This is a genomic window from Pseudomonas sp. BCRC 81390 (assembly GCF_030341915.1).
Classification (GTDB): domain Bacteria; phylum Pseudomonadota; class Gammaproteobacteria; order Pseudomonadales; family Pseudomonadaceae; genus Aquipseudomonas.
This window is the reverse complement of sequence record NZ_JATAAG010000083.1, coordinates 144,105-258,393: the sequence shown is the minus strand read 5'-3', so window position 1 is coordinate 258,393 and position 114,289 is coordinate 144,105. Positions and strand designations below refer to the sequence as shown.

Sequence of the window (114,289 nt, the reverse complement as noted above, 5' to 3'; positions counted from 1 at the left end):
CAACTGGGCAAGCGCCTGCGTGCCGACGGCTACCGCTTCACCTGTGTCACCCCGGCCACCCATGCCCGGGTCAACGCTCGCCCAGGGGCGGAGCGGGCCAGGACACTGCGCGATGTGTTCGGCTGGAGCCGCCCGTTTCCCGCGTCGCTGGTCTCCGCCGACGAACTGGCTCAGCTACGCCAGGCGCAGGTGCTGGCCACGCGTGGTGAGTGGCTGACGAGCACCGTTCGCTGGTCCACCCTCGAAAACTTGCTGCTGGTGCACTCGGCTTACCCCACCGAAGCCAGCGACGCGGTGTTCTTCGGCCCGGACAGCTACCGTTTCGCCCAGGTGATCCATGACCACCTGCAACGCACTCCGAAGCGCGTCGAGCATGCCGTGGATATTGGCTGCGGCACCGGTGTCGGTGCCTTGCTGGTGGCCCAGGCCGTGCCGCACGCCCAGGTTACCGCTGTCGACATCAACCCGCTGGCACTGCGCTACACCGCGATCAATGCAGCACTGGCGGGCCTGAGCAATGTCTCGGTAGAGCCGAGCGACTTGCTCGACGGCATTACCGGCCTGTTCGACCTGATCATCGCCAACCCACCGTACATGCTCGATGTGGAGGAGCGTACCTACCGCCACGGTGGTGGCACGCTGGGCGCCGAGCTGTCGCTGCGCATCGTCGAACAGGCCCGCGAGCGGCTTGCCCCCGGTGGCTCGCTGTTGCTGTATACCGGTGTGGCGATCATCGAAGGCCGTGACCCGTTGCTCGAAGCCATCCGCCTGCGCCTGGCGGGGCCTGAGTGGTCCTGGGTCTACCGCGAGGTCGACCCGGACGTGTTCGGCGAGCAACTGGGCGAGCGTGGCTACGAGCAGGTCGAGCGCATCGCCGCAGTCTCGCTCACCGTCACCCGCAACGGCTGAGCCGATATGCCAGCGCCTTGCACCTTCGGCATCGAAGAAGAATACCTGCTGGTCGACCTGGCCACCGGCCGCGTTCCGGTTGCGCCTCTGCCGGCGCTGGCCAGGCGCTGCCAGGAGGTGCTGGGCACGCCGTTTGCCCAGGAGATGTTCCGCAGCCAGATCGAAGTGGCGTCCCCGGTATTCGCCAACCTTCACCAGGCTCGGGAATTCTTTGCCCACAGCCGCCAGCGCCTTGGCGAAGCCCTGGCGCAGGACGGCATGGCCCTGTATGGCGCCGCCAGCCACCCGTTTGCCCGGTGGCAGAAGCAGAAACCGGCCGCCGCAACGCATTACCGGCAGTTGTTCGATGACTACCAGCACGTGGCGCGACGCAGCCTGGTCAATGGCCTGCATGTGCATGTCGGCGTGCCGGCAGGTTGCGACCGGATGCAGTTGATCAACCGCCTGCTGCCATGGCTGCCGCTGCTGCTGGTACTGAGCACGTCGTCGCCGTTATGGTGCGGCCAGGATACGGGCTACCTGAGCTACCGCCGGGTGATCTGTGGCGAGTGGCCGCACATGGGCTTGCCCGAACCTTTGCCGGACTGGTCCGCCTACGAGCGCTACCGGGCCTTGCTGCAGCGTACCGGGTCGCTGGCCAAGGATGGCGACTTCTGGTGGGCGGTGCGCCCGTCGCGGCGCTACCCGACCGTGGAGCTGCGTATCTGCGATGCCTGCCCGGACCTGGAAGATGCGCTGTGTATCGCCGGGTTGTTCCGGCATATCGTCGAGCACTGCGTGCGCTGGGGGCACGACCCCGAACCACTGACCCGTGAGCTGCGCTGGGTGGCCCAGGAAAACTACTGGCGCGCCATGCGCCATGGCCGCCATGGCAGCTTCATCGGCCAGCGGCAACAGCAGGCTGTTTCCGCTCAGGGCTGGCTCGCGCAGTTGCAGGAGGCATTTCCCGTGGACACGGCTGACGCCGAGCGCGCGTTGCTGCATGCACGCCGGATCGTGGCCGAAGGCACCAGTGCGGACCGCCAGCTGGCCTGCCTCGAGCACGCCCGCGCCAGCGGCAAGAGCGCGTCGCAAGCGCTACGCCTGGTAGTGGACCAGGTATTGGCGGAGGGTGGCAAATACCCACTTCACAACCCCACGGTACTTGCAATCGCGCAGGGTTGAACGACAATGGCGGCGCCCTTTGCCAGCCACCCGGACACCCCGCACCATGATGCTGACCCAGCAATTCCCTGATATTTCACTGGCTGACACCTTGTTCGTGTTCGCCCTCGAGGCCGAGGCGGGCAGTGTGTTCGCCGGGATGAACACTGTGTTCACCGGCATCGGCAAGGTCAATGCCGCCATCGCCCTGACACGGGCCATCGCCGCCAGCAGACCCAGGCTGATCGTCAACCTGGGGTCTGCTGGCAGCCTGCGTCACGGCAAGGGCGAAGTGGTGTGCTGCAACCGCTTCGTGCAGCGTGACATGGATGTGACCCCGCTGGGCTTCGCCCGTTATGAAACGCCGCTGTCGGATATTCCGGTGCTGCTGGAGCATGGCGTGGTGATCCCCGGCTTGCCCGTGGAAACCTGCGGCAGCGGCGACAGTTTCGAGATCAACCACGGCGACGCTCCGTACGACGTGGTCGACATGGAGGCCTATGTGCTGGCTTTGATCGCGCGCAGCGAAGGCATTCCCTTCGTCTGCCTGAAATACATCTCCGACGATGCCGGCAGCGATGCGGCCGGGGACTGGGCGGTGCAGGTGCACCTGGCGGCAGAGGCATTCAAGCGGGTGTTGTTCAGCCAGGTGTGACCGCTGGTCGGCGCTGGCGCCAGGCCGAGCAAACCATCGAGCGAGGGGTGTCCTCGAAACCGGTATCGGCCCTTTTGCGGGCCGTCCCGGTTTCAGCAGAGGAGTAGCCCCATGCCCAACAAACCCCAAGACCAGTTCAGCATGCAGAACCCGCTGACCCAGTATCCGCACCCACCGTTCCCGGCCCAGGGCCAACCTGCGCCCGGCCTGGACGTCAACATGCAGCCCAAGCCCGACCACGGCGAAGCCAGCTACAAGGGCTTCGGCCGCCTGGCCGGGCGCAAGGCGCTGATCACCGGCGCAGACTCCGGTATCGGCCGCGCAGTCGCCATCGCCTTTGCCCGCGAAGGCGCCGACATCGCGCTGAACTACCTGCCCATCGAACAACCCGATGCCCGCGAGGTGATCAAGCTGATCGAAGCCGAAGGCCGCAAGGTGGTTGCGATTGCCGGCGACCTCAAGGACGAGCAGTTCTGCAAGGAACTGGTCGAGCAGGCCCACGAACAGCTCGGCGGCCTGGACATCCTGGTCAACGTCGCCGGCAAGCAGGAGGCACGCAAGGACATCAGCCAGATCACCCACGAGCAGTTCGACCACACCCTGAAAACCAACGTCTACGCGCTGTTCTGGCTGTGCCAGGCCGCAGTGCCGCTGATGCCGGCGGGCGCCACCATCATCAACACGGCCTCGATCCAGTCCTACCAGCCATCGGCCACCTTGCTCGACTATGCCACCACCAAGGCCGCCATCGTTGCCTTCACCAAGGCCTTGGCCAAGCAGGTGATCGAACGCGGTATCCGGGTCAACGCCGTGGCCCCGGGGCCGATCTGGACGGTACTGCAGCCCAGTGGCGGCCAGCCGCCGGAGAAAATCCCCGAATTCGGCGCCCAGACGCCAATGAAGCGCCCCGGCCAGCCGGCCGAGTGCGCACCGGTCTACGTGCTGCTGGCCAGCCAGGAGTCCAGCTACATCACCGGCGAGGTGTTCGGCGTGACCGGAGGCAACCCGCTGCCATAGGGCTGGCCGGCTAAACCTTCACGGCTGGGTGCAGTCACTTGTGGTATCGACAAGGCAACCCTGGGGGCAGATTCATGGCAAGGGCAATCTGGAAAGGCGCCATCAGCTTTGGCCTCGTGCACATCCCTGTGGCCCTGAATACCGCAGTGCGCACCGAGCGCGTGGACTTCGACTGGCTCGACAAGCGCAGCATGGAACCGGTGGGCTACAAGCGGGTGAACAAGGTCACCGGCAAGGAAATCGACAAGGAAAACATCGTCAAAGGGGTGGAGTACGAAAAGGGCCGCTATGTGGTGATCAGCGAAGAAGAGATCCGCAAGGCCCGCCCCGAGGCGACGCAGACCATCGATATCTTTGCCTTCGTCGATGCCGGCGATATTCCCCTGCAGCATTTCGACACGCCTTACTACCTCAGCCCGGACCGGCGTGGTGGCAAGGTCTACGCATTGCTGCGCGAAACCCTGGCCAGCACCGGCAAGGTGGCGTTGGCCACGGTGGTGTTGCATACCCGCCAGCACCTGGCCTTGCTGCGGCCACTGGACGAGGCGCTGGTGATGATCACCCTGCGCTGGCCGGAAGAGGTGCGTGGGCTGGACACGCTGGAGCTGGACAGCAGCGTTACCGAAGCCAAGGTGGACAAGCGCGAGCTGGACATGGCCAAACGGCTGGTCGAGGACATGACCGGTGCCTGGTCGCCGGATGAGTATCATGACGCCTTCCGCCAGACCATCCTCGACCTTGTGGAAGAAAAGGCCAGCAAAGGCAAGATCGAAACAGTGGAGACAGGCGAGGCCACCGGCACGGAAAAAGGTGCCGATATCATCGACCTTACCGAGCTGCTCAAGCGCAGCCTGGGCGGCAAGGGCGGGGCAGCCGGCAAGAAAAAGCCGGCTGCAGAGAAGAAGCCCGCCAAGCGCACGCGCAAGGCCTCTTGACTGGCGTCAAGCTCAGCTGCCGGGCCCGCGCGTTACTGGCCCAGCAGCTTGCGCATCCGCGCGGTGATCGACTGACGCACCTTGCCCATGTCCGCCCAGGGGTCGTCGACTTCCGCCAGGCGCTCGCGCAGGTTGTTGATGTTCCATTGGTTGGCGCCCTTCAGCTGGGCCAGCTCTTCCCGCCAGATCGGTACCGACACCGGCAACCCCTCGCGCGCCCGTAACGAGTAGGCACAGGCAGTAGTCGCGCCCTTGCCGTTGCGCAGGTAGTCGATGAAGATGCGCCCGACGCGGTTCTTCGGCCCGGACACGGCGCTCAGGCGCTCGGGGAACAGCTTGGCGAGGTAATTGACGATCGCGTGGCTGAAGTCCTTCACTTCGTCCCAGCTGGCTTTGCGGGTCAGCGGTACGACCACATGGATGCCCTTGCCGCCGCTGGTCTTCAGGAACACCTTAAGGCCCAGCTCGTCGAGCAGGGTCAAGGTCAGCTGGGTGGCCTCCAGCATGGCTTTCCAGGGCAGGGCAGGGTCCGGGTCGAGATCGAGGACGAAGCGGTCGGGCTTGTCGAAGTCCTTGTCGGTGCCGTTCCAGGTGTGCAGCTCGAGCATGTTCATCTGCACGGCGCCCAGCAGGGTATCGGGACGGTTGATGATCATCGCGGCCTGGCCGGCTTCGGCTTTGTCATAGCTGAGCACGTTGGGAATATGTAGCTGGCCGGCGTTTTTCTGGAAGAACAACTCGCCCGCCAGCCCATCAGGGGCGCGTACCAGGGCCACCGGGCGGTCCTTGAGCTGCGGCAGGATCCACTGGCTGACCTCGGCGTAATACTCCGCCACGTCGCGCTTGGTGACGCCGCTGCTGGCGTCGATGACACGCTCAGGGTGGGTCAGGCGCAGGTCACCGAACTGCTCCGGGGCCTTGTCGGGCTTGGTTTTGGTTTTGGCGTTGGATTTGGATTTGGGCAGGGTGTTGCCGGGCATGGCGCGCTCCAGGTCGATGGCGGTGGCCGGTTTGTCGTCACGCAGGCCGTGGAATACCGAATGACGCACAATCCCTTCGCGGGTCATCTGCGCGTAGGCCACTTCGGCCAGCAAGTGTGGCTTCAGCCAGTGCACGCCCCGGGCCTCGGCCCCGGTAGGTGGCCTGGGCAGGGCGGGCTTGGCGATTTCGAGCGGTTTGAGCCGCGCATGGATGCTGTCCAGCGTCGTGGCGCTGAAGCCGGTGCCGACCTTGCCGGCGTAACGCAACTCACCGCTGTCGTTGTCATGCAGTGCCAACAGCAAGGCACCGAAGCCATTGCGGCTACCTTTCGGTTCGGTATAGCCGACGATCACGAACTCCTGGCGCTTCTTGCACTTGAGCTTGACCCAGTCGGCACTGCGCCGCCCGACGTAGGTGCTGTCCACGCGCTTGCCAATCAGCCCCTCCAGGTCCAGGCGGCAGGCACTGTCCAGCAGTGATTCCACCGGCTGGTCGAAATCGGCCGAAAACAGCAGGTTGTCCGACTCATTGGCTTCGAGCAACTGGCGCAGCGTTTCGCGGCGGTCCTGCAGCGGCACCTGGCGCAGGTCACGACCGCCGAGAAACGGCAGGTCGAACAGGTAATAGGTGATCTGTTCGTCGTGGTCGGTATCGAACGCGTTCTGCAGCGCCTGGAAGTCCGCCACGCCCTGCCCGTTGTTCACCACCATCTCGCCATCCAGCCAGGCCGAGTCGACCCCAAGCTGACGCAGGGCGGCCACCTGGCGCGGCATTTTCGCGCTCCAGTCATGGCCGTTGCGCGTAAACAGGCGAATGTCATCACCGTCGATGCGCGCCAGGATGCGGTAGCCATCGAACTTCACTTCGTAGCGCCAGTCGCCTGCCGGTGGCGAGTCGACCAGCGTGGCCAGCTGCGGTTGCAACAGGTCTGGCAACGGCGCAGCTTTACCGGTGGCCGCGCGTTTGCCGGCCGCCGGCTTGGCCTTGGCCGGCTTGCCGCGGCTGCGCTTGGGCAGCAGGGTACGGTCGCTGAGCACGCTGTCCGGCTGCGCATCGACGATGCTGTATTCGCTTTCGCTGCGCGCCTGGCTGTCATGGGACTTGACCAGCATCCACTGCTCCTTCTTGCCGGCCAGGTGGGTGCGGAACAGGTTCCAGACGCCGCTGAGCTTTTCGCCCTGCAGGCGGAAACGCAGCTTGCCTTTGGCGTAGGCCTCGCGCGCGTCACCCTCCGGCTCCCAGATGCCGCGATCCCAGACGATCACGTCGCCGGCACCATAATGCCCTTCGGGGATGTGCCCTTCGAAATCGGCGTAGTCCAGCGGGTGGTCTTCGACGTGCACGGCCAGGCGGCGCACCTTGGGGTCGAGCGATGGGCCTTTGGGGATGGCCCAGCTTTTCAGCGTGCCGTCCAGTTCCAGGCGGAAATCGTAATGCAGGTGGCTGGCATCGTGCTTCTGTATGCAGAACTGCAGGGCATGGGCGCGCCGGGCGCGCTTGTGCTTGCCACTGGGTTCGGGGGTGGCGTTGAAATCGCGCTTGCGCGCGTATTCCTCGAGGGGCTTGGCCATGGCAGGCTCCGGGGCGATTCGCTGTCTTATCGTTGGGAGGCAGCCAGGGCCGGGGGAGTTCAAAAAAGCCGCTGCAGGTTTGCAAGAAACTCTGAATCTTCCGGCGCTTGGCATAGTCGACCATGAGTAAGCCAACCGAGGGAGACAACCATGTCCAGACCTGATGACCCCAAACCCTACACGCCGACCGAGATCGACGATACCGAAGACCGCATGGGCAGCGTGCATGAACTGGACTTCAGTGATCGCCTTGACGACCGCGAAGGACGGGCGGGTGATGAGCGGCCGCCGCAGGAAGTCGCCCACGAGTTCCCGGGCCGCCGCGTTGCCGAAAGTGGCATGACCGGTGGCGAGACGCTGGGCGACAGTTTGCACGAAGACAACGTCAGCTACGACGACCTCAGCCCGGACACCTTGTTCGACGAGTCGGGCGCGCGTGACCCGCACGAACCTGGCCATGGCGGCCCGGCGGACAAGTCCCTGCGCCACGTGGACGCCGACGAGATCGGCGGCGGCATCGGTCTCGATGAAGCCGAGCTGGCCCGCTCCGCGCCGCTGGATGGCGAACCGTGGACGGACGATGTGATCGACCCGGACGAGGAGGGCAAGCCATGAACGAATTACGCTGTGCCTGCCAGGAGTGTACCTGTACGGTCGATGCCGCCCCCCTGGATGGCAAGGCTTATTGCTGTGAAGCCTGTGCTACCGGGCATCGCAACGGCGAACCGTGCCGCATGCCGGGCTGCAACTGCGCCCAGGTAGCGCAGCCAAAAGAAAGCAATGTCGACAATGCACTGGATGAAACCTTCCCGGCGAGCGATCCGATTTCGCCGTGATGAGTACAGTTGAAAGGGACCGCTTTGTGCGCCTTCGCGGGTGCGCCCGCGAAGGGCTGCACGGCAGCCCCTTGAGTGGCTTCAATGGGTCTGCCAGATACCATTGCTGCGTTCGCAGTCCATTCGCGCCTGGCCCAGGCTCGGCGTGTCGTAGTAGTAGGTCACCACCCGGGCATCCTTGGGCAGGGCCGGGCGGGTGGAAGGCTGCTCGTTCCCCGCAGCCTTGGGGTTGGCCAAGGCTTCCTGGGTCAGCGGGGCAATGCAGCTGCCCACGCTACCGTCGGCGCAGCGCGCGACTTTACGCTTCTCGGCACTGAGCATGTCCTTGCTCTGGTTGCTGCAGGACCAATTGATCGCTTCAGGCGGCATGTTGCCGTAGGTGTAGCAGGTGTGCTGCTCCACTGGCCGCACCGCTTCGCTGGAGGATCGGGTCATCACGTCGCAGGCTTCGGCCAGCACCTTGCCACTGACCAGGCTCATCAGCAGCAGTGTCACCCAGGCAATTCGCATGGTCACCTCCCGGCCTTGGGCCGTTGTCGATATTCAAGCCGTTTTTTCGCGCCGGCGCATGGCCTTGGCGCGCTTTTCCAGTACCAGGTAGGTGATCACCGCCAGCACCAGCGGGATCAGGTAATACAGCGTGCGGTACGCCAGCAGGGCCGCGACTAGGCTGCCTTGGCCGAACTGGCCGTGCAGCAAGCCGAGGAAAACCGTTTCCAGCACGCCCAGCCCGGCCGGGATGTGCGCCACCACGCCCGCCACGCAACTGATCAGCAGCACGCCCAGAACCGCCGGGTAGAACGCTTGGTCAGGCAATAGCCAGTCGATCAGCAACGCCATCACTGCCCAGTTGCTGGCACCCAGCGCCACCTGGCATGACGCCAGGCGCAGGGAAGGCAAGGTCAGTTCATGGTCGCGCCATTGCCAGGTACGCTGCTTGGCCAGGCCGCAGGCCAGCAGGTAGGCGCCGGTGATGGCCAGCAGTACGAAACCGATCAGTTGCAGCCCGCCGGTGCCGACCGGCCAGCTGGACGGCAGCTTTACCAGGCGCAAGGCGAACACACCGCCAGCAAGCAGCATGTAGCCCATCCAGTTGGTCAGCAGGCCGAGGGTGAGGATGCGCGTGATGGTTGGCGTGTCCAGCCCCAGCCGGCTGTACAGCCGGTAGCGCAAGGCCACACCGCCGACCCAGGTGGTGAAGTTGAGGTTGAACGCATAACACACGAAAGCCACCGGCAGCACCTGCCGCGCGGGCAGGCTATGGCCGGTATAGGTGCGGGCCAGCAGGTCGTAGCTGGCGAAGATCAGGAAACTGCACAGCGCCATTGCCAGCCCGATCGCCAGGCTGCCAGGCTTGTAGGCGAGCAAGGACTGCCGCACTTCGTTCCAGTCCAGGTTGCGCGCCAGGGTGAACAGCAGCACCGGGATGAGCACCAGGAACAGCAGGGTGAACAGGCGCTTTGCCCAGGTATGCCAACGCTTTCGTTCCATCAGGTATTGCCCTCGTGCAGGTTGCCTTGCGTCTCGACTTCCGGCTGCAACGACTTCAGGCGCTTGCGGTGCGCAGGCAACCAGCCGGCAATGCGCGGGAACTGGCGGATCACGTGGAAGCACAGGAATATCAGCGGTGCCCGCCACCAGTAGCCGCGCACCATGCGCTCGAGCGTCACCGGCTTGCATTGCTGGTTGGCCAGCGAGGTCAGGTGCTGGTGCAATCGCTCGGTGAAGCGGCGGTCGCGAATGAACAGGTTGGCTTCGAGGTTGAAGGCCAGGCTCAACGGGTCGAGGTTGCTCGAGCCGACCGTCGCCCACTCATCGTCGACCAGGGCAACCTTGCCGTGCAGGGGCCGTTCGCAGTACTCGTGAATGCGCACACCGTCGCGCAGCAAGTAGTTGTACAGCAGCCGGGAAAGCGCCCGGACCCAGCGCATGTCCGGCTGGCCCTGCAGGATCAGGGTCACCTCGACACCGCGCCGGGCGGCGTTGCGCAGCTCGCGCAACAGCCGATAACCGGGGAAGAAGTAGGCATTGGCCACCACTACGCGTTTGCGGGCATTGCGCAAGGCTTCCAGGTAATACGCTTCGATGGCGGTGCTGCGCTGCCCGTTGTCACGCTCGACCAGCACGGCCGTGATATCGCCAGTCGGCGCGGTGACCGGGCGTACCTCGCTGGGCGGTTCGAGCACAGGCGACATCAGGCGACGGCTGACGGCATGCACCTGCGCCACCACCGGGCCGGTGACTTCCACGGCATAGTCCTGCTTGGCCATGGGCCCGAAATCGCCCAGATGGTCTGCGCTGTAGTTGATACCGCCGATAAACGCCCGTTCGCCGTCGATGACCACGATCTTGCGGTGCAGCCGCCGGAACAGGTTGGTGCGCATGCCCGCCAGGCGTGGCTGGGGGTCGAACAGGTGAAAGCTGACCCCGGCATCGGTCATCGCCGCAATGAAGCTGGCCGGCAGGTCTGCGGTACCGTATCCGTCGGCGACCACCTCCACCCGCACGCCGCGGCGTGCCGCATCGATCAGCACCCGTTGCAGCTGTTGGCCGACCTTGTCGTCGAAAATGATGAAGGTTTCCAGCAGGACCTCCTCGCGCGCCTGGCCGATGGCCTCGAATACGCGGGGGTAGAATGCCTCGCCATTGATCAACAGCTCGACGCTGTTGCCATCCACCCAGGGTCGTTTCACAGCGTGATCTCCGCAGCCAGAGGGGCGTGATCGGACAGGTGCGACCACGGGTAGCTGGACAGCACCTGCGCCTTGCCGGGCATGGCGTTGCGCAGGTAGATGCGGTCCAGCCGCAACAGCGGCATGCGCGCAGGGAAACTGCGGGCGGGGGTACCGAACCGCTCGCCAAAGGCTTCGACCAGGCGCTGCGAAAGCACCGCATCGGCCTTGAGCCGCCAGTCATTGAAATCACCGGCAATGATCACCGGCGCGCGCGCCGGCAAACGGTCGAGCAACTCGAGCAGCAGCTTCACCTGGCTTTGCCGATGGGCTTCGCGCAAGCCAAGGTGCACGCACACGGCATGTACCTGCTCATGGCCGGGCACCTCCAGTTGACAGTGCAACAGGCCGCGCTGTTCGTTGCCGTGGACAGAAACGTCCAGGTTGTCGAACCGGGTGATGGGGAACTTCGACAGCAAGGCATTGCCATGGTCGCCGTGGGGATAGACGGCGTTGCGCCCGTAGGCGAACTGCGGCCACATGCTGTCGGCCAGGAACTCGTACTGTGGCGTGTCCGGCCAGGCCGGGTGGCGCACGGCATGCTGTTGGTGGCTGCCATGCACTTCCTGCAGGAACACCAGGTCGGCGCCGGTGGCGCGGACGGCCTCGCGCAGTTCCGGCAGGATGAATCGCCGGTTGAAGAAGGTGAACCCCTTGTGCACGTTGAGGGTGAGCACGTTCAGCCGGTGCACGGCGGTGATCTTGTCGATGATGCAACGGGGCGTGGGCAAGGTCTTGTTCACAGGTCCACCTCGGGTTCCACGCCGGGTTCGGTCATCAGGTGGTGATCCAGGTGCAGTTTTTCCAGCAGGCGCCGGGCGTCGTAGGGGGCATGGACTTTCTGGTCGTTGTCGAAGTAGCAATAGACGTCACGCGCCCCGGCATCCGGTGGCGGGCCTGGCACGATCAGCTCGGCGTCGCTGGCCTGGCCGCCTTCGCTCCAGAGCTGGATGCGCTCCTTCCAGCGCCGCAGGGCCCGCGAGGTATAGCCGCTGCTGTACAACTCGACGTCGCCGTGCAGGCGCATGTAGACGAAGTCGGCCGTCACGTCTTCGACATAGGGCCATTTACCGGCGCTGTCGGCGACCACCAGGGCCACCTGATGTTGGCGCAGCAGCTTGACGAAGGCTTCGCACAGGAAACTTTCATGGCGAATTTCCACTGCATGACGCAGGCGCTGATTGCCTTCGATGGCCGTGCCGCCGTTCCCTTGCAGGCGCTCGGCGCAACCCTCGGCACAGCGCCGCGCTGCGGCGCGGTCACGCGGCAGAAGCTGCAGAAACGCCTGGAACAGTGCCTCATCGAATTTCATGCTGGGCGGAAACTGCCACAGGAACGGCCCAAGCTTGTCCCCGAGCAGCAAGGGCCCGGAAGCGAAGAAGTTGGCCAGCGGCTGTTCGATGTTCTTCAGGCGCCGTATATGGGTGATGTAGCGGGGCGCCTTGACCGCGAAAACGAAATCATCGGGGGTGGCCTGGGCCCAGCTGCGATAGCGCTCTGGCGTCTGCAAGCTATAGAACGACCCATTGATTTCGATGGTATTGACCGCCCGTGAAGCAAACGCCAGCTCGTCGTCCTGGGGTAAGCCCCTGGGGTAGAAATCCTTTCGCCAGGGGCCGTAGCGCCATCCTGAAATGCCAATGCGCACTTCGCTCACGCTGCCTCCTAATTGCTAGTTGCACCGGTTCATCAATTGCGACCGGCGCAGCTGCACGAGGGTTCAAGCAGGATTGATCGGCGGTGCAGCCAGCGCCGGATTGAACTTTGTCGCCTCTCGCGATTCCACCCTTTAGCAGCCCGAGGGCTATGAACGCTGCCCCAGCTGTGGTCACGGTGAGGAGCGATGCCATGAAATTCGACCGTTTCGCGCAATGGCTGGCGAACTGGACCGGCCGCCCGCTGAGTTTCGCCATTGCCCTGTTGCTGATAATGGCCTGGGCCCTGACCGGGCCGCTGTTCGATTACAACGACACCTGGCAGCTGGTCATCAACACGTCGACCACCATCGTCACGTTCCTGATGGTGTTCCTCATCCAGAACACGCAAAACCGCGACAACGACGAACTGCACATCAAGATTGACGAATTGCTGCGCACGACCAGACGCGCGCACAAGGCGCTGCTCGACCTGGAAGACATGGACCCGGCCGAACTGCATGCGCTGCGCAAGCAATACCAACGCATGGGCGAGCGAGAAGAAAGCCGGGAGCGGCGACCTGACCCGCCCGCAGACTGACGGCCTGCCCATTTCACTGGAATGAATACCGCCAACCCTCGGAGGCAAGCATGCCCAGACACATCATTCACTTTACCGGCCCGATCAACTCCTCGACCTGCGGCAACCTCATCAGCACGTGCGCGAAGGCCCTGCAACAGGGCGCCGAGCTGTTGCAGCTGAACATCGCCACCATGGGCGGTGAATGCAGCTATGGCTTCACCCTGTACAATTTCCTGCGCGGGCTGCCGATCCCGCTGCACACGCACAACCTGGGCACCGTCGAGTCGATGGGCAATATCCTGTTCCTGGCCGGCGAACGCCGTACTGCCTGTGCCCACAGCAAGTTCCTGTTCCACCCGTTTCACTGGACACTGCACGGTTCGGTGGACCATTCGCGCATGGCCGAATACGCCATGAGCCTGGATTACGACCTGCGCCTGTATGCGCAGATTGTCGCCGAGCGTACCGAGGGCAGCAGTGAGGTGCTGGACGTACCGCGCTACCTGATGGCCTATCCACGCATCCTGGGCCCGCGTGAGGCGCTGGAAAGCGGGATGATTCACGCTATCGATGAGCTGCCGATCGAGGCGGATGCCTGCCAGTGGAGCGTGCACGCCTGAGCATGCCCGGGCTTGTGCCAGGCGCTAGCGAATGGAAGCGGCAGTCGCCTGGTCACACGCCAGCAATGAGCGGATCAGCAGTTTGATGTCATCCTTGAGCGCTGGCACCCGGTCGATGTGGGCGAAGCAACAGTCGGCGATTTCGCGTTGGGCGGTGGGGTGGGGCGCGTCGGCGAATTCGGCTTCGAATACGTAATGCACCCGTCCCGGTGTTTCATGGCGCATCAACAGGATCAAGCTTTGCGCCTGCAGGCCGGTTTCCTCCAGCAGTTCACGCTCGGCAGCCTGTAGCGGCGTTTCACCCGGTTCGACCTTGCCACCCGGCAGGGTCCACGCTGCCTTGGGCTTCCTGACCCAAAGCCATTTATGGGCGTGCTTGGCGTGGCGGCAAATAACGGTTGCGCGAGCTTTGTGCGGTTTCATGCAAACTCCTGGTGACGCTATTCCTATACGGAATTAGTCACCCGAAGCGCAATGAACGTTGTGTTTACCCACACAAAAAAAGATGGATGGTCAGTAGGGCTCGGAGCCGTGCAAGGTTTCGATCGCCTCGACCAACTCGTCGTAACCGACCGGTTTGTTCAGGTGCCGGTCGAACCCCGACTGGCGTGACTTGTGCTGGTCGGCGCTGGCGCCATAGCCCGTCAATGCGATCGCCGGGGTGCTTTGCAGGTGGCTCAGGCCACGCAGGGCCTTGATCAAGGCGTGGCCATCCATGACCGGCATGCCGATGTCCGACAGGATGATGTCGTAGCTGCTGGTAGCGGCCGCTTCCAGCGCCCGGCGCGGGTCAGTGAAAGCGCTGACCTGGGCGCATTCCATTTCCAGCAGTTGCTGCATCACTTCCAGCACCTCCGGCGAGTCATCCACCAACAGCACGTGGATGCCACTCAGGCGGCCATCGGTTGTCGCATCCGCTGCTGCCGCAGCTGGCCACCGGCCGGCCTCCGAAAGCGGCAGGCTGACGGTGAAGGTGCTGCCCTGGCCGATGCCTGCCGAATCCGCGTTGACACTGCCTCCGTGTGCCTCCACCAGTTGGCGGACCAGCGACAGGCCGATGCCCAGGCCTTCACGCGGGTGGTTGCCCATTTGCGGCGTGCCCTGGCTGAACAGGTCGAAAATGTGCTCCAGGCTGTCCGCTGTCAGGCCAACCCCCTGGTCAATGACGCGCAACCAGACCTGTGTTGCGTCATGGCTCAGCACCAGGCGGATAAGCCCGCCCGCCGGGCTGAACTTGAGCGCATTGTTGAGCAGGTTCCAGACCACCTGTTCCAGCCGCGTGCTGTCGCCTTCGATGAACAGGGGCAAACCATCAGCCGGCAGCTCCAACGCCACATGGCAGGCCGGTTGCTCGCTCTGCACCAGCGCATGGATGCCCTGCAGGATGGCGCAGATATCCACCGGCTCGGTCTTCAGCCTCAGCTTGCCGGTACGAATGCGCGCGACATCGAGCAAGTCATCGATGATTCGCGCCTGGCTGCTGACCGCCTCGCGGATGGTCTTCACGGCCTTGCTCGCCGCTGCAGTCTGGGCGACCGTCGGCAAACGCCGGAGGATTTCAGCGTTGAGCTGGATCAGGTTGAGAGGATGCTTGAGTTCATGCGACATGATGGCGAAGAACTCGTCCTTCATGTGGCTGTTGCTCTGCGACTCGGCCAGTTGCTTGCTCTGCTCGTCGTGCAGGCGCTTGTGCCCGGTGAGGTCGCGGGCGATCTTCACGAAACCGCGCAGGGTACTGCCCTTGAGCCGGGATATCTCGCCGCTGGAGTAGAACCGGCTGCCATCCTTGCGCACGTGCCAGCGCTCGTCCTGGTCGCGTTCATTGGCCCGGGCGGCATGCAGCTCCTGTTCGGGAACGCCGCGGGCACGGTCTTCTTCGGTGAAGATCAGGCGGTAATGCTGGCCCAGCACGTCAGCCTTGCTGTAGCCGAACATCAGGCTGGCACCGGTGTTCCAGTCGGTGACCAGGCCCTGCTCGTCGAGCAGGATGATGGCGAAGTCATGGGTACTCTCGGCCACCACGCGCATGCGCTCCTCACCCAGGCGCACGCGCTCTTCGGCCGCCCGGCTCTTGCTGATGTCGATGAAGGTCAGCACCGTGCCATCGATGTCCTGCTCGCTCGAGCGGTACGGCAGCAACCGCGCCAGGTACCAGCGTTGGTCATGGCCGCCGACCTCGCGCTCGATGATGTGTTCGCCCTGGGCCACGGTGCGGGCATCATCGGCCAGCGCGGGGTAGTCGAGCCGGTGGGTGATATCGAGCAGCGAGCGGCCGGTGTCGACCGGCAGCATGTTGAACAGGTCGGTGGCGCGCGGGGTGAACCAGCGGATATGCAGGTTGCGGTCGACGAACACCGTGGCGATATCGGTGCTGGCGATCAGGTTGCTGAGGTAGTCGTTGACCTTGTCGGTTTCCTCGACCTTGTTCTTCAGCTCGAAGTTGACCGTCAGCAGTTCCTCGTTGATCGACTGCAGCTCTTCCTTGCTGGTGCCCAGCTCTTCGCTGGCGGAGCGCAGTTCTTCGTTGATCGCCTGCATCTCTTCATTGGAGGCGGTCAGTTCATGGCTGGAGATTTCCCATTGCTCGATGGTCTCCTGCAACTGCAGGCGGGTGCGCTGCAGCTCGCGCTCGAGGTTGTGCAACACCATGCTGTCGGTCTGGCGGATCGACTCGGCGATGGGTAACGACGGGCCAGCGGGGCGCGCTTCGAAAACCACCAGCAGGTACTCGCCAGCGCTCACTTCGTCCTTGTGCGGTTGCACGGTAATTTCCACCTGCACCCGCTCGGTACCTTCGGCCAGCTCCACTGGCCGCGAGGTTATTGCCTCAGTGCCCTGACGAGCCTGGAACAAGGTGCTGCGCAGGGCCAGGCGCAAGCTGGGCAGCACCAGGTTCAACAGGTTGTGGCTGAGTTCGCCGCCTGCCAGTTGCATGAAGCGTCCGACCCCCTCGCTCAGGTGCAGGATGGTACCTTCGCCGTCGATGATGAGGCTGGGCGGCGTCCGACGGGCCAACGCCCGGTGGTGCACCTCGGCGTAGGCGGGTTTGCGCCCGGGCTTGTCCTGCCCGCCTGTAGCCTGGGGCAGGCGGTTGATTTCCAGCCCCGGCAACTGGCGCCCTGAGCGGCGGCCCACCGTGCTGACGTCGCGGGCGCGGTAGATACGGTTGCGCTTGTCGACCACGGTGAACATTTCACCGGCCAGGTCGGCGGACTCTGCCGAGCCCAGGAACAGATAACCCCCCGGCCGCAAGGCGTAATGGAACATCTGCAGGATGTCCTCCTGGATCTCGCGGTCGAGGTAGATCAGCAGGTTACGGCAGACGATCAGGCCGATTTGCGAGAACGGCGGATCGGACAACAGGTTGTGCCGGGCGAACAGGACCTTCTCGCGAATTTCCTTGCGTACCCGGTAGTGCTGGTCTTCCTTGACGAAGAACTGGCGCAGTCGCGAAGGCGGTACGTCGGTGACGATCGCCTCCGGATAGGAACCGGCGCGGGCGACACTGATCGCCCGCTCGTCCAGGTCGGTGGCAAACACCTGGACCTGGCTGTCGCGCTGCTCCACGGCCAGTTGCTCGCAGGCGAGCATGGCCAGGCTGTAGGCCTCTTCGCCGGTGGAACAACCAGCCGACCAGATACGTATTTCGCTCGCGCCCTCGGCGGGCTCGGGTTGGCTGACCAGCTGCGGCAGCACATGGCGTTCCAGCGCCTCGAAGGCCTCGCGGTCGCGGAAGAAGTTGGTGACGCCGATCAGCATGTCGGCCAACAGCGCAGTCGCCTCTTCGCGATGCTGTTCCAGATAGCCCAGGTATGCGCCAAGGTCGGCTTGCCCGGTCACGTGCAGGCGGCGTTCGATACGCCGGAGCACGGTGGCGCGCTTGTAATGCTGGAAGTCATGCCCGGTGACACTGCGCAGCTGCAGGAGAATCTCTTCGAGCAACGGCTCGGACGCCTGCGGGTCGCCGGCCCGGGTGCCCAGCGCCGGCGGCAGGGTATCGTCATCGATCCGCGGCAGCTTTACCTGAGAAGCGTTCTGCCATAGCTCCAGCAGTTTCTGTGGAATATCCGCAGCCGGCAGGATGATATCGACCATACCGGTGTCGATGGCCGCCCGCGGCATGCTGTCGTACTGCGCGTCATCGGGCGCCTGGACCAGCGTGACGCCGCCTTGTTCCTTGATGCGCGACAGCCCGACCGCGCCATCGGCGCCGCTACCGGACAGCACCACGCAGAATGCATGGTCCTTGTGCACGTCAGCCAGGTCACGAAAGAACAGGTCGATGGCCACATGGTCACCGCGCCGCCGGTTGGCCGGCGTCACCCGCAGGTAACCGTCATTGGTCGACAAGCGGTTGGCCGGCGATATCACGTACACATGGTTGCGCTCGATCGGCACCGGCTCGGTCACCTGGCGCACCGGCATGCTGGTGGTTTCCTGGAGGATGCGATCGGCCACGCTCTGGTGGTCGGGCGACAGGTGCAGGACGATGACGAATGCCATGCCCGAATCGGCCGGCATTTGCCGGAACAACGTGCACAAGGCCTCGAGGCCACCTGCCGAGGCGCCTATGCCGACCACGGGGAAGTCCAGATGGCTAGGGCTCAGGTTGGGATTTTGCGGCGAGGCGGGCTGGTTAGCAGTCGACTTCATGGCGGTGCCTTGTACAGACCTGACAGACGGCCCATCGACGCATCGCCGGGCTTGTGAAATGCCATTATAGGCAGGCTGGCGCGGCAATCGCGAGGGGTTGGACACGGGGCCAAAAGGCAGTGCGCCAATTTGCGACCTATCAGTCATTTGGCGCCACTCGTCCGCAAACCCCGCATTGGAATGACCGCACAGCGCCGCCTGGGTTCGGAGTAAGGGCACGGTATGCGACCGTGACTACCATTCCAACCGCAAGGAGAAACGACATGGCTCGCGATCAAGATCAAACCAGCCAACGTGGCGGCACCAAGGAAACCAACCCGGGCAATTTCGCCAACGACCGCGAAAAAGCGTCCCGCGCCGGGCAGAAAGGTGGCCAGGCCTCCGGCGGCAATTTCGCCAATGACCGCGAACGCGCCTCGGAAGCAGGCCGCAAAGGTGGCCAGAACAGCCACGGCGGCGGCCGCAACCAGTAACGCAGCGGCTGGCAACAGCAGCGGTGGCCCGGCGCACATTGCGCCGGGCCACCTTTCTTGCGAAGCGTTTCACAATCTTTTTGAATCTTCGCGGCGCGCTCGACTCAACACGAAGTCATCCATGGAAAAGAGGAGGGCCACGCGATGCCTAATCCGCAGTTGTACATCATCGACTACCGGTTACACGGCAAGCCGCGCAGCTTCATCATCCGCCTGGAACGCATGGACAATGCCGAAGCCTGGCATTGGGCCAGCTGCGACGCCGGTATCGGCATCATACCCAAGTTCGGTCGCGAAAAGATCCGCAAGGTAAGCAAGCCGATGGCCGAGCGCTATGGGGTGACGGAGGTTAGCTGGCGGGCCTCCGGCAGCAAGCCTGGCCAGTCGCTGGAAGACCCTGTCACCACCGCCTGACACCGGCTCGTCGATCCACTGACCCTTCAAGCCCCGGACTCGGGATCGCTGGCAGGTACCCCAGGCCGGTTCTGCTCATCATCCGTCAGATTGGGGTCGGTATCGGGATCGTCCACTTTGTCATTGCGCCCGTCCGGCTCCAGTTCCGGCCAGTCATCCTGCACATTCCCGCCGCCCAGCCACTGCTTGTCGTTCATGCCCTTGGCCTCCATTGCAGAAAAAAAGGCCCGCCAGGCCGGCGGGCCAACACAGGAGTGAGAGGCGAAGCCATTGACCACCCCTCATGCCATCAGAACCCGAGGGGGCGGGGGACGATCGTTCGTATCCAGGCAGATGCCGACCAGTGGCAGCGTTCATGCTGCCGGCTGTTTCAACACCAAGGTCAGAATGTCATAACTCGCCACCAGCTCACCCAACTGGTTGGTTACCTCCACGTCCCACGCCACCACGCCTTGCGGTTGCCCCAGCGGGCTGGTCTTGCCCTGGTCGATCTTGCGCTTGCAGGTCAGCCGCGCCTGGATGGTATCGCCGATGCCCACCGGGTTGATGAAGCGCAGGGTATCCAGGCCGTAGTTGGCCAATACCGGCCCTGCACCCGGGGACACGAACAGCCCGGCAGCCGCCGACAACACGAAATAACCGTGGGCGATGCGCTTGCCGAACTGCGATTCCCGGGCGGCGATCTCGTCGAAATGCATGTAGAAGTGGTCGCCCGACAGGCAGCCGAAATTGACCAGGTCGGCTTCGGTCACGGTGCGGCGGTGGGTGAGCAGCGATTCGCCGATGCGCAGTTGCTCGAAGTACCGGCGGAACGGGTGCACTTCGCTTTCGATCACTGCGCCACCGCGCACGTACTCGCCGGTAACTGCCGTGAGCATGCTCGGTGAACCCTGCACCGCCGCGCGCTGCAGGTAGTGCTTGACCGCACGCAGGCCGCCCAGCTCCTCACCACCACCGGCACGGCCAGGGCCACCGTGCTTGAGCTGCGGCAGTGGCGAGCCGTGGCCGGTAGACTCCTTGGCCGCTTCGCGGTCGAGCACCAGCAGGCGGCCATGCCAGGCAGCGGCGGCCGGAATGGCCTTGGCGGCGATGCCACGGTCGGCGGTGACCAAGGTGGCTACCAGGCTGCCCTTGCCACGGGCGGCCAGCACCAGGGCTTCGTCGAGGTCGTCATAGGCCATCAGCGTGCTGACCGGGCCGAACGCTTCGATATCGTGGGCGCCACCCTCGGCATGCGGGTCGCGCGCCTGCAGCAGGGTCGGGGCGAAGAACGCACCTTCGGCGACGCCTTCGCCACGCGGCGCAAAGCCGTCACTGGCGCTGAACAGCTGGTCGCAACTGTGCAACAGGCTGCGCACGCGCTCGGCCACGTCGTGCTGCTGGTCATGAGAGGCCAGGGCCCCCATGCGCACGCCTTCCAGCGAAGGGTCGCCGACCACCACCTTGGCAAGCCGCTCGCGCAGACGCGTGGCAACGGCATCGAGGTGCTTGGCCGGAACGATGGCGCGGCGGATGGCAGTGCACTTCTGCCCGGCCTTGGTGGTCATTTCGCGCACCACTTCCTTGATGTACAGCTCGAATTCCTCGCTGTCCGGGGTCACGTCCGGACCGAGAATGGCGCAGTTCAGCGAGTCGGCTTCGGCGGTGAATGGCACCGAATTGCGCACCAGGTTCGGCGTGATACGCAGCTTGGCGGCGGTGTCGGCAGAACCGGTGAAGGTCACCACATCCTGGCCGTGCAGGCGGTCGAGCAGGTCGCCGGTACTGCCGATCACCAGTTGCAGGCTGCCTTCCGGCAGCAGGCCGGAGGCCTGCATCAGGCGCACCACGGCCTCGGTCAGGTAACTGGTCGCGGTCGCCGGCTTGACGATGCAGGGCATGCCGGCCAGGAAGGTCGGGGCGAACTTCTCCAGCATGCCCCAGATGGGGAAGTTGAAGGCGTTGATGTGTACCGCCACGCCGGCGCGCGGCACCAGGATGTGGCTGCCGGCAAAGTGGCCTTGCTTGCCCAGCGGGATGGCCGGGCCTTCGTGGACCAGGTTGCCCGAGGGCAATTCGCGGCTGCCGAAGCCGGCATAGGAGAACAGCGTGGCATTGCCACCTTCGATGTCGATCCAGCTGTCGGCACGGGTGGCACCGCTGTGGTGGGACAGGGCGTAGAGCTGCTCCTTGCGCTCGGCCAGGTACAGGGCCAGGGCTTTCAGGCGCGCGGCGCGTTGCTGGAAGTCCATGGCCATCAGGCTGGCGAGGCCGCGGGCGCGTGCGAAATCCACGGCCTCGGCGAAGTCCGGGCGTTCCTCATGGCTATAGGCAAGCACGTGGCCGTCGAGGGCGCTGCGCAAGGCCTGGGCGCCATGCTGGCCGAGCCAGCGGCCGGCGATGAAGCTTTGCAGGGTAGGGGCGGCAGACATGCTGTTCTCCATGCTGTTCAGAGGTAAGGGGCGCGCTGTTACCACAGCGCCAGGGTGTAGCCGATGATCAGGCGGTTTTCGTCCACGGCGTTGGTCAGGCCGTTGCCGGAGCGGAAGGTGACGTTGCGCCAGCGCAGGCTGACGTCCTTGAACGGGCCGCTCTGGATGACGTAGGTGATGTCGGTGTCACGCTCGCGCTCACGGCCGTTGCTGAGCGTGGCGGTTTCGGCGTGGCGGCCGTCGGTGTAGCGGGTCATGAAGCTCAGGCCAGGTACGCCCATGGCGACGAAGTCGTAGTCGTAGCGCAGCTGCCAGGAGTCCAGCCCGGCGCGGGTGAAGGTGTTGTAGGTAACCAGGTTGACGGTGAACGGGTCGCCGCCGTTGACGAACGGGAACGCACTGTCACCGGACATTTGTTGCCAGGTGGCAGTGAACTTGTGGGCCCGCACTCCGAGGGTGAACATGGCGTTGAAGTTGCGGTTATCGATGGTGCCGGCACGTTCGGCGCCTTCTTCGCGGCTATCGAAATAGCGCAGGTCGGTGCGCAGGCTCAGGCCTTCGCCCAGTGGGCGGGTATCGACCAGGCCGACGAACTGCTGGCGGTAGATGTCCTCGAGCTTGGCGTAGTAGTAGCTGACGCTGGTTTGAGCGGTGATGGCATAGCTGCCGCCGCCGAAGTCCAGGTGGTCGCTTCTGGCGGCGCCGTAGCCGATGTCATCGCGGCCCGAGGAGTCGCGCAGGTTGGCCTTGCTCAGGCGGCCAGCGTTGAAGGTCAGGCCGGCGAGGTCCTGGCTGGTGAGCAGGCCGCCCTGGAAGGTGGAGGCCAGCAGGCGGGTGTCGTTGTACACCACCACTGGCAGGATCGGTTGCAGGGTGCCCAGGCGCAGGGTGCTCTTGGCCAGCCGCACTTTGCCGGTCAGGCCCAGTTCACTGTAGTCGTCGACCGGCTCATGGCTGTTCGGGCCAAAGGGCAGCAGGCCAGTGTTGCGGCGGTCGCGGCTCGAGTCGAGCTTGATACCCAGTTGCCCCATGGCATCGACGCCAAAGCCGAGCGTGCCCTCGGTGAAGCCCGATTCCAGCCTGGCGGTGAAGCCCTGGCCCCATTCCTCGGCCTTGGCCTGCGCTGCGTTGCTCTGGCGGAAGTCGCGGTTGAGGTAGTGGTTGCGCAACTCCAGCCGGGCGTGGCTGTCACCGACCAAGTCGGCCATCGCCGGCAGCGGCAGGGCCAGGGTGGCCAGCCAGGCGGCCGACATGAAGTGTGTACGGTTCATTGTTGTTGTTTTACCCGACATGGTTGTTCTTCCTTGGAGTCAGTGCTTGCTGGCGCCGGCAGCGCCGATACCGGTCATGGAGCGGATGAACTGCGCCAGGTAGCGGCCACGTTCCTGGCTGGCGCGTTCGGAGCTGTCGGTGACCGAGAACACCCAGGCGCCGAGGAACGCCAGGCTCATGGAGAACAGCGCGGGGTTGCTGTAGGGGAACAGTGCCTTTTCGTGATGCAGCACGTTGACCCACACCGCCGGCCCCAGCACTACCAGCAGCACCGCCGAGAGCAGCCCGGCCATGCTGCCGCACACCGCGCCACGGGTGGTCAGGCCTTTCCAGAACATCGAGAGCAGCAGTACCGGGAAGTTGACCGAGGCGGCCACTGCCAGCACCAGGCCGGAGAGGAAGGCGATATTCTGCGACTCGAACAGTAGGCCGAGGATCACCGCCAGCAAACCGATCAGCAGGGTGGCGATTCGCGATACGCGCATTTCCTCCTGCTCGCTGGCCTTGCCCTGGCGCATTACGCAGGCGTACAGGTCGTGGGACACGGCCGAAGCCCCGGACAACGCCAGGCCGGCAACCACGGCGAGGATGGTGGCGAAGGCCACGGCGGAGATGAACCCGAGGAACAGGTTGCCACCCACCGCCTGGGCCAGGTGCACGGCGACCATGTTGCCACCGCCGATGATCGCGCCGCTGGCATCGCGGTAGGTGGGCTCGGTGCCGACCATGACGATGGCGCCAAAGCCGATGACAATCAGCAGCAAGTAGAAGTAGCCGATGAAGCCGGTGGCATAGAACACACTCTTGCGCGCTTCCTTGGCGTCGCTGACGGTAAAGAAGCGCATCAGGATATGCGGCAGGCCGGCCGTGCCGAACATCATGCCCAGCCCCAGCGAAATGGCATCCACCGGGTTGGACAGCAAGCCACCCGGGGCCATGATCGCCTGGCCCTTGGCATGCACCGCCACGGCACTGGCGAACATCGCCTCGGTGCTGAAGCCGAAGTGCCTGAGCACCATGAATGCCATGAAGCTGGTACCCGACAGCAGCATCACCGCCTTGATGATCTGCACCCAGGTGGTGGCGAGCATGCCGCCGAAGGTGACATAGGCGACCATCAGCACGCCAACCAGCACCACCGCATACAGGTAGCTGATGCCGAACAGCAGCTCGATCAGCTTGCCGGCGCCGACCATCTGCGCCACCAGGTACATCAGCGCCACCACCAGGGTGCCGAACGCCGAGGTGAGGCGCACCGGGGTCTGCGCCAGGCGGTAGCTGACCACGTCGGCGAAGGTGTACTTGCCCAGGTTGCGCAGGCGTTCGGCGATCAGGAACAGGATGATCGGCCAGCCGGCGAGCACACCCAGCGCGTACAGCAGGCCGTCGTAGCCGTTCATGAACATCATCGCCGAAATGCCCAGGAACGAGGCGGCGCTGATCATGTCGCCGGCGATCGCCAGGCCGTTCTGCATGCCGCTCAGGCCTCCCCCGGCGGTGTAGAAATCGCTGGCCGAGCGGGTGCGCAGGGCCGCCCAGCGGGTGACCAGCAGGGTAAAGCAGACGAACACCATGAACATTGAGATGGCTGTCCAGTTCATTGTGCGCACTCCTGCTTGACCTTGTCGTTGAGCGGGTCGAGCACGTTGTTGGCACGATGCACGTAGATGCCGGTCAGGGCGAAGGACAGCAGTACCATCAGCACGCCCACCAGCATGCCGACGGTAGTCACGCCACCGCTGAGGGACTGGCCGAGGGTGCTGGGGGAAAATGCCACCAGCAGGACGAAGCCGTAGTAGGTCACCAGCATGGCCAAGGTCAGGCCGCCGTTGAGGCGGCGTTTGCGCCGGACCAGGTGCTGGAAGTCGGGGTGGTTGACGATGCTTTCGATGCGTTCGGGGGTCATGGGTTGCGATCTCTGGGTGTTGTAATTGTTCTTTGCGAGGTCACGCAGGTGTTGCAGGTCGGTGTTGCTTGGGCGGTCTCAGAGCTGGTCGAAGTCGAGCACCACCTTGTCGCTCACCGGGTAGGCCTGGCACGACAGCACGTACCCAGCGGCCACTTCGTAATCCTCCAGGGCATGGTTGCTGTCCATCTCCACCTCGCCTTCGATGACCCGGCACTTGCAGGTGGAGCACACCCCCGCCTTGCACGAATACGGCAGTTCGGCGCCGATGGCATTGCCGGCGTCCAGCACGTTGCGGGTATTGCGTGGCAGGTCGAAGGTGAGGGCGCGGCCATCGCTGATGACAGTGATGTGGCTGAGTGCCGAGTCCACCTGGCGCGCCGCTTCGCGGGCCTCGCGTCGGGCTTCGCTGCCGGCGGCGGCAAACAGCTCGAAGTGGATGCGATGCTTGGCCATGCCGTTGGCCTCGAGGCTGTCGCGGACGGTCTCGGTCATCGCCTGCGGGCCACAGATGAACGCCGCATCCAGGCTGGCTACATCCAGCCAGCGCGAGAACAGCTGCCCGCACTTGTCGGCATCGATGCGGCCGTTGTACAGGTCGATATCCTGTTGTTCGCGGCTGAACACGAAAATCAGGTTCAGGCGCTCGAGGTAACGGTTCTTCAGGTCTTCGAGCTTGTCGCGGAATAGCGCCCCGGAGCTGGAGCGGTTGCCGTACAACAGGGTGAAGCGGCTGTGCGGCTCGCTGGCCAGGGTGGTGGCGATGATCGACAGGATCGGGGTAATGCCGCTGCCGGCGGCCACCGCCAGGTAGTTGCCCTGGCGGGCCGGGTCCAGCGGCACGAAGAAGCTGCCCGATGGCGCCATCACCTCCAGCTGCTGTCCGGCCTTGAGCACGTCATTGGCAAACGCCGAGAAACGCCCGCCAGGCACGCGCTTGACCGCCACGCGCAGCTCGCCGTCCTGCACGGCGCTGCAGATCGAGTAGGAACGCCGGACTTCTTCGTTGTCCAGCTGGGTACGCATGACCAGGTACTGGCCCTGGGTGAAGCGGAACGTCTCGCGCAGGTGCTCGGGCACGTCGAAGGCAATCGATACCGCGTCGCGGGTCTCGTTGCGCACTTGCTTGATGGTCAGGATGTGAAACAGGCTCATGGCGTTCTCCACGGCTCAAAGGCATTTGAAATAGTCGAACGGCTCCAGGCACTCGCGGCAGCGGTACAGCGCCTTGCAAGCGGTGGAGCCGAACTGGCTGAGCAATTCGGTGTGCACGCTGCCACACTGTGGGCAGCACACCTGGGGCGCCGCGCCGAGCAGGCTGCGCTTGCTGCTACTACCTAGCGGCGGGGCAATGCCATAGGCACGCAGGCGTTCGCGGCCCAGTTCGCTGATCCAGTCGGTCGTCCAGGCCGGCGTCAGCCGGCGCTCCAGCGCGGGCGCCGGGAAACCTGCCTGCTCCAGCGCCTGGCGGATATCCGCCTCGATCACCTCGGTGGCCGGACAGCCGGAATAGGTCGGCGTGACCACCAGGTGCAGATGGCCGGCACGCCAGTCGAGGCCACGGACGATGCCCAGGTCGACCACGCTGACCACGGGCACTTCCGGGTCCATGACCTGGGCCAGCACCGCCCAGGCACGTGCCAGGTCGTCCGCGCGTGCTGCGCGGGCGCCACGGTCGCCGGCAATCAGCTCACCAGGTTGCATCGGGGTAGGCCCTTGGCAGGAACTGCATTTCGGCCAACAGCAGGCCCAGGTGCTCGGTGTGCAGGCCTTTGCGGCCGTCCAGGTAGAAATGACTGGCGGCCTTGGGCAGCGGCAGATCGACCGCACTGAACACTTTGGAAACCTGTTGAAGCCAGGCTGTGCCAACACTGGCCGGGTCGGCGGCGATGCCCGCTTGGGCCAGTTGTGCCTCGTTGTCGCTGCCGGCGGTGAGTTCCACGGTGAAGCGCCACAGGGCCGGGATGGCGGCAAGCATGCGCTGGCGGCTTTCTTCGGTGCCGCCGCCCAGGCGCTGTACCCATTCGCTGGAACGGCGCAGGTGGTAGGTGGCCTCTTTCAAGGCTTTGCCAGCGATACCGGCAATTCGCTCGTCGCGAGAACCGGCCAGGCCCTGGAGCACAGCGAAATGCCAGGCGTCGTAGAGGAACTGCTTGGTCATGGTCACGGCGAAGTCGCCATTGGGTTGCTCGACCAGCAGCAGGTTGCGGTAGGCCCGCTCGTCGCGACGGAAGGCCAGGGCATCGGCGTCGCGGCCGTCATCCAGCAGTTCGGCGGCATATTCCAGCCAGTTGCGCGCCTGGCCGACCAGGTCGAGACCCACGTTCATCAGGGCCAGTTCTTCTTCGATGGCCGGGGCCCTGCCACACCATTCGCAGAGGCGCTGGCCCTGCACCAGGGCGCTGTCGCCGAGCAGCAGCAGGTAGGGGATCAGATCGTGCTTGTGCATGGCCAACCTCACATGTGCCCGACTTCGGCGGGCAGTTCGTAGAAGCTGGCGTGGCGATAGACCTTGTCGTCCGCCGGGGCGAACAGCGGGTCTTTCTCGTCGGGGGAGGAGGCGGTGATAAGGGCCGAGGGTACCACCCACAGGCTTACGCCTTCGCTGCGGCGGGTATACAGCTCGCGGGCGTTCTCGATGGCCATGGCCGCATCGGCCGCGTGCACGCTGCCGACATGCTTGTGGTTCAGGCCGTGCTTGCTGCGCACGAACACTTCGTAGAGGGTCCAGACAGACATTTTCGATCTCCGCATCTATCGCCGCTCAGGCGGCGTTCTTGTTCTGTTGCTTGCGCGCGTAGGCCACCGCAGCCTCGCGCACCCAGGCGCCGTCCTCGATGGCCTTGCGCCGGGTGGCGACACGTTCCTGGTTGCACGGGCCGTTGCCCTTGATCACTTCGTAGAACTCGTCCCACTGGATCTCGCCGAAGTCGTAGTGGCCGCGCTCGGCGTTCCACTTCAGTTCCGGATCGGGGGCAGTACAGCCGAGCAGCTCGAGCTGCGGCACGGTCTGGTCGATGAAGCGCTGGCGCAGTTCGTCATTGGTCTGGCGCTTGATTTTCCAGGCCATGGACTGGGCGCTGTTGGGGGAATGCTCGTCGCTGGGGCCGAACATCATCAGCGCTGGCCACCACAGGCGGTTGATAGCGTCCTGGACCATATCGCGCTGCGCCTGGGTGCCGTGGCGCATCATGGTCAGGAGCATTTCGTAGCCCTGGCGCTGGTGGAAGCTCTCTTCCTTGCAGATGCGGATCATGGCGCGCGAATAAGGGCCATAGGAGGTGCGCTGCAGCACCACCTGGTTGACGATGGCGGCGCCATCCACCAGCCAGCCCACCGCGCCCATGTCGGCCCAGCTGAGGGTGGGGTAGTTGAAGATGCTCGAATACTTGGCCTTGCCGCTGTGCAGCTTGGCGACTTCCTCGTCGCGGTCGGCGCCCAGGGTTTCCATGGCGCTGTACAGGTACAGGCCGTGGCCGGCTTCGTCCTGGATCTTGGCCATCAGCTGCAGCTTGCGCTTCAGGCTGGGGGCGCGGGTCACCCAGTTGCCTTCGGGCAGCATGCCGACGATTTCCGAATGGGCGTGCTGGGAGATCTGCCGGATCAGGGTCTGGCGATAGGCCTCGGGCATCCAGTTCTTGGCTTCGATCTTGATTTCGGCGTCGATCTTTTCCTGGAAGTGGCGCTCTTCGGGCGACATCTCTTCCAGCGACTTGACGCGCTTGACTCCGGTTTCCACTAGCTGTGCGTACATGTGCTGCGACTCCTGCTAAGGCATGAGTCATTTGTAAGCGATACAAAACACAACGTCAAATAGTTTTATATGTATCGAATAATATTTGTGTATCACATTGATGGTCCTTTCGCGGGTAAACCGGCTCCTACAGGTCATGTGTAGCCCCCTGGCCTGATGCGATTCATGTGGGAGCGGGTTTACCCGCGAAGAGGCCAGCCGGAAAAACGCAAAAAAAAGCCCCGGACGATGCCGGGGCCGAACAGGCAGCTGGGTGAATCAGCTGGCCAACCGTTTGTCGAACACATGGCAAGCCTTGCCTTCGGAGCGCTTGAGCGTGCCACAGGGCTGCAGGCGTACCTGGGTGCTGATGCCGATGTAGGTCTTGATCTGCCGGGTCAGCTCGCCAACTAGCAGCTTGCGCTGGCCTTCATCAAGGTGTTGGCACTCCGCACGCAGTTCCACATGCACTTCCACGCTGTCTAGATTGCCGTTGCGATACAGATGTATTTCATAAAGCTCTGAAAGCTGTTTTATTTTTAGCACCTGCTCCTCGATCTGGGTCGGGAACACATTGACACCGCGAATGATGAGCATGTCATCGCTGCGTCCGGTGATCTTGCCAATCCGTCGCATCGGCCGGGCGGTACCGGGCAACAACCGGGTCAGGTCGCGGGTGCGGTAGCGGACCATGGGCAACGCTTCCTTGCTCAGCGAGGTGAACACCAGCTCACCCAGCTGGCCGTCCGGCAGTACCTGGCCGGTGACCGGGTCGATGATCTCGGGGTAGAAATGGTCTTCCCAGATGGTCGGGCCGTCCTTGGTCTCGAGACATTCCATCGCCACGCCGGGGCCCATGATTTCCGACAGGCCATAGATGTCGAGGGCATCGATGCCCAAACGCTGCTCGATCGAGCGGCGCAACTCGTCGGTCCAGGGTTCGGCCCCGAAAATGCCCAGCCGCAGCTTGAGCGTGTGCGGGTCGATGCCCTGGCGCTCGATCTCGTCGGCCAGGTTGAGCATGTAGGACGGGGTGACCATGATGATGTCGGGCTGGAAGTCGCGGATCAGCTGCACCTGCTTCTCGGTCTGGCCGCCAGACATGGGAATCACCGTGCAACCCAGGCGCTCGGCGCCGTAATGCGCGCCCAGCCCGCCAGTAAACAGGCCATAGCCGTAGGACACATGCACCTTGTCACCCTTGCGCCCACCGGCGGCGCGGATCGAGCGAGCCACCACGTTGGCCCAGGTGTCGATGTCGTTCTGGGTGTAGCCGACCACCGTCGGCTTGCCGGTCGTGCCGCTGGAGGCGTGCAGGCGCACCACCTCCTGCTGGGGCACGGCGAACATGCCGTAGGGGTAGTTGTCGCGCAGGTCGTTCTTGCCAGTGAACGGGAACTTTGCCAAGTCTTCGAGGCACTTGAGGTCGTCAGGGTGGGCACCGCACTCGGCAAAGCGCTGGCGGTACAGCGGCACGTTGTCATAGGCGTGCTTCAGGCTCCAGCGCAGGCGCTCCAGCTGGTGCTGGCGCAGGGCGTCGACGCTGGCGGTTTCCATCGGGTCCAGCAGGGCACGATCGGCATCATGGTACATGTTCATGGCTTCACTCGAATTGTTCTTGTACGCCGCGCGGCAGCGGTTGCAGGCTGCGCGGTGAGTGTCATGAGCGCAGCATATACGGCTGCGTTCGGTTCGGTAACGGGCCGGTGGTCGGCGCCGCTCAAAGGCGCTCGATGACCATCGCGATGCCTTGGCCAACGCCAATGCACATGGTGCACAGGGCGTAGCGCCCGGCGCTTTCCTCCAGCTCGTGGAGGGCAGTGGTGACCAGGCGTGCACCGCTCATGCCCAGCGGATGGCCCAGGGCGATGGCTCCGCCGTTGGGGTTGACCCGCTTGTCGTCATCAGTCAGGCCCAGCTCGCGCAGCACCGCCAGGCCCTGGGCCGCGAAGGCCTCGTTGAGTTCGATGACATCCATGTCGGCCAACGACAGCCCGGTCAGTTCGAGGACCTTGCGGGTAGCCGGCACCGGCCCCATGCCCATCAGCCGCGGTTCGACCCCGGCCACAGCCATGCCGAGGACGCGCCCGCGGGCCTTGAGGCCATGGCGACGGGCAGCGGCACTGCTAGCCAGCAACAGCGCGCAGGCGCCGTCATTGACCCCGGAGGCGTTGCCGGCGGTGACGCTGCCACCTTCACGGAACGGGGTGCCAAGCCTGGCCAGCTGTTCCAGGGTGGTGTCAGCACGCGGGTGCTCGTCGTGCTCGACCACTTTGGCCGGGCCTTTGCGTTGCGCAATTTCGACCGGCACGATTTCCCGTGCCAGGCGGCCACGTGCCTGTGCCGCAGCAGCCTTGTGCTGGCTGCGCAGGGCGAACGCGTCCTGGTCGGCGCGGGAAATGCCGAACTGCTGGGCAACGTTCTCGGCGGTTTCCGGCATGGAGTCGGTGCCGAAGGCGGCCTTCAGCAACGGGTTGATGAAACGCCAGCCGATGGTGGTGTCGAACAGTTCGGCTGCGCGGCCGAACGCCTGCTCGGCCTTGCCCATGACGAACGGCGCACGCGACATCGACTCCACGCCGCCGGCCAGCATCAACCCGGCTTCGCCGCAGCGCAGGGCGCGCGCAGCAGTGCCAATGGCGTCGAGGCCGGAACCGCACAGGCGGTTGATGGTGGTGCCGGGCACCTCGATGGGCAACCCGGCCAGCAGGCTGGCCATGTGCGCCACGTTGCGGTTGTCCTCGCCAGCCTGGTTGGCACAACCGAGGATCACGTCGTCGATGGCTTTCCAGTCCAGTTCCGGGTGGCGGCGGATCAGCGCCTTGAGCGGGATGGCCGCCAGGTCATCGGCCCGCACACTGCTCAAGGCCCCGGCATAGCGGCCGATGGGGGTGCGCACGGCATCGATGATCAAGGCGTCGGCCAGGGTGTTTTCAGTCATCTTGCGTCTCCTGCGCCAGCACGGTGCCGCGCACTTTGTAGGATTTGCCATGGAACATCGCCAGCAATTCACCGCGCTGGTTCTCGATGCGGACCTGGTACAGGCCAGTGCGGCCCTTGCGGCTGACCTCGCTGGCCTGGGCGGTGAGCACGTCATCGCGCAGTGCCGGGGCCAAGTAGTCGATACTGCAGCCCAGGGCGACGGTGGCCTGGTCGTAACTGTTGCAGGCGAAAGCGAACGCCGAATCTGCCAGGGCGAACAGGAAGCCGCCGTGGCAGGTGCCATGGCCCTGGATCATGTCGGCGCGCACCGGCATGCGCAGGGATGCCTGGCCAGGGCCAGCGGCCAGCAGTTGGATGCCCAGGCCCTGGGTGGCCAAGTCGCGGGCGTACAAGGTATCGGCACAGGCTTGCGCCAGTTCGACTTCAGTCATGCAGGCTGCCTCCTTCGGCTTCGCAGCGACGTAACAGCAGGGACGGGCGGTAGCGGCTCTCGCCGTAGCTGCGTTGCAGGTTGTCGAGCACACGCAGGGTCTGGGCAATGCCGATGTTCGCCGCCCAGGTCAGCGGGCCACACGGGTAATTGACGCCCGCGCGCATGGCCAGGTCGATGTCGGCGGCGCTGGCAACGCCCTGCAACACGGCATCGGCGGCCTCGTTGGCGAGCATGGCCACGGTGCGCAGCACCACCAGGCCAGGCAGGTCGGCGACCGGAGTTACCCGCAGGCCGGCACGCTGCAGCAAGGCCACCGCCTGGTCGCGGGCGTAGTCGCTGGTGTCCGCCGACCAGCTGATGGCAAGGCGTGTGGCGCTGCCGTAGTCCAGTGCCAGGTCCAGCAGCACCAGGTTGCGCAGGCCGTCTTGCCGTGCGCGCTGGCTGGCCAGGCGGCCATCCGACAGCGCCAAGGTGGCTTCGCCTACCTGAATCAAGCCGCTACCGGCACGCTGGGTCACGGTGATGCCGCTACCGCGCAAGCGCTCGACCAGCGGCTGCAGCACCCCGAGATGACCTTCGACCACGCAGGCCTCGGCTGGGGCAGGGCTGTGCAGCTCGAGCGGCTGCGCACGCTCGGCCCCTTCGGCATAGCTATAGAAGCCCTGGCCGGTCTTGCGGCCGAGACGGCCGGCGTCGACCAGCGCCTTCTGCACCAACGAAGGCTGGAAGCGGAAATCGCCATAGAACGCCTCGAACACCGAGCAGGTGACCGCGTAGTTGACGTCATGGCCAATCAGGTCGGTCAGCTCGAATGCGCCCATGCGGAAACCGCCGGCATCCCGTAGCAGCGCGTCCAGTGTTGCGCAATCGGCTGCGCCTTCCTGCAATAGACGCAGGCTTTCCGCGTAGAATGGCCGGGCCACGCGGTTGACGATGAAACCTGGGGTGGAGCGGGCATGCACCGGCTGCTTGCCCCAGGCCTTGGCGGTGGCATGAATGCATGCGGCAACGGCTGGGGCGGTTGCCAGGCCCGAGACCACCTCAACCAGCGCCATCAGCGGTGCCGGATTGAAGAAGTGCATCCCGACCACCTGCTGCGGGCGTTTCAGCCCGGCGGCCAGGCTGGTGATGGACAGCGACGAGGTGTTGCTGGCAAGGATGCAGTCGGCTGCGCACAAGGCTTCCAGCTGGCCGAACAGCGCTTGCTTGACCTGCAGGTTCTCGACAATCGCCTCGATCACCAGGCGCGCGTCGGCCAAGGCTTCAATACTGTCCACCGGGCACAACCGGGCGCTGATCGCTTGCCGTTCGGCGGGCTGCAAGGTGCCTTTTTCCACCAGCCGGGCAAGTTGCCGATCGATACCGGCCAGCGCCTGCGCAGCAGCACCAGGGCGGTTGTCGTAGAGCTTGACCGGGTGGCCAGCCTGGGCAGCGACCTGGGCGATACCAGCCCCCATCGCACCCGCGCCGATCACCGCTACCTGCACGTTGCTTGCAAGTGCACTCATGATCAACGCCCCTTGAATGCCGGGGTGCGCTTGCCGATGAAGGCGCTCACCCCTTCGCGGTAGTCCTCGCTGCGCCCGGCCAGGCGTTGCAGGTCGCGCTCCAGTGCCAGCTGTTCATCGAAACCATTGTCGAAACTGGCGTTGAGGCCGCGCTTGATCAGGGCCAGGCCATAGGTTGGCTGGGTGGCGAGCTGGCGGGCGAGGGTGAGGGCCTCGTCACGCAGGGCAGCATCATCCACCACGCGGTGGATCAGCCCCCATTGCTGAGCCTGTTCCGCGCCGAGGCGCTCGCCCAACATGGCCAGGGCCTTGGCCCGTGCCATGCCGACCAGCCGCGGCAGCAGCCAGGTACCCCCGGAATCCGGTACCAGGCCGATTTTGCAGAAAGCCTGGATGAAACTGGCCGAACGGGCGGCCAGCACCAGGTCGCAGGCCAGCGGGATATTGGCACCGGCGCCGGCTGCCACGCCATTGACCGCGCAGATCACCGGCAACGGCAGGTCACGCAGGGTACGCACCAGCGGGTTGTAGAAACGTTCGATTGATTCGCCCAAGTCCGGCATCTCGGCGCCGGGTGCGACATTGCGCTCGGACAGGTCCTGGCCGGCACAGAAGCCGCGGCCTTCAGCCGTCAACAGCAGCACCCGTGCTTCACTGCTCTGGCGCACCTGTTTGAGCGCTTCGCGTACTTCCAGATGCATGGCGGTATTGAAGCTGTTCAATTGCTCGGGGCGGTTCAAGGAGAGGAGGGCGACGCCGTCCTCGATGGAAAACAGGATGTGCTGGAAGGTCATGACAGACTCGCTTCGTCAGTCTAGGGAAAGTTGATCAGCGGCCCTGGAAGCGGGCCTGGCGTTTTTCCTGGAAGGCGCGGATGCCTTCGTCGCGGTCGGCGGTGCCGGCCAGCAAGGTGAAGGCATGGCGCTCGAAGCGCAGGCCGCTGGCCAGATCGGTGTCAGCGGCCTTCAGCAGCGCTTCCTTGGCCAGGCGCACCGCCAACGGCGCCTTGACGGCAATGTTGCGCGCCACCTGCATGGCGCGTTCTACAGTGAGTTCGGGCAAGGTGACTTCGCTGACCAGGCCCGCTTGCAGGGCGTGGCGAGCGGTGATGGTCTCGCCAGTCAGGACCATTTGCATGGCCAGCGGCTTGCCGACCGCTCGCAGCAGGCGTTGGGTGCCGCCGGCGCCGGGGATGATGCCGAGGTTGATTTCCGGCTGGCCGAAGCGCGCATCGGTGCCAGCAATGACGATATCGGCGCACATCATCAGCTCACACCCGCCGCCCAGGGCATAGCCGTTGACCGCAGCGATCAGTGGCTTGCTGAAAGCAGCGATGCCTTGCCAGTGAGCAACGCGGGGGTCATTGAGGATGCCCACCAGGTCACGCTCGGCCATCTCGCTGATGTCGGCGCCTGCGGCGAATGCCTTGCGATCACCGGTGATGATTACCACACGGGCGAGTTCGTCGTGCTCAGCCGCCCTGAGTGCTTCGGCCAGTTCTGCCAGCAGCTCGGTGCACAGGGCGTTCAGGGCCTCGGGCCGCTGCAGGGTAATGAGCTGGATACCCTGTTCGGGCGCTTGCACGTCGATATATCGCGGCATGTCGGGTTCCTCTGGCTGCACGCACGGCACATGGTGGGCCGGCATTTCTTGGAATTGTCTGCAGGGGCGTGATGTGGGTCACGTCCAGGTGGCACCAGTATATGCATCATTTGATACATCAACGCAACATTGAAATAGGAATAATGTATCCCTTCAAAATGTAATGCAAGCACCACAGCGGCTGTGCAGAAGCGCTGTGCGTTAGGCATATCGTCGAAAAAATCACCCGATTTCGCGGGGGTTCCAGGGTGATTTTCGGTAGGAAAGGTGATACATGATCTGGGTGATTGACGGCCGGCACAATGCGATACAAGATCTGGCAGCTATACTTATCACTACAGGAGTTTTTGCCATGCCTTGCTATCGACTGGACGGCCTGACGCCCGTGGTTGATCCCACAGCCTATGTGCACCCCAGCGCCGTGCTGATTGGCGACGTCATCATCGGCCCTCGCTGCTATGTGGGCCCACTGGCATCGCTGCGGGGGGATTTCGGCCGCATCGTGCTGGAGGAGGGGGCCAACCTGCAGGACACGTGTGTGATGCATGGCTTCCCCGGCGGTGACACGGTGGTCGAACGCAACGGACACGTCGGGCACGGCGCCGTGTTGCACGGCTGCCGCATCGGTGAAGATGCCTTGATCGGCATGAACGCCGTGATCATGGACGGTGCTTGGGTGGCGCCACGCTGCATCGTTGCCGCCACCGCATTTGTCAAAGCGGGTTTCGAATGCCCAGCACAAAGCCTGGTAATGGGTTCGCCAGCCCAGGTCAAACGTTCGCTGAGCGAACAGGAGCTGGCCTGGAAGCAGCGCGGCACCGCCGAGTACCAACACCTGGCACAACGCTGCATGAACACCCTGGTTGAATGCCTGCCACTGAACGAAGCCGAGCCCGAGCGCCCACGCATGGAAGACACCGGCGTCAGGCCCAAAGGTACGGCACCGGCATGAGCCTGGCAGCATCACGCCATGGCCAGACGGTCCGCCGCACAGGTATAGTCGGTGCTTTATCCCCGCACAGTTCGCCCATGAGCAATCTCGCCCCACTGAACAACCTGATCACCCGCTTCCAGGAACAGACGCCGATCCGCGCCAGTTCCCTGATCATCACTTTGTACGGCGACGCCATCGAGCCCCACGGCGGCACCGTCTGGTTGGGCAGCCTGATCAACCTGCTGGAGCCGGTCGGCATCAACGAGCGGCTGATTCGCACGTCGATCTTCCGCCTGACCAAGGAAGGCTGGCTGAGCGCGGAGAAGGTCGGCCGGCGCAGCTATTACAGCCTGACGGGTACTGGCCGGCGGCGCTTCGAGAAAGCTTTCAAGAGGGTCTACAGCCCCAGCCAACCCGCCTGGGACGGCGCCTGGACCTTGGTATTGCTGTCGCAACTCGAGGCCGGCAAGCGCAAAGCGTTGCGTGAAGAACTGGAGTGGCAGGGGTTTGGTGCCATGGCGCCGAACCTGCTGGGCTGCCCGCGGGCAGACCGCGCCGACCTGACGGCCACCTTGCGCGAGCTGGAAGCCGCCGACGACAGCATCGTCTTCGAAACCCACACGCAGGAAGTGCTTGCCTCCAAGGCCATGCGCGCCCAGGTCCGGGAGAGCTGGCGCATCGACGAACTGGGGCAGCAGTACAACGAGTTCATCCAGTTGTTCCGGCCGCTATGGCAAGGCTTGAAAGAGCAGCCACAACTGGATGCGCAGGATTGCTTCCTGGCCCGCACGTTGCTTATCCATGAATACCGCCGGCTGTTGCTGCGCGACCCACAACTGCCGGACGAGCTGTTGCCAGGTGATTGGGAGGGAAGGGCCGCGCGACAGCTGTGCCGTAACCTGTATCGCCTGGTGTTCGCCAAGGCTGAAGAGTGGCTGAATGCTGCGTTGGAGACGGCCGACGGGCCGCTGCCGGATGCGAATGAAGGGTTTTACAAGCGTTTTGGTGGCCTGCTGTAGGACTGCCAAATTATAACTACGCTAAATGAATATTTAGTGTAGTTATAAGTGAAATGCATATCACCGAGGCAGGCGACGGGCTAGCCAAACCGTTTGCCCGCCGCATTCCGCATCCTCCACGACATGCTCCAGCACCCCGAAACCGTGGTCCTTCAATTGTGCGGTGTACTCCTCAGGAGCCAGGCTGGCGTGATAGAGCGTTTCACCCTGGAATTCACCCAGTGCTTCGCCATGTGCAGGCCCACTGGTAAACATCAGCAGCGCACCGGGTGCTGCGTGGCGCTCGAAAACCGGAAACATCCGGCGCTGGTCGTCAGGCTTGAGATGGAAAAAGCTGTTCCAAGCGAGAATGCCTGCGAACTGGCGATCAAGCGCTAGCGTGCGCATATCTTCATGAACCCATTCCTGCGTTGGGAATCGCGTTCTGCACAAGGCAAGCATCTGCGCGGACGAATCCACACCGACAACAGACATGCCGGCATCGGTCAGATGGCGTGCTACAGGTTGGCCAGAGCCGCAACCCAGGTCCAGAACGGTTGCCATTGGTGGCAGCAACGAACGGAAACGTTCGATCCATTTGCGATCAACGAAATGGTTGGAGCGCAGATCGTTCCAGATCGATGCGTGGCGATCGTAGAGAGTGATGATCTGATCGGCGGATGGATGATGTGGCATGGATTGGGGCATCCTGGGTTGTGGAGGTCGAACGTCCGTGATGGGTTCCAGAGTTCAAATGTATCTGAGTAGCGCCATGGGTGGAAAATATGAAACTGCGTATAATGGGTATTATGTTAAACTGAATGCCATTTCAGAAATGCTCATGATATGTCCATGCATAATCGAGCTTCATTCAGGCTACGGCGCCCCAGATGCACCAATCGCGTTTTGAGTGGTACGTATGGTTGGCGGAGGATTTTCAGCGCGTATTCCCGAAGTTAGAGCGGCCTACACCTCAGAAGAATGACCATCGCTGCGTGCGCTAAGTCGTCAGCATCGCCGGCGCGGTGGGCCAAGGCCTGCACGCGGCGGCTGTCCCCGCAGGATTGTTTCTTGGGCCAATGCTCGTCGCCATTGTGTTCGGCGTGTGCGGTGCGCAGATGCACTTGAATCGGCACATTTTCCGATTCGGCCAAGGCTGCGTGGGGTTTGTGGTCGCCCATTCCGTGACTTGGTCAGTTCTGATTGCGTTGGCGCAGTCATGGTACATCATGCTGTTCGCCACATTTCTGACCGTAGCCCTAAGTGCTATCGTCGGGCTCGGAACCGTTCGATACGGTGGTATTCCTGGTAGCACTGCCGCATGGGCTCAACAAAGAGAACTCTATTCTGCAACGCCCTAAATGTTAGCAATTGTGCTCCCCAGCAGGCTTGGATCGGTGTGCGGAGTTAACAGTAACGCTGTTCTACAAGACGCCTTCCAGGCCTGCAGAGCTAGTCAGCAGAACTCAGCGAAGGCCAATCTAACCCTGAATTTCTGCTTGGATTTTCCGCCAATGCGATCGCAGCTGCTTTTGAATGGTTTTTGACCCCATGATCTTGGCAGCTCGGTAACCGTAGGTGATGAAATTGCGTCGACCCAGATAGCTGTAGCCGTTGTAGATTGACTTGAGGAAGAGTTCCCGCTCTGCTTCACCCCTCCCCCTGCGCAGTATGTTGATGCGATCTCTCGACTTCTTCGCCAGCCGAATCTTGACCTTCATTTTGCGGTAATAGCGCGTCAGCGAAGCTGGACGTATGAAGGTGCGCTCGCCATCGAACATGAAACCCAAGTACTGGATGGCTTTCTTGGCGCTCAATTCGCCCTTGAAATTCCGGGTGAACTGTTGAATGTCAGTTTTCTTGTGCTGGATTTCCAAACGAAGATTTTTGATCTCAGTTTCGACAAAATGCTTCGTCTGAGCCTCTAGGCTGATCGGGCAGATGACCATGATGTCATCGCAATACCGGTAGTAAACAGATCCCGAGTCAGAAAGAAAGTCGCGCATTGCTCGATCAAAGCCAAGCATATAGAAATTCGAGATGAGCGCACTGATTGGCGAACCCTGCGGGATGCCAAACGCGTCAGAGTTTGAAGAAACGAGCTTCGCACCACGGATTAATTCACGAAACTCTGCAGCCTCGCATAGGCGACTATTCTCCACTACAGGATTGTGCACAGATATATCAAGCGCGTTGAATACGCACTCTCGTTCAACCCATGAATGCTTTGTGATCGCCTTGAACACCGCATAATGGTCGGCGGGTAGATCTGGCAGTCCTAAAATGCTTTTCCAAGCATCCTTGACCAGCTTGTGATCTAGTCGGTCGAAGAATTTCTCAATGTCAAAGCATAGGACGCTGCATTCGTTGCGCGACTTGATGTCCTCGAATGCTGCATGAGCATGATGAATATTGCTTTTTCCGCCGAGCGACCTGAAAGCAAGGACGGAGCTATCTAAGCCGTACGCTACCAACTTGCGTTCGTAGGCATCGCTCAGAACCGAAGAATAGTACGCATAAATATGGGAATCCATATGAGCAGCGTAGGAGATATGGCGTTCTTTCTTAATATTTGAAAATTCATCCGTACCATTATCATACTTTGTCTTGACAGCCAATGCTGTGTTACGAATGAAGGGGTAGAACGAGTGAGTACGAACCTTGTCGAAGTTGCTTACGTAAGCATTCGCTGCTTTCTCGCTTACGGGGCGATCGAAGTGCAGATACTGCCTTGTTTTGTACCAGCCACCGCTTGACATGACTTTATATATCCATACATAAGCCAACCGGTGAGGCTAGGATGGCGGCATTCCACAGCTACCCCACCGGCTAAACTTAAATGTTCCACACACTATCCACTCACATAGGCCCGTCAACTAATGCGGACGGTCTGCGCAAACTAGGCCGCAACTGCTAGGGATGACTTATAATGTCAGGATCACGATAATGATTATGCAAGGAGATGCTCAATGAAGAGATTCCGCACGCTCGCTCTCTGCCTGTGGCTGGCGTTAACGCCGGGCACAGTAGAGGTTGACAATCTGTGATTCACCTTGTGATCTAATTATCACAAGCGGACAGAAATCTAGCAGACCGAAACACTTAAGACAACCCCTCTTTTGCTTGATTCGTCGAAAACTTCAAATGACTGCGTGGTCGACGCATATAACTATTGACCGGAACAATGGCGCCAAAAAAAATGCCATAAGTTAAACGTTACAGCTTGGGCATTCGCATATGCAACGACATACTAGAAAGCTCGGAATTACGCTTCACCACCGCTGTTATGCCAGCATTAGCGCCCAGTTTTCTGCGCGCTTTAGCTCTGCGGCCTTGTCCATTCTCCGATAAATAGTCACACAGGTAAGCGGGCTTGTTAGACCGTTCAACAAAATTCCTATGTTTAATTTAGCAAAAACAAGCAGCCTAATCACACTCGAAAGAGAATTATTTGGACATCGTCGGCGATAACTGTACTGATGATCGGAGGACAGTTTTAGCATGACTCCCCAGGAAAATGGGGGCACCTCTGATTCGTAGCCCACGGTGCAACCTGGCCAGCGCAGGTGTGAAAACCACAAACAAAGACGGAGTAAATAGGTTATGTCAGTACCAAGAATCACCACCTGCCACGACATGGCTCGCAAAACAGACCTCTGTTTATTAAGCCATAACATGACATTAAAAACGGCCCTTCGGGCCGTTTTTTTGAGTAGTGAGCAATACTCAAGACACCCAGGATTCCACTTCGTCTGCCCCGTACTGGGCTTTCCACTCTTTCAGCAATTTGTGGTTGCCGCCTTTAGTCTCGATGATTTCGCCGTTATGCGGGTTCTTGTACTGCTTAACTTGGCGTGCACGACGTGGCGATTTTTCTGCCACAGCCGGAGCGCTACGACGACCAGCCTGAGGATCCAGCAGGTTGATGATGTCACGCAGGTTGAAGCCGTACTTGTTCAGCAAATCACGAAGCTATTCTTCAAATTCGATTTCTTTTTTCAGCTCGGTGCTGCCCTTCATCGCCTCGAGCTCAGCGAGCTGCGCGGCCAGGGTCTGCTCAAGCTTTCTGAATTCGGCCAAACGAGACATATGTAATCCTCAGGTGTTTGAAAAGTGCCTACAGGTTAGCCCAAATGTGGAACCGGGCCTAATAAATTTGATGCTGCAACGCGGAGTTAGTTCACCACAACAGCGCTAGTCGGCTTAGCAGCATAAGGAAACTATATCCATCTGACTAACTAGGCTCCTATCGCTTCATACACCTATCCGAGCGAAGCGCTGCGCATCCAAGCATGTTACCGCCGAGAAGCCTGTACCCTTTTTAAAGCTCATATTGTGAACAAAGTTTTTCATCGCATCTGAAGGGTCGATGGCTTCCAGGTTAAGACCTTCGACAGTGGCGCGGGAGAATGCAACGCTCAGGATGGGCTGATCTTCCATATGCCCGGTAGAGCTGTTCAGCACGTTATCCATCGCCGTAACGATGACCAGGTCGTCCGGCAAGATGGCCAGCAGCTCGCGGCCTACCCGCAGTGCGCAACTGCACACGTAATCCTGATGGAGTTCGTTGAAGCGGCCTGCAGGCATCGCCTTGGTCGACAGTTTTCCGCTTTTGAGCAGCGACTTGACCTCCGTCGGAATGACGTGCGAGCCGTGAATAGCCAACTTTGCTTCTAGCACGTCTCCCTCATGGACGATCATCTGAATGGAGGAGCCGAGGTGCGAAATTTCCTCGAATGACTCGAACGCCTCGATAGCGTCGAGCTTTGCCTGGCGATCGCCATCAAGAATCCGCAGGGCAATGTCCCGCTCCTCCGACCAATCAGAGTGCTGAGTCTTCCACTCTTCAAACTGCGCCTGAAACAGCCGTTCATCTTGAGTTGCGGCAGTGCCGATTTTCGCGATGAGCGCCGCACGCTGACGGCTTTCCAATTTGAATAGCTTTGCCCAAAAGCTTGGACGGTAAGTCGCCGAGGCCTGCGTTGCAGCCTGTTCAAGGGCCCCGCTTTTCGCGGGCGGCTTAGGCTCAGGCTTGGATAGAATTTTCTTCCATTTCACTGGCTCAGCGCATTCCTTATGCATCGAAAGCAGGATATCAATGTGGTTCTCATACACCTCGACTTCATAGGCCGCCTGTTCGAGGGCCTCCATTTTCGCAAATTCTTTCTGGCGCTTCTCCAGCTCACGTTGGCGGCGATGCGCATTGCGCTCTGCTCGCCTTGCAGACGCTTGCAGAGATCGAAGTGTCCCTTTCCAACCCATCACAATGTTCCTTACTGGTTGCGTAATGGCACATTAACATAGCCACTATCACGGCTTGAACTGGCTGCATCATAGGCATAGCTACCAGTCGAACCAAGTGCGCCAATCGAGTCGACACCAGCCTTGACGAGGCGTGAGATCAAATGAACATATGATGCTTCATCGACTTGATCCTCGTTCATTGGGGTTAATGGAAAAGCACACAAGCCAGTAAACATACCAATTACCTCTCATTGACCCCAAATCACACCGCGGTTTCAAGAGTTAACCTCTATGCCGCACTGGATTGGCAAATTTCTACTCGGCAATGCTACAGCTACCAGATTCGGCCTATCTTCGAAGTTTCTCTGAGCGCCGCTTCAAAATGGGCAGCACAAGGCTCGCATGACCCAGCGCAGCCATTCCTACGCCCACCAACAACGGCGCACGCAGGCCGACCCTTGGGCACGGCAGCGCCAACCTCCCTCACCACAAGGCTGAGGCGCCTTAGGAAATGTGCTGCACCAAGAAGTCACCAAGACAGCTAGGGATCCTGCGCGTCTTGATACCACCTGATTCAACTGGCTGCCCATTCCCCGTCAGCGTCAAGGTCGTTATATTGACCGTATCGGTCAATAAAATCTATAGTTACAGACCTAACCGCCCCACGCGAGGCCATCATGCAAGCTGATCTGCATCACATGTTGCTAGTTTTCTTGGTCTACATCATTGGTGCTGCGAGCCCAGGGCCAAGCAACATGCGGATAATGGGGGTCGCTATGCAGGATGGGCGCAAATCAGCGCTGTGCCTTGCTGCCGGCGTGGTAAGCGGATCACTGTTCTGGGGGAGCCTGGCAGCCACTGGGATATCAGCAGTGCTGGCAAAATATGCCCAGGCCCTAGTGATCATGAAGATTTTGGGCGGGGCTTATCTGTTGTACCTGGGGTTCAAAGCAGCTCGATCCGCGTTGAAGACCAATGACCAGCTTGCTAATGGGGCTAGCGTCCCACGGAGAGCGTCTGGACTTATGCTTTATCAACGAGGCCTACTGATGCACTTGACCAACCCCAAAGCTCTCCTGGGTTGGATCGCAACCATGAGCCTAGGCCTGGGTGCAGAGGCCTCACAATCAACCGTAGCTATCATCCTTACAGGGTGCGCATTTCTAAGTGTCACGATTTTCTGTGGTTATGCGATTGTTTTTTCGACGGTACCAATGATTCGTGCCTACCAGCGTGCCCGTCGCCTCATTGAAGGCTCTCTGGCTATGGTGTTTGGCGCTGCAGGGCTAAAGTTGCTGTTTACTCGTTTCTGAGGTCTTTCCATATCTAAATTGCCTTGGCTTCCTGCGCCACAATTTAGCTCTTCGCCCTCAGCAAAGGGTGTGCTCAGCCAAAGCCAGCAACAACGACCAAGCCTGTACCCTTGCGGCTACAAAAGCCATTAATGCAGCCGTTGTAAAAAGCTTACACCTGTTACATCGGGGGCTCGCCATCACGACGGCCACCGATGCTCCGAATAGAGACCCGGGTGCTGTCCTAGATTTCAAGCTCGCTCAGTATGTGAACCAGTCTCTGCCGTGTAACGGCAGTACAACGCTGCATCGGCTCGCGCAGCTCGCCATTCAGCATGCCTTGAACCTCTAGAGCAGCCTTTACAACAGCCGGATTGGGCTCAACAAAGGCCATCTGCATCCAGGGCAGAAGGCGATAGAAAGTCTCTCGACCTCCAAACAAATCGCCCTCCTCCAATTGCTCCTGCATTTTCACGTAAAGATCAGCCCTGACATGCGCCGAGGCGGAGATAGCGCCCGACCCGCCCAGACATAGGCTGTTGAACAGCTGCGAATCCTCGCCTGCTAGCACTTGAGCATGGCCATCCTGGATCAACGCCATGGTGGTTTCACTATCACCACCGCAATCCTTGACCGCTCTGATACGTGGATGCTGGACGATCCTTCTAAGCGTTTCCCGTTCGATCCGAGCTCCAGTCCTATAAGGGATGTCGTAAACAATGACCGGAACGGAAGCTGCATCCGCAATCGCGGTAAAAAAGGATTCAATACCTATTTGCGAGGGTCTGATGTAATACGGTGCCGGTACCAGTAGGCCTGCGATCTCACGCTTCTGAATTTCCAACTGGAATGCCAGCATCTCGCGCATGTTGTTGCCCGAAAGCCCCATCACGACCTGCGATGGCCGCACCCAAGTGAGCACAGCATCAAGCACCGATAACTGCTCAGCTTTTGAAAGTGCAGCTGCCTCTCCCGTGGTGCCGCAGACCACAAACCCGGCAATGCCATCAGCGATGAGCTTCTTTACCAGACGCTCTAAAGCATCAAAATCAATCTCAGATGACTGGAATGGTGTAACCAGGGCAATCCAGATTCCACGAAAACTCGACATGCAAAACTCCTATTACTGACAGAAAGTGACCGTCAGAGGGGTAAGAGTCGAAAGAGGTCTGGTAGGGATACCTAGCGCCATCTGTCTCGTCAGCCCACCTGACGAGACAGCGCGCCTCGGTCAGATGAGCGGCTGTTTCTTGGATTTCTTAGCAACGGCAACGCACAGACGTGCGAAGGCCTTTAGGCCAAAAGCAATTCCTGCTTGATTGAATTGAGTCATTGTAAACGCTCGTTGCGTAAGTCTTGGAAAATAATCGCCGCTCACGAACGCAAGCGTCAACTGGCATTCTGCTCGTTTTTCACGTGGGGCTTTCTACTTATTACTCTGAATATCAACGATTTGAGCTGATTGGCCGAACGTAGCTCACTGATCAACATCCCAAAGACGATGAGAGCCCCTCCGAGCAAGTTAACGCTGGTTAACCTATCCCCTGCAAGGAAATAGCCGAATACACCACCAAACACCGGTTCAGCTAAAAGAATCAATGCAACCTTCTGGGCTGGAATCACTGTTTGTGCTTTGGTTTGGACTACGTACGCAAGGGCCGTGCTCAGTAATGCAAGCAGCACCACAACCATCTGACTCTCCACATCAGCAGGTACTGAGAACTCACCCGCTCCCAAGCTCCAAGCCAAGGAAAGCACGCCAACCGTGAACACCTGGATCACCGCAAAAGCCAGTGGCGAGCCCGAAAAGCGTCCTTTAGCGAGAACCACAATGTGAGCCGCAAAGAAGACAGCACACAACAGGATCAGCAGATCACCCACGTGAAACTCAAACCCTCTGGCGCTCAATAGGCCCAAGCCCGCCAAGGCAATGACAGCTCCTGTCAGCTGGATGCTACTGGTCTTTTCACCACTCACGAAATACAGGATCAAAGGAGTGAAAACCACTGCAAGCCCGGTTATGAATCCAGCATTCGAGGGCGACGTGAGCTGGATGCCTGTCGTTTGAAATGCAAACGCAACGAACAGCACAACGCCCGCCGCCACGCCGACTGACCAATCCTTTCGTCCTATTCTGAGCAACGAGTTCAAAGCGAACGGCAACAAACTGGCCCCTCCAAGCAAAAATAACCAGCTATTGAGGCACGAGGCCGCCATGCCTTGGAGATTATGCTTTGCGACAAAGCTCCAGCCCCAAATAGCTGTGACAAGCACTAGAGCGAACGCCCAAAATTTAGACCTGTTCATTGCGAATTCCATATGCAGAAAGAGTTCATGCTTCTCAGCTTACAAGCTGGTAGGGCCAGGATAAGGTCATACGGATGCCCCAACCGAGCTATGCTTTGGCTTTGCAGTGCCTATCGCTGCCTTCGCCTTTGTGACTATGTTTCTGGCCTTAGACCCAAACACGGCGCACGCCCTGCTCTGCATGCCAATCTGGTTTGCCATTCTGGCTATAGCCTACCGTCGAAAACGTCAGGCACCGCAGCTGGCTAACGAGGCCTCCGCCTCCTAACAAAAAAGAGCTACCAGGTCATGCTCCGGTAGCCCCTTTACTTTCAGTGTTTTGCTAGATGAGCTTGCTCAGCAAAAATGTTGGACTGTATTTTCAACGCTAGGCATGGCTGCAATTAGCTTCCAAACCGTGTGAACCCGCGGAGTGGGCCGCTTTAATCCTCACCATCAAATCGATCTCACCGCTCATGACTTCACGTCGGGAATACCCTTCACCCCCGTCACCACATCACCTCCATGTATCCGGTCATGCCGATACAAGAAGATGATGGGGCTTATGGGTGCTGGAGGCTTAAGTCCATCCCCCACCCTAACTGTGTATCCGTGAATTACTCCATCGCGCTACATGTGTTCAATACACTGACGGACTGCGTTGCGCAAAAGGTTGCCTTGATACCTAGCTGTGCATGGGCAATTTTGGCGTTGGCGATGAGCTCAACCAGGATCCGCTCACCCTGTGGGTCGCGCAGACGTTTTTTCATGCAGTATCCCTATATGCCTCGAATAAAGCTGGAAAGGCCATCGATATCTCCTTTGCTCAGCACAAGATGATCCACAGACAGACTGGCCGTCTCAGTCACTTCACCTTTCCACATGTCCAGCTCAGCCAAAAGTTGCGAAGACTTGCTGGGAGCAAGCTGCGCCAGGGTGACCATTGGGCTCGCAATGCTCCGACGATGCAGCCTTGCTGCGAGGGCGCCCGTTGCAGTCTGCGGATCGACAGCTGTTCCCGCCTCTTTGTACAAGGTGACCATCTCCGCTTTGACTTGCTCATCAGCAACGGCATACGAGTCAAACAACATCCGTGCCTGCAGCCACTGCTTGTTCCCAATACTCAGCTTACCGGAGTCTTCGAAAGCAGCCATCAGGCGCTGCACGGTACTGCCGTCATGATCATAGAGCTCCCAGATAAAGCGCTCGAGGTTTGAAAAGAGTGAAAAGTCCATAGAGGGGGACAGCGAATGGCTGACCTCTCGGGTAGAGTAGCTGTTTTGATTGATGAAGCGATGCAGAGAGTCATTGGTGTTGGTTGACACAATGACCTGATTGATTGCCAGCCCCATTTTTTGAGCAATGAAGCAAGCATAGATCTCGGCGAAGCTCGCACCCGGTATGCTGAAACCAACCGGGCGCACGCCTCCACCAAGCTGCAAAGCACTGTGGAAAAAGAAGACGATCTGAGCTAAGACCCCCACCCAATTCGTAGAGTTGAAACTGATTGGAAGGACATCTTTCACCGGCCAGGCTCTGAGCACTTTGGAAACCAGTGTCTGGCAATCATCGAAGCTACCGCTAACCTCGATTAACTGAACATGATCTGAGCTGGATCCCATCAAACCAGCCAACCGATCGGCAGGCACACCGTCCTGGGGATAGAGGGCCAACACCTTTACATTGGGCACATCTTTGAAGGCTTCGACAGCTGCAAGCCCCGTATCACCATTGGTCGCCCCAATAACGAATGCTTGGCTGGGCGGGGTCAGAAAATATGTAACAAGCCGAGATTGGAGTTGGGCTGCGAAATCCTTGGAAGCCTGCGTGGGCCCATGGTGCAGCTGCAGAACCCATTCATTTGGGCCAATCTGCTGTAGAGGAGCTACCGCTCGGTGGTCAAAGCATTGGTAGCAGTTCTTCAGTATGGTCCTCAAGTCAGAGCTTTCAATTTCACTGCCAACAAATGGGGAAATTACACGAAACGCGAGCTCATCAAAGGGAAGCCATGACCAGCTGGCAATGGCTTCACTATCAAAGTGTGGGAGGCTCTCCGGCACGTAGAGCCCTCCATCAGATGCCATGCCTGAGAGAACAACGCTACGAAAATTGGCAGGCTCAGCAGAACCACGAGTGCTTACGTAGTCCATATTTACTCCAAATAATAATCAAGCGACCATTCCGTGCTGCAAGAGAAATTGTCAAGCAGCCCTAAAACCACCTTATGCACGAAGCATTCGCAACTGAATAGAACACATCGCATTATTTCATGGTAAAAACACCAAATAAGAGCATTTTGATCGCAAACCATGCAAATCGAAAAAGCATGCTCGTTCTGGAATGCAAAAAAGGCCGCCCAATGGCGGCCTTTCGTCATTAATCTAGCTCATGCTGCCGACGAAAACTTCATAAGCAACAAGCCACCTATAATCATAATGGCAGCTAGGATCCTGAGCGAGCCTGCCGGTTCGCCAAGAAATGCAATACCTACAGCGAAAGCGCCAACAGCGCCTATCCCTGTCCAGATAGTATAGGCCGTACCTAATGGCAAACTCTTCATCGAATAGGAAAGCAAAACAAAGCTTGCAACAACTGTAATGATAGTTACAACTGAAGCTCCGACCTTTGTGAAGCCTTCTGATTGTTTCATCGAAAAGGCCCACACAACCTCGAGAATTCCTGCAATTATCAAACTAACCCAAGCCATCGACGGCTCCATTAAGAAGCCGGGTCGTCCCGGCAAGATTAACCCAATTTCAAGGGGTCGTCCCCTGGGCACCAGAACTCTGAAGCTAACTCAAGCTTCGATGAGCTCACTAGTAATTACAGCGCCCGGCATCATTTTCGACAAGCCGGTGACAAGATCATCTGCTGCTGCGTTCAGTGCCTCGATTGGCATTTCAGGCAAGCTTTCGAGAATGAACCACATCTGTTTGGCCTCGGAATCCAGACGGGTTCGGATGCCTTGACGCCAGTTCCAACGACGGCAAGTCACGCCCCGATCATCACGCCAGATAACCTCACCAGGCTCCGGCGGCTCATTAGCAGGCTCACCACTTTTCATAGTGTCAAATTCTTCAGAGCCATCAGCAATGGTCAAACGTGGCATCCCGACATAGGCAGCAAAATTCTCGCCACCCACTGGAATTGCATATTGAATGCTGATTGCGTTGTAAAGGTCGACTACTGGATCAATCGTTGGAAGCTTTCCATCTTTCTTGACCCGCTTCAGGAGCGCCTCGGCAGAGCATGGGGTACGCTGCGGCTTTACACCAAACTTCCGGAAAGCATCCCCCCAAGCAGCCAAGTGAGCATCAGCCCAATTTGAAGTGCCTGCCTCGACGACCTGGTACGCACGCTCCATCGCTTCGGCGGCTACATCAGGATTGACTATTGGAGCCGCCTCTACAACCACACTGATCGCTCGGAAGCCAGGAGCCAGCTCGACAACCCTATGGTCAATTGACGGACGTACAGAAAGCATCAGAGAATCTCCTAAACTGACCAATTTAGAGCATTTTACTGACCGATGACCAAGAAAGTCAATATATCGACCGACCCAGAAATCCACGTCCAACAGGTCAGCGAGGCAGTTGCCAAGCGGCTTAGGGAGGTACGCAAGCAGCAGAAGCTCTCTCTTGATGAGCTTGCACGTCGCTCGGGCGTCAGCAAGGGAATGGTAGTGGAGATTGAAAACTGCAAAGCGAACCCTAGTATCGGGATCCTGTGCAAGATCTCGGCAGCCCTTGGATTGTCCGTCGCTGATGTCGTGAATGTGGCAAGCACACCCACGGCTCGCCTAATTGAGGCGCAGGAGATCCCGACGCTCTGGAATGGGCCTGAAGGTGGCACAGCCCGCTTACTCGCAGGCACCAGTGGGCCTAACATGATTGAGCTGTGGAAGTGGGAAATCAAACCTGGTGAAGTTTTCGAGTCCAGCGGCCATCCCACGGGCACCTTCGAGCTGTTTCATGTTGAACAAGGCACGTTGACCCTGGAGATCAGCGAAACAACGCTTATCATTGAGCAGGGTTGCTCAGCAATTGCGAAAACAGATGTCCCACACCGCTACATCAACAATGGAAAAAAGGCCGTCATTTTCGCCATGACCGTAGCCGAGCTTCATCAGTAATTTTTTCTTAAGAAAAAAGCCTCCCGGGTAGGGAGGCAAAGAGGGTTACCTACGAAGATCAGTGATTCGGGAGATTGGATGAGGTCTCCCGAATGAATTTCAGTTACTGAAGGTCTCGTCCAGGGCCGCCGAAATGTCCTTGATCAGGTCGTCAGCATCTTCGAGACCAATCGAAAGACGCAGGTGACCATACTCAAGGAACTCTTTTGGATAGTGCTCGGAGCCACCGCGGGCTTCAGGGCCCACATGAACGATGAGCGATTCATCATGACCGATGGAAACGGCTGAAGTAATAACCCTCAGCTTCGCCACGAAGCGGTTCTGCTTGTCAGAGTTGCCTTTCACAGCAAACGCCATCACACCGCCAAACCCTTTGCCTTCGAACTGACGACGGGCCAGCTCGTGCTGAGGATGGGACGGCAGACCCGGGTAGTAAACGTAGGCAATGCGGTCATCGGAATCCAGGAACGCAGCCACCTTCTCAGCCGTCGCGAGATGCTGACGGATGCGCAGGGGCAAGGTTACTGAACCACGCATGATCAGCCAGGCATTGAATGGGGAGATGACAGCCCCCAGATCAACCAAAGCATCATGCTTGATCTTGCCGATCAATTCTTTGCTGCCAATCACAACACCCCCCATGGCGTCACCATGACCATTGATGTACTTGGTCAGGGAGTGAACAACCAGATCAGCCCCTTTGTTCAAGGCGTGGAAGAACGGCGGCGGAGTGAAGGTTGCGTCGACCGATAGCAGAGCACCATGGGCTTTGGCAATTTCCGCCAAGCCTTCGATATCAGCGACCTTGGTGGTCGGATTCCCGATGGACTCGGTGTGGATCAGCTTGGTGTTAGGCTTCATCGCCTTATTCACCGCGTCCAAATCACCCATGTTGACGAAGGTCGCTTGAATGCCATAGCGCTCAGGAAGCAGCTCTGCAAACAGACGCCACACCGCTTCGTAGGTCACGTCGCCGACAACAATGTGATCTCCACTTTTCAGAAATGTGAAGAACACCGAGTGCAGGGCAGCAACACCGGTCGCAAACGCAGCTGCAGCCTCACCGCCCTCGATAGCTGCGAGTTTCTTCTCCAGGCACACCTGGTTGTGGCCTGCGTTACGGGTGTAAACCAAGCCATCAGGGCTCGACCAGTCCATGTCTTCTGGGTCATCAGGAAGACGATAAGAGTTTGCCATGACCAGCGGGGTGCGCACGGCGCCGGTGGTGACATCCATGACGTTACCACCATGAACTGCCTGGCTGCTAACGCCCAACGTGGCCAGGTTTTCTTTATCAGGACGCATCTTAATACCCTCTTGCTTATTGAGCTTCTTTTAGTGTGGACTTAACAGCCAACTCATCGTTTGGTTCAGCAGCAGTGGTTGAAACCAACTCCTGGTTTTCATCAAACCTCAATTTACCGTTTGCGATCCCGTAAACTCGACCTCGAACCACATACCAGCCAATCACAAGAACCGCTGCATAGAAGGGAATAGACGCTGCGGAGTACGTACCCACTGGATAGTCGCAAGCAATCAGAATGAAGACCAGAACGAAAAATGCCAGCGTTGCGTAACCACTATAAGGCGCGAACATCATCCTGAATTTAGGTCGTTCAATAAGGCCTTGTTGGGAAAGCTTGAAGAGCTTGAGCTGACAAAGAATAATCACCCCCCAGGCACCAAGCATCAAAATAGCCGTCAACGACATGGCAATTTCAAAAGCCTGGCCGGGCAGAAATGCGTTCATTGCAACGCCAACCAAGGAAGCAATTGTCGTGAACGTAATCCCTGCAAACGGCACCCCATTGCTGTTCATTTTCACAAGAAATGGCGGCGCAGATCCTGTTACAGCAAGGGAGCGAAGAATACGTCCGGTGGTGTAAATCCCAGCATTGAGGGATGAAATGGCAGCAGTGAACAACACCATGTTCATGATTGCATCAGCACCGCGCACCCCTATGGCACCGAAGAAGGTCACCAGTGGGCTCACTCCTGGGATATAAGAGGAGCTCGGCATAAGCAATGAAAGCAGCAATATAGTGCCAACATAGAAAACAACAATACGGAAGACAACTGCACGAATGGCTTTAGGCATGACCTTTTCAACATCTTTGGCCTCCCCTGCTGCTGTGCCAACAAGTTCAATACTACCGTATGCAAACACCACACCTTGTATCAAAATTACAGCCGGCATCACGCCATAAGGGAACCACCCCCCATGATCTGAAATCAACTGGAATCCAGGAACATGACCGTCAATGGGTGTACCAAAGACAACCATGTAAACCCCCACGCAGAGGAATGTAACCAAGGCTGCTACTTTAAAAAAGGCAAACCAGAATTCCAGCTCGCCGAAAATTTTTACAGATACCAGGTTAATACCAGTAATAATCGCTAGCACACCCAGTGCAGAGGCCCATTGTGGGACGTCTCCGAGGAATGGAACATACGCTTTGAAGAAATTCAGGTAAAGGGCCGTCGCAGTGAGCTCAGCAATCGCCACTGTTACCCAGTTTGTCCAATACATCCAACCGGCTGCATAAGCCAGTTTTTCACCATAGAACTCTCGGGCATAAGACACAAATGACCCGGTGGACGGTCTGTGGAGAACCAACTCACCGAGAGCGCGAATGATGAACCATGCGAACACACCGCACACAGCAAATGCGAAAACAAGCGATGGGCCTGCCTCAGAAAGCCGAGCACCCGCACCTAGGAATAAACCACTGCCAACAGCACCACCAATGGCAATCATCTGTATTTGGCGAGCACGTAAGGTCTTTTTGTAACCTACATCCTCTGCACCCACATATTTAGCCCTACCGGTACTCTCAGTAGCCGAGCCAGCAGACACAACTTCTTTAAAGCTCATACGCCAACACCTTGTTATTGTATTACGGCAAGACGAAGCTAATGCACGCCTTACATAAGCAGCATACTCACATATAAATTTCTTCAGCCTTCCACTCAACGAAGGCTAGAATGCGCCTCATTCACAGAAGCGAAAAGCCTTGAGAGATCCAACAATATTCCTAAGGCTGCCCAAAAAAGACTTGAACTTCAATTTCCACATCTACACCCAAAACCAGCTCCGAGACTACCGTAGAACGTGCAGGTAGGTGGGAGCCAAAAAACTCCTTATAGACTTCATTTAAACCATCAAAATGATTCAAGTCCGAAAGCCAAACAGTTGCCTTTACTACTTGCTCAAAACTGGCCCCGCAAGCAGCGAGGCTTTCACCAATTCGCTGGCATACGGCTCTGGTTTGAACTCGGATGTCACCTCTAATTACTTCACCAGTCGGACTGACAGGAATTTGACCTGAAAGGAACAGAAAATCACCCGCCCTAACAGCCCTGGAAAGAGGCAGAGGTGCCTGACTAGGGTATCGCTGAATAAGACTGCTCATTTTCACCCCCTGATCCTGAATGAAGGGGAGCTGACGCCCCCCTCTTCCCTACCTATCGAATATCAGAGCCTTAGAGAACCTCTGGCCTTATTCGCTAGGGCCGTTGAGACAAATGACCTTAGGCTGGGTCATGTCTTCGTAGGCGAAACGCACCCCTTCACGTCCCATGCTGCCGTATTTGAAGCCACCGAATGGCATCGCATCGAAACGATAATCAGACGAGTCGTTAATCATCACACCACCCGCCTCAAGCAGCTTCGCGGCCTTCATGGCGGTGTTCAGATTGCTGGTGAAGATGCCAGCATGCAGGCTGTACTCTGGCTGGTTGGCAAGCGCCAGAGCATCTTCAAGTGTGTCGATCTCCTGCAAGATGACGATCGGACTGAACACCTCTTCCTGCCAAACCTTGCACTCAAAGCTCACGTCTTCCAGGACAGTTGGGTAGAACAGGGTACCCTCCCGCTTGTTACCGAGCAGAACCTTGGCACCCTTGCTGACGGCCTCCTGCACAGATTCTTCTGCACGTTTGGCCGCTGCCTCAGAGATCATTGGGCCGACGTCAGTCGCCTCGTTTGCCTGGTTACCCACTACCAACGCGCGCGACTGCTCTACGAATTTCTCCTTAAAAGACTGATAGATTTTGCTATCAATCAGAATTCGTTGAGTACCAATACAGTTTTGCCCTGCAGCCCAGTAAGCACCGGACACACAGGACTCCACAGTAGACTCAAGGTCACAATCGCCCATTACGATCACTGGCGCATTACCGCCTAGATCCATGGCCATTTTTTTCAAACCGGCAGTCTTAGTGATCTGCTCGCCTGTAGCGAAGCCACCAGTGAACGAAATCATTCGCACTGCACGGTGAGCAACCAGCGCCTTACCCAGGTCAGCATCACCGGTAGCCACCGAAACAACTTCAGTAGGCAAACCAGCCTTGTTCAGGTAACTAACCAGCTTGACGGCGGACAGCGGAGCGAGCTCGGAAGGCTTCAGCACTACCGAGTTGCCGCCGGCGATGGCCGGGCCCAGCTTATGAGCAACCAAGTTCAGTGGGTCGTTATAAGGAGTAATAGCCAGGATCACGCCCAGTGGCTCGCGAGTAAACCACCCTTGGCGAGATTCGGAGCCAACATAGGAGTCAAATGGAATCACCTCTCCCGCGTTACGCTTGGCCTCTTCAGCCGAAAGCTTGAGCGTGTTTACACAGCGGAGGACTTCTTTGCGCGCTTGGCGAATTGTTTTACCAGACTCCGCTGAAATGAGTTTCGCGAAATCATCCTTATCCTTCTCCACCAGTGCAGCTGCGTGCTCCAGTATACGAGAACGCTCGGCGCGAGAAAGGCTGCGAGCGGTCACAGCACCGTGCTTGGCAGCATCGATCACCAGGTGAGCAGAGGTCGCTGGCACCTTAGCCACTTCACCAACCACAGAACCATCAAACGGGTTGAATACTGTGATCTCTTCGTAATCTGTAGACAGGGCAATACTCAAGCTATTCATATTCAGATCGCCTGTTTGATTTTGTTCTTGTGGATGCTGATGATGTCGGACAGCAGTGCGTAGGCGGTTTCAATACGGCCAGCACCAGCACCTACAACAGTGACCGGGCCCAGGAGGTTGGTTTCGAAGCTGACAGCATTCGTGGCGCCACTTACCCCGGCCAATGCATCAGTGTTCGGGAGAAGTTGCGGGCTGACCGAAGCAGTCACGGTACCAGCTGGGGTGCGCTGCGCACTGCCAATCAGCTTCCAGCGGGAGTCGTTTTGAGCAGCCTTCTGAATGTCTTGGGCAGTGATGTTCGAGATGCCTTCACAGCACACATCGTTCGGAGTCAGCTTCGCACCCAGCAGTTCATTTGCCAGGATCACTACCTTCAGACGTACATCATGACCTTCAACGTCTGCAGTTGGATCTGCTTCGGCATAGCCCAGCTCCTGAGCCTCCGACAATGCGTCACCGAAGTCGAGACCGGCTTGCATGCTGCTGAGAATGAAATTGGAAGTGCCGTTCAGAATGCCCTTGAAGCCAGTAATTTCCGAACCGGCCAATGTTTCCTGTGCCAGACGGATCACTGGAGTACCGCTCATCACGGCACCTTCAAACTCAAAGGCTGCACCATTCGTCGCAGCCAGCTTCTTCAGCGCAGCCGAGTGGAGAGCCACTGGGCCTTTGTTTGTAGTCACAACGCTAATGCCCTTTTCCAGAGCCCAGCGACAGAATGTGGTTGCTGGCTCACCATCAACCGGATTAGTGAAGGTGGCCTCAGCAACAATATCTGCACCAGAAAAACGAATGACCGTCTCGTTGGCCGGCTCAGCGCTACCATTTTCCAGGGCCGCAAAGGCGCCTTTGGCTGCAGGCACAGCTACCAGCTTTTTGGGATCCAGGCCGTCCTTGCCAATTACAGAGCCCAAGAAGATGTCGCTGACGCCAACGATTTTCAACGTGAAGCCCAGCTCTTCAGCCCACAGCTCATTCTTTTCAGCAACCAGTTGAGCCAGAGCACGGTTTACACCGCCGAAACCCAGCAAAGCAATTTTATATTCAGTCACAGCAACGGCCTCATTTTGTTGTTCACCACTGGAGGAAATCGTAAGCTGCAACCCTGCTTAACCGAATATGCCAAACAGACCGATCTTGCTAGCAAAATGCTCGCACAGCATGTCGCTTTGCTCGTGTGCTATTTTGTATGTGACAAAACAAAAGAAGTCACCGTATTCACAACGCCAGGCAGACTGGAAATATCAGTCCAGACCTTATTAATTCTGTCCGGGGAACTCGCCTCAACGGTCAGAACAATATCAAGATCACCACTCATCACATTGCAAGCGATCACCTCAGGAATCGCAGCAACAGAGCGCACCACGTCCGCCCCCCTCATGCGATCCTGCCTGTAGACAAAAACCAGTGCTCGTATCGGTGGATGGCCTGAAGACGCAGCCCCCTTCACAATCGTATATCCTTTGATATACCCGTCTCGCTCCAAGCGCTCGATCCTGAGCCGAACAGCATTTCTAGAAAGATTAACTTTCAGCGCAATATCGTTGTGAGCTAGACGCGAATTCCTGGTTAGTTCTTCGATGATCCTTTCATCGACTTTGTCCAAAGTGCGTTTCATCGCTACCTCCGGATCGCGTAAAGCAATCACTCACACATAAAATTATTACTTAGCTGCCCTGGCCAAGCCTCTTAAGCTCAGCCGAGCCAAACCCGGCATCAGGGCCAGGGCTAATCCGTTGGCCCACCAAGGTGGGGGAGCCAAGATCTCGGCTATCAGCTCTGGTCAGCAGGCACGCTCACAGCTTCGTGCCATCGACCGAAAAAGTCAATATACTGACCATCGCCACACCAACCGCCCTTTGCCAGGAAGGCAAAGCCAACCCAGTCCCACATGGGCGAAGGAGAAAAAATGACTGCCAAGGACGTTTTTCACTCGATGTTTCAGTACAAAGCTTGGTCTGAAGCCGAGCTGTTCAAAATCCTCACAGAGTCTCCTAGCACGTTCACTGCGCCGCATCTGACAGAAGCTTTATGGCATCTCGCTCACATCAACATCGTGGACAACCTGTTTAAGGGGAGGTTGCTGGGTGACCCCATGCCCTGCAGCTCAACCACTACAAACGAACCGCAACATTTATCTGACCTATCGTTAAAATTTTCTAAAACGAACAACTGGTTTGTTAACTACACAAAATCTGTGACGGAGGCAGAGCTTGAAGAAAGGCTGAATTTTGTGTTTGCAGATGGAAAGCCAGGAAATATGAAGAAGTCAGAAATGTTGAGCCATGTCCTCTCGCATGGACTGCTGCATCGTGGGATGGTAAGCGGCCTACTACCGTTTGCATCAAGTGAAGGCTGGCAGGATCACTTTACGACGTTCTTGAAACAGTAAAATATTGAGCCTTAATTTTATAAGGCTTGCGGCGTTTCATTTCCGAGATCCAGTAGTGACAGGGCGACTGTGAAGAAGTAAAAACCCCTTCAGGCAGGGACTAGATATGTACTTACCGAAATATTTCAGCGAACATCAAAAGGAAGCGTTACACACCCTAATAATGGATAATCCATTTGGCACGTTGGTAACCCATGGGCCAGCTGGACTTGATGCCAATCATCTTCCTTTCGAGCTTGAACCAAATATTGGTGTACTGGGAAAACTCAGCGCCCATGCTTCAAAAAATAACCCCCTACTCAGCGAAGTAAAGAACTTGGATGAGGTGCTGGTGGTGTTCCAGGCAGGCAATGCCTACATTTCACCTACTTGGCTACCGAGCAAAAACGAAACAGAGAGACAAGTACCGACCTGGAACTACAAGGTTGTCCATGCAAAAGGACGCATCAAGCTTATCCAGGATGAAGCCCACGCCCGCAAACTGGTCGCCAAGCTGACCAAGCGGCATGAGGCCTCAAGGGAAAGGCCTTGGAAAATGTCTGACGCCCCTAAAGAATATATTGGTGAATTACTTAAAAGAATTTTTCTAATTGAGATTGAAATAACTGATCTTATTGGGAAATTCAAATTAAATCAGGATGATGGGCCGAAGGACATGGTCGGCGCGGGCATCGCCCTCATAGAGCAGGGTGAGCAAACCATTGGGGAAGCCATGCTCGAAGCAGCCAAGAAACTCTAGCCCAATGGATCGTGGGATGGGCTGGGATTCAACCTTAGCGTTCAAGCTTCTTGCAAAGCACAGCCCCGGATCACTGAAAGAATCAGTGATCCGGGGCTGTGGCTCGGGGATTTCGCCGAGAGCCGCGTGATGCTTCTTAACCGGTCGTCACAGACGGACGCATGCGAGGGGGTCATAATATTGACTTTTCCGGTCACCGGCACATACAGTAACTCAACCCCCAATTTACGCGGTTTGGCTGTACAGGTTCAGCTTTCTTTCAATGCACACGCTTGAGGCTCGCAAGCCGAAAGTGCCGTACTGGTCTGCCACTCAGTCAGCGCAATCGATACCAACGCCATTGTCCAGAACAATGGGTATTCCCAGCCACCTCCGGTGTTGCTGAACAACCAGCCATTACCCGTATGCGCCCAGGTTGCACCTAGTAAGATAGGAACTGCGGCAGTTGCTGCAATATGGGGTTTAATTCTCAAGATAAGCATGATCCCCGTAACGATCTCCACCAAGAGAGTTACCCAAGCCAAAAATCCGGGAAGTCCAACAGACTCAAAAAATGCGACCGTCCCTGCCATCGTGAATACAAACACCTTGAGATAAAGCGAGTGCGTGATTAATGCAACACCTGCTGTGAGCCGAAGAAATAAGCGACCGAAGTCCGCAGGGTTAAAATTAGTCATGTCAGTTCCTTCATCTATGCAGTGCCGTTTGCCCTGCTTACGACTAATTCTGGTGGTTACTTGAATTCCAAACAATCTGCTTTTTCACCAAACAGGACTGCAAGAATGCACAACTGGGACTGGGATGATCTACGGTTAATCCTCGCAGTAGCTGAACATGCATCGTTTGCAGGGGCAGCCAGGCACCTCAATGTAAATCACACCACCGTCCTACGGCGAGTGAATGCATTTGAGCAGGCACACGGGTTACGAATTTTCAATCGGCTTGCCACAGGCAATACGCTGACTGAAGCCGGTGAGGAACTGCTGCGTACTGCTGAAATAATGAGAGGAGCCGTAAGCGACCTGTCGCTTCGACTTGAAGGAAAAGACCTTAAGCTGGAGGGGACGCTTCGAATCACCACCTGCGATACGATTATGGGCTCGATCCTTCCTCAGATTCTTGAGAAATTCAGCAAGCAACATGAGAAAATCGTGGTTGAATTGTCAACTGGGCCTTTTGTCACTGACTTGGCGCAGCGACATGCAGATGTGGCTATCCGGACTGGAGATAACCCCCCCGAATCCCTGATTGGCAGGCACCTCTCCGATGTCCGATTCGCCCTGTACGCATCCATTGAAATGGCTGAGTTGCTAGAGGGTGACGACCCCTTGACCTTCACCAAGTGGATCTCACCTGACCTGACTTTCAGCCAGATGGCTGTCACGAAATGGATTCAATCAACTATCCCAGCCAGTTCAATCATCTTCAAGGCTGACTCGTTGATCTCGTTGCGCCAAGCCGCGCTAGCGGGGATGGGAATTGCCCCTCTACCCCGCTATCTGGGAGATAACACGCCAGGCCTTGTCAGGCTCAAATCGGATGCGCTGGATCCGTTCACAACTGGCCTCTGGATCCTTACACATCGCGACCTGCGGCATACCGCGAGAGTTCGCGAGTTCATATCGTTCGTGAGCGACGAACTGAGGCAGCGCAGCTTTTAAGTCTCTCATGCCAGCAGTGCATCACGGGCGGGCCATTCACATACGGGCGTCACGTCCGGAATGAAGCAACCAGCCCCCTGAGCCGCTCGATCTGAGACTGCAGGTTCTCGCAGGCACTCAGGGTTGACTGGAGGTTTTTCACGTTTTCTGTGTTCAGGTTATTGATCTGCGCAATATCAACGTTGAGAGACTCAATGACAGAGGACTGCTCCTCGGTGGCGGTCGCCACAGCTTGATTCATGCCATCGATATCGCCGACATGGTGATTGATAACGTGAAGGCACGCTCCCGCCTCATTCGCCACCGCCATGCCTTGCTCACTCAGATGGCCACTCACTTCCATCCGATTGACGGCTTCTTGGGCGCCTGCCTGTAGCTCATCGATCATCACATGTATTTCTTGAGTTGAAGCCTGCGTTCGATATGCGAGGCTACGAACCTCATCTGCGACAACGGCAAATCCCCGACCAGCCTCTCCTGCTCGGGCTGCCTCGATCGCAGCATTGAGAGCAAGCAAATTGGTTTGCTCGGAAATACCCTTGATGACCTCCAGGATGCGTCCAATGCTGACCGTTTTATCGTTCAACGATTCAATGCTGCCCGACGCCAGCCGAAGATTGTCAGAGAGATCACTCATCTTGGAGATGGTACCTGCAACCACCTGCCCTCCCTCATGAGACTGACTCCGAGCTTTTGCTGCCTGTACCGAGGCATCGCCGGCATTGCGGGCGATCTCTTGAGCAGCAGCACCAAGTTCATGAATCGCTGCCGCTACGCTATCTGTTCGCTGCGCCTGCTCGCCAGACACCGACAGGGAGCCCGCAGATGACGTGGTGACAAGCTTCACCTCGTTAAATACCAACTCAGTTGCGGTGGAAACATCACGAATCGAATCGTGTATCCGCCCTACAAACACGTTGAAATCCTGGGCCAGCATACCGAACTCGTCTTGGGATTTAACCTCAAGGCGCTTTGTTAGGTCTCCCTCCCCCCTGGCAACGTCCTTCATTGCAACACTCATGCGTCGTAGAGGGTGCATAAGCCAGTAAATCATGACGCCCAGGAGCAGTATTGTCGCAGCGACGGTGATCGATGTAGCTATTACCGCCGCAAATCTGAAGCCAGCCAGCTCTTGGAACGCTTTGTCCTTGTCGAGCGCCAAGCCAACGTACCACTTGACTGCAGGAAGCCCATTGATCGCCGCAAACATGACCAACTCGCGCTTGCCTGCCTGCTGCACCTCATGGAGCTCACTGCCAAACCCATCCTTGCCGCCGGTGTAGACCGAAGTGAAATCCTTCATCAGAAGGTCACGATTAGGGTGGACTAATATTTTGCCATCCGAATCAACCAGGAATGCGTAGCCCATGCCTTTGAGCTCTACCGAACTTAGCATCTTCTCAACGGTATCAAGCGGCAAATCACCCGCCACAACGCCATGCACGCTGTCTCTATTAATGACTGGCGCCGCAACAGTAAGCATCAGCTTGCCGTTGGTATCATCTCGATAGGGCTCTGTTAGCACGGTGTGCTTTTGCGCTTCTGCTGCCTTGTACCAAGGTCGCGTACGGGCGTCGTAACCAGACGGCATTTCATCTTGAGGACGAATAAAAAACTCCCCCTCTGCATTACCAAAGTAGGTGAATGAAAACACTGACTTCAGAACTGATTGATCAAGCACAGAAATTAATTTCTCTGGTGTTGGAGATCCCGCGAGCAACTCCTTCAAGCTCTCAAGCAACAGCAATCGACCAGACATCCATTGTGAAATACCATTGGCAGTGGAGCTACTCACACCCGAGAGCTTAGTTTCAATCCCCCGGTTCAGTGCATCACGCTGTAGCATGTCGTTGTACACGGCGAAGCTAGCAAAAGAAGCTGCAACCACTAGCGCAGCAGAGATTATGATCTTATGTGAAAACATCAATTTCATTGACGATCGTCCTATCGCCGAAATAAAAAAGGCCAATCGGAGATCGATTGGCCGCATACCGAACATTGGCTATTATTTGAGACCGTTCGACAGGAACTGCTGGAGACGCTCACTACGAGGATTGGTTAAGATGTCCGCTCCACCCTGCTCTTCCACCAGCCCCTGGTGTAAAAACAGGATCTGACTAGAGACTTGTTTTGCGAAGGCCATTTCGTGCGTCACCATCAACATGGTTCGGCCCTCTTCCGCCAGCGCCTGCAACACCTTCAACACTTCACCAACAAGCTCAGGATCCAAAGCCGATGTTGGTTCATCAAACAGTAAGATCTCAGGCTCCATCGCTAACGCCCGGGCAATAGCAACACGTTGTTGTTGCCCACCAGACAAAAAACTTGGATACTGTGATGCAACCCTAGAGGGAAGGCCGACCTTATCCAAATATTGACGTGCTGCCTGCTCTGCATCAGCTTTCTTAACGCCTAGGACACGCTGAGGTGCCAAGGTTATATTGTCCAGCACACTCAAATGGCTCCACAGATTGAAGTGCTGGAATACCATGGCCAAACGAGTGCGCAGCCGCTGTAGATCTGCGGCATCAGCCACCCGCAACCCGTGACGATCTTTAACCATCCTGATCACTTGCCCGTCGAGCGTCATGGCGCCGTCAGTAGGCGTCTCCAGGAGATTGATACAACGCAAGAAGGTACTTTTGCCAGACCCACTGGCACCTATGAGGCTGATCACATCACCTTTATGAGCTTTTAGCGATACACCTCTCAGAACTTGGTGGTCTCCATAGCTTTTGTGAAGATTCTCAACGGTCAGCTTGTACCCTAACTCAAGGCCTTTGCCCATGTGCTGGTTCTGCTCAATGCTATTGGGTGTTATTAGACTGGTCATCAGCGGCATTCCTAAAGTCAATGAGCGGGCCCAAGAAAAGACAGCCAGCGTCGCTCAGCTAAGCGAAATAATCCTACAAGAGCAAACGAGAGACCCAAATAGATCAAAGCTCCAATCCCAAAAGACTGGAACGTCAAGAACGTTTCTGAGTTTGCGTCACGTGCAACTTTCAAGATATCCGGGATGGTGGCAGTGAAGGCTACCGAAGTCGAGTGCAACATCAATATCACTTCATTACTATAGTACGGGAGAGCCCGCCTCAGCGCAGACGGCACTACTACGAATGCGTTTAACCTCCAACCATTAAGCCCGTAGGCCTTAGCTGCTTCAAGCTCGCCATAGGGAATATTTCTGATTGCGCCAGCAAATATCTCGGTTGTATACGCGCACGTGTTCAGCGCAAAGGCCAGGATCGTACAGTTCATCGCATCTCTGAAGAATTCGTCCAGCAAAGGCTGTGAGCGCACGGCAGCGATGCTGTAGATCCCCGTGTAGCAAATCAGTAGCTGAATGTAGAGCGGCGTCCCCCTGAACAAGTAGGTATAAAACTGAACAGGCCAACGTACATAAGCTCGCTCTGAAACCCTCGCAATGGCTAGGGGAATCGCCCCCAGAAAACCTATGAAGATTGAGGCGGTCAGCAGCCACAGCGTCATGGCCAGCCCCGTCATTTCCGTCCCATCGGTGTACAGGAAAGCCTTCCAATACTCCTGCAGTAATTCAATCATTGCAGAGCCTCGCGAGAGCCAGCGGAATATTTACGTGCAAGCCTGCGCAATACGATGTTCGATAGCGTCGTAATGAATAAGTAAATAAGAGCCGCCAACACAAGAAAGTAAAAAAGCTGAAACGTGCTCTTGCCGGCGTCCTGGGCGGCTTTTACCAAATCTGCAAGACCTATGATTGACACCAAAGCTGTAGCCTTGAGCAAAACCAGCCAGTTATTGCCAATACCAGGGAGCGCAAAACGCATCATTTGGGGAAAGGTAATAAGGAAAAAGCGTTGGGATCTGCTAAGACCATAAGACACTGCCGCTTCTCGCTGCCCCTTGGGGACGGAAAGCATGGCTCCTCGGAATGTTTCCGTGAAGTAGGCTCCGTAGATGAACCCAAGAGTTATCACGCCAGCCGAAAATGGGTCAATTTCGATGTAATTCCAGCCCAAAGATTGCGTCAGGCTGGTTAACCACGTCTGCAGGCTGTAGAAGATCAGGAGCATCAGCACAAGATCTGGTACCCCGCGAATGAGCGTGGTGTACATCTGAGCAGGTAACCGAGCTATAGCTAAGGAGGAAAGCTTGGCGCTAGCGCCAATTAGACCCAATATTACGCTCACTGCAAGGGACAGCAAGGACAGCTTTATGGTCATCCAGGTACCCATCAGCAGCAGTGGCCCAAAGCCCTGCATGCTAAGCCCTGACAGACCAACAACCTCAAAAAAGTTATCAATCATGATCGAACGACTCTTGATGAAATAAAGCGCCTACGCGGAATAGGCGCATACCATTACTTACCGCTGTATAGGTTTAAATCACCAAAATACTTCGTTTGGAGCTTGGCGTAGGTTCCATTTTCGTGGATTGCCTTAATGGCCCTATTCAACTGCGCCTTGAGGTCATCGTTGCCCTTGACAACTGCAATGGCTGTTTTAGAGGGAAGTAACTCGCTTTCGACTTGCTCGCTCATCTCATAATCAGCACCTTGAGGCGAGCTTAGAAATCCTGCTTTGGCTTGAAGCGTGTCCTGAATAGAAGCATCGAGCCGGCCCGACACGAGATCGTAGTAAACCTGGCTCTGATTTTGGTAAGACTGAACCTTAACACCCGCCTTCTTCAATACCGCTTTAGCGTAGCCTTCCTGAATGCTGCCTTGGAAAAAGCCAACACGCTTGCCTTTGAGCGAGCTCACATCCGCGCTGAGCCCAGAGCCCTTTTTATAGACATACGACGTTGGGCCGGAGAACAGTTCATTTGTGAAATCGACTGCTTTTTCACGTACAGGCGTGACTGTCATAGAAGACAGCACTCCATCGAACTTATTTGCACGAAGCCCAGGAATCAGTCCATCAAAATCACTTTCGATCCATTTGCACTTAGCCTTGAGCTCAGCGCAAATCGCATTTCCCAAGTCAATATCAAAGCCGACAAGATTGCCGTCTGGAGCCTTGGACTCGAAGGGAGCGTAGTTGGCATCTACGCCAAATCGGATCTCTTTATATTCTTTCGCCTGCGCCAGGCTGATGCAGAAGGGAAGCGCAGCCAGAACAAAAAGCTTACGGAGTAACATCATTTGGAAATCCCTAGATATTGTAATTGAATTAAGGGCTAGCCGTTTCAACGAGTTATGCTCATCAAAACCACAGTTATCCATGAGCGCTGCACACCTACGCGCTTCCGTGCATGGTTGCTGTCATCTTGCTCATGTTGTCATGCTACGCCATCAGTTGACCGGTACAAGCTGCCAATAAGCTCGTACTGGCGAGCATATTGCTCGCCATTGGTAGCAATATGCTCGTAGCTTTCACTTCTTTCTAAATGTCGGCACAGAATTGGAGCTGAGTAGGGCTACAGAGGCGCGCAAGAGACGCAGAGGGTTGTTTATAAGTGGCCAAATAAAGCGCGCAAGCCATTAACGACTGACACTCTAACAACTCGTTTGACTATCTGTGAGGTTCAGCGCCCTCTCCTACTACCGGCTTCATAGCGCTGATGGCATTATGCTCACACTGCGTTGCCCATAGGTTTCATCACGCGCACTCGATTGGCCCATAGGACGCCATCGGGATACGCCACACCTTCAAGGATCGTGTTGATGTCCAACGAAAACGCCCCGCCAGCCGTCACCCTTCCTGAAGATGCCGTAGTATCCTCGCCCGCTGCTGACAAACCTGTGGAGCTTGATGCCAACCGTAAGGGCCTTCAGGCCTACCTGGCACCAGGGGCTTCTGATTGGGCGCCATTGAATGAACAAGCCCACTTCGTCCTCAAGGGCGCTCCACCATCTGATCCAGCGAGGATCGTCTCCAACCGCACAGCTCTGTCGGACATGCTCGCTGCGGCATTGCAAGTTCCCAATCTGGGCTTCTTGGCAGGAAGTGGAACGTCTTTATGAGCTCCAGGTGGGCCAAGCATGTGGGATCTGTGGAAGCGCTCGATGTGCACGCCTGGCTCAGGGGATCCTACCGAAGCGGCAGCACGCATGATGGATGTGGTGCACTACAAAGAAACCATCAATCCAAACATCGAGCATTTCCTTTCACAGTGCGACGCCTATCTCGCCTTCAACAAAGACGCGACCGTCGAAGAATTCGTCAGCGAGGTCAAAGCAGTCATCCTGGACGCATGCTCTGCATTCCTGAGGGCCCCTACAGCCGATATTTCGGCATACAGGCAGTTGCTGCAGAAGCTGGCGAGACGACGAGTCCGAGATCCTCGCCTGAAGGTCTTCACCACAAACTATGACATGTGCTTCGAGACAGCAGCCTCTGACCTCGGCATGATGGCCATCGATGGTTTCTCCTACACACGTAGGCGACGGTTCGATGGCAAGCATTTTAGCTACGACATCGTCAGGCGAGAGGCGGAAGGTCATGAGTTCGCCGAAGGTGTGTTCCAGCTACTAAAGTTGCATGGATCAGTCAGCTGGAGCAGAGAGGAAAAGGACATCTACGAGGACACTGCGCCTACGCCTGCGAACGCGTGCCTCATCTACCCTGCCAAAGGGAAATACCAGCAGGCATTCCTGCAGCCTCACTTGGAGCTTCTGTCGCGCTACTTGGAATTTCTGCGTCAGCCCAACAGTTGCCTCATCGTGGCAGGCTTCGGCTTCAACGATGATCACCTCTCCGAACCAATCTTTTCAGCGATCCAATCCAACCCGAGCCTGAAACTCATCCTCTGCGATTTCCAGTGCATCACTTATCTGCATAACCGGGGGCATCATGGCTCAAGCGACTATTGGGGCAGATTCCATGACCTTGCCAAGCGTGGCCTGGACATCCACTTCATCAGTGGCTCGTTCAGCGATCTGGTCAGCCACATTCCGCACCTGAGAACAGCTTCTCCCGCAGAGCAGTTGGCGCCGCAAGACGCCTGGGGGGCCACAACGCATGAGTGCTCTTAACGGGATTCTTGCTAGCAATCTCAAAATTGGCGTGGTTTCGAGTGTGAGCGCCCACCTGGTAAAGACCAACCTGGCACATGCCGGCAACGTGAGCGGCCAGTACTTGGGACACAACCGGTACGGCAAAGGTGAAGTGGGCGAGCTCGTGCTCATTGAAGGCCAGCAAGCCGTGCTGCTCGGGCGCATAACCGAGGTGACACTGCCTGACAGGGATCGCTCGGAGATTTCCCAAGACTTTGCAGGCAGCCGCCAAATTGATGCGATTGGCTTCATACGGCTGCTGGGCTCCGTCAACCCACAATCCCTGCGTGTCACAGCTGGAGTGAGCTCATACCCACGGCTTGGCGATCGGGTCTACTCCGCCCCAGGTGAGTTCATTTCTCAAATACCACTGCTGACGTCAACGGGTGTGGATGGCAGTCCGCCGGATGTCTCGTTGAACCTCGGCCATGTTGCAGGCGACGGTGGCTTTCCCATCGCAGTTACACCGGAAAAGATCTTTGGAAGGCACTGCGCGATTCTAGGTTCAACAGGTGGTGGCAAGAGCTGGACGACTTCAAAGCTGATCGAAGAGTGCCGTCGGTTCTCCGCCAAAGTAGTGCTGATTGATGCCACGGGCGAATACCGCTCGCTCGTTGGCGATGACACGGTTCATTGCCACCTTGGCAGCCCTCTCCACTTGGCCGAAAGCTCTGTAGAAGTCGCGATCCCGCCGACGAGCTTCACCGAGTCCGACTTCATTGCCCTCTTCCAGCCATCAGGGAAAACGCAAGGGCCGAAGCTGAGGGAAGCGATCAAAAGTCTCCGACTCGTACATCTCGCACCTGACCTGTTCCCAAGGCACATCGTCTGGAAGGTAGACCAATCGAAAGAGGTCTATCGCGAGGCCATGAACAGAGACAACAACGCAAGCCTGGTAGAAAATCCAACCACGCCATTTAATCCTCGAAAGCTGGTATCTCAGTTAGTGCAGGAGTGCTGCTACCCGACCGCTTTCAACGATCCAGAGCGTTTCGGGGGTGCGAGTAACGAGATCTCACATTGCTCATCCCTGATTGGCGTGGCAGACCATGGAAGCGTCGCAGCGGTCGATGCATTGCGTCAGGCACTGACGCCCCATGGAATCGTGGTGTTTCCGGGCTTTGAAATCGCGGCCAGCGACAAGACCCATTTCGTCTGTCAGCGATGAGCGCTACCAGGACGCGGTGGATGCTTTCGGCGAGCCAGCCGTAGTCGAGCTGGTTGCGATTTTTGGGTACTACGCCTTGGTGGCCATGACGCTTAACGTCTTCGCTGTCCGGCGTCCTACAACCGCACCTTTGCCATTCCCTGAACCTTGATGACGGCCGCCGCAGGAGGAGCGTGAGAACTCGCTCCTGCAGCTTGGCTGACGTCCTGGTTCCCGCGCCCTGCTACATCCGTGCGCTGACTAATCCTGGGCCGGCTCATAAAGGCTTACCGCGCGGGCATCCACCGCTTTTGGCAGTAGCCCCTCGCGATAGAACGCATCGGCGATGCGCTGCTGCTCGGCCAGGTTCTCCAGCTTCACTGGCTGCACGTCATAACTACGCCGGGCGTTGGCCTGCTGCACCGTGGTGCTGTCCAGATTGCCCCACAGCGGGCCGAGGATCCGCGCGGCCTGGGCCGGGTTGGCCTTGGTCCAGGCCCCGACCTCGCGCAAGGCCAGGTAGACCTGCTGGAGCACCTCGGGGTGGGCCTTGGCGTAGTCGCTGCTGGCCAGGTAATAGCGCTGGTAGCTGGCCAACTCGCTGCCATCGGCCAGGATGCGCGCGTTCTGCTGGCGCTGGGCACTGGCCACGTAAGGGTCCCAGGTCACCCAGGCATCGACCTTGTGGTTCTCGAAGGCGGCCCTGCCGTCGGCTGGAATCAGGTAGGCCGGGGTGATGTCCTTGAATGTCAGCCCGGCCTTGGCCAGGGCCTGGATCAGCAGGTAGTGGCTGCCGGCCGCCTTGGTCACCGCCACGCGTTTGCCTTTGAGGTCGGCCAGGGTCTTGAGCGGCGAGTTCGCCGGCACCAGGATCGCCTGGGCCGTTGGCGATGGTGTCTCGCGGGCGAAGTAGGTCAGCTTCGCCCCGGCCGCCTGGGTAAACACCGGCACGGTGTCGGCGACGTCGGCCGACAGGTCGACATTGCCCAGGTTCAATGCCTCCAACAGCGGCAGCCCGCTGGGGAACTCATGCCAGCTGACCCGGATGCCCTCGGCCTGCAGGCGTTGCTCGAGGCTGCCGCGAGCCTTGAGCAGGGTCAGCAGGGTCGAGGACTTCTGGTAGCCGATGCGCAGGGTCTGGTCGGCACTGGCCAGGCTTGGCAGCAGGGCGCTGGCCAGCAGCGCCAGACTTAGCTGGCGTAGAGCTTTGAATTGCATGAAGGAATCTCCAGAGTCAGGGTTGAGCGGCCAGCTTGGCGGTAACGGGAATGGTGAAACCGCTGGCGAAGGTCGGTGCCACATCGAGGCGTTCGTTCATCAGCCCGTGGGCATGATAGAAATCGGCGGTGTCCTGCTGCGTTGCCACGGTCTGCGGGTCGATCACTTGCCAGCGCAGATGGCGGCGTTCGAACTGCAGGCGGGCGGCGTCCTCGGGGAAACCGATGATTGCGGCCAGGGTTTTCGAGTAACTGTCCAGGTGCTGGTTGGCCCACACCTGCGCCTCGGCCAGGCGGTTGAGGTAGTCTTGCAGTGCCGCACGCCGCGCAGGCTCGCCCAGCGCCTTGTCGGTGGCGGCGAGGAAGCTGTTGCCGCTGGACAGACCACGGCCGTTGACCAGCACCCGGCCCTGCCCGCTCAGCTCGGCCAGCGCGGTGTAAGGCTCCCAGGTCGCCCAGGCGTCCACCGCGCCATTGGCCAGGGCGATCTTGGCGTCCACCGGCCCGAGAAAACGGAACTCCACGTCCTTCTCGCCAAGCCCGGCCTGGTCCAGTGCCTTGAGCGCCAGATGATGCCCAATCGAACCTCGGCCAGTGGCAATACGCTTGCCCTTGAGGTCTGCTGCACCTTGCAGCGGCGCATCAGGCCGGACCAGCAGCGCGGTACCGTAAGGGTCTGACTTGTCCACGGCGACGGCTTTGACCGGCGCCCCCGAAGCCAGCACGAACAACAGCGGCGCATCACCAATGATGCCGGCATCGATCGCCTCGGCATTGAGCGCCTCGGCCAGCGGCGCGGCAGCGGGGAATTCGGCCCAATGGATGTCGTAGGGCAGATCGCGCAAGGCGTCGGCTGCCTCCAGCTGGGCGCGCATGTTGCCCTTCTGGTCACCGATGCGCAGGGTCAGGCGTTCTGCGGCAATCGCCTGGCCTGTCAGCAGCAGGGCCGCGGCAAGGGTCAACAATTTCGTTCGAATGGACATGGCGCTCCTCGCTGCCTGGGCGGGCGGCGTCGTGCTGCCCGGTCAGGCGACTCTAGCGACAACCGTTCAATAAACTAAATTGATTTTAGGAATAACCTAATATGCGTTTTAATCTCATCCGCCCATGCGCATGGCATTACCTGCCATTGCGATTATGCTAATGCCTTATTTTTCCTGTTCGATCCTGTGAGCGCCGATTATGAAAATCGATGATATGGATGCCTTCGTCGCGGTCATTCGTTGCCAGTCGACCAACCTTGCCGCCGAAGCCTTGCAACTGACGCAACCGGCCATTACCCGCCGGGTGCAGAACTTCGAGGAAGACCTTGGCGCCACCCTTCTCGACCGCAACACCAAACCGCTCAAGCCGACACCCATGGGGCTGCGGGTATACGAGCAGTGCAAAGCGATCCTGCGTGAGATCGACTCGCTGCGCGAACTGGTGGCCAACGATGGCGCGCCGTCGGGCACCCTGCGCCTGGGCGTGCCGCAGACCTTGGGCGATGTGGTATTGCTTGACGCCCTGGCGCAGATCCGCGAAGCCTACCCACAGCTGCGCACCCAGGTCAGCAGTGGCTGGGGCAGCAGCTTGATCGCGCGTATGGAAAACGGCGAACTGGACGCTGCTGCCGCGTTGTTCCCGCCAGGCAAGATCTTCCCCGAGGGAATCGCCAGCCAGTCCATCGCACGCATGCCGCTGAAAGTGGTGGCGGCCAAGGGCAGCGCAGGCAAGCGCAGCTACAAGCTCAAGGACTGCTATACCCGCGGCTGGGTGCTGAACCCTGACGGTTGCGGTTTCCGCGCAGGGCTGCAGCGCGCGCTGAGCGAACAAGGGCTGAGCCTGTCCATCAACCTGGAAACCTTCGGCACCGAGTTGCAACTGGGGCTGGTCGCCAATGGCCAGGGCCTGGGGTTGGTCCCGGAACCGTTGCTGCAAGCCAGCCAGCATCGCGATGCGTTGGACGTGCTGAACATCACCGATTTCAAGCCACAGGTAGACCTGTGGCTGTTCCATCCGCGTTACCTGGGCAATTTGCAGGAGCCAGTGGAACTGTTTGGTGAGGTAGCCGGGCATAGACTGCTGGGCTGAGCGCGCCGAGAATCACTGCGCAGCGCGCTGCTAAATGCAAATCACGCATAACGTGACTCACAATAGATTCTTAAAACAAATAATTAGCATAGAACAAAAAAGACTTTTACAGCCTTCATCCATACGAATACGGTCTTAAGCACTTACCGTCATTCAGGGATGAAACCTCATGAGTCACCCCTCCGACAGCGCCCTCGCCGAGCTGACGCAGGCCCTCGCCGCCAATGCCGAGCGCTATGATCGCAGCGGCCAGTTTCCGCAGGACAACTTCGACCTGCTGCAACGTCACGGCCTGCTCGGCTTCACCGTGCCCCAGGCCCTAGGCGGCGGCGGTGCTGACCTTGCCAGCGCTCGCCGGGTGATCGGCGCGGTTGGCAAGGGCGACCCGGCCACCGCGTTGATCCTGGTGATGCAGTACCTGCAGCATTTCCGCCTGCAGGACGAAGCGCGCTGGCCCGAGCACCTGCGCCAGCGCGTGGCCCGTGAAGCCGTGCAACAGGGCGCGCTGATCAACGCGCTGCGCGTCGAACCCGAACTTGGCAGCCCCGCCCGCGGCGGCTTGCCGGCCACCGTCGCCCGGCGCACCGCCGAAGGCTGGCGTTTGAGCGGGCGCAAGATCTACTCCACCGGTAGCCACGGCCTGACCTGGTATCTGGTCTGGGCGCGCAGCGACGATGCCGACCCACTGGTGGGCGGCTTCCTGGTGCACCGCGACACGCCCGGGATCACCATCGTCGACGACTGGGACCACCTGGGCATGCGTGCCACCTGCAGCCATGAGGTGCGATTCGATGACGTACTGATACCTCTCGACCACGCTGTCAGCGTCAGCCCTGCCAGTGCCGCGAGAGCCGAACTCGATGGCCAGGGCCTGCTGTGGATGGCCGTGCTGCTGCCAGCAGTGTATGACGGCGTGGCTCGCGCCGCCCGCGACTGGCTGGCCGGTTTCCTCAAGCAGCGCACGCCCTCGAACCTGAATGCCCCGCTGGCCAGCCTGGCGCGCTTCCAGGATGTGCTGGGCCGCATCGACACGCTGCTGTTCGCCAACCAGAGCCTGCTCGATGCCGCCGTCGCCGGGCAAACGGCGGCTCAGCATGCCGGCCAGCTCAAGCACCTGGTGAGCAGCAATGCCATCCAGGCCGTGGCCCTCGCCGTCGAGGCCGCCGGCAACCCCGGGCTTTCGAGACGCAACCCGCTGGAGCGGCATTACCGCGACGTACTCTGCAGCCGCATTCACACCCCGCAGGACGATGTGGTGTTCGGCCAGGTCGGCCGCGCCGCGCTGACGGAGGTCCGTTCATGAGCCACTCGATCATTGCCAGCCAGCTCGACGCCCAGGCCAACCAGCAGCTGCGCGAGCAGTTGCCAGGCCATGAAGTGGTCGACATCGCCCCCGGCCAGTTGGCCCTCGAAGCGCCCGCCGATGTGTTCATCCTGCGCCCTGTCAATGTGCGCGGGCAGCGCGTCGACAACCCGCCGCCAGGTTGGCCCTGGGGTTTGAAATGGGTGCAGCTGGTATCTTCGGGCATCGACTTCTACCCCGACTGGGTCTTCAGAGGCGCGCCGGTGACCAGCGGCAAGGGCGGCAACGCCGAGCAGGTGGCCGAGTTCGCGCTGGCCCTGGTGTTCGCCGCTGCAAAGCACCTGCCAGAGCTTTGGGTCAAGGATGCCGACTGGCGCCTGACCCCGCTGGCGCCACTGCGTGGCCGCACCCTGGGCATTCTCGGTTTCGGCAGTATCGGCCAGAGCCTGGCGCGCAAGGCCGTGGCACTGGGTATGCGGGTGCTGGCCCTGAGCCGCCCTGGCCAGCCAATCGCCGAAGTAGCTGGCGTGGAACGTGCCGACGACCTGCGTCAGTTGTTCGCTGGCAGCGACCACCTGGTGCTGGCCGCCCCGCTCACGCCCGCCACCCGCGGCATCATCGACCGCCAGGTGCTGAGCGACGCCCGCCCTGGCTTGCATCTGGTCAATATCGCCCGGGGAGGGCTGCTCGACCAGCAGGCCCTGCTGCAGGCCCTGGACAGCGGTTTGATCGGCTGAGCCAGCCTGGATGTCAGCGACCCCGAGCCGCTGCCCGTCGGCCACCCGCTATATCACCACCCACGGGTGTTCCTGTCACCCCATACCTCGGCCATTTCCGAGGAGGGTTACCCCGCCTTCCTCGAAGCCTTCATTGCCAACTTCCACCGCTACCGCGAGCAGGCGCCCCTGGCCAACCTGGTCGACGCCACACGCGGCTACTGATTACCGGAGAGCACACCATGAGTTCACTGTCTGCCATCACTCCCCGTTCCGCCAATGTGCGCGACCGGGTCAGCGCCGAAGAATGGGAGGTACGCGTCAAGCTGGCCGCAGCCTACCGCCTGGCGGCGCTGTTCCGCTGGACCGACCATATCTACACGCACTTCTCCGCCCGCGTGCCGGGGCCGGACGAGCATTTCCTGATCAACGCCTTTGGCTTGCTGTTCGACGAAATCAGCGCTTCCAACCTGGTCAAGGTGGACGTCGACGGCACGATCATCGACGACCCACTGGGCCTAGGTATCAACCAGGCCGGCTATGTGATCCACAGCGCCATTCACCGCGCCAGGCCCGACCTCAAGGCCGTGCTGCACACCCACACCCGTGACGGTGCGGCGGTGTCGGCCCAACGCGACGGCCTGCTGCCGATTTCCCAGCACGCCCTGGCCTACTACAGCCGGGTGGCTTACCACGATTACGAGGGCGTGGCCCTGGACCTGGACGAGCAGCAGCGGCTGGTGGCCAACCTGGGCGACAGCAACATCCTCATCCTGCGCAACCACGGGCTGCTCACCGGCGGCATCAGCGTGGAGCATGCATTCCGCGAGCTGCATGGGCTGGAGCGGGCGTGCAACATCCAGGTGGCGGCCCAGGCCGGGGGCAATGACCAGCTGTTGCATGCACCGCAAGCGGCGATTGCCAAGGTGCATGAGCAATCGAAGCGGTTTGCCGACGGCAAGGGCGAAGGTATCCAGCGGCATTGGGATGCGCTGATCCGGCAGCTGGATCGCGAGGGCCGCGATTACCAGGACTGAATGCAAGGCAGCCGCCATCTGTGCCGGCCTCTTCGCGGGTACATATAACCCTCTCTCATCGAAGGACATCCCATGCCCCCACTGTATCGCCTGCTCGCCACCGGCAGCCTGGCACTGGCCCTCACCGCCTGCTCGCCCGCCGACGACAGCACCATCCGCAAAACCCTGAACGTTGCCTTCTGGGGCGACAACACCACCCTGGTCAGCGTCGACCCCTTCCAGGTCTACTGGCTGGAACACCGCGTGCTGCTGCGCAACGTCGCTGAATCGCTCACCGACCAGGACCTGGACAGCGGGCGCATCATCCCGTGGCTGGCAAAAAGCTGGGAGATCAGTGCCGACGCCCTGAGCTACACCTTCCACCTGCGCCAGGACGTCACGTTCAGCAATGGCGAGCGCTTCGATGCGCACGCCGTGAAAGCTGCCTTCGACAGCAACAAAGCCTTCGCCAGCCAGTTGCCCGCCACCTTTGGTGCCACCTACCTCGCCGGCTACGACCACGCTGAGGTCATCGACGACTTCACCGTGCGGCTGGTGCTGTCACGGCCCAATGCCGGCTTCCTGCAGGCGACTTCCACCACCAACCTGGCGATCCTCGCGCCGGCCTCGTACCAGCTGACCGCGCAGGAACGTTCGCAAGGCAAGATCATCGGTACCGGCCCGTTCATCCTCGAGCACTACACCCCCGAGGTCGGCGCACGCCTGGTCAAGCGACCCGACTACGCCTGGCCGTCGGCCAACATGCGCAACCAGGGCCCGGCCCACGTGGAGGCCGTGGACATCAGTTACATCCCCGAAGAAAGCGTGCGCAATGGCCTGTTCCTGCAAGGCAAGGCCGACATCCTGTGGCCACGCAACCCGTTCTCGGAAGTCGACATCAAGCTGTTCCAGTCCAAAGGCGCGACCATCCAGAGCCGCTCGTTGCCAGGCCCGGCGCTGAACCTCTACCCGAACACCCGCAACGACCGCCTGCTGGCCGACCGCCAGGTGCGCCTTGCGCTGCAGAAAGCCATCGACCGTACCAGCTACGCGCACACCGTGTACAACGCAGCGTTCCCGGTGGTGAGCGGCGTGTATGACGTCACCACGCCGTATTTCAAGCCACAGGCCAGCAAGCTTGCCTATGACCCCAAAGGCGCCGAGCAACTGCTTGAGGCCGCTGGCTGGCACAAGGGCGAGGACGGCTACCGGCACAAGAACGGCCAGCGCCTGACCCTGCGCTACAACCTCACTCCGGCCGAAAGCGCCGGTGACGTGCTGGTGCAGGACCAACTGCGCAAGGTGGGTATCGATCTCAAGCTGAATGTGCTGACCCGTGCCGAATGGGTTGCCGGCAACGCAGCCGGTAACTATGACCTGACCTCCACCTACATGACCCGCGCCGACCCGATCATCCTGCAGACCATCCTCGACCCCCGCTCGGCCAACAGCGCCACGCTGGCCACCAACACCTACGAGCCACACACACTGGCCAAGGCCCAGGTACTGTTTGATCGCGGCATCACTGCAACCGCCGATCCGCAACGGGCTCAGGCCTATGGCCAGCTGCAGGACCTGCTGATCGACGAAGCCTCGGCGTTCCCGCTGTACGAGCGGGTCTGGCAAGCCGCCACAGCGCCGCGGGTCAAGGACTTCCGCTGGACCGCAGAAGGCTTCGCCCTGTTCAGCGACATTCAGGTCGACCAGCCATGAAGCGCTACCTGACCGGCCGTATCGGCCAGGCGCTGCTGGTGCTGTGGGGTGCCTACACGATCACCTATTTCATTCTCTACCTGCTGCCCGGCGATACCCTGGCGATCATGCTCAGCGCCTCGGGCCTGGAGGCCGACGGGCTGTCACCCGAGGACCTGGCCAAGGCCCGCGCCTACTACGGGCTGGACAAAGGCTTGTTCGAGCAGTACTTCGACCTGCTGTGGCGCGCGTTGCATGGCGACCTTGGGCAGTCGCTGTCCCTGGGGCGTCCGGTCAGCGCGTTGCTGGCCGAGCGCCTGCCGCAGACCCTGGCGCTGGCTGGCTCAGCCATCGTGCTATCGCTGCTGGCCGGGGTCGGTCTGGCCTACCTGACCGCCTACCTGCAATGGCGACCGCTGAAGACGGCATTGGCCCGCCTGCCCTCGCTGGGCTTTTCGGTACCAGTGTTCTGGATGGGCCTGCTGCTGATCCAGGTGTTCGCCTTCGCCCTCGGCTGGTTCCCGGCTACCGGTAGCCAGGGCCTTGCCAGCCTGGTGCTGCCGGCGATCACCCTGGCGATACCCAGCGCCGCCGTCTACGCCCAGGTCCTGCAACGTGGCTTCCAGGGGGTGTGGCAGGAGCAATACATCACCACTGCCTTCGCCAAAGGCCTCAGCCGGGCGCAGGTGCAGGCCCGTCACGGCCTGCGCAACGCCGCCTTGCCATTGCTGACCCTGGTCGGCCTGCAGGTCGGCAATACGGTGTCTGGCGCCGTGCTGGTGGAGACCATCTTCTCGCGTAACGGCGTCGGCCGCCTGGCACAGGAGGCCGTGCTGCGCCAGGACATCCCGGTAGTGCTGGCGATCGTCGCGGTATCGGCTACCGCGTTCGTGGTGGTCAACCTGATCGTCGACCTGCTCTACCCCTGCCTCGACCCGCGCATCACCCATACGGCCAAGGTGAACTGAGATGACCATCGATATCCCCCTGCCCCCGATTGGCACCGTGCCAGCCAGCGACGAGGCACGCCCTGCGGTTACCTGGAAACGTCGCACACGCTGGCAGCGAGCACGGCAAACCTTGATCCCGTTGCTGCGCCGGTCCGGCTTCAGCCTGGCGCTGCTGATCGTGCTGTTTGCCCTGTCCGCCGCGCTGGCACCCCACCTGCTGGCCAGCTACGACCCTTATGCCACGTCACCCGCCGACAAGCTCAGCGCCCCCGGCCTGGCGCACTGGTTCGGTACTGACGAGCTGGGTCGTGACCTTTACACCCGGGTGGTGTACGGCGCACGCCTGTCGGTGATGGCCGCCCTGCTAGCGGTCGTCATCGCCCTGCTCGGTGGCCTGGGTCTTGGTGTACTGGCTGGTTTTGCCGGCGGGCGCATCGACGCTGCGCTGATGCGCCTGATCGATGTGTTGCTGGCCCTGCCCGGCCTGCTGCTGGCGCTGGCCATCGTCACGGCCATCGGCTTCGGCACGGTGCCAGTGGCCATCGCCGTGGGGGTCGGGATCATCCCGGGTTTCGCCCGCACCACCCGCGCCGAAGTGCTGCGGATCAAGACCCTGCCCTACGTCGAAGCCGCGCGCCTGGGCGGCGCCAGTTGGGTGCGCACGCTGCTGCGCCACGTGCTGCCCAACGCCTGGGGCCCGGTGGCGGTGCTCGCCACCCTGGACTTCGGCGCCGCCATCCTGGCTACCGCCGGGCTCAGCTTTCTCGGCTTCGGCGCCGCTCCGCCAGCGGCGGAATGGGGCACGCTGATCGCCAACGGCCGCCACTTCCTCATCACTGCGCCGTGGGTATCCCTGCTGCCGGGGCTGTTCGTGGTGGCCGTGGTGTTCAGCCTCAACCACCTGGCGCGCAGCGCCGAGGAGCATGCCCGATGAGCCCGTCGCCGTTGATCGAGGTACGCGACCTGTGTGTCAGCTACGCCTTTGCCGGGCAACGCACCCAGGCCGTGAGCCAGCTGTCGTTCAGCCTGGCCCAGGGGGAAACCTTGGCCATTGTCGGCGAGTCCGGTTCGGGCAAGTCGACCCTGGCCAACGCCTTGCTCGGCCTGCTGCCCGGCAATGCCCATATCGACCAGGGCCAGCTGTGGGTCGACGGCGTCGATGTGGCCCAAGCCGACGAGCGCACCCAGCGCCAGTTGCGCGGGCGTACCGTCGGGCTGGTGCCACAAGACCCGATGGTCAGCCTCAACCCCACCCTGCGCATTGGCCGGCAGATCGCCGAGGCGCTGGTGCTGGCCCGCGGCCGGCGCTACCCCGAGTTGCACAGCGAAGTCCTGGCCTTGCTGGCCCAGGTTGGCCTGGACGAGCCAGCGCTGCGGGCTCGCCAGTACCCCCACGAATTGTCCGGCGGCATGCGCCAGCGGGTACTGATCGCCATCGCCCTGGCTGGCGCGCCGCGGCTGATCATTGCCGACGAGCCCACCAGCGCACTGGATGTAACGGTGCAGCGGCGCATTCTTGACCACTTGCAACGACTGGTGGCCGAGCGTGGCATTTCGTTGCTGATCATCACCCATGACCTGGGCATGGCATGCGACCGCGCAGACCGCCTGCTGGTGATGAAGCAGGGCAAGCTCATCGAGCACGCCTCCCCCAGGCGGATACTCTGGGGGGCGCAGCATCCCTATACCCGTGACCTGCTCGATGCAGCGCCGGCCTTCGTGCCGCGGCGCAGGCCGGGCGCGGTGCCGGGCCAGGCGCCGCTGCTGCGCCTGAGCAACGTCGGCAAACGCTTTGCGCTACCAGGGCAGCATGCCCACTTCACCGCCCTGCATGGCCTGAACCTTGAAGTGCACGCCGGGCAGACCCTGGCCATCGTGGGCGAGTCGGGCTCGGGCAAAAGTACAGCGCTGCGTATTGCCCTGGGGCTGGAGCAGCCCAGCCAGGGGCAGGTCGAGTTTGCCGGCGAAGAGGTCAGCACGCTCAGCTGGCGGCAGTTCCGCCCCCTGCGTCGGCGCATCCAGCTGGTGCAGCAGAACCCGTTTGCCGCACTCGACCCGCGCTTCACCGTGTTCGACAGCATCGTCGAGCCGCTGGTGTCGTTCGGCCTGCTCAAGGGCCAGGCACTGGAACGCAAGGCCCGCGAACTGATTACCAGGGTGCACCTGCCGCTGCACTTCCTCGACCGCCTGCCGCGGGAATTGTCCGGTGGCCAGCGCCAGCGGGTGGCCATTGCCCGGGCCCTGGCACTGGAACCGGACGTATTGCTGCTCGACGAACCGGTCAGCGCACTGGACGTATCGGTGCAGGCACAAATCCTCGCCCTGCTCGATGAGTTGCAGCGCGAATCGGGCATGGCGTACGTACTGGTCTCTCATGACCTGGCGGTGGTGGCAAGCATGGCCGACCAGGTGCTGGTGCTGCGGCGCGGGCAGGTGGTCGAGCAAGGGCCGGCGCTGCAGGTGTTCGGCCAGCCGGCCAGCGCCTATACCCGAGCGCTGATCGAGGCCATACCTGGGCATTCGCGCAGCGTACTGCCCGTGGCGGTTTGACCGTTGTGCCACGCGGCACGGGCGTGCCGCGCGGATCAGACATTGAGGCCTATCTGGCCAGAGGTATTGAACGTGAGCAAACGACAGATCCATCTCGGCGCGATGATCCATGGTGTCGGCCACGGCTGGGGCGAGTGGCGGCACCCCGAGGCACTGGCCGACGCCAGCGTGAATTTCGGCTATTACAAGCAACAGGCACAACTGGCGGAGGCTGCGAAGTTCGACTTCGCCTTCATCGCCGACAGCCTGCACATCCACGCCCGCTCCAGCCCGCATTACCTCAACCGCTTCGAGCCGCTGACCATTCTCTCGGCGCTGGCAGCTGTGACATCCCGCATCGGCCTGGTGGCCACGGTCACGGTCAGCTACACCGAGCCTTTCCAGGTCGCCCGGCAGTTCGCCTCGCTGGACCTGATCAGCGGCGGTCGTGCCGGCTGGAACGTGGTCACCTCGTGGCTCTCGGGCACCGCTGACAACTTCGGCAAGGATCAACACCCTCCGCATGCCGTGCGCTACCGCATCGCCCGTGAACATGTCGAAGTCGTCCAGGGCCTGTGGGACTCGTGGGAAGACGACGCGTTCACCCGCGACAAACAGACCGGCGAGTTCTTCGACCCGGCCAAGCTGCACACCCTGGGCCACCAAGGCGAGTTCTTCAAGGTCAAGGGCCCGCTGAACATCCAGCGCTCACCCCAGGGCCAACCGCTGATCTTCCAGGCCGGGGTGTCGGAGGACGGGCGCAACTTCGCTGCGCAGAAGGCCGATGCGATCTTCGTCAGCCCCGAGTCGTTCAGTGATGCCCGCGCTTATTACCAGGACCTGAAACAGCGCGCCGCCGGCCATGGCCGCGACCCGGAGCAACTGTTCATCCTGCCGGGTATCCGTCCCATCGTCGGTCGCGATGAAGCCGAGGTCGAGCGCCGCTACCAGCAGGCCGTAGACCTGGTGAGCATCGAAGACGCCCTGGTCGCCCTGGGCCGGCCATTCAACGACTATGACTTCAGCCGGCATGACCTGGATGCACCGTTCCCCGACCTGGGCAGCCTCGGCGACAACAGCCACAAGGGCACCGCCGACCAGCTGAAACAGCTGGCCCGCGACGAGGGCCTGAGCCTGCGCGAAATTGCCTTGCGCTTCTCGCGCCCGCGGCGGGACTTCACAGGTACCCCAGAGCAAGTTGCCGATGCCTTGCAAGGCTGGTTCGAGGGCGGCGCCGCCGATGGCTTCATCATCAACGCGTTGCTGCCCGATGGCCTGCAGTACTTCACCGAACTGGTGGTCCCCCTGCTGCAGGCGCGCGGCCTGGTGCGCAGCGAGTACGCCGGCAGCACGTTGCGCGACAGCTTTGGCCTGAGCGTACCGACCAACCGCAATACCCAACGTCGCCACCAGGCCGCCGTCGCCTGACCGCCGCCCCTTGCAAAGGAGTTCCACAGCATGACCCTCGAATTCATTGGCCTCATCGGCCCCCAGGAAAGCAGTGAATCCCAGGCTCCACGGGGCCCGCTGGTTGACCTGGCCTTCATCAAGGCGTTCGCCCAGGCCCAGGAATACGCCGGGTTCGACAAGGCCCTGCTGGCGGTCAACACCAGCGCGCCGGATTCGATGATCCTGGCCAGCTACGTCGCTGCACTGACCGAGCGCATCGGCCTGCTGGTGGCACACCGCCCCGGCTTCCAGGCTCCGACCTTCGCCGCCCGCCAGTTCGCCACGCTCGACCAGCTCAGCCGTGGGCGAGCCTCGATCAACGTGATCACCGGCGGCGACAGCGGCGACCTCCAACGCGACGGCGACTTCCTTGACAAGGATGCCCGCTACGCCCGCACCGACGAATACCTGGAGGTGCTGCACAATACCTGGACGCAGACCACGCCGTTCGACCACCACGGAACGCATTACCGGGTGGAAGACAACCTGACCCTGGTCAAACCCGTGGGCAAGCTCCCCGTTTACTTCTCCGGCGCCTCGGACGCGGCAGTGGAAGTCGCGGCCAGGCACGCCGATGTCTACATGATGTGGGGTGAGCCGCTGGCGCAAGTGCGCGAGCGCATTGCCCAGGTACGCAAGGCCGCTGCCCGATACGGGCGGGAGCACCATATCCGCTTCAGCCTGTCGCTACGGCCGATCCTCGGTGCAACGGAAGAACAAGCCTGGGCGCGGGCCGAGCGCATCCTGGCGGACGCCCGGCAACGCATCGGCATTCGCCAGGGCAACCGCCGCGAGAAGAACTTCGGCAAGAGCAACGCCGGCTCCGAACGCCTGGTGCAACTGGCCAGCGAGCGCAAGGTGCATGACACCCGGCTGTGGACCGAAATCGCCGCCCTGGGCGGCGGCGCCGGCAACTCCACCTCGCTGGTGGGCACGCCCGAGCAGGTGGCCGAGGCCGCGCTGGCTTACTACGAACTGGGCGTGAGCACCTTCCTGTTCCGCGGGTTCGAACAGTTGCGCGATGCCGTAGAGTACGGGCAGGAGCTGATACCGCGGATTCGCCAGCGCGTCGAGCGGTTCGAGGCGCAGCGCGCGAGCCGCACCGGCTAGGACATCAGCGCCCGTCCGAGCGCCGCCCAGGCGGCGCTCGCTTCATGTTCAGCATAAGTATCCAACGATATTAAAATCAGCATTACGCATTTAATTCTATTCCTGTTATCAGTGTCATACATAATTAAGTTAGAACCAAAAAGACTTTCACATCAATCTGAAAGTCCATTAGGTTCTACGTACCGACCCCGACATGGCGGAGGCAAATGGATTTGTGCCAGCCACCGTCGAGCCTTTCACCAGGGCAGCCCAACCGTTGCGCACATCCGGACCCAACCTTTTCGGAGCATGCGACATGGGATTGTCCCGCAGAGACCTGATCACCCGCCTCGCCGCCATTGGCGGCTATTCGGCAGCCCTCGGCGCGCTGGGGCACAACGCCCTGGCCGCCACCTTCCAACCCCTGCAACTGGCTGCCAATGGCGGCAATGGCAAGCGCGTAGTGATAGTCGGCGCCGGCATCTGCGGCCTGGTGTCCGCCTACGAACTGCGCAAGGCCGGCTTTTCGGTCACCGTGCTGGAAGCACGCGAACGCGTTGGTGGCCGGGTCTGGACCCTGCGCCAGGGCGACCGTATCGAACACAACGATGGCAGCTCGCAAACCGTCGCGTTCGATCCGGGGCACTTCTTCAACGCCGGCGCCGCACGCCTGCCCAGCCATCACCTGACCATCCTGGGCTACTGCCGTGAGCTGGGCGTGGAGTTGCAGGTGCTGGTCAACAGCAGCCGCAACGCCCTGGCCCAGCCGGACCTGGCCCGCCCACCCCTGCTGCTGCGTCAGGCGGTCAACGACACCCGCGGGCACTTCAGCGAGCTGCTGGCACGCAGCATCAACCGCAACAGCCTCGATGCCGAACTCAGCAGCAGCCAGCGCAAGGCCTTGCTGGAGTTCCTCAAGGTCTATGGCGACCTCGACAGCCAACAGCAGTACCGCGGTTCGGTGCGCGCCGGCTACACACGCTTTGCCGGTGCCGGCGACCAGACGCCAATCCAGCGCCAACCGGTGCCGCTTGACCAATTGCTGGACAGCAACCTGCTGCTGCCCCTGGTATTCGACGAGATCCCCGAGTTCTCCTCGACCATGTTCCAGCCAGTTGGCGGCATGGACCAGATCCCCAAGGCGTTCTACCGCCAGGTCAAGGACAGCGTACGCCTGGGCGCTGAAGTGCTGGCGGTGGACACCGGCACCGCCAGCGCCAGGGTGACCTGGCGCGACCGCAAGAGTGGCCAGCAGCATGTCGAGCACGCCGACTACGCCATCGTCACCTTGCCGCTGCCGTTGCTGGCCAAGCTGCCGAACAACTTCGCCCCCGCCTTCAGGCAGGCCATTGCCAGCGCCGAAGGCGACAAGGCCAACAAGGTCGCCTGGCAATCACCGCGCTTCTGGGAAACCGATTTCCAGATCTACGGCGGGCTCAGCTATATCAACCATGAGGCGCGCACCCTGTGGTACCCCAGCGATCACCTCAACAGCGCCCAGGGCGTGCTGGTCGCAACCTACAACACCGGCGAGGTGGCCCGGCAGTTTGCCGCCAAGCCGCTGCAGGCGCAGGTGGCCTCGTCGCGCCAGGCCGTGGAGTCGCTGCACCCCGGCCACAGTCACAAGCTTGGCCGGCCGGTGGTGGTGAACTGGTCGAAGATCCCGTTCAGCGAAGCCCCGTGGATCGTGCATGACGAAGTCGCACAGCCGGGCTACGACCTGCTCAACCAGCCCCAGGGCCGCACCTGGCTGGCCAGCGATGCGCTGGCCCATGGTGGCGTAGGCATCTGGCAGAACAGCGCCGCCGAATCCGCCCGCCGGGTGGTCGCCCTGATCGCCCGCCATGCCAGCCAGCCCAATCGCGGCGTCGCCGCCTGATCTGCAAGGAACCTTGCCCATGCCTCGTCTTCTCCTGCTCGCCGGAGTGCTCATGTCGCTCAGCCTCAACGCCAACGCCGACCCCATCACACGGATCACGCCGCCCGGCTCGAATTTTCCCATCTCGCAGCTGGTCACGGTACCGGCCGGCAGCCAGCTGACGTTCGTCAGTGGCACCCTGCCGGATGTCGCCGACCCCAACGCGCCCAAGGGCAGCACGGCTGCACTGGGCAACACCGAAACCCAGACCCGCTCGGTGTTGAACAAGCTGCGCACGGCGCTGCAGCGCCAAGGCCTGGGCCTGGGCGACATCGTCCAGTTGCGGGTGTTCCTGGTAGGCGACCCGGCCAACGGCGGCGCACTCGACTTCGCCGGGCTGCAGGCGGCCTACACCGAGTTCTTCGCCACTGCCGAACAACCCCGCACCCCGACCCGCACAGCCATCCAGGTGGTGGCCCTGCCGCTGCCGGGCGCGCTGGTGGAAATCGACGCGATCGCGGCCAAGGCGCCCTGAGCGCGCCTGCCCCAGACAAGGAAATGCGTGCATGAAGCAAGCTTTGAAAACGGCCCCGCTGTTCAGCGTGGCCCTGGCCGCCGGGCTGCACAGCGCTCCCGGCCTGGCCGAGGAACCCGCCGCCCAGGCCCTCGGCACGGTGATCGTCACCGGCAACCGGGGTAGCGAGAAACGCACCGTCACCAGCAGCCCGGTGCCGATCGACGTGATCAGCGCCAGGCAACTGCAGGAAACCGGCAAGCCCGGCCTGATGGAAGCCCTCAGTGCCAGCGTGCCGTCGCTGACCCTGCCGGAGAAGACCGGCTGGGACGCCAGCGGCATGGCCCGCGCACCGAACCTGCGCGGGCTCAATGCCGCCCAGGTGCTGGTGCTGGTCAATGGCAAGCGCCGCCACACCAGCGCCACCCTGAACATCAGCGGCATCAACGCCGGCGCGGCGCCCAGCGACCTCGACCTCATCCCCATCGCGGCTATCGACCATGTCGAAGTGCTGCGAGACGGCGCAGCTGCCCAGTACGGCTCCGACGCCATCGCCGGGGTGATCAACGTGATCCTCAAGGCCGACACCAGTGGCACGGCGGTGAGTACTGTCGGCCAAGGCTACGATGGCAAGAAACAGACCGTGCAGCAGAACCTGAACAAAGGCTTCGAGATCGGCCGCGACGGTATCGTCCAGCTGGCCCTCGACGCCCGCAGCCAGAACGACGACAACAAGGCCAGCGCCAACGGCTACAGCCAGGCCGAAGCCCTGGACCGGGCCGGCAAGGTCACCTACGGCGGCTATGGCACGCCGAAGATCAACTTGCTGACCCTGGGCTACAACGCCGAACTGCCGCTGCAGGACGACCTCACCCTCTACTCGTTCAGCACCTGGTCCTACCGCAAGGCCGAGCAAGGCCAGAACTTCCGCCTGCCGACCATCGTCAACACCATCACCACCGGGCCCAACGGGCGCCCTTCCGGCTATACACCTACCTGGTACATCGAAGAGTACGACTACCAGGCGGCGTTTGGCGCCAGGGGCCTGGCCGGTGCGTGGGACTGGGACCTGTCCAGCACCTACGGGCGCAACGAGGCCGAACAAGGCACCTGGAACAACCAGAACCCGTCCCTGGGCGAGGCCACCCCAGACCATTTCAAGTCCGGCACCTGGGTCAGTTCGCAGCTGACCAGCAACCTCGACTTGCGGCGCAGCTTCGAGGTCGGCCTGGCCAGGCCGCTGGACGTCTCCTGGGGCCTCGAGCAGCGCCGCGATACCTACCAGGTCCAGGCCGGCGACTGGGCCAGCTGGGCCGACGGAGGGTACTGTTCGGCGCCTGGCAACTGCGCAGCTTCAGGCGCCCAGGTCACCAACGGCATCTCGCCTGCCGAAGCCAGCAGTGCCAGCCGCAACAGCTACGCCGGCTACCTGGATGTCGGTTTCAACCCGCTACCTCAGTGGTACTGGGGCGCGGCCCTGCGCTACGAGCACTATGACCGCGGCATCGGCGCCACCCGCAGCGGCAAGCTGACCACCCGCTACGAGTTGACCCCCGAGCTGGCCGTGCGGGCCACTGTGAGTAACGGCTTCCGCGCCCCGTCGCTGGCCAACAGCCTGTTCAGCGCGCGCTCCACCACCTACGGTGTGGTCGACGGCGTCTACCAGTCGATCAACTACGGCGTGCTGCCGGTGGACTCCGCCGCGGCCCAGGCCCTGGGCGCCGAGCCGCTGAAACCGGAAAAATCCACCAACTACAGCCTTGGCCTGGCCTGGCAGCCGAGCGAGCGCCTGGCCTTCACCGCCGATGCCTACCTGATCAACGTACGCGACCGCATCACCCTGACCGGCACCCTGCTCGGCCCGGAAGTGACCCAGGCCCTGCTGGCCAACGGCATCGACTCGACCTCAGGCGGCCAGTACTTCACCAACGGTGCCAGCACCCGCACCAAAGGCCTGGACCTGGTGGGCAGTTATGACCAGGACCTGGGCAGTGCCGGGAGCGTGAAGTGGACGGCGGCCTTCAACTGGAACGACACCGAGATCCTCGCCTACAAGGACAGCGTGAACATCCTCGGGACCTCATACGAGCTGATGAACCGCCAGGCGCGCAACCTGCTGACCGAGGTGCAGCCGCACACCAAGCTGATCCTCGGCGGCAACTGGCGCCTGGACCGCTACCGGGTCAACCTGGGGCTGACCCGCTACGGCTCGTGGCGCGAGGTGAATGCAGCCAACGACCGCTCGCTGGACCGCGAGTACAAGGCGCGCTGGATCACTGACCTGGATGTGGCCTACCAGCTGACCAAAGACCTGGAACTGGCGATCGGGGCGCGCAACCTGTTCGATGTGTACCCCGAGCGCCAGGCGCCAAGCAGCAAGACCATGGTCAAGGGTTACGGCGTTTATTCGCCGTATGGCTTCACCGGGGGGTACTACTTCGGGCGGCTGACCTACACCTTCTGAGGCAGTCGGGGCTGTTTTTGCAGCCCCGACGATCTACCGGCTGAAGCGCGGGATGGGCAGCCCCAGGCTGTCACGCAAGGTTTTCCCTTCATAGGCAGTACGATAAACCCCGCGCGCCTGCAACAGCGGTACCACCTCCTGGGTAAACCGGCGGAACTGTCCCGGATGGCCAATGTAGATATTGAAACCATCCAGCGCCCGCGCCTCGAACCACTCAGTCATCTTCGCCGCCACCGTTTCAGCTGAGCCCACGAAAGCGCCCGGCCGCAACTGACGGCCGAACTCGACCGCCTGGCGCAGGCTGAAGCCCTTGGCCAGCGCCTGGTCGGCGATACGCTTGGCGTTGGTGAAGAAACTGCTGCGCGCATATTCCAGGCTTTGCTGGGGGAACGGCGCATCCAGGTCGTACTGGCTGAAATCATGCCAGCCAAAATTGCGCCCGAACTCCTTCAGCGCCAGTTCGAAGCTGTGGTCGACCTGGTGGTAGTGGCGTTCGATCTCACGGGCATGCTCGTCGTTATCGCCCACATAGATCTCCGCCCCCGGCATCACCAGCAGTTGCTCCGGATCGCGCCCCAGGCGCGCGGCACGGGCCTTGATGTCGCGGTAGAAGGCCTGACCCTGCTCGATGCTGGCGGCATGGGTGAACACCACGTCGGCGGTGGCGGCGCCGAGGTCGCGGCCCTGCTCGGAATCGCCGGCCTGGAAAATCACCGGCTGCCCCTGGGGCGAACGCTGGATGTTCAACGGCCCGACCACCGAGAAGTGCTGCCCCTTGTGGCCGAGGGCGTGCAGCTTCGCCGGGTCGAGGAAGCGGCCGCTGGCCCGGTCGCGGGGGAAGGCATCGTCTTCATAGGAGTGCCACAGGCCTTGCACCACCTGCACATGTTCCTCGGCCCGGGCGTAGCGGGTGTCGTAGTCGTAGTGCTCATCCAGCCCGTAGTTGCCGGCGGTGCCGGCATCGCCGCTGGTGACCACGTTCCAGCCCGCGCGGCCCTTGCTGATCAGGTCCAGCGAGGCCAGCCGGCGGGCGACGTTGAACGGTGCGTTGTAGGAGGTGGTGAGCGTACCGACCAGGCCCAGATGACGGGTACTGACCGCAAGCGCCGAGAGCAGGGTCAGCGGCTCCAGGCGGTTGAGGTAGTGCGACGGTGAGCCCGGGGTGATGAACTGGCTGTCGACGATGAATATCAGGTCGAACAGTGCCGCCTCTGCCTGGCGTGCGATGTCGATGTACCAGTCGATGTTGACGCTGGCGTCGGCTGGCAGCTCGGGGTCAAGCCACAGGTTATGCCGGCCCGGGCCGCCGCAGCCCATGGTCAGGGCGCCGAGTTTGATCTGTCGTTTGCTCACGGGAAATCCTTTCAATGGCTGCGGGAATCGGCCGCCTGGAAGGCCGCGCCAAACGAGTTGTCGAACAGGTCTGCGGCTGGGTAGGCCTTGATCAGGCCAAGCCCGGCGAAGAAATCCACGGTCTTCTGCGCGTCGACGATCACCTGCGGGTTCAACGGCGCCAGGTCGGTGCGTGCGCGGGCGAACCAGGCACGGGCGATGTCGCGGTCGGCGCGGGTGCGTTGGGCCCAGGCATCGGCGTAGGCCTCGGTATTGGCCGGGTGGTCGAGGGCCCAGTCGCGGGCCTTTTTCAGGCGCTGCAGGAAGTCGGCGATCTGGGCACGCTTGTTCTCCACGGCCTTGCTGTTGGCCACCACGAAACTTTGTGCCGGGATCACCCCTTCGGCGGTGGCCAGCACCCGGGCGCCCTGGCGCTCCTGCTGGGTGACATAAGGCTCCCAGGTGGCGATCACGTCCACCGAACCGCCATCCAGAGCGTGGGAAGCATCCAGGGCACTGAGGTAGCGCAGCTCAAGGTCATCGCGAGGCACACCCGCCTTGTCCAGGGCGCTGAACAGCAGTTGCTGGCTCCACGAGCCTTTCCAGATCGCCGCGCGCCTGCCACGCAGGTCCTGCAGGCTGTGGATCGGCGAATCCTTGCGCGCCAGGATGGCCACGCCTTCGAGGTTCTGGCGGCTGACTGCGATCACCTTGATCGGCGCCCCCAGGGCCCCGAGGAATAGCGGCGGCGCATCACCGAGCAGGCCGATGTCGAGGCTGCCGACGTTGAGTGCCTCGGCCACTGGCGAACCTGCGGTGAACTGCTTCCACTCCAGGGCATAGGGCAGGTTGTCGAGCACGCCGGCCGCTTCCATCACCGCACGGGCATTGTAGCTCTGGTCACCGACTACCAGGCTCTGGGCAGCGGCGGCAAGGCTGAAGGTGGTGGCCAGCAGCGTGGCGGCCAGATGTTTGATGTAGCGCACGTTCGTCTCCGGATACCCGCCTGGGGTATGTGAGGCGATCCGCGCGTGCGGTCTCGTCCAGGGTTTATTTATAGCCCTAAGGCATTGATTTGTCGGTTTTTATAATTTAGAGCGTGTTCGTCGGCCTGTGAAATGCACATTAGGCATAACCTCATGCTTGCGACCGGTCCCATTTCAAAACAGAACAGCGCCTGTGTAAATGCGTTTATCGCATATTAGCTTATTATTATTTTGCATTTTGCGAATAGAAAAGAGGTTTGCTAGGGTTACTTCAAACCCGAAAGCCGAGCCTGACCCATGACCCAGAACCTGCGCCCGGAGCGCTTGCGTCATTTCATCGACCGCTTCGCCGCGTTGCTCGACCAGCAACCTGACGAAGCCACCCTGCTTGACCATGGCCAGCAACTGCTGGCCGAACTGGTCGCCCAGGACGACTGGTTGCCGGACGACCTTGCCCAGCCCGATCCGCAGCGTTACCAGCAGTACCTGTTGCATTGCGATTCTCGCCAACGCTTTTCAGTGGTGAGCTTTGTCTGGGGCCCCGGGCAACAGACCCCCATCCACGACCACCGGGTCTGGGGCCTGATTGGCATGCTGCGCGGCGCCGAGCTCGCCCAGGGCTTCGCCCGCGACGCACAGGGCGCGCTGCGGCCCGAGGGCGCGGCGGTGCGCCTGGCGCCCGGCCAGGTGGAAGCGGTGTCGCCGCGTATCGGCGACATTCATCAAGTCAGCAATGCCTTCAGCGACCAGGTTTCGATCAGCATCCACCTCTACGGCGGCAACATCGGCGCGGTCAAGCGCGCCGTATACGCCGTGGACGGCAGCGAGAAACCGTTCATTTCCGGCTACTCCAACACCCACCTGCCCAACATCTGGGACCTGTCCAGCGAGAACCCTGACCGATGAGCACCGTCACCACCCGCCACTACCACGACATCCGCCACGCCCTGCTGGCGCGGGAGGAACTGGCTCTGATCGACGTACGCGAAGAAGACCCGTTCGCCCAGGACCACCCACTCTTCGCCGCCAACATTCCGCTGTCGAAACTGGAGCTGGAGGTGCTCGCCCGGGTGCCGCGGGCAGACACCGCCATCACCGTCTACGACAATGGCGAAGGCCTCGCCGCCGTGGCCGCACAACGCCTGTTGGCGCTGGGCTACAGCGACGTCGCCATCCTCGAAGGCGGCCTTGCCGGCTGGCGCGCCGCCGGCGGCGAGCTGTTCCGCGACGTCAACGTGCCCAGCAAGGCCTTTGGCGAACTGGTAGAGAGCGTGCGCCACACGCCGTCGCTGGCCGCCGAGCAGGTGCAGGCGTTGCTGGATGAAAAAGCTGACGTGGTAGTGCTGGATGCCCGCCGTTTCGACGAATACCAGACCATGAGCATTCCAGGCGGCATCAGCGTGCCCGGCGCCGAACTGGTGCTGCGCGTGGCCGAACTGGCGCCGGACCCGAACACCCAGGTGATCGTCAACTGTGCCGGGCGTACCCGCAGCATCATCGGTACCCAGTCACTGGTCAACGCCGGCATCCCCAACCCGGTGGCAGCCCTGCGCAACGGCACCATCGGCTGGACCCTGGCCGGCCAGCAACTGGCCCACGGGCAGCAGCGGCGGTTCAGCGCAGTCGGCGCCGGCACCCGTGCCAATGCGGCGCGCCAGGCTCGAACAGTGGCCGACCGTGCCGGGGTCCTGCGCCTGGACCGCGCCGGGCTGGCGCAATGGCAGGCCGAAGCCGACCGCACCACCTACCTGTTCGACGTGCGCACGCCCGAGGAATACAGCACCGGGCACCTGCCTGGCAGCCGCTCGGTACCGGGTGGTCAGCTGGTGCAGGAAACCGACCATGTGGCAAGCGTGCGCGGGGCGCGCATCGTGCTGGTGGATGACGACGGTGTACGCGCCAACATGAGCGCCTCGTGGCTGGCACAGATGGGCTGGCAAGTGGCGGTGCTCGATGGCCTGGTCGCGGCGGACTTCAGCGCGACTGGCGAATGGCAGCCAGCGCTGCCGGAATTGCCCGCAGCCAGCACGATCAGTGTCGAACAATTGGCCAACTGGCTGGAGGAAGGCGGCACCGTGTTGCTCGACTTCACCACCAGCGCCAACTATGTCAAGCGCCATATCCCCGGCGCGCACTGGGCAATCCGCGCCCAGCTGGGGCAAGTGCTGGAACGCCTGCCCCAGGCCAGCCGCTTCGTGCTGACCTGTGGCAGCAGCCTGTTGGCGCGCTTTGCCGCGCGCGATCTGCAGGCCCTGACGCGTACCCCGGTGTATGTGCTCGAAGGTGGTACCACACGCTGGATCGATGCCGGGCAACCGCTGGAAACCGGCGAAACGCGGCTTGCCGTTCCACGCAGCGATCGCTACCGGCGCCCGTACGAGGGCACGGACAATCCCCGCGAGGCGATGCAGGGGTATCTGGATTGGGAATTTGGGCTGATTGCCCAACTCGAGCGTGATGGTACCCACGGGTTCCAGGTGCTGTGAGCCTGGATAACTGTTCGCCTTGGGGGATGTAGCGCCTGTGAGACCGAGCGCCGCGCGGGCGGCGCTCGATCTCATCGGCAACGAAGATCTTGAGCCAAACACTAGAACAGCCCGCTAGGGGTCGAAAGCTGTCATGCGCAACCGTCCGCTCTACGGCGCATTTTATCTACTTGAAACCGCTCGTGAGGGCAGCCGGGTTTTACTGACGTGTATCGTTCCGGCCGTTCCGTGCAGTCATTTGCCTGTCAAGACTTGATAGCACAAGGCCACCAATTGATAATCGTGCTTTCTCCCCCTCACGCAAGGACCTGCCGTGAAGAAGCGCTACCTGACCCTCCCCCTCTGTGCTCTGTTACTGCAGGGGTGTGGTGTGACCATGGCCCGTTATGAGCCCAACTTCCAGAACGTTCAACAGCTCAAGCAGAATGCGCCACTGCAGCCGGTGCAAGAGGCCCAGGTTGCAGCTGACGCCGGCCAGGACTCGCTCATGGTTCGCCTGAACCCGATATCTTCACCCGAAGGTAGCGTTCCCCTGCACATTCAAGCCGCGATCAATGACGAACTCCGTCATGCCGGCCTGCTTGATCCGCGCGCCGATCGACAGCTACAAATCCAATTGATCAAGAGTCAACTCAATTCTGGTGTAGCCAACGGCCATGGTGAGCTGGCCGCTCACTTCACTGTGCGCAAGGGCGATGTGGTGTTGTATGAAACCACGAAACAGGTGCAGCAGGACTGGAACAGCAGCTTTTTCGGCCCGATCGCCATACCCGCTGCAGCGAACAACTACAACCCGATGCTGCAAAACCTGCTCAAGACCCTTTATACCGACCCGCAGTTCATCCAGGCCTTGAAATAAACACGGAAATAGAGCCGCAGTCGCGGCTCATTTCTCAACGCCTCAGCTGCGTGGGACAGGTGTATCGACAGCGGAATACTTCAGGCGATTGCTCTCGAACCAGTCCTTCAGCAGTGCATTCACCTGCCGATTGAAAGTATCGGTAACCGCTGCTTTCGGGGTGTTACCTACGAGTGGCAGGAACCAGATTCCCATCCACGTATTGATCGCGTCATGGTTGCTGCTCTTGCCAAGCGACTGACCACGGTCGTCCAAGGTTTCCAGGCTCATGGTGTATTGGTCTGTTGCCAATGCCGGGATGATCGTGAACGTGAAACCACTGATGAAGGCGAGCACCATCTGCCCACCACCAGGCGCATGGTTGTAGACCTTGAGTCGAAGGTTGTAATCGCCAGGTTGCTTCTCGAACTCATCAAAGGTCACATGGCCAAAAAGGCCTGATTCGATGAACGCACGCTTGAGCTCTGGTTTAAACATGTCTCGAGCTTGCGGTACTTCATTAGCGCTACTGGGATCGCCCTGAAAAAAGTCAAAATCCACATAGACGTTCGGCTTGTTCGCGTAGCTGGCCATCGACGGCAGTTCCACAGGCGCTACCTCATCCTTGGTGAAGCTCGCGCATCCACCGAGGCTGACAGCCAAGGCAAGCCCCAGGAATTTTACAAATCGCATTTCATCTTCCTTGCAAGATCAATAAGTTGCTTCACATGAAGTCGATGCGGATTCTAGAGGGATTTCGTTGATTGCAAAAGGCCATCACTACCGAGCATTGGCTTTGCGATTGCGCCTGAGCACGCGAGCACCACTGAAACGTGGCTGAAATGCGCTGAGGAAGCCATGTACCCGGTCAAGCAACGGCGCGGGTGTCTGCGCGCCTACAGGCCGCTCCTACAAGCACTAGAAATCCACCTTCCCCCGCCCCGCCTTGACCGTGCTGCGCCTGGCTTTCCCCTCGAGGCGGCGGGTCTTCGAGCCGAGGGTCGATTTGGTGGGGCGGCGTTTCTTCTCGGTCTTGCCGGCAGCGATGATCAACTCGGCAAGACGCGCCAGTGCGTCAGCACGGTTCTGTTCCTGGGTGCGGTACTGCTGCGCCTTGATGATCAACACGCCGTCGCCGGTGATGCGACTGTCACGCAGCGCCAGCAGCCGCTCCTTGTAGAACTCGGGCAAGGATGAGGCCGGGATGTCGAAGCGCAGGTGCACAGCGCTGGACACTTTGTTGACATTCTGCCCACCCGCGCCCTGCGCGCGAATGTAGCTCAGTTCGATTTCGGCATCTGGCAGATGTACGTTATTGGAGATGATCAGCATGGCATGGCCCCTGGGAATCGCCCCCATTATCGCCGCCTTCGTCGCGGTCCCATAGCACAACACAAGATTCTTTGAATCAGCATGGCGATGGCAGCGCTCGCCTGGCGCTGACGCCTGCCCGCGCGCGGATACGCTGATGGCGGCAGCGACAGGCATGTACGACGTGCCTGCAGTCTCGTAAGGCGAAGCGTGTTGTGCCCATGCTGAACATCCAGGGTTATGAGGATTGGCCTCCGAGCTACGGGATGAGTTTGGACCTGGGTGAGGTAGAACAGGCGATGGGGCGTGGAATTCTGTTGCAATGATGTCCCGCACCGCTCGTCGTACCAACTGCAGATTGAAACCAACACGCCGGGGCCAGGCCTCTCGAACCGGTATGAATGTTCTCAACTGCAGGAGCTTCTACCATGCGAGACTTCCCTACCCCGCCGTTTCCTTCTCAGCCTCAGAGTGTCCCTGGCTCACAGCGCAAGATGGAGCCCCACCCGGATTGTGGTGAGCAGTCGTACACCGGCCACAATCGCCTCGAAGGCAAGATTGCACTGATTACCGGAGCAGACAGCGGCATCGGACGGGCCGTAGCGATTGCCTATGCCCGTGAAGGTGCCGACGTCGCCATCGCTTATCTGAATGAACATGAAGACGCGCAAGAAACCGCACGCTGGGTCGAAGCCGCAGGCCGTCAATGCCTGCTTTTACCCGGAGACCTGGCGCAGAAACAGCACTGCTACGACATCGTCGAAAAGACAGTGAGCCAGTTCGGGCGTATCGACATCCTGGTCAACAACGCGGCGTTTCAGATGGCCCATGAGTCCCTGGAAGAGATTGATGATGATGAATGGGTGAAGACCTTCGATACCAATATCACCGCCATCTTCCGTATCTGCCAGGCGGCACTGCCTTCCATGCCCAAGGGCAGTTCGATCATCAATACGAGCTCGGTCAATTCCGACGATCCGTCCCCCAGCCTGCTGGCCTATGCCGCGACCAAAGGGGCCATTGCCAACTTCACTGCTGGCCTGGCTCAACTGCTTGGCAAGAAAGGCATTCGGGTCAACAGCGTCGCGCCAGGCCCTATCTGGACGCCTTTGATTCCGGCAACCATGCCGGACGAGGCCGTCAGGAACTTTGGCTCCAGCTATCCGATGGGGCGACCGGGGCAGCCGGTCGAAGTCGCGCCGATCTACGTGCTGCTGGGCTCCGACGAGGCCAGTTACATCAGTGGTTCACGTTACGCAGTGACTGGCGGCAAACCGATCCTTTAGCGACGATCCTTGGCGAAAGGCTCGCCGTGCTGGCGAGCCTTCGCTTTTTGCATGGCAGTATCAGCGTTTGTGCTGAACGTGATCACGGGCCGTTTTCTGCGCTGTCGAATCATGGGCTGTACCCGTGGATCCATCCGGACGATGGGCATCGTTGTCTCGTTCCTCTTCCCCATGCGGCTTCGTCTGCGCGCCTGCCTTCTGCCTGTCCCTCTCTTTCTTCATCTTGCGCTCCGGAATTTCAGCCTTTGAACAAGGGAAGCCCGAGCGCGGACAAAGTTCATTTTCCTCTATTTGCGCAGCGCTCACACAAGGCGAACCAGACGCCGGATAGCCGTGTCGGAATCAGAACAGGTGATATCGAAGGCACACCGATGGAAAGAGAACCGGTAGAGACTCAACAGGGTGCAGCTCAGCGAGATGAGGGTGGATGGTTGCCCCTGGAGCAGTATGCTGCGCTCGGCGATGGGCGCTCTGTGGCACTGACTGGTCTGGACGGTTCCATCGACTGGTGGTGTGTGCCGCACATGGACTCACCACCCCTGTTCGACAAGCTGCTGGCTCCGCAAACAGGAGGCTACTTTTCCATTACCCCCAACCAGCCGTTCGTTGCTGAGCGGCGCTACCTGCCAGGCAGCAACGTCCTCGAGACACTCTTCACGACCGACGACGGTCGTGCGCGGCTGACCGAGTCCTTGAACAGCGGCCCTGCCGGGCGTTTGCCCTGGGCCGAACTTGCCAGGCGCATCGAAGGTATCGAGGGTAGGGTCGACTTCGAGATCGCCGTCGACTTCGGAACCCAAGCCGACACGGTAAGCCCCTACGTGGCACCGAATGACAATGCCTGCGTTTTTCATGCGGGCCGAATACTCGGCATGTTCCTGCACGACCATCATGTGCACATCCAACGCAAGGACGACATGGGCGTCCGTGCTGTACTTCGCCTTGCTGCGGGACAACGCTCGGTGGTCGCAATCATCGCGGGGCGTGATGAGCCGCTGGTGGTACCGCCATTGGCCCTGATCGATGAACGCATCGACGGCTCGCATCGGGAGTGGTGCCAATGGTCAAGGGGGCTGCTCTACGACGGCCCGTATCAGGCCCAGGTCATCCGAAATGCGCTGGCCCTCAAACTGCTGCTGTCCTCTCCGAGTGGTTCGATCATGGCGGCAGCGACCTCGTCCCTTCCCGAACGGATTGGCGGCGGCAAGAACTACGACTACCGCTTCGCCTGGATACGCGATGCCGGCTACACCATCGAAGCATTTCTGGGCATCGGCGCTCAGCCAGAAGCCAAGGCTGCTTTTACCTGGCTATTGCGCCGGCTGGATGAACATGGGCCGCGGGTGTTCTATACCCTCGACGGTGCAATCGGTGATTGCCTGCGCCCGGTCGCTCTGCCTGGCTACAAGAACTCGCCACCCGTTGTCGGCAACGACGCCCGCGACCAACTTCAACACGGGGTGTTCGGTGACATCTTCGAAACAGCGCGCTGCTTCATCGACAGCGGCAACATTCTCGATGGCCCGAGCGCCATGCTCCTCTCAGGCCTTGCCGACCAGTGCGCCGACGGTTGGCGCCAGCAGGACGCCGGTATCTGGGAATTGCCGGAAAAGCAGCACTACACGATGTCCAAGATCAGTTGCTGGCAAGCCTTGAGCCGAGCCATCGAACTGGCAGATGGAGGCCATCTTCCCACCACCTGCCGGGAACGCTGGGATCGCGAGCGGCAGCGTATCCAGGAATGGATTGAGGTGCACTGCTGGAATGAGGAACGCCAGGCCTATGTTTTCCATCCACACAGCGCGCGGCTGGATGCCTCGCTGGCATTGGCCGTCAGGTTCGGCTACCCCAGCAAGAAACGTCTACGCAGCACGCTGGACGCCCTCGACCATGATCTCAAAGCCGGCGCTTTCCACTATCGCTACACCGATGCACAGGGAGAGGAAGGTTGCTTCCTGGCCTGCACTTTCTGGTTGATCGAAGCCTGGGCCATTCTGGGTGACCAGGAGCGCGCGGTGGCCACCTATTCAGACGCTTTGAAAGGGCTAGCCCACGGGGTAGGCATCTACTCGGAGATGGTCGATCCGCAGACGGGGCAGTATCTGGGCAACCTTCCGCAGGGCTTGACTCACCTGGCGGCCCTAAGAGCTGCGATGGCCATTGGTGGCTACCATCCCGAAAGGTGATAACGCACGCGGCTGGCGACAGTATCAACTGGATGCCGCCTCACATGTCCCCAGCAGCACAGCGAGCCCGAACCAGAGGCCTGGACGCTGCGAATCAACGCGGGCGCCAGCATTCAGATTTTCAGCAAAACGCGGAAAGTCTTCCGGCAATCACCTTGTTTTTCAGAAAACGCCCAACGGCTAGCCTGTCACCACTTCTCACCTGCAAGGACACCTCCGAATGAAAGCCATCGTCTACGACATCCCAGGCCTTCCGATTGAAGACTCGCAGTCGCTGTTCGAGCACGAACTGCCCAAGCCGACGCCGGGCGCCAGGGATCTGCTGGTCGAAGTCAAGGCCATCGCGGTCAACCCGGTCGACACCAAGGTCAGAGCCAGCCGTGGCGGCGACCGCCCTCAAGTGTTGGGTTGGGATGCAGTGGGTATCGTTCGCGAAGTCGGCGCCGAGGTATCGTTGTTCCAGCCTGGCGACGAAGTGTTCTATGCCGGCGCAATCGATCGCCCTGGTACCTACAGCGAGTTTCACCTGGTCGACGAGCGCATCGTCGGGCACAAGCCGCGTACGCTGGACAACGCCAGCGCCGCCGCCTTGCCACTGACCTCGATCACGGCCTGGGAGCTGCTGTTCGACCGCCTGGGTGTAGAGGAAAATGGCGGTGCCGGTCAGAGCCTGCTGATCATCGGCGCCAGCGGCGGTGTCGGCTCGATCCTGCTGCAGCTCGCCAGCAAGCTCACCCAGCTCCAGGTGATCGGCAGCGCTTCGCGCCCTGAAACCCAGGCATGGGTCACTGAGCTCGGCGCGCATCACGTCATCGACCATTCGGCAGCCATCGCCCCGCAACTGCAGCAACTCGGGCTGCACCCGGTGGACTACGTGATAAGCCTGACCCACACCGACAGCTACCTGGCGCAGATCGTCGAAGTATTGCGCCCGCAAGGCAAGCTCGCGCTGATCGACGACCCGGCGCAGCTGGATGTGGTGCCGTTCAAGCGCAAGTCGCTGTCGGTGCATTGGGAGCTGATGTTCACCCGCTCGCTGTACCAGACCGAAGACATGATCAAGCAGCACCAACTGCTGGAAAAGATATCGTCACTGATCGACGACGGGGTTATCCGCACTACCGTTGGCGAACATTTCGGCAGCATCAGTGCCAGCAACCTCAAACGGGCCCACGCGCTGATCGAAAGCGGCAAGGCGAAAGGCAAGATTGTCCTGGAAGGCTTCTGATCATTCATCCACACAAGGACTGGACAATGAACGCATGGTTCAAGATGGCTGGCCTGGCACTGGCCGTCACTCTCAATGGTGTGGCGCTCGCCGACAGTGCCAGCGGCACCGGGGCACGCCTCGAACGCGTCTACACCTTCAACGGGGCGATGCCGACCGGCGTGACGGTGAGCGAAACGGGGCGGATATTCGTGAACTTCCCGAGGTGGGGTGATGACGTTCCGTATACAGTGGCAGAAATCGCTCAAGGGCGACTGGTGCCCTACCCTGACCTGCAGACCAATGTGGCTGATCTTGCGCATCCGGCAAAAAACTTCATCAGTGTGCAAAGCGTGGTTGCCGACGGCAAAGGCCGTGTCTGGGTTCTCGACACGGCTGCGCCGAAGTTCGCCCAACCCACACGGGGCGGCGCGAAACTGGTCGCCATCGACCTGGCCACCAACAAGCCTGTGAAAACGGTGGTATTCCCCGGGTCGGTCATCCTGCCGAGCACCTATGTGAACGATGTCCGCTTCGATTTTCGGGTGGGTGGTGAAGGTACGGCCTATGTCACGGACTCTTCGGTCAGCGGCCCGGGCGGGATCATTGTCGTCGATCTTGCCAGCGGCAATGCCGTACGGCGCCTGAGCGGCGCCAAGTCCACTTCGGCGGACCCTGCATTCGTTCCGGTCGTGGAAGGCAAACCGGCACTGGTCACGCGTAACGCCAGAGGTGAGGCTGGTCTGTTGACCGTGGCTTCCGACGGTATCGCACTTTCCAGCGACGGCCAGACCCTCTATTTCTGCCCGTTGTCGAGTCGACATCTTTACTCAGTGCCCACGCAGTTGTTGCGCGATCCTTCAATAAGCGACGCCGAGCTTGAACAAGCGGTTGTCGACCTGGGTGAGAAAGGTGCTTCGGACGGACTTGAAGCCGATGCCAATGGCGCTGTCTATGCTGGCGATTACGAACATAACGCTATTCGCAAACGCCACGCCGATGGCAGCTGGGAGACCCTGGTCGAGGATTCCCGGGTGCTTTGGCCGGATACCTTGTCCATCGGCCCGGATGGATACCTTTACTTCACCGCCAACCAACTGCATCGGTCGGCAGGCTTCAACGACGGGCAAGACAAACGCGTGAAGCCCTACAGCCTGATGCGGGTGAAAGTCGACGCCGGGCCCGCCCGGACGTATTGACACGGCGCCATGGCGTGACGGGGCCACCAGCCCCGTCATCCTCCTCCGTTACCCGCCAGGAGTTGCTCGAAACGCTCCGCCAGGAACGCCCTCAGCGCCTGGACAGCGGGCGTGAGCGATGTTCGGTGAGCGCACACCAGCTGCAAGGGCGCGGGTTGACCGTAATCACCAGGGAACAGCTCGATCAGGCGCCCTGCGCGCAGGTCCGCCAGAACGTCCAGCCTGGATTTGTAGACGATGCCAAATCCTGCAACGCCCCAGCGCCTTACGATATCGGCGTCGTCGCTGACGCGATCACCGGTCACGGGGATGGTCCTGAGTCCGTCGTGCGTATCGAAGCTCCATCGCTCGTAGGTCTGTTCGCCCATCACATAGCGCAGGCAGTTGTGCCTGGCCAGGTCTTCCAGGGTGGCTGGCGCGCCATGTCGAGCGATATAGCCGGGTGAAGCGCACACCGTTCGGCGATTTTTCGCAGCGAGCATCAGCGAGACAAGGCTGGAATCGGCAAGCTGGCCGTATCGGATACTCGCGTCCAGTTGCTGGCCGACAAGGTCAGCCACCTGATCGCTGACCCGCAGTTGCAGCAGCAACCTGGGATGCGATTGCTGGAACTCGTCAAGCCAGGGCAGGAGCACATTTCTGCCGATATCCGAAGGCATGGACAGGCGCAGCACGCCGGCGATTTCATCGCGCCCCTCGGTCAGGGCAACCTCACCGTTACCCAGAGCCTCCAGGGCCTGGCGAGCATGGGCCAGGTATCGCTCGCCATCGTCCGATAGGCGCAAACGCCGCGTGGAGCGCACGAACAGCCTGGCGCCCAGGCTGCCCTCCAGACGCTGGACGGCCCCGCTGGCCAGTGCTGGCGAGATATCCAGCAACCTGGCCGCTGCCGAGAAACTTCCTGCAGAGGCTGTGGTGACGAAGACCTGAAGGTCATCAACCCGAACTATTTTCTTCACAGTGGATAATTCTTGAGCTGGGCGTAAGGGCCCAAGGGTAGCGACATTGCAGATTCCCGCACAGCCTTCGCTTGTCACAATGCCGAGCCGGGAATTTGATCAGGCGCCGAAATTGAACGCGGATCGAGCTTCGGCAGGCCAAAGGATGTACCTCTGAGCGCGAGGAGCCAGCAGGCACCTCTTAAATGGCCTGTCGAGCTGCATCAGTGCTTGCCCTATGGGCCTTTGTCGCCCCCCCCCCTGACCTTCAGATATCGACGGCGTGCTGCCACCCTCCCGCCAACGGCAACTCATAGGACTTCTTCACCGTCCGTACCACCAAGGTCGATGAATAGGTACGAATCGGAATTTCCCGGTAGGTGTCGAGAAACCGGTAGATGTAGTCGGTGTATTCGGTGGCGTCACGAAACTTGGCCACCATGACGAAATCGAACTCGCCGGTCATCAGGTAGCAGTCCTGGATCTCCGGGTGGCTGGCCAGGATGTGCTGCATCTTGCGGTCGATGTCGTTGCTGTCGCGGTCCAGCTTGACCAGAAAAAAGGCCGTCACCTGAATGCCCAGCTTGCGCTCGTCCAGTATCGCGACCTTGGCCTTGATGATGCCGGCGCTTTCCAGGCGCCGGATCCGCCGGTAGCAACTGGTGGAAGACAGCCCGATGCTGTCACTGAGCAAATCCAGATTCTGGCAGCAATCCTTTTGCAGCTTTCCCAGAATCTTCAGATCCATGGCGTCTGTCATTTTTCCCGTGTCTTCCTTGAAAAAATGCAATGAATCCGCCGCACGGACGCGCCAAGTTGCACGATTCCCTGCGCGCTGGCCCTCTAACATCAACTCAGCTTAGCAGCCCGGCCAGATCTGGCCTCCAGGGCGCAGGAGAGGGACCTCATGATCATTGCTAAACCGACGTGGACGGCGGACATATACAACCTTTTTACCGCCCCCTACTGGATTCCTGCCGCGCAGCGGGCGGCCGTGTCAGCCTCCTGGATCGGCTGCATGAACGGCTATTTCGTCTACCTGGACGACCCGGCGTCGGTCAAGGCCTGGTCAGAAACCATCTACCAGCACCTGGCCTCGCGCAACATGCCGCTGACCCTCGACCAGCAGCAGTTCTGGCCCATCGATGCGCTGGAAACCTTCCGCTTGTGGGTCAACCAGGGCTGGCGTCTCGACGCCAGTTCGCCCTTCGATGTGGCCGAGCGTATTCCGCCGCCAGACCTGCCGCACCCGGTCAAGCGGGTACGGCAGGACATCCGCGCACTGAGCCTCGAGGAACTCAACCTGTACCGCGCCCGCCTGGATGACGTGATGCAGGTGGGCGACCCCGACAGCGGTTCGCCGTGGCAACGCTACGCCTACATCCATACCAACTGGTGCCTGCATTACCAGGAGGCGTTCGCCCTGTGGCACCGGGCGTACCTGTTGTACCTGGAACAACTGATCGACTGCGCCATCCCCTACTGGGACTGGATGGCCGAAGATGCCAGCGTAGACGGCAGCCCACAGGCCGGCCTGCCCCAGGCCTTTCTCGACGAAACATACGTGCATCCGCACAGCGGCGAGACCCGGCGCAACCCGCTGCGTTACGCAGCGGCCAAAGACGGGCGGTCCAAGGCTTGCGCCAGTGGCGCGGCCAATGAACCGGACTGCCGCTATGTGCAGCGCAATCCGCTGTTCTACACCCGTGGTGAAGAATCGCGCCTGGAGCGCACCCGCTTGTACGGCATGAGCCGGGTTTTCCAGCAACAGGTGGTGGACGCCCTGAAGTTCACTACCTTCAGCCAGCCACAGGGTGTACCCGGCTATCCCTGGGCCAACATTCCGGTGTTCGACCCGCCCCAGGAAGACCGCCTCTACCCCAATCGTGCGCTCAATTTCGACGGCCTGTACGAGCAACCCCACGACAACTATCACGGCTGGATCGGCGGCGACATGGCCGACAACGCCTACACCGCCTTCGACCCGGTGTTCTGCTCCTATCACGCCAATATCGACCGCATGCTCGAGGTCTGGATCAGGGCCAATCCGGGGGCGCAATTCACCACGCAGTGCCTGTTGCAGCCATTTTCAGGCCGCGACGCCACGCAGGTCACCTTTACCAGCGCCGACGCCTGGCGCTACACCACGCTGGGCGACATGGCCCAGGACAGCCGGCATATCGGCTACGACTACGGCGTGCCGGTGGCGCCACAATTTGGCACGCGCAAGCCGACTCGCCACGCCTGTTGCGAGCACGGCGCAGTGGCCGGCACCGTGGCAAATGGCGCTGCAGGGCCCGGCCCGTGGGTGGTGTTCGATCATGTGCGCTGCACCCACGACACCTATCTGATCGACGTGTTTCTCGATCAGCCCGACGCCACCGCACTACACGTCAGCGCCGACAACCCTCACTACGTGGGGCGCTTCAGCCGCATCGGCATGGGCCTGGAGGACGACAAGGGCCGCTGTATCAGGCATGGCGTGTCGCGCGCATTGAATGCGGCCCGCAACGCCGCTGCGCTGGGCCTTGGCCCTGCCGATGCGGTGCAGGTGTCGCTGCTGGTGACCCATCCCGACAGTGGCCGCGTGCTGACGCCTGACGAATACACCCACCTGCCCGGTTTCATCGCCCAACTGGTGTGGGACGACCCACGCCAAACCCTCGCCGGCCCACCTCCGGTCGCCGGCTGCTGCTCCGTTTCCACCTCACCCGCACCTGGAGAACCGACATGAGCACGCCCTTCAACCAGTTCACCTCTCCCGCCGAACAAGCGCCCGAGGACTACAACAAGCTGGGCCTGGAAGACCAGCTGCCGCAGTTCGAGAGCGACTGGAACAACTACCTCACCGGCTGGACCGAATCGTCCATCATCGGCAACCCGTGGTCGAGCCTGTACGACGCCCCACGCTCGGGCTACTACAACCCGCTGGTGGAAGGTTTCGGTGATGTGGTTGTGCCGGCGATCACCTGGGCGCCCTTCCCCAACCGGCTGTGGACGTTCTTCTACAACAACGGTGCGGCGGTCGTTCCCCAACTGGGCGGCAAAGCCATGACCCTGCAACAGGTAATGGAGCTGGCCGACTACGGCCAGATCACCCTCAACGACACCCTCTACACGCTGTACGACCCGGACAACAAAGGCACCCTGCTGCAACTGCCGGCCAAACGCTGCCCCAGCATCGACTGGAACGGCAAGTACACCGCGTTCTCACCCTCCGGCCCACGCGGCTGGCTTGATGAATACTGCGAGTGGTCGATCGTGCGCGACGCCAACGGCAACATGCGCAAGATTACCTTCACCTGCGAAAACCCGGCGTACTACCTGGCCATGTGGCGCATCGACCCGAACGCCGTGCTGGGCCTGTACCGTGAATACATCGACCCCAACGTGCAGCTCGAAGACCTGTACCTGCGCTACACCGTCGATTGCCCGACCGGCAAGGCTGGCGACCCGGTCATCGACCCCACCACCGGCCTGCCGGCCTATGACACGGTGAACAAGTGGAATGCCGGCACGGCCTGTGTGCCCGGCCAGTTTGGCGGGGCCATGCACTTGACCTCCGGCCCCAACACCCTCAGCGCCGAGGTGTACCTGGCCGCCGCCGCTACCATCCTGCGCCCGGTGACCAGCAGCCAGAACGCCCAGTCGCTGATCTGCTGCGCCCAGTATGGGCAGAACTATCGCAACTCCGACCCGCACATCGGTTTCATGGCCAATTCCAAGGCAGTGAACAACCGCTTGTCACTGACCAATCCGATTGGCCTGTACCTGCAGCAACCCACCGACTTCAGCACCTGGAAAGGCCCGCAAGGCCAGGATGTGAGCCAGTATTGGCGGGTTACGCGCGGCACTGCCAAGTCGGCCGCCAACGGCTCCGACCAAATCCTCCAGGCCGTGTTCGAAGTGCCGGAAAGCGCAGGCTTCTCGATCAACGAAATCACGATCAACAAGCAACCGGTCGACTATGTGTGGGTCATCGCCCAACAACTGCTGGTGGGCCTGAGCGTCAGTGCTCTACCGCCCGCCACCACCCCTCCATCCTTCCCCTGCGTGCAGGAGCGGGTGACGGGCCTGCAGCCCTGGCCGGTGCAGTTGCTGCCGCTGGACCTGTTCTACGGCCAGTCACCCACCGACCTGCCGGCCTGGCTTGCGCCGGGCAGCAGCAACCAGTTCGTGCTGGTGGTACAAGGCGCCGACCCGAACACCACGGCGCAGAGTGCCAGGGTGCAGTTCTCCAACCCTGGCATCAGCGCGCAGGTCACCCAGTTCCTGCCTGACGCCTCGGCCATTCCCGGGCAGACCAATGCGGGCGGCACCCAGGCCTACGTCGTGACCATCACGGTCAGCCCCAGCGCCGCCCCCGGCCTGGTGACGGTGCGTGCCCTCAATCCGGGCGAAGACGGGAACGTGAGCGCAGCAGACCACCCGTGGGAATCCGGCTTGGCGCTGGTGCCAGGTGCCTGAAGCACGCCCACTATCGCCGCACCTTCGGGTGCGGCTTCCCTGCTTGCAAGGAGCGCAATGATGTCCAGGTTACGCTTGTGCCTTCTGTCGCTGCTAAGCGGCATGCTGCTGTGCCTGTCGACCCTGCCAGCCGCCACGGCGGCGCCAATGTCGGACGCCGATGCCTGTGTACAGCAACAGTTGGTATTCAACCCGGCCAGCGGCGGATTTCTGCCGGTCAACAACTTCAATGCCAGCAACCAGGCATTCATGAACTGTTTTGCCTGGCAGCTGTTCATTGCCCTGAACTGGCCGGTGAACCCCGGCTGGCCAGCCACTGCCAGCCTGGCCGGTGAACCCGACATGAACAGTACCCTGGCGCAGTTCGGTGTGCCCTCCGAACCTGGGCAACCCATGAGCGTGGCGCCGGTATGGGCCAGCTACAAAGACGCCAACGATATCTTCCTGCCCGGCGCGCCCAAGCCCAGCGGTTGGGGCGTGCAAACCCTGGTGCCGTCCGGTTGTAGCACCCAGGGCAGCCTCAAGGCCCTCAAGGTGGGTGCCCGAAAGTTCATGAACGCCACATCCGAAGGCGCGATCAATGCCGTGCACGGTTTCCACCTGTCCAGCGGGACGCTCGCGTCCATTCCGGACCCGGTCATGGAGGCGTCCGGTGGCTGGTTGACCGACCAGGCGGGCAACCTGGTGTTCTTTGAACGCAAGGTGGGCAAGGCCGAGTTCGACTATATCGTCGGCAAGGGGCTGTATGACGCCGCCAACCAGTTGAAGGTCGCGCAAAACGCCGACGGCAATACGCCGGAAGGGCTGTCGCTGCCCATTGGCGAACCGATGCGCTCGCTACCGCCATCCCCGGTGCCGCAGGAACAACTCGGCGCCATCGAACTCAAGGCCGCCTGGCGCATACTGACCGGCAAACCCGAACTGTACGGGCGCTACCTGACCACTGTCGCCTGGCTCAAGCGCCCTGACACGCTAGTGTGCAACCAGGAAGTGGTGGGACTGGTGGGCCTGCATATCATCAACAAGACCCAGGCTTCGCCGAACTTCATCTGGACCACCTTCGAGCAGGTCGACAACGTACCCGAGCCGGGTCAGGTACCGCCGCAACAAACCCCACCGAACGGCTTCGCCTTCAACAACCCGGACTGCGGCAGCGGCCCTGAGTGTCAACCGAACGAGCCTCGTATCCAGTGCAAGCAACACCACCCTGACCGGGACTGCACCGATCTGTTCCCACGTGACCAGCCAGTGCAGACCACTCGCGAGCATCCTGTGCCCAGCGACCTGCAAGCGCTCAACGGTGCAGTGCAAACCAACTTCGCGCAGCACAGCCAGGGCAAGTCGGTGTTCCAGTATTACAAACTGATCAACGTGCTTTGGACCCTCGCGCCCACCCCGCCCAGCCCGGAACCAGGCGCCAACGCACCGGTGCCGTTGTCGTACGGGGCGTACATCAGCCAGGGCAACGTGCCGGTGGCCAACACCACCCTGGAAACCTATGTGCAGGGTGATGACTGCAACCAGTGCCATCAGTACGCGACGATTGCCGGCAGCAGCTCGCTGGCCTCGGACTTCTCGTTCCTGTTCAACAGTGCCAGTTCCGCCAGCAAGCACAGCCTGATCAAGCGCGTCCAAGCCTTCGAAACCCTGAAGGAGCGTCGCTGAAGCGCAAACGGGGCGATCATCGATCGCCCCGAATCCGGTTGCGCCCTAGCCAGGCTCGCGGCGAAACACCAGCACCCGGGCCAAGCTGCGCTGGCACACGGCGCCGTGCTGATTGCAGGTTTCGCTTTCCAGCAGCGCCATGCCCCGCTCAGGCCGGGACTTGGAAGCGGTAAGCTCCTTCACCGTCGTCGTCACGCGCAATCTGTCGCCCGGGCGCACGGCCTGTGGCCAGCTGATCTCGCTGCCAGCACCGATCAGCCCACCAGCCAGCGGCACGCTTGCAACCAGCAAACGCATCGTCACTGCCGCCGTATGCCATCCGCTTGCCGCGAGGCCTTTGAAAAAACTCGCCTGCGCCGCTTCGGCATCGGTATGAAAGGGCTGCGGATCGAACTCGGCGGCGAAGTGCAAAATGCGCTCGGTGGTCATTTCATAAGACTCGCTGGTGAAAGACGCCCCCACCGCAAGGTCTTCGAAATACAGCTTGTTCTGTTCGACAGCTGCCATGTGCTCTCTCCTGGTTCGATGTGAAGGGCCTCTGGCGCCCTGTTGTTCACGCAGAAACGACACGCCTGGCATCCCGCCGCACTGCTTGCGGCGGCACGCCGAAACCGCGGATGAACACCTCGCGCATGTGCCGCCGGTCCCTGAAGCCGGTCTCCCTGGCAACCACATCGAGGCTATGCCGGCTCTGCTCGATCATCAACCGCGCGGCCTCCAGGCGCAGGCTTTCCACGGCCTTGGCCGGTGATTGCCCGGTTTCGGCGGTGAATACGCGGGTAAACTGACGCGGGCTCAGATGCACCACCCCGGCCAGCTCCTCGACGCTCAACGAACGGCCCAGATGCTTGCGGGCATAATCCAGCGCGGCCTGGATACGGTCCGACCGGGGCGACAACGCCAGCAGCTCGGAATGCTGGGATTGCCCACCCGAACGGCGCTGGTGCATGACCAGCTTGTGCGCCACAGACCGAGCCACCTCGGCGCCCAGGTCTTTTTCCACCATGCCCAGCGCCATGTCCAGGGCTGCTGTCATGCCGGCGGAGGTCCATACAGAACCATCCACGATGAAGATGCGGTCTTCCTCCACCTCGACTTGTGGGCACATCTCGCGCAGCTTCCTGGCATAGGCCCAGTGCGTTGTCGCGCGTCGCCCATCCAGCACCCCCGCATGGGCCAGGACGAAGGTGCCGGTGCACAGCCCGGCGGTGCGCCGTGCGCCTTCGACAAAGCCGCGCACGCTGGCCAGCACGGCCTCATCAGGTACCGTCAAGGGCGTCAGGGTGCCAGTGACCATCCAGGTGTCGGCCAGGCCCGCAGCGCCCAAAGCCAGCGTGTCGATATGCATGCCCAGCGAGGAGCGCACGGTGCCGCCCTGGATGGAGAAGTTCTGAATCCTGTAGACCGCTTCGCCGGTGACGATATTGGCAAACTCGAACACCGCCTGGGTTGCCAGGGACATGATCTGGAAGCCTTCGGTCATCAGATAGCCAACCCGGTGCATCGTCGAACTCCTGTTGCAATGTCTCGAAAGCGTACCATATACGTCGTTTGAGACAAACGTAACCCTTGTCATCATGGCTCCACCGCAACCCCACCACGGAGCATGACCATGACGCAGCAATTCAAAGGCACCGCGCTGATCACCGGCGCTTCCAGCGGAATCGGCGCGATCTACGCAGAGCGCCTGGCCCGCCGCGGCTACGACCTGATACTGGTGGCGCGTAACCGGGAGCGCCTGAACGACCTGGCCAGCCGCCTTACCACTGCCACCCGACAGAATGTAGAGGTGTTTCCGGCCGACTTGGCCAGTGCCGATGACCTGGCCAAGGTGGAGCGCAAGCTGCGCGAGGACGCCAGTATCAGCCTGCTGGTGAACAACGCCGGCATCGGCACCCATACCAGCCTGCTGGAAAGTGATGTCGAGCGCATGGCCGAAATGATCACCCTCAACGTCACCGCCCTCACCCGCCTGACCTACGCGGCCGTGCCGGGCTTCGTCGCTCGTCGACAAGGTGCGGTGATCAACATCTCGTCGGTGGTGAGCCTTACCCCAGAGCGGCTCAACGGTGTCTATGGCGGCAGCAAGGCCTATGTCACCGCGTTCAGCCATTCCCTGCACAACGAACTTGCCGAACAAGGCATCCAGATCCAGGCGGTACTGCCCGGCGCCACCGCGACCGACTTCTGGCAGATCGGTGGCTTGCCGGTCGAGAACCTGGACCCGGCCATCGTGATGTCGGCCGAGGACCTGGTGGACGGTGCCCTGCAGGATTTCGACGCCGGCAAACTGATTTCCATTCCCTCGCTGCATGACCTCGGGGCGTTCGAGCGCTACGAAGCCAGCCGCCAGGCCCTGTCCAGCCAGTTGTCCAGCAACCGGCTGGCCCCGCGTTACGCCGCCAATTGATCACCAGTAAAGGAAACCACTCATGAAACTCAGCGCCAACACCATTTTCATCACCGGCGGCACCTCGGGCATTGGTCGTGCCCTGGCCGAGGCTTTCCATCAGCGTGGCAACCAGGTGATCGTCGCCGGCCGCCGCCAGGCACTGCTGGACCAGATCGCCCAGGCCAACCCCGGTATCGATACCGTGCGGCTCGACATCAACGACCCGCAGCAGATCAGGGAGGTCGCCCAGGAGGTCATCCGCCGCCACCCTTCGCTGAACGTGATCATCAACAACGCCGGTATCATGCCCTTCGACAACCCGGCATCGGGTGACTATGACGACGCCCAGGCGGTGAGCCTGCTGCAGACCAATCTGCTCGGCCCGGTAAGGGTCAGCGCGGCCTTCGTGGAACACCTGAAACGCCAACCTGATGCCTACATCATCAATAACAGCTCGGTGCTGGCCTACTTGCCGCTGGCGGCCACCGCACTGTATTCGGCGAGCAAGGCTGCCCTGCACTCCTATTCCTTGTCGCAACGCTTCAGCCTGCGCGACACCAGCGTGAAAGTACTGGAAATCGCCCCGCCTTGGGTCGATACCGACCTGGTTCACAAAAGCGGTGATGAACGCGCCATGCCGCTCGATGCGTTCATTGAAGAAACCCTGGTCAAGCTCGAGACCGCGACAACCGAGGTGCTGGTGGACCGGGTCGTCGCGCTGCGCGCCAACCAGGGGATCAACGAGCACGCGCTGATCAACCAGTTCAACCAGGCGCTGGTCGAAAACCCGATTCCCGTTGCCTGAGTCGGCCCCGTCGGCCGCCCGCAGGCATTCACCGCCAGGCCGTCACCAGGCCGAACGGAATGACGCCCCATAGGCATTAGGCGGCAACCGGCTGGCACCATCCGCTCTCAATCGGGAGCGGAAGGTCCCGGTCTGTGGTTGGCTCCGGTACAGCCCACGCTTCTGCAGCTCTGGTACGACCAACTCGACAAAATCCTCCAGCGTCCCGGGGCTGGTCAACGGGTTGAGCATGTAGCCACTGGTAGCCGAAATGCGCGCATGCTCCTCGATGCGATCGGCCACCTGCTGCGGCGTACCTACCAGAATCAGGTCGGTGCCCCGCGTGACGTTGGCAAAGCGCTTCCTGACGTCCCCAGCGGTCAACGGCTTGCCGCTGCCATCCGGGCGCATCATGTAGGAAGTCAGGCCTTCGGTGTGGTTCGACAGGGCATCACTGTCGGCATAGCGGCTCAGGTCGAAGCCGGTGTCACCGGCATAGCTGACCAGTTGGGCCTCCAGGTGATAGTGGCTTTGCAACTGATCGTACTTGCGCTGCGCCTCGATCTCGGTTTTGCCGGTGACAATGCGCAGTACCGTCAATGACTGCACATCGCCGCGGTCGCGGCCACGCGCCTCGGCCATGGCCCAGATCTCTTCCAGGCCCTGGCGGATTTCGTGGGGGTCGGACTTGGCGATGAATATCAGCTCGGCATGTTTGGCGGCGAACTCGCGCCCCCGGCCCGACCAGCCTGCCTGAATCAGCAAGGGCGTGCGCTGTGGTGACGGCGCACAGAGGTGCGGCCCGGCCACCCGGTAACGTTCACCGACGTGGTCGACAGGCTTGACCCGGTGCCCCTGGGCATACACCTGGCGTGCCTTGTCGGCAACCACAGCATCATCCGCCCAGCTGCCTTCCCACAGTTTGTAGACCACGTCCATGAATTCCTCGGCACGCTCGTAGCGGTCGCCATGCCTGATCATCTGGTCCAGGCCGAAATTGCGCGCCGCGCTGGACAGATACGACGTGACGATGTTCCAGCCGATCCTGCCACTGGTCATGTGGTCCAGCGTGCTGAACCGCCGGGCGTGGGTGAACGGATGTTCGTAGCTGGTGGTAACGGTGGCACCGAACGCCAGGTGCCGGGTAATCGCGGCCAGCCCAGGGATGATCATCAACGGGTCGTTGGCAGGTGCCTCGACGGCCCATTTGACCGCCGCATCCGCATTACCGCCGAACACGTCGTAGAAACCCAGTACGTCGGCGAAGAACAACATGTCGAGGTTGGCCTGGTCGGCGATACGGGCCTGGTTGGCCCAGAACTCGAAGGTGTTGGCCGCCAGGCGTTCGTCAGCCGGGTGAGTCCAGAGACTCGGTGCGCCACCGCAGCCGACACTGGCCTGTTCGTAAAGGGCAAACAATAGGGGTTTCGGGTCGGACATCGGCGGTTACTCGGTAGGCAAAAAGTTTTTAAATAGTAAATAGCAATATAAAAACGTTTTGAACTACCGATATGGAATATACATGTGCCGCCGGGCTATAGGCCGTAACTGCAAGGACGGTCAATTCCGGCGAGACCGACCGAAGCAGGCTGTCGATCTCCGCCACGATCTGCCGGGTTGCGTCCTCGATTGGCCCTTCATTACGGCACAGCACCCAGCCGTGTTCCGCGACCGCACGCTCGAATGCCTCGGTACAGGCCACCTGCTCGTCCAGGCTGTGCATCACCGTACTGCCCAGCCCGCGCGTTCGTGCCGCCGCCCTTGCCCATGAGGTAACCGGGGCCGTGACCACCCCGACGTGCAGATCCGGCACTTGCACCTTGCGCGCAATGTTCAGCCGCAGGATCTCGGCGAACGGCACTGTGCGACGGAATGCGGCATCCGACGGGTACCAGCGATCGATCAGAATGATGCTGCCCGGTGGTTGCGCCGGCAGGATCTGCCTGGAAATCCAGGCACGGCTTTCGGCAAGGCGCTCGCACACGCTCAACTCAAGCTCCCGGCAGGGCTGCCTGGCCAGCTGGTTGACCAAGGCCATGGTTTCTCCCCGCCTGGGGTCGCTGTTCTTTTCGCTCAGCCGGATGACTTTGTGCCGGGCCACCCTCAAGGCCTGGGTAACCGCCTCAAGCAGCGTGGTCTTGCCAGTGCCCTTGGGCCCATCGATGGAAACAAACAGCGGGCGGGTCATCGTTCAGTACCAGTCGGGCCGGGCGCGGGATGAGAGCATTGATAGCGGTATGGCTGCAAGGGGTACCCGACAGGAGAACATCTGTATCCCGAAGCAATGCGCCAGCCTTGCCCGACACTCAGGCGGGCTGTTCATCGACAAGCGGCCAATCCGCACTGACCACGCGGTTGCGCCCTGTTTCCTTGGCTTTGTACAAGCGCTCGTCGGCGCATTTGAGGATGGCGGTGGAGGTTTGCTCTGCGCAGCTGCGACAGGCAACCCCGATGGAAATCGTCATGGCCCCTACCTTGTCCAGCGGGCTGGTCGCGATCGTCGTGCGGATGCGTTCGGCAATCTCGGTGGCCATTTGCAGGCCAGTATCCGGCAACAACAGGCAGAACTCTTCTCCCCCGGCGCGGCAAGCCAGGTCACCTGCGCGGGAACAGGACTGGATAATGCCCGCGATATGCTGCAGGGCGACATCTCCCACATCGTGCCCCCAGGTATCGTTCACCCGCTTGAAGTGGTCGATATCCAGCGCCAGCGCGCAGTACGGCTGCGCCTGCGTGTCGAGGACAGCCAGCGCAGCGTTCATGCCCCGGCGGTTGACCAGGCCGGTCAGCGGGTCACTCTCTGCAGCATGGTTCAGGCTGCTGATCTTCTGGTCCAGCGACTGGATCCCCGACACCAGTGCGCTGCGAATCGCCGCGGCTTCGGCATACCAGGCGTTCACCGCATGCAATTCCCGGCTGGCAGCGAGCTCGGGAACATGTTGGGCACTGTTGGCCAGCTGGCGCAGCGGCCGCGTGACCCAGGTGGACACCACCAGCATCAGTGCCAGCCCGAGCAGGCTCACCGGAAGCAGCTTGAACAACATGTCATGCATCAGGTTACGCAACGGATACAACGCGTTGTCTCGCGGTTGCTGGGTGACCACTGCCCAGTGCGCGCCCTTGACCTCGGCATACCCGGCCAACATCGGTATACCCCGGTAATCTGTCGTCACCAGCTCTCCCTCTTGCCCGCCGCGCAAGGCAGCATGAGCCGTCGCGCTGGAGCTCAGCACCGCCCCCAGCCTGGTTGCATCCGGGTGGTACAGGATCTGCAGGTTCTCATCCACGACGAAGGCAAATGCATCCGCCAGTTGATGCCCACCCAGCAGGTTGCTCATGACCCCGCCCTCACGCAGGTTGACCACCCCGCCGATCAAGCCAAGCACCTTGCCTGCGCCGTCGCGTACCGGGTTGGAGATGAGCACACTGAAATGGCCCGCTGGGGAAATGAACGCCTGGCTGACCAACGGGCGCCCTGCGCTTGCCGCTAGCCTGACGGCGTTGGCGAGTTTCACGGCTTTGTCGAAGTCCAGGTGCGGGTAAGCGTCAAGGATGTTCCCCGAAGCATCGGCCGTGATCACGATTTGCAGCTCGGAATCCTGCACCTGCAGGCGTGTCACTTCGGCTTGCACCAGGGCACGGTCGGTAAAACCCGAGCCGATCAGCTGGCTGCTGTATTGCAGGCGCTCGTGCACCGAATGGATGAACTGATCGATGCCCGACGCCACTTTGTAGGCGTAGGCCTTATGGGACTCCAGCGCCGAATGGATCAGCGCGTCCCGTAACACCCCATGGGCCACAACCAGACACGTGGCCAGGGTCACCAGGACACTGGCTGACAACAGCATCAGCATCAGGCCGCGGATGCCAATCAACTGCGCGCTCTTTCGCTCCATGAAACCGGCTCCCCCTGCCCCCTTCAGAGCGTAGAAGACTCCGGTACCGGCGCAAGGGGTGAAACGCAACCTCGTGTAGGAGCAGCCTTGTGTCGCGATGGGCCGCAGCGCGGCCCCCGGCAATTGCTGCAGTGATACTGGCTAACCGGGGGCCGCGCTGCGGCCCTTCGCGACACAAGGCCGCCCTTGCACAAAGGCCAGCAGTGGCGCAGGCCTGTCAGGCGTTACACCGCCAGCGCGCGCTCACGCAGCTCGCTGTTGAGGATGCGGTCGTTCTCGCTGTAGTCGACCGGGCAGTCGATCACGTGCACGCCTGGGGTGTTGATGCAGTGCTCGAGCAGCGGCAGCAGGCCGTCGGCGCTTTCCACGCGGTGGCCGTTGGCACCGTAGGCTTCGGCGTACTTGACGAAGTCCGGGTTGCCATAGTCCAGGCCGAAATCGGTGAAGCCCATGTTGGCCTGCTTCCAGCGGATCATGCCGTAGCCATCGTCACGCAGGATCACCACGGTGATGTGCATGCCCAGGCGGACTGCCGTTTCCAGCTCCTGGCTGTTCATCATGAAGCCGCCGTCGCCACACACCGAGATCACCGGGCGGTCCGGGTGCACCAGGTGCGCCGCCATCGCCGATGGCAGGCCGGCACCCATGGTCGCCAGGGCGTTGTCCAGCAGCACGGTGTTGGGCTTGTGTGCCTTGTAGTTGCGGGCGAACCAGATCTTGTAGATGCCGTTGTCCAGGGCGACGATGCCTTCGGACGGCAGCACG

103 protein-coding genes and 6 pseudogenes (1 of these 109 running past the window's edge) are annotated in these 114,289 nt (G+C 60.8%); 47 read left to right on the top strand and 62 right to left on the bottom strand.

The window, feature by feature from the left end:
- The 5 genes from QSV36_RS24345 to ku all read left to right on the top strand — a co-directional run.
- Positions 1-909: the 3' portion of a N5-glutamine methyltransferase family protein gene (locus QSV36_RS24345; protein WP_289135411.1), read on the top strand. 45 nt of this gene lie to the left of the window's left edge; the window shows 909 of its 954 coding nt (coding positions 46-954); its start codon lies off the left edge, out of view; its stop codon occupies positions 907-909.
- 6 nt (positions 910-915) lie between these two features.
- A complete protein-coding gene (locus tag QSV36_RS24340; protein WP_289135409.1) occupies positions 916-2,073 on the top strand; it encodes a carboxylate-amine ligase in 1,158 nt (385 codons plus the stop codon).
- A 46-nt stretch (positions 2,074-2,119) separates the two neighbouring features.
- Complete coding sequence (locus QSV36_RS24335; RefSeq protein WP_289135406.1) at positions 2,120-2,707, top strand: 5'-methylthioadenosine/S-adenosylhomocysteine nucleosidase family protein; 588 nt, start codon at positions 2,120-2,122, stop codon at positions 2,705-2,707.
- A gap of 111 nt (positions 2,708-2,818) precedes the next feature.
- The gene (locus tag QSV36_RS24330; RefSeq protein ID WP_289135403.1) at positions 2,819-3,724 is read left to right on the top strand and encodes an SDR family oxidoreductase; all 906 of its coding nucleotides are present in this window, start codon (positions 2,819-2,821) and stop codon (positions 3,722-3,724) included.
- 74 nt (positions 3,725-3,798) lie between these two features.
- Positions 3,799-4,659, top strand: coding sequence for a non-homologous end joining protein Ku (gene ku, locus QSV36_RS24325; RefSeq protein ID WP_289135400.1), 861 nt, complete (start codon positions 3,799-3,801; stop codon positions 4,657-4,659).
- 32 nt (positions 4,660-4,691) lie between these two features.
- Here the strand turns inward: ku and ligD are convergent, their stop codons facing one another.
- Positions 4,692-7,211: a DNA ligase D gene (gene ligD, locus QSV36_RS24320; protein WP_289135397.1), complete on the bottom strand. Its 2,520-nt coding sequence runs from the start codon at positions 7,209-7,211 to the stop codon at positions 4,692-4,694.
- 150 nt (positions 7,212-7,361) lie between these two features.
- On the opposite strand from ligD, the gene QSV36_RS24315 reads away from it, so the two are divergent.
- Positions 7,362-7,826 carry a phosphotransferase system, HPr-related protein gene (locus tag QSV36_RS24315; protein WP_289135394.1) on the top strand — a complete coding sequence of 155 codons (465 nt, stop codon included), beginning with the start codon at positions 7,362-7,364 and terminating at the stop codon, positions 7,824-7,826.
- Positions 7,823-8,047, top strand: a complete 225-nt coding sequence (locus QSV36_RS24310; protein ID WP_289135391.1) for a metallothionein — start codon at positions 7,823-7,825, stop codon at positions 8,045-8,047. The genes QSV36_RS24315 and QSV36_RS24310 overlap by 4 nt, the downstream gene beginning before the upstream one ends.
- Positions 8,048-8,128: 81 nt before the next feature.
- On the opposite strand, the gene QSV36_RS24305 is transcribed toward QSV36_RS24310, so the two are convergent.
- Genes QSV36_RS24305 through QSV36_RS24285 form a run of 5 tightly spaced genes read right to left on the bottom strand, consistent with a single transcriptional unit; the run spans position 8,129 to position 12,436 of the window.
- Entirely contained in the window at positions 8,129-8,557 is a 429-nt protein-coding gene (locus tag QSV36_RS24305) for a hypothetical protein (protein ID WP_289135389.1), read from the bottom strand.
- 33 nt (positions 8,558-8,590) lie between these two features.
- Entirely contained in the window at positions 8,591-9,538 is a 948-nt protein-coding gene (locus QSV36_RS24300) for a lysylphosphatidylglycerol synthase domain-containing protein (protein ID WP_289135386.1), read from the bottom strand.
- The gene (gene clsB / locus QSV36_RS24295) at positions 9,538-10,740 is read right to left on the bottom strand and encodes a cardiolipin synthase ClsB (RefSeq protein ID WP_289135383.1); all 1,203 of its coding nucleotides are present in this window, start codon (positions 10,738-10,740) and stop codon (positions 9,538-9,540) included. The genes QSV36_RS24300 and clsB overlap by 1 nt, the downstream gene beginning before the upstream one ends.
- A complete protein-coding gene (locus QSV36_RS24290; RefSeq protein ID WP_289135381.1) occupies positions 10,737-11,522 on the bottom strand; it encodes an endonuclease/exonuclease/phosphatase family protein in 786 nt (261 codons plus the stop codon). Before QSV36_RS24290 ends, clsB begins: the two co-directional genes overlap by 4 nt.
- Positions 11,519-12,436: a DUF72 domain-containing protein gene (locus QSV36_RS24285; RefSeq protein WP_289135378.1), complete on the bottom strand. Its 918-nt coding sequence runs from the start codon at positions 12,434-12,436 to the stop codon at positions 11,519-11,521. Before QSV36_RS24285 ends, QSV36_RS24290 begins: the two co-directional genes overlap by 4 nt.
- 191 nt (positions 12,437-12,627) lie before the next feature.
- On the opposite strand from QSV36_RS24285, the gene QSV36_RS24280 reads away from it, so the two are divergent.
- Positions 12,628-13,014, top strand: a complete 387-nt coding sequence (locus tag QSV36_RS24280; RefSeq protein ID WP_289135375.1) for a low affinity iron permease family protein — start codon at positions 12,628-12,630, stop codon at positions 13,012-13,014.
- A 50-nt stretch (positions 13,015-13,064) separates the two neighbouring features.
- Entirely contained in the window at positions 13,065-13,616 is a 552-nt protein-coding gene (locus QSV36_RS24275; RefSeq protein WP_289135373.1) for an ATP-dependent Clp protease proteolytic subunit, read from the top strand.
- Between the two features lie 24 nt (positions 13,617-13,640).
- Here QSV36_RS24275 and QSV36_RS24270 read toward each other — a convergent pair whose 3' ends face one another.
- Both QSV36_RS24270 and QSV36_RS24265 read right to left on the bottom strand, forming a co-directional pair.
- Positions 13,641-14,039, bottom strand: a complete 399-nt coding sequence (locus tag QSV36_RS24270) for an NUDIX hydrolase (RefSeq protein WP_289135371.1) — start codon at positions 14,037-14,039, stop codon at positions 13,641-13,643.
- A 90-nt stretch (positions 14,040-14,129) separates the two neighbouring features.
- The gene (locus tag QSV36_RS24265) at positions 14,130-18,269 is read right to left on the bottom strand and encodes a CheR family methyltransferase (RefSeq protein ID WP_289135368.1); all 4,140 of its coding nucleotides are present in this window, start codon (positions 18,267-18,269) and stop codon (positions 14,130-14,132) included.
- A gap of 263 nt (positions 18,270-18,532) precedes the next feature.
- Between QSV36_RS24265 and QSV36_RS24260 the strand changes: the two genes are divergently transcribed.
- Positions 18,533-18,742 (top strand): con-10 family general stress protein, encoded by a 210-nt coding sequence (locus QSV36_RS24260; protein WP_114170448.1) that lies wholly within the window; start codon positions 18,533-18,535, stop codon positions 18,740-18,742.
- Positions 18,743-18,886: 144 nt separating this feature from the next.
- Positions 18,887-19,156 carry a DUF6555 family protein gene (locus QSV36_RS24255; RefSeq protein ID WP_186685914.1) on the top strand — a complete coding sequence of 90 codons (270 nt, stop codon included), beginning with the start codon at positions 18,887-18,889 and terminating at the stop codon, positions 19,154-19,156.
- Positions 19,157-19,182: 26 nt separating this feature from the next.
- Here QSV36_RS24255 and QSV36_RS24250 read toward each other — a convergent pair whose 3' ends face one another.
- The 16 genes and pseudogenes from QSV36_RS24250 to paaF form a co-directional block, all read right to left on the bottom strand.
- Positions 19,183-19,353, bottom strand: coding sequence for a hypothetical protein (locus QSV36_RS24250; protein WP_289135365.1), 171 nt, complete (start codon positions 19,351-19,353; stop codon positions 19,183-19,185).
- A 156-nt stretch (positions 19,354-19,509) separates the two neighbouring features.
- Entirely contained in the window at positions 19,510-21,567 is a 2,058-nt protein-coding gene (paaZ, locus tag QSV36_RS24245; protein WP_289135363.1) for a phenylacetic acid degradation bifunctional protein PaaZ, read from the bottom strand.
- Between the two features lie 38 nt (positions 21,568-21,605).
- Positions 21,606-22,838 carry an OprD family porin gene (locus tag QSV36_RS24240; protein WP_289135361.1) on the bottom strand — a complete coding sequence of 411 codons (1,233 nt, stop codon included), beginning with the start codon at positions 22,836-22,838 and terminating at the stop codon, positions 21,606-21,608.
- A gap of 39 nt (positions 22,839-22,877) precedes the next feature.
- A pseudogene (locus QSV36_RS24235) lies at positions 22,878-24,446 on the bottom strand (cation acetate symporter); the annotation flags it as partial.
- Positions 24,437-24,745, bottom strand: a complete 309-nt coding sequence (locus QSV36_RS24230; RefSeq protein ID WP_186685902.1) for a DUF485 domain-containing protein — start codon at positions 24,743-24,745, stop codon at positions 24,437-24,439. The pseudogene QSV36_RS24235 and the gene QSV36_RS24230, both read right to left, overlap by 10 nt.
- A gap of 78 nt (positions 24,746-24,823) precedes the next feature.
- A complete protein-coding gene (gene paaE / locus QSV36_RS24225) occupies positions 24,824-25,900 on the bottom strand; it encodes a 1,2-phenylacetyl-CoA epoxidase subunit PaaE (protein ID WP_289135354.1) in 1,077 nt (358 codons plus the stop codon).
- Between the two features lie 15 nt (positions 25,901-25,915).
- Positions 25,916-26,449, bottom strand: coding sequence for a 1,2-phenylacetyl-CoA epoxidase subunit PaaD (gene paaD, locus QSV36_RS24220; protein WP_289135351.1), 534 nt, complete (start codon positions 26,447-26,449; stop codon positions 25,916-25,918).
- Complete coding sequence (gene paaC, locus QSV36_RS24215; protein ID WP_289135348.1) at positions 26,436-27,194, bottom strand: 1,2-phenylacetyl-CoA epoxidase subunit PaaC; 759 nt, start codon at positions 27,192-27,194, stop codon at positions 26,436-26,438. Before paaC ends, paaD begins: the two co-directional genes overlap by 14 nt.
- Positions 27,195-27,202: 8 nt before the next feature.
- Positions 27,203-27,484 (bottom strand): 1,2-phenylacetyl-CoA epoxidase subunit PaaB, encoded by a 282-nt coding sequence (gene paaB / locus QSV36_RS24210; RefSeq protein WP_289135345.1) that lies wholly within the window; start codon positions 27,482-27,484, stop codon positions 27,203-27,205.
- A 25-nt stretch (positions 27,485-27,509) separates the two neighbouring features.
- Positions 27,510-28,499, bottom strand: a complete 990-nt coding sequence (gene paaA / locus QSV36_RS24205; protein ID WP_289135343.1) for a 1,2-phenylacetyl-CoA epoxidase subunit PaaA — start codon at positions 28,497-28,499, stop codon at positions 27,510-27,512.
- A 258-nt stretch (positions 28,500-28,757) separates the two neighbouring features.
- Positions 28,758-30,077, bottom strand: a complete 1,320-nt coding sequence (paaK, locus tag QSV36_RS24200) for a phenylacetate--CoA ligase PaaK (protein ID WP_289135340.1) — start codon at positions 30,075-30,077, stop codon at positions 28,758-28,760.
- Between the two features lie 121 nt (positions 30,078-30,198).
- A complete protein-coding gene (gene pcaF, locus QSV36_RS24195) occupies positions 30,199-31,419 on the bottom strand; it encodes a 3-oxoadipyl-CoA thiolase (protein WP_289135337.1) in 1,221 nt (406 codons plus the stop codon).
- Positions 31,412-31,852, bottom strand: a complete 441-nt coding sequence (gene paaI, locus QSV36_RS24190) for a hydroxyphenylacetyl-CoA thioesterase PaaI (RefSeq protein ID WP_289135335.1) — start codon at positions 31,850-31,852, stop codon at positions 31,412-31,414. The genes pcaF and paaI overlap by 8 nt, the downstream gene beginning before the upstream one ends.
- Positions 31,845-33,362 carry a 3-hydroxyacyl-CoA dehydrogenase PaaH gene (paaH, locus tag QSV36_RS24185; protein ID WP_289135334.1) on the bottom strand — a complete coding sequence of 506 codons (1,518 nt, stop codon included), beginning with the start codon at positions 33,360-33,362 and terminating at the stop codon, positions 31,845-31,847. Before paaH ends, paaI begins: the two co-directional genes overlap by 8 nt.
- Before the next feature lie 2 nt (positions 33,363-33,364).
- A complete protein-coding gene (gene paaG, locus QSV36_RS24180; RefSeq protein WP_289135332.1) occupies positions 33,365-34,156 on the bottom strand; it encodes a 2-(1,2-epoxy-1,2-dihydrophenyl)acetyl-CoA isomerase PaaG in 792 nt (263 codons plus the stop codon).
- 34 nt (positions 34,157-34,190) lie between these two features.
- Positions 34,191-34,964: a 2,3-dehydroadipyl-CoA hydratase PaaF gene (gene paaF, locus QSV36_RS24175; RefSeq protein ID WP_289135330.1), complete on the bottom strand. Its 774-nt coding sequence runs from the start codon at positions 34,962-34,964 to the stop codon at positions 34,191-34,193.
- Positions 34,965-35,316: 352 nt separating this feature from the next.
- Here paaF and paaY point away from each other — a divergent pair, with 352 nt between their 5' ends.
- Positions 35,317-35,916 carry a phenylacetic acid degradation protein PaaY gene (paaY, locus tag QSV36_RS24170; protein ID WP_289135328.1) on the top strand — a complete coding sequence of 200 codons (600 nt, stop codon included), beginning with the start codon at positions 35,317-35,319 and terminating at the stop codon, positions 35,914-35,916.
- 77 nt (positions 35,917-35,993) lie between these two features.
- The gene (gene paaX / locus QSV36_RS24165; RefSeq protein WP_289135327.1) at positions 35,994-36,917 is read left to right on the top strand and encodes a phenylacetic acid degradation operon negative regulatory protein PaaX; all 924 of its coding nucleotides are present in this window, start codon (positions 35,994-35,996) and stop codon (positions 36,915-36,917) included.
- Positions 36,918-36,977: 60 nt separating this feature from the next.
- Here the strand turns inward: paaX and QSV36_RS24160 are convergent, their stop codons facing one another.
- Positions 36,978-37,592, bottom strand: a complete 615-nt coding sequence (locus tag QSV36_RS24160; RefSeq protein ID WP_289135326.1) for a class I SAM-dependent DNA methyltransferase — start codon at positions 37,590-37,592, stop codon at positions 36,978-36,980.
- A 383-nt stretch (positions 37,593-37,975) separates the two neighbouring features.
- Here QSV36_RS24160 and QSV36_RS24155 point away from each other — a divergent pair, with 383 nt between their 5' ends.
- Entirely contained in the window at positions 37,976-38,257 is a 282-nt protein-coding gene (locus tag QSV36_RS24155) for an AbrB family transcriptional regulator (protein ID WP_289135324.1), read from the top strand.
- 120 nt (positions 38,258-38,377) lie between these two features.
- Here the strand turns inward: QSV36_RS24155 and drt2 are convergent, their stop codons facing one another.
- From drt2 to QSV36_RS24135, 4 genes and pseudogenes are all read right to left on the bottom strand, one after another.
- Positions 38,378-39,655 carry an antiviral reverse transcriptase Drt2 gene (gene drt2, locus QSV36_RS24150; RefSeq protein WP_289135321.1) on the bottom strand — a complete coding sequence of 426 codons (1,278 nt, stop codon included), beginning with the start codon at positions 39,653-39,655 and terminating at the stop codon, positions 38,378-38,380.
- 967 nt (positions 39,656-40,622) lie between these two features.
- Positions 40,623-40,985, bottom strand: a pseudogene (locus tag QSV36_RS24145) (histone-like nucleoid-structuring protein, MvaT/MvaU family).
- Between the two features lie 165 nt (positions 40,986-41,150).
- The gene (locus tag QSV36_RS24140; protein ID WP_289135318.1) at positions 41,151-42,158 is read right to left on the bottom strand and encodes a hypothetical protein; all 1,008 of its coding nucleotides are present in this window, start codon (positions 42,156-42,158) and stop codon (positions 41,151-41,153) included.
- A gap of 11 nt (positions 42,159-42,169) precedes the next feature.
- Positions 42,170-42,376 carry a dihydrodipicolinate synthase family protein gene (locus QSV36_RS24135; RefSeq protein WP_289135316.1) on the bottom strand — a complete coding sequence of 69 codons (207 nt, stop codon included), beginning with the start codon at positions 42,374-42,376 and terminating at the stop codon, positions 42,170-42,172.
- A gap of 441 nt (positions 42,377-42,817) precedes the next feature.
- Here QSV36_RS24135 and QSV36_RS24130 point away from each other — a divergent pair, with 441 nt between their 5' ends.
- A complete protein-coding gene (locus QSV36_RS24130; RefSeq protein WP_289135313.1) occupies positions 42,818-43,453 on the top strand; it encodes a LysE family translocator in 636 nt (211 codons plus the stop codon).
- A 223-nt stretch (positions 43,454-43,676) separates the two neighbouring features.
- On the opposite strand, the gene dapA is transcribed toward QSV36_RS24130, so the two are convergent.
- The 6 genes and pseudogenes from dapA to QSV36_RS24100 form a co-directional block, all read right to left on the bottom strand.
- On the bottom strand, positions 43,677-44,543 hold the full coding sequence (gene dapA / locus QSV36_RS24125) for a 4-hydroxy-tetrahydrodipicolinate synthase (RefSeq protein ID WP_289135311.1): 867 nt from the start codon (positions 44,541-44,543) through the stop codon (positions 43,677-43,679).
- A 278-nt stretch (positions 44,544-44,821) separates the two neighbouring features.
- A complete protein-coding gene (locus QSV36_RS24120; protein WP_289135308.1) occupies positions 44,822-45,739 on the bottom strand; it encodes a DMT family transporter in 918 nt (305 codons plus the stop codon).
- A 336-nt stretch (positions 45,740-46,075) separates the two neighbouring features.
- Positions 46,076-46,488, bottom strand: a pseudogene (locus tag QSV36_RS24115) (Lrp/AsnC family transcriptional regulator).
- Positions 46,489-46,497: 9 nt separating this feature from the next.
- Complete coding sequence (locus QSV36_RS24110; protein WP_289135306.1) at positions 46,498-47,868, bottom strand: pyridoxal-phosphate dependent enzyme; 1,371 nt, start codon at positions 47,866-47,868, stop codon at positions 46,498-46,500.
- Between the two features lie 236 nt (positions 47,869-48,104).
- On the bottom strand, positions 48,105-48,425 hold the full coding sequence (locus tag QSV36_RS24105) for a DMT family transporter (protein WP_262109749.1): 321 nt from the start codon (positions 48,423-48,425) through the stop codon (positions 48,105-48,107).
- Positions 48,426-48,515: 90 nt separating this feature from the next.
- Positions 48,516-49,202 (bottom strand): B3/B4 domain-containing protein, encoded by a 687-nt coding sequence (locus QSV36_RS24100; protein WP_289135299.1) that lies wholly within the window; start codon positions 49,200-49,202, stop codon positions 48,516-48,518.
- Between the two features lie 45 nt (positions 49,203-49,247).
- Here QSV36_RS24100 and QSV36_RS24095 point away from each other — a divergent pair, with 45 nt between their 5' ends.
- Complete coding sequence (locus QSV36_RS24095; RefSeq protein ID WP_289135296.1) at positions 49,248-49,850, top strand: helix-turn-helix domain-containing protein; 603 nt, start codon at positions 49,248-49,250, stop codon at positions 49,848-49,850.
- 99 nt (positions 49,851-49,949) lie between these two features.
- Here the strand turns inward: QSV36_RS24095 and QSV36_RS24090 are convergent, their stop codons facing one another.
- The 6 genes from QSV36_RS24090 to QSV36_RS24065 form a co-directional block, all read right to left on the bottom strand.
- On the bottom strand, positions 49,950-51,155 hold the full coding sequence (locus QSV36_RS24090; protein ID WP_289135293.1) for a trans-sulfuration enzyme family protein: 1,206 nt from the start codon (positions 51,153-51,155) through the stop codon (positions 49,950-49,952).
- A 16-nt stretch (positions 51,156-51,171) separates the two neighbouring features.
- Entirely contained in the window at positions 51,172-52,725 is a 1,554-nt protein-coding gene (locus QSV36_RS24085) for an amino acid permease (RefSeq protein WP_262109742.1), read from the bottom strand.
- A gap of 160 nt (positions 52,726-52,885) precedes the next feature.
- Positions 52,886-53,263, bottom strand: coding sequence for a RidA family protein (locus QSV36_RS24080; protein WP_262109740.1), 378 nt, complete (start codon positions 53,261-53,263; stop codon positions 52,886-52,888).
- A gap of 87 nt (positions 53,264-53,350) precedes the next feature.
- On the bottom strand, positions 53,351-54,766 hold the full coding sequence (locus QSV36_RS24075) for an aldehyde dehydrogenase family protein (protein WP_262109739.1): 1,416 nt from the start codon (positions 54,764-54,766) through the stop codon (positions 53,351-53,353).
- Between the two features lie 2 nt (positions 54,767-54,768).
- A complete protein-coding gene (locus QSV36_RS24070) occupies positions 54,769-55,818 on the bottom strand; it encodes a homoserine dehydrogenase (RefSeq protein ID WP_289135284.1) in 1,050 nt (349 codons plus the stop codon).
- 128 nt (positions 55,819-55,946) lie between these two features.
- Positions 55,947-56,384 (bottom strand): Lrp/AsnC family transcriptional regulator, encoded by a 438-nt coding sequence (locus QSV36_RS24065; protein ID WP_289135281.1) that lies wholly within the window; start codon positions 56,382-56,384, stop codon positions 55,947-55,949.
- A gap of 291 nt (positions 56,385-56,675) precedes the next feature.
- Between QSV36_RS24065 and QSV36_RS24060 the strand changes: the two genes are divergently transcribed.
- Together QSV36_RS24060 and QSV36_RS24055 are read left to right on the top strand one after the other, a co-directional pair.
- Entirely contained in the window at positions 56,676-57,158 is a 483-nt protein-coding gene (locus QSV36_RS24060) for a DinB family protein (protein WP_289135278.1), read from the top strand.
- A gap of 106 nt (positions 57,159-57,264) precedes the next feature.
- On the top strand, positions 57,265-57,897 hold the full coding sequence (locus QSV36_RS24055) for an FMN-binding negative transcriptional regulator (RefSeq protein WP_289135275.1): 633 nt from the start codon (positions 57,265-57,267) through the stop codon (positions 57,895-57,897).
- 248 nt (positions 57,898-58,145) lie between these two features.
- Here the strand turns inward: QSV36_RS24055 and QSV36_RS24050 are convergent, their stop codons facing one another.
- Positions 58,146-58,574, bottom strand: coding sequence for a DoxX family protein (locus QSV36_RS24050; protein ID WP_289135272.1), 429 nt, complete (start codon positions 58,572-58,574; stop codon positions 58,146-58,148).
- Between the two features lie 105 nt (positions 58,575-58,679).
- Between QSV36_RS24050 and QSV36_RS24045 the strand changes: the two genes are divergently transcribed.
- A complete protein-coding gene (locus QSV36_RS24045) occupies positions 58,680-59,558 on the top strand; it encodes a LysR family transcriptional regulator (RefSeq protein ID WP_289135269.1) in 879 nt (292 codons plus the stop codon).
- A 49-nt stretch (positions 59,559-59,607) separates the two neighbouring features.
- Here the strand turns inward: QSV36_RS24045 and QSV36_RS26200 are convergent, their stop codons facing one another.
- The 6 genes and pseudogenes from QSV36_RS26200 to QSV36_RS24020 all read right to left on the bottom strand — a co-directional run bounded on the left by QSV36_RS26200 (position 59,608) and on the right by QSV36_RS24020 (position 64,680).
- Positions 59,608-60,366 carry a methyl-accepting chemotaxis protein gene (locus tag QSV36_RS26200; RefSeq protein WP_502945768.1) on the bottom strand — a complete coding sequence of 253 codons (759 nt, stop codon included), beginning with the start codon at positions 60,364-60,366 and terminating at the stop codon, positions 59,608-59,610.
- Between the two features lie 96 nt (positions 60,367-60,462).
- A pseudogene (locus QSV36_RS26195) lies at positions 60,463-61,404 on the bottom strand (HAMP domain-containing protein); the annotation flags it as partial.
- Between the two features lie 159 nt (positions 61,405-61,563).
- On the bottom strand, positions 61,564-62,346 hold the full coding sequence (locus QSV36_RS24035; protein ID WP_289135739.1) for an ABC transporter ATP-binding protein: 783 nt from the start codon (positions 62,344-62,346) through the stop codon (positions 61,564-61,566).
- Positions 62,347-62,408: 62 nt separating this feature from the next.
- Entirely contained in the window at positions 62,409-63,119 is a 711-nt protein-coding gene (locus QSV36_RS24030) for an ABC transporter permease (RefSeq protein WP_289135263.1), read from the bottom strand.
- Complete coding sequence (locus QSV36_RS24025; protein ID WP_289135260.1) at positions 63,116-63,844, bottom strand: ABC transporter permease; 729 nt, start codon at positions 63,842-63,844, stop codon at positions 63,116-63,118. Before QSV36_RS24025 ends, QSV36_RS24030 begins: the two co-directional genes overlap by 4 nt.
- A 53-nt stretch (positions 63,845-63,897) precedes the next feature.
- Complete coding sequence (locus QSV36_RS24020; RefSeq protein ID WP_289135257.1) at positions 63,898-64,680, bottom strand: transporter substrate-binding domain-containing protein; 783 nt, start codon at positions 64,678-64,680, stop codon at positions 63,898-63,900.
- Between the two features lie 522 nt (positions 64,681-65,202).
- Here QSV36_RS24020 and QSV36_RS24015 point away from each other — a divergent pair.
- From QSV36_RS24015 to QSV36_RS24005, 3 genes are read left to right on the top strand one after another with little or no spacing between them, the layout of a single operon-like run.
- On the top strand, positions 65,203-65,502 hold the full coding sequence (locus tag QSV36_RS24015; RefSeq protein ID WP_289135253.1) for a hypothetical protein: 300 nt from the start codon (positions 65,203-65,205) through the stop codon (positions 65,500-65,502).
- Between the two features lie 18 nt (positions 65,503-65,520).
- Positions 65,521-66,513 carry an SIR2 family protein gene (locus tag QSV36_RS24010; protein WP_289135250.1) on the top strand — a complete coding sequence of 331 codons (993 nt, stop codon included), beginning with the start codon at positions 65,521-65,523 and terminating at the stop codon, positions 66,511-66,513.
- A complete protein-coding gene (locus QSV36_RS24005) occupies positions 66,500-67,702 on the top strand; it encodes a helicase HerA domain-containing protein (protein ID WP_289135248.1) in 1,203 nt (400 codons plus the stop codon). The genes QSV36_RS24010 and QSV36_RS24005 overlap by 14 nt, the downstream gene beginning before the upstream one ends.
- A 240-nt stretch (positions 67,703-67,942) precedes the next feature.
- Here QSV36_RS24005 and QSV36_RS24000 read toward each other — a convergent pair whose 3' ends face one another.
- Positions 67,943-68,899, bottom strand: coding sequence for an aliphatic sulfonate ABC transporter substrate-binding protein (locus QSV36_RS24000; RefSeq protein WP_289135245.1), 957 nt, complete (start codon positions 68,897-68,899; stop codon positions 67,943-67,945).
- A 16-nt stretch (positions 68,900-68,915) separates the two neighbouring features.
- Positions 68,916-69,881 (bottom strand): ABC transporter substrate-binding protein, encoded by a 966-nt coding sequence (locus tag QSV36_RS23995; protein WP_289135243.1) that lies wholly within the window; start codon positions 69,879-69,881, stop codon positions 68,916-68,918.
- 199 nt (positions 69,882-70,080) lie between these two features.
- Here QSV36_RS23995 and QSV36_RS23990 point away from each other — a divergent pair, with 199 nt between their 5' ends.
- The 13 genes and pseudogenes from QSV36_RS23990 to QSV36_RS23930 all read left to right on the top strand — a co-directional run bounded on the left by QSV36_RS23990 (position 70,081) and on the right by QSV36_RS23930 (position 86,551).
- The gene (locus QSV36_RS23990) at positions 70,081-70,971 is read left to right on the top strand and encodes a LysR family transcriptional regulator (RefSeq protein WP_289135240.1); all 891 of its coding nucleotides are present in this window, start codon (positions 70,081-70,083) and stop codon (positions 70,969-70,971) included.
- A 169-nt stretch (positions 70,972-71,140) separates the two neighbouring features.
- Positions 71,141-72,274: an acyl-CoA dehydrogenase family protein gene (locus QSV36_RS23985; protein WP_289135238.1), complete on the top strand. Its 1,134-nt coding sequence runs from the start codon at positions 71,141-71,143 to the stop codon at positions 72,272-72,274.
- Positions 72,271-73,215: pseudogene (locus QSV36_RS23980) on the top strand (D-isomer specific 2-hydroxyacid dehydrogenase family protein). Before QSV36_RS23985 ends, QSV36_RS23980 begins: the two are co-directional and overlap by 4 nt.
- A 17-nt stretch (positions 73,216-73,232) precedes the next feature.
- Positions 73,233-74,027 (top strand): class II aldolase/adducin family protein, encoded by a 795-nt coding sequence (locus QSV36_RS23975; protein ID WP_289135235.1) that lies wholly within the window; start codon positions 73,233-73,235, stop codon positions 74,025-74,027.
- A 72-nt stretch (positions 74,028-74,099) separates the two neighbouring features.
- Positions 74,100-75,719, top strand: coding sequence for an ABC transporter substrate-binding protein (locus QSV36_RS23970; protein WP_289135233.1), 1,620 nt, complete (start codon positions 74,100-74,102; stop codon positions 75,717-75,719).
- The gene (locus tag QSV36_RS23965; protein WP_289135232.1) at positions 75,716-76,666 is read left to right on the top strand and encodes an ABC transporter permease; all 951 of its coding nucleotides are present in this window, start codon (positions 75,716-75,718) and stop codon (positions 76,664-76,666) included. The genes QSV36_RS23970 and QSV36_RS23965 overlap by 4 nt, the downstream gene beginning before the upstream one ends.
- A 1-nt stretch (position 76,667) precedes the next feature.
- Positions 76,668-77,582, top strand: a complete 915-nt coding sequence (locus QSV36_RS23960) for an ABC transporter permease (protein WP_289135229.1) — start codon at positions 76,668-76,670, stop codon at positions 77,580-77,582.
- Positions 77,579-79,198 carry a dipeptide ABC transporter ATP-binding protein gene (locus QSV36_RS23955; RefSeq protein WP_289135226.1) on the top strand — a complete coding sequence of 540 codons (1,620 nt, stop codon included), beginning with the start codon at positions 77,579-77,581 and terminating at the stop codon, positions 79,196-79,198. Before QSV36_RS23960 ends, QSV36_RS23955 begins: the two co-directional genes overlap by 4 nt.
- Positions 79,199-79,270: 72 nt before the next feature.
- Positions 79,271-80,605, top strand: coding sequence for an LLM class flavin-dependent oxidoreductase (locus tag QSV36_RS23950; protein WP_289135224.1), 1,335 nt, complete (start codon positions 79,271-79,273; stop codon positions 80,603-80,605).
- 30 nt (positions 80,606-80,635) lie between these two features.
- Positions 80,636-81,736 (top strand): LLM class flavin-dependent oxidoreductase, encoded by a 1,101-nt coding sequence (locus QSV36_RS23945; RefSeq protein ID WP_289135221.1) that lies wholly within the window; start codon positions 80,636-80,638, stop codon positions 81,734-81,736.
- Between the two features lie 295 nt (positions 81,737-82,031).
- A complete protein-coding gene (locus QSV36_RS23940) occupies positions 82,032-83,594 on the top strand; it encodes a flavin monoamine oxidase family protein (protein ID WP_289135219.1) in 1,563 nt (520 codons plus the stop codon).
- Positions 83,595-83,613: 19 nt separating this feature from the next.
- Positions 83,614-84,108: a RidA family protein gene (locus tag QSV36_RS23935; RefSeq protein WP_289135215.1), complete on the top strand. Its 495-nt coding sequence runs from the start codon at positions 83,614-83,616 to the stop codon at positions 84,106-84,108.
- 31 nt (positions 84,109-84,139) lie between these two features.
- Complete coding sequence (locus QSV36_RS23930) at positions 84,140-86,551, top strand: TonB-dependent receptor plug domain-containing protein (protein WP_289135212.1); 2,412 nt, start codon at positions 84,140-84,142, stop codon at positions 86,549-86,551.
- Positions 86,552-86,584: 33 nt separating this feature from the next.
- Here the strand turns inward: QSV36_RS23930 and QSV36_RS23925 are convergent, their stop codons facing one another.
- A complete protein-coding gene (locus tag QSV36_RS23925) occupies positions 86,585-87,904 on the bottom strand; it encodes an LLM class flavin-dependent oxidoreductase (protein WP_289135209.1) in 1,320 nt (439 codons plus the stop codon).
- Between the two features lie 11 nt (positions 87,905-87,915).
- Positions 87,916-88,869 carry an ABC transporter substrate-binding protein gene (locus tag QSV36_RS23920; protein WP_289135207.1) on the bottom strand — a complete coding sequence of 318 codons (954 nt, stop codon included), beginning with the start codon at positions 88,867-88,869 and terminating at the stop codon, positions 87,916-87,918.
- Between the two features lie 297 nt (positions 88,870-89,166).
- Here QSV36_RS23920 and QSV36_RS23915 point away from each other — a divergent pair, with 297 nt between their 5' ends.
- The 3 genes from QSV36_RS23915 (at position 89,167) to QSV36_RS23905 (ending at position 92,214) form a co-directional block, all read left to right on the top strand.
- Positions 89,167-89,775 carry a cysteine dioxygenase family protein gene (locus QSV36_RS23915; RefSeq protein WP_289135204.1) on the top strand — a complete coding sequence of 203 codons (609 nt, stop codon included), beginning with the start codon at positions 89,167-89,169 and terminating at the stop codon, positions 89,773-89,775.
- Positions 89,772-91,355: a rhodanese-related sulfurtransferase gene (locus tag QSV36_RS23910; protein WP_289135201.1), complete on the top strand. Its 1,584-nt coding sequence runs from the start codon at positions 89,772-89,774 to the stop codon at positions 91,353-91,355. Before QSV36_RS23915 ends, QSV36_RS23910 begins: the two co-directional genes overlap by 4 nt.
- Before the next feature lie 313 nt (positions 91,356-91,668).
- Positions 91,669-92,214: a hypothetical protein gene (locus tag QSV36_RS23905; protein WP_289135198.1), complete on the top strand. Its 546-nt coding sequence runs from the start codon at positions 91,669-91,671 to the stop codon at positions 92,212-92,214.
- A 42-nt stretch (positions 92,215-92,256) separates the two neighbouring features.
- Here QSV36_RS23905 and QSV36_RS23900 read toward each other — a convergent pair whose 3' ends face one another.
- Both QSV36_RS23900 and arfB read right to left on the bottom strand, forming a co-directional pair.
- Complete coding sequence (locus QSV36_RS23900) at positions 92,257-92,886, bottom strand: hypothetical protein (RefSeq protein ID WP_289135194.1); 630 nt, start codon at positions 92,884-92,886, stop codon at positions 92,257-92,259.
- 225 nt (positions 92,887-93,111) lie between these two features.
- Positions 93,112-93,525 (bottom strand): alternative ribosome rescue aminoacyl-tRNA hydrolase ArfB, encoded by a 414-nt coding sequence (gene arfB, locus QSV36_RS23895; RefSeq protein ID WP_289135192.1) that lies wholly within the window; start codon positions 93,523-93,525, stop codon positions 93,112-93,114.
- Between the two features lie 407 nt (positions 93,526-93,932).
- On the opposite strand from arfB, the gene QSV36_RS23890 reads away from it, so the two are divergent.
- The 4 genes from QSV36_RS23890 (at position 93,933) to QSV36_RS23875 (ending at position 99,382) form a co-directional block, all read left to right on the top strand.
- Positions 93,933-94,790 carry an SDR family oxidoreductase gene (locus QSV36_RS23890; RefSeq protein ID WP_170029777.1) on the top strand — a complete coding sequence of 286 codons (858 nt, stop codon included), beginning with the start codon at positions 93,933-93,935 and terminating at the stop codon, positions 94,788-94,790.
- Between the two features lie 431 nt (positions 94,791-95,221).
- Positions 95,222-96,976, top strand: a complete 1,755-nt coding sequence (locus QSV36_RS23885; RefSeq protein WP_289135738.1) for a glycoside hydrolase family 15 protein — start codon at positions 95,222-95,224, stop codon at positions 96,974-96,976.
- 220 nt (positions 96,977-97,196) lie between these two features.
- Complete coding sequence (locus QSV36_RS23880; protein ID WP_289135190.1) at positions 97,197-98,204, top strand: zinc-binding alcohol dehydrogenase family protein; 1,008 nt, start codon at positions 97,197-97,199, stop codon at positions 98,202-98,204.
- Positions 98,205-98,230: 26 nt separating this feature from the next.
- Complete coding sequence (locus QSV36_RS23875) at positions 98,231-99,382, top strand: L-dopachrome tautomerase-related protein (protein WP_289135186.1); 1,152 nt, start codon at positions 98,231-98,233, stop codon at positions 99,380-99,382.
- Between the two features lie 35 nt (positions 99,383-99,417).
- On the opposite strand, the gene QSV36_RS23870 is transcribed toward QSV36_RS23875, so the two are convergent.
- Together QSV36_RS23870 and QSV36_RS23865 are read right to left on the bottom strand one after the other, a co-directional pair.
- Positions 99,418-100,332 carry a LysR family transcriptional regulator gene (locus QSV36_RS23870; protein ID WP_502945767.1) on the bottom strand — a complete coding sequence of 305 codons (915 nt, stop codon included), beginning with the start codon at positions 100,330-100,332 and terminating at the stop codon, positions 99,418-99,420.
- A gap of 256 nt (positions 100,333-100,588) precedes the next feature.
- On the bottom strand, positions 100,589-101,068 hold the full coding sequence (locus QSV36_RS23865) for an Lrp/AsnC family transcriptional regulator (RefSeq protein WP_289135181.1): 480 nt from the start codon (positions 101,066-101,068) through the stop codon (positions 100,589-100,591).
- A gap of 159 nt (positions 101,069-101,227) precedes the next feature.
- On the opposite strand from QSV36_RS23865, the gene QSV36_RS23860 reads away from it, so the two are divergent.
- From QSV36_RS23860 to QSV36_RS23850, 3 genes are read left to right on the top strand one after another with little or no spacing between them, the layout of a single operon-like run.
- On the top strand, positions 101,228-103,054 hold the full coding sequence (locus QSV36_RS23860) for a tyrosinase family protein (RefSeq protein WP_289135180.1): 1,827 nt from the start codon (positions 101,228-101,230) through the stop codon (positions 103,052-103,054).
- Positions 103,051-104,787, top strand: coding sequence for a DUF8225 domain-containing protein (locus QSV36_RS23855; RefSeq protein ID WP_289135178.1), 1,737 nt, complete (start codon positions 103,051-103,053; stop codon positions 104,785-104,787). Before QSV36_RS23860 ends, QSV36_RS23855 begins: the two co-directional genes overlap by 4 nt.
- Positions 104,788-104,847: 60 nt before the next feature.
- On the top strand, positions 104,848-106,452 hold the full coding sequence (locus QSV36_RS23850) for a hypothetical protein (RefSeq protein ID WP_289135175.1): 1,605 nt from the start codon (positions 104,848-104,850) through the stop codon (positions 106,450-106,452).
- Positions 106,453-106,497: 45 nt separating this feature from the next.
- On the opposite strand, the gene QSV36_RS23845 is transcribed toward QSV36_RS23850, so the two are convergent.
- Positions 106,498-106,959 carry a MaoC family dehydratase gene (locus QSV36_RS23845; protein WP_289135172.1) on the bottom strand — a complete coding sequence of 154 codons (462 nt, stop codon included), beginning with the start codon at positions 106,957-106,959 and terminating at the stop codon, positions 106,498-106,500.
- A gap of 46 nt (positions 106,960-107,005) precedes the next feature.
- Positions 107,006-107,956 (bottom strand): GlxA family transcriptional regulator, encoded by a 951-nt coding sequence (locus QSV36_RS23840; RefSeq protein WP_289135169.1) that lies wholly within the window; start codon positions 107,954-107,956, stop codon positions 107,006-107,008.
- A gap of 108 nt (positions 107,957-108,064) precedes the next feature.
- Between QSV36_RS23840 and QSV36_RS23835 the strand changes: the two genes are divergently transcribed.
- Complete coding sequence (locus QSV36_RS23835) at positions 108,065-108,862, top strand: SDR family NAD(P)-dependent oxidoreductase (RefSeq protein ID WP_289135166.1); 798 nt, start codon at positions 108,065-108,067, stop codon at positions 108,860-108,862.
- Between the two features lie 22 nt (positions 108,863-108,884).
- On the top strand, positions 108,885-109,649 hold the full coding sequence (locus QSV36_RS23830) for an SDR family oxidoreductase (protein ID WP_289135163.1): 765 nt from the start codon (positions 108,885-108,887) through the stop codon (positions 109,647-109,649).
- A gap of 42 nt (positions 109,650-109,691) precedes the next feature.
- Here the strand turns inward: QSV36_RS23830 and QSV36_RS23825 are convergent, their stop codons facing one another.
- The 4 genes and pseudogenes from QSV36_RS23825 to QSV36_RS23810 form a co-directional block, all read right to left on the bottom strand.
- A complete protein-coding gene (locus QSV36_RS23825; RefSeq protein WP_289135161.1) occupies positions 109,692-111,068 on the bottom strand; it encodes an LLM class flavin-dependent oxidoreductase in 1,377 nt (458 codons plus the stop codon).
- 139 nt (positions 111,069-111,207) lie between these two features.
- Positions 111,208-111,816 (bottom strand): annotated as a pseudogene (locus QSV36_RS23820) (dTMP kinase); the annotation flags it as partial.
- 118 nt (positions 111,817-111,934) lie between these two features.
- Entirely contained in the window at positions 111,935-113,524 is a 1,590-nt protein-coding gene (locus QSV36_RS23815; RefSeq protein ID WP_289135157.1) for a GGDEF domain-containing protein, read from the bottom strand.
- Positions 113,525-113,748: 224 nt separating this feature from the next.
- The coding region (locus tag QSV36_RS23810; RefSeq protein ID WP_289135154.1) for a thiamine pyrophosphate-dependent enzyme at positions 113,749-114,289 on the bottom strand (541 nt) is incomplete at its 5' end.

Coding starts and splice junctions, on each gene's coding strand:
- QSV36_RS24260 (WP_114170448.1), top strand. CDS start 18,533: ATGGCTCGCGATCAAGATCAAACCAGCCAACGTGGCGGCACCAAGGAA.
- QSV36_RS23840 (WP_289135169.1), bottom strand. CDS start 107,956: ATGCACCGGGTTGGCTATCTGATGACCGAAGGCTTCCAGATCATGTCC.
- QSV36_RS24095 (WP_289135296.1), top strand. CDS start 49,248: ATGACCAAGAAAGTCAATATATCGACCGACCCAGAAATCCACGTCCAA.
- QSV36_RS23960 (WP_289135229.1), top strand. CDS start 76,668: ATGACCATCGATATCCCCCTGCCCCCGATTGGCACCGTGCCAGCCAGC.
- arfB (WP_289135192.1), bottom strand. CDS start 93,525: ATGCTGATCATCTCCAATAACGTACATCTGCCAGATGCCGAAATCGAA.
- QSV36_RS24140 (WP_289135318.1), bottom strand. CDS start 42,158: ATGGGTTGGAAAGGGACACTTCGATCTCTGCAAGCGTCTGCAAGGCGA.
- QSV36_RS23845 (WP_289135172.1), bottom strand. CDS start 106,959: ATGGCAGCTGTCGAACAGAACAAGCTGTATTTCGAAGACCTTGCGGTG.
- QSV36_RS24080 (WP_262109740.1), bottom strand. CDS start 53,263: ATGAGCAGTCTTATTCAGCGATACCCTAGTCAGGCACCTCTGCCTCTT.
- paaC (WP_289135348.1), bottom strand. CDS start 27,194: ATGCACAAGCACGATCTGATCCCCTACCTGCTGCTGCTCGGCGACAGC.
- QSV36_RS24055 (WP_289135275.1), top strand. CDS start 57,265: ATGTACTTACCGAAATATTTCAGCGAACATCAAAAGGAAGCGTTACAC.
- QSV36_RS24270 (WP_289135371.1), bottom strand. CDS start 14,039: ATGAAACCGCACAAAGCTCGCGCAACCGTTATTTGCCGCCACGCCAAG.
- pcaF (WP_289135337.1), bottom strand. CDS start 31,419: ATGACTGAAAACACCCTGGCCGACGCCTTGATCATCGATGCCGTGCGC.
- QSV36_RS24305 (WP_289135389.1), bottom strand. CDS start 8,557: ATGCGAATTGCCTGGGTGACACTGCTGCTGATGAGCCTGGTCAGTGGC.
- paaX (WP_289135327.1), top strand. CDS start 35,994: ATGAGCAATCTCGCCCCACTGAACAACCTGATCACCCGCTTCCAGGAA.
- paaG (WP_289135332.1), bottom strand. CDS start 34,156: ATGACCTTCCAGCACATCCTGTTTTCCATCGAGGACGGCGTCGCCCTC.
- QSV36_RS23965 (WP_289135232.1), top strand. CDS start 75,716: ATGAAGCGCTACCTGACCGGCCGTATCGGCCAGGCGCTGCTGGTGCTG.
- QSV36_RS24135 (WP_289135316.1), bottom strand. CDS start 42,376: ATGTTTACTGGCTTGTGTGCTTTTCCATTAACCCCAATGAACGAGGAT.
- QSV36_RS24050 (WP_289135272.1), bottom strand. CDS start 58,574: ATGACTAATTTTAACCCTGCGGACTTCGGTCGCTTATTTCTTCGGCTC.
- QSV36_RS24100 (WP_289135299.1), bottom strand. CDS start 49,202: ATGCTTTCTGTACGTCCGTCAATTGACCATAGGGTTGTCGAGCTGGCT.
- QSV36_RS23930 (WP_289135212.1), top strand. CDS start 84,140: ATGAAGCAAGCTTTGAAAACGGCCCCGCTGTTCAGCGTGGCCCTGGCC.
- QSV36_RS24340 (WP_289135409.1), top strand. CDS start 916: ATGCCAGCGCCTTGCACCTTCGGCATCGAAGAAGAATACCTGCTGGTC.
- QSV36_RS24230 (WP_186685902.1), bottom strand. CDS start 24,745: ATGACCCCCGAACGCATCGAAAGCATCGTCAACCACCCCGACTTCCAG.
- drt2 (WP_289135321.1), bottom strand. CDS start 39,655: ATGTCAAGCGGTGGCTGGTACAAAACAAGGCAGTATCTGCACTTCGAT.
- QSV36_RS23900 (WP_289135194.1), bottom strand. CDS start 92,886: ATGCGATTTGTAAAATTCCTGGGGCTTGCCTTGGCTGTCAGCCTCGGT.
- QSV36_RS24255 (WP_186685914.1), top strand. CDS start 18,887: ATGCCTAATCCGCAGTTGTACATCATCGACTACCGGTTACACGGCAAG.
- QSV36_RS24010 (WP_289135250.1), top strand. CDS start 65,521: ATGTGGGATCTGTGGAAGCGCTCGATGTGCACGCCTGGCTCAGGGGAT.
- QSV36_RS24160 (WP_289135326.1), bottom strand. CDS start 37,592: ATGCCACATCATCCATCCGCCGATCAGATCATCACTCTCTACGATCGC.
- QSV36_RS23835 (WP_289135166.1), top strand. CDS start 108,065: ATGACGCAGCAATTCAAAGGCACCGCGCTGATCACCGGCGCTTCCAGC.
- paaB (WP_289135345.1), bottom strand. CDS start 27,484: ATGTCTGTCTGGACCCTCTACGAAGTGTTCGTGCGCAGCAAGCACGGC.
- ku (WP_289135400.1), top strand. CDS start 3,799: ATGGCAAGGGCAATCTGGAAAGGCGCCATCAGCTTTGGCCTCGTGCAC.
- QSV36_RS23890 (WP_170029777.1), top strand. CDS start 93,933: ATGCGAGACTTCCCTACCCCGCCGTTTCCTTCTCAGCCTCAGAGTGTC.
- paaI (WP_289135335.1), bottom strand. CDS start 31,852: ATGACTGAAGTCGAACTGGCGCAAGCCTGTGCCGATACCTTGTACGCC.
- QSV36_RS23855 (WP_289135178.1), top strand. CDS start 103,051: ATGAGCACGCCCTTCAACCAGTTCACCTCTCCCGCCGAACAAGCGCCC.
- QSV36_RS24130 (WP_289135313.1), top strand. CDS start 42,818: ATGCAAGCTGATCTGCATCACATGTTGCTAGTTTTCTTGGTCTACATC.
- QSV36_RS24085 (WP_262109742.1), bottom strand. CDS start 52,725: ATGAGCTTTAAAGAAGTTGTGTCTGCTGGCTCGGCTACTGAGAGTACC.
- QSV36_RS24310 (WP_289135391.1), top strand. CDS start 7,823: ATGAACGAATTACGCTGTGCCTGCCAGGAGTGTACCTGTACGGTCGAT.
- QSV36_RS24030 (WP_289135263.1), bottom strand. CDS start 63,119: ATGATTGAATTACTGCAGGAGTATTGGAAGGCTTTCCTGTACACCGAT.
- QSV36_RS24155 (WP_289135324.1), top strand. CDS start 37,976: ATGCTCGTCGCCATTGTGTTCGGCGTGTGCGGTGCGCAGATGCACTTG.
- QSV36_RS23880 (WP_289135190.1), top strand. CDS start 97,197: ATGAAAGCCATCGTCTACGACATCCCAGGCCTTCCGATTGAAGACTCG.
- dapA (WP_289135311.1), bottom strand. CDS start 44,543: ATGTCGAGTTTTCGTGGAATCTGGATTGCCCTGGTTACACCATTCCAG.
- QSV36_RS24060 (WP_289135278.1), top strand. CDS start 56,676: ATGACTGCCAAGGACGTTTTTCACTCGATGTTTCAGTACAAAGCTTGG.
- QSV36_RS24020 (WP_289135257.1), bottom strand. CDS start 64,680: ATGATGTTACTCCGTAAGCTTTTTGTTCTGGCTGCGCTTCCCTTCTGC.
- QSV36_RS24300 (WP_289135386.1), bottom strand. CDS start 9,538: ATGGAACGAAAGCGTTGGCATACCTGGGCAAAGCGCCTGTTCACCCTG.
- QSV36_RS24315 (WP_289135394.1), top strand. CDS start 7,362: ATGTCCAGACCTGATGACCCCAAACCCTACACGCCGACCGAGATCGAC.
- paaH (WP_289135334.1), bottom strand. CDS start 33,362: ATGAGTGCACTTGCAAGCAACGTGCAGGTAGCGGTGATCGGCGCGGGT.
- paaA (WP_289135343.1), bottom strand. CDS start 28,499: ATGTACGCACAGCTAGTGGAAACCGGAGTCAAGCGCGTCAAGTCGCTG.
- QSV36_RS24045 (WP_289135269.1), top strand. CDS start 58,680: ATGCACAACTGGGACTGGGATGATCTACGGTTAATCCTCGCAGTAGCT.
- QSV36_RS23815 (WP_289135157.1), bottom strand. CDS start 113,524: ATGGAGCGAAAGAGCGCGCAGTTGATTGGCATCCGCGGCCTGATGCTG.
- QSV36_RS23945 (WP_289135221.1), top strand. CDS start 80,636: ATGACCCTCGAATTCATTGGCCTCATCGGCCCCCAGGAAAGCAGTGAA.
- QSV36_RS24065 (WP_289135281.1), bottom strand. CDS start 56,384: ATGAAACGCACTTTGGACAAAGTCGATGAAAGGATCATCGAAGAACTA.
- QSV36_RS23955 (WP_289135226.1), top strand. CDS start 77,579: ATGAGCCCGTCGCCGTTGATCGAGGTACGCGACCTGTGTGTCAGCTAC.
- QSV36_RS23975 (WP_289135235.1), top strand. CDS start 73,233: ATGAGTTCACTGTCTGCCATCACTCCCCGTTCCGCCAATGTGCGCGAC.
- paaK (WP_289135340.1), bottom strand. CDS start 30,077: ATGAACATGTACCATGATGCCGATCGTGCCCTGCTGGACCCGATGGAA.
- ligD (WP_289135397.1), bottom strand. CDS start 7,211: ATGGCCAAGCCCCTCGAGGAATACGCGCGCAAGCGCGATTTCAACGCC.
- QSV36_RS23995 (WP_289135243.1), bottom strand. CDS start 69,881: ATGTCCATTCGAACGAAATTGTTGACCCTTGCCGCGGCCCTGCTGCTG.
- QSV36_RS23970 (WP_289135233.1), top strand. CDS start 74,100: ATGCCCCCACTGTATCGCCTGCTCGCCACCGGCAGCCTGGCACTGGCC.
- QSV36_RS24240 (WP_289135361.1), bottom strand. CDS start 22,838: ATGAACCGTACACACTTCATGTCGGCCGCCTGGCTGGCCACCCTGGCC.
- paaD (WP_289135351.1), bottom strand. CDS start 26,449: ATGCAACCTGGTGAGCTGATTGCCGGCGACCGTGGCGCCCGCGCAGCA.
- QSV36_RS24015 (WP_289135253.1), top strand. CDS start 65,203: ATGTCCAACGAAAACGCCCCGCCAGCCGTCACCCTTCCTGAAGATGCC.
- QSV36_RS23935 (WP_289135215.1), top strand. CDS start 83,614: ATGCCTCGTCTTCTCCTGCTCGCCGGAGTGCTCATGTCGCTCAGCCTC.
- QSV36_RS23865 (WP_289135181.1), bottom strand. CDS start 101,068: ATGGATCTGAAGATTCTGGGAAAGCTGCAAAAGGATTGCTGCCAGAAT.
- paaF (WP_289135330.1), bottom strand. CDS start 34,964: ATGCCGCGATATATCGACGTGCAAGCGCCCGAACAGGGTATCCAGCTC.
- QSV36_RS23825 (WP_289135161.1), bottom strand. CDS start 111,068: ATGTCCGACCCGAAACCCCTATTGTTTGCCCTTTACGAACAGGCCAGT.
- QSV36_RS24120 (WP_289135308.1), bottom strand. CDS start 45,739: ATGAACAGGTCTAAATTTTGGGCGTTCGCTCTAGTGCTTGTCACAGCT.
- QSV36_RS23940 (WP_289135219.1), top strand. CDS start 82,032: ATGGGATTGTCCCGCAGAGACCTGATCACCCGCCTCGCCGCCATTGGC.
- QSV36_RS23830 (WP_289135163.1), top strand. CDS start 108,885: ATGAAACTCAGCGCCAACACCATTTTCATCACCGGCGGCACCTCGGGC.
- QSV36_RS23850 (WP_289135175.1), top strand. CDS start 104,848: ATGTCCAGGTTACGCTTGTGCCTTCTGTCGCTGCTAAGCGGCATGCTG.
- paaZ (WP_289135363.1), bottom strand. CDS start 21,567: ATGTCTGCCGCCCCTACCCTGCAAAGCTTCATCGCCGGCCGCTGGCTC.
- QSV36_RS23985 (WP_289135238.1), top strand. CDS start 71,141: ATGAGTCACCCCTCCGACAGCGCCCTCGCCGAGCTGACGCAGGCCCTC.
- QSV36_RS24330 (WP_289135403.1), top strand. CDS start 2,819: ATGCCCAACAAACCCCAAGACCAGTTCAGCATGCAGAACCCGCTGACC.
- paaY (WP_289135328.1), top strand. CDS start 35,317: ATGCCTTGCTATCGACTGGACGGCCTGACGCCCGTGGTTGATCCCACA.
- QSV36_RS24075 (WP_262109739.1), bottom strand. CDS start 54,766: ATGAATAGCTTGAGTATTGCCCTGTCTACAGATTACGAAGAGATCACA.
- QSV36_RS24110 (WP_289135306.1), bottom strand. CDS start 47,868: ATGGACTACGTAAGCACTCGTGGTTCTGCTGAGCCTGCCAATTTTCGT.
- paaE (WP_289135354.1), bottom strand. CDS start 25,900: ATGAGCCTGTTTCACATCCTGACCATCAAGCAAGTGCGCAACGAGACC.
- QSV36_RS24250 (WP_289135365.1), bottom strand. CDS start 19,353: ATGAACGACAAGCAGTGGCTGGGCGGCGGGAATGTGCAGGATGACTGG.
- QSV36_RS24090 (WP_289135293.1), bottom strand. CDS start 51,155: ATGCGTCCTGATAAAGAAAACCTGGCCACGTTGGGCGTTAGCAGCCAG.
- QSV36_RS24035 (WP_289135739.1), bottom strand. CDS start 62,346: ATGGGCAAAGGCCTTGAGTTAGGGTACAAGCTGACCGTTGAGAATCTT.
- QSV36_RS24105 (WP_262109749.1), bottom strand. CDS start 48,425: ATGGCTTGGGTTAGTTTGATAATTGCAGGAATTCTCGAGGTTGTGTGG.
- QSV36_RS24335 (WP_289135406.1), top strand. CDS start 2,120: ATGATGCTGACCCAGCAATTCCCTGATATTTCACTGGCTGACACCTTG.
- QSV36_RS23875 (WP_289135186.1), top strand. CDS start 98,231: ATGAACGCATGGTTCAAGATGGCTGGCCTGGCACTGGCCGTCACTCTC.
- QSV36_RS24275 (WP_289135373.1), top strand. CDS start 13,065: ATGCCCAGACACATCATTCACTTTACCGGCCCGATCAACTCCTCGACC.
- QSV36_RS23990 (WP_289135240.1), top strand. CDS start 70,081: ATGAAAATCGATGATATGGATGCCTTCGTCGCGGTCATTCGTTGCCAG.
- QSV36_RS24025 (WP_289135260.1), bottom strand. CDS start 63,844: ATGATTGATAACTTTTTTGAGGTTGTTGGTCTGTCAGGGCTTAGCATG.
- QSV36_RS23915 (WP_289135204.1), top strand. CDS start 89,167: ATGACCCAGAACCTGCGCCCGGAGCGCTTGCGTCATTTCATCGACCGC.
- QSV36_RS24265 (WP_289135368.1), bottom strand. CDS start 18,269: ATGAAGTCGACTGCTAACCAGCCCGCCTCGCCGCAAAATCCCAACCTG.
- QSV36_RS24280 (WP_289135375.1), top strand. CDS start 12,628: ATGAAATTCGACCGTTTCGCGCAATGGCTGGCGAACTGGACCGGCCGC.
- QSV36_RS24005 (WP_289135248.1), top strand. CDS start 66,500: ATGAGTGCTCTTAACGGGATTCTTGCTAGCAATCTCAAAATTGGCGTG.
- QSV36_RS23860 (WP_289135180.1), top strand. CDS start 101,228: ATGATCATTGCTAAACCGACGTGGACGGCGGACATATACAACCTTTTT.
- QSV36_RS24000 (WP_289135245.1), bottom strand. CDS start 68,899: ATGCAATTCAAAGCTCTACGCCAGCTAAGTCTGGCGCTGCTGGCCAGC.
- QSV36_RS23910 (WP_289135201.1), top strand. CDS start 89,772: ATGAGCACCGTCACCACCCGCCACTACCACGACATCCGCCACGCCCTG.